The organism is Niabella ginsenosidivorans (assembly GCF_001654455.1).
In the GTDB taxonomy this organism is placed as follows: Bacteria; Bacteroidota; Bacteroidia; order Chitinophagales; family Chitinophagaceae; genus Niabella; species Niabella ginsenosidivorans.
The window spans coordinates 4,267,389-4,382,731 of the sequence record NZ_CP015772.1; the positions used below are offsets into that span (position 1 = coordinate 4,267,389).

Here is a 115,343-nt window from a genome sequence, read left to right on the forward strand (position 1 = left end):
CAGGCAATTCTGTGCCCCTTCAAAATCTTCCTTATTAAGGCACTCGACAAATTGTTTAACCAGCTCCGTTTTTTTATTCATGATCTACTGTTTTAACAGGTGCAAAACTAACAGCAGGCAGCAGATCCATTGTGTGACAATCGTCACAAAAAAATTCCATCCTCTTTTTGAAACCTATTGGCTTCTTCGGTTCCGGATTCTGCTCAACGTTTCCCGTGCCACTCCTAAAAAAGGAGCCAGTTGCAGCAACGGGATACGTTGCAGCATAAAAGGATAATTTTCTTCCAGATATCGCAACCGTTCCGCAGCCATATAAAGCTTAAACAGCGTAGCAAAAGTTTCCTGACGGGCAGCAAACAGCCGGATGCAATGACGCCCCACTGTTTCTATCTCCGGCGATCGCTTCCCCGCCTCCATTAATAGCTGCTTATCAAATTGCGTTACTGATAATGGCTCGCAGGCAGTCATAAAATACTCAGATGGCCTGTCACTTCCAAAACTGCTGATATTGGTAGCTATATCGCCTTCAAAAAAGAAGCCTGTATTTTTTACCACCCCGTTAATTGTATAGTAACTTTTACAATATCCCTTTTCAATAAAATATAATGAGCGGCATACCTGGCCCTCTTTCAAAAGGTATTCATTCTTTTTAAAGTTTTTTTTAGTAAGCGCCGGCTGTAATAAGGTCCAGCTTTCATCAGAAAAAGAGGTCAATGAGCGGATAAATTTCAGTAAAGCATCCATAGTGGCTGTTATTGAATAATTAACAGGATGTAATCCGGAGGGTACCCGAAAGGCCGGCTAAAACCCGGTTCACTTCCATAATAACAAAAACACCCATACAAAAGGAATGGCTATCAGCAGTGAATCAAACCGGTCCATAAAACCGCCATGGCCCGGCATAATATGACCGCTGTCCTTTACCCCTGCCAGGCGTTTCATCTTTGATTCCAGCAGGTCGCCCGCAGTGCCGGCAATAGCCGCTACAAGGGAAATACCCAGCAATGCCCGCCACTGGAACCAGTACTGCAGAGCCAGCGTAACAGCCGCTATACAAAGCAGCATTCCTCCAATTGTTCCTTCCAGTGTTTTCTTGGGTGATATTTTTGAGAATGGTGTCCTGCCGATCATTGAGCCCACCAGGTACGCACAGGTATCATTGATCCAGATAGCAATGATCAATAATACCGGAATATAGAATCCTGAATCAGCTACCCGGCCGGGGTTCGTCATAATATGGATATCTGTTGAGCAGCGCAGTTGCAGCAATAAACCCCAGCTCAGGGAAATATATAAAAAGCCAAACGCCGCAATACCCGTTGCCTTTATACTGATGCGCTGCTGGTTAAAGATGCCCGTGATGAGCAACACCAGGCCGGCTATAAGGAATGGCAGGGAAAAATTTTGCTGAAGCGCATAGCCCCATAGCCGGAGCCCGTTACAAAACAGCAGCAGGATGTGAAAACCAGCCAAACAGAATCCCAACTTTAAATAAGGATGAAACGGCTGGCCGCAGATCTTTTCAACCAGCTTCAGATACTCCCACCAGCAGCCAAAATGAATAACAGCGATCAATAAAAAAAAACTCCACTCATTATATAACAGCCCCCCCATCATCACCGCAACAAAAATAAGTGCGGTCAATGCTCTTGTCCAGAATGTTTTCCAGTTAAACGCCATCAGCCAGCTCCGTTTGTTTTGTTTTTCTGAATAATAAAAGAAACAGCAAAACCACTACAGGTATTGCTGCCAGACCCCAATAACTGCCACTTTTATCATTCATGGCATCAGCAACCGATTTTCCTGCCTGTACCTCTGTGTACATCATAATTACGGCTAAAGCATTATTGATAAAATGGGCCAGAATATTCAGCCAGATGCTGCCGGTTAACTGATAGATGAGCCCTAAAATGATTCCCAGCGCAAATCTTGATAAAAACCCATAGCCGGACATATGTACCGCGCTAAAGATAAGGCTGACCACAATTACAGAAAGCCAGAGGTTTCTGTTACTCCGGTACATAAAGTTCTGCAGGCCTCCGCGGAAAAAGGTTTCCTCGCAGATAGCCGGAACCAGCGCCAGTATAAGAACCGAGACCACCAGTTCCGATGGGTTTTTTAAACTGATCAATCCGGTAACCTGTGAGGCATACATATTTTCCCAGCGGTCAAAAAAGATTTTTACCTGCTGGGGCAACGGCAACTGGTAGGTAAGATAGCCCAGCGCGCTGCTAACACCCAGGCCGGTTAAAATAATACCCACGGTAAGCACAAGCTGCCGGGCACCCGGTTTTTGCTCAAAACCGATCAGCTTCAGGGGTTTGCGGCTTAAAAAAGCGGCCGTAGCAATTGCAGGTACCAGGAATCCGAAAACGGTGGTAAATGTTTGCAATACCTGCATTTCTTTCAGGTAGGCTGGGTTTCCCATTGCTGTAGTGATGTCTGCCATACTTTTCCCGGTCATTACCGTCCAGAGAATGCCTCCCAGGAGGGTTCCAAAAATCATCCCCGCAATTCCGAAAGCGATCAGCATAAAAAAACCGGCAGTATAGGAAACAGGTTTCTTGTAAGGGTCTTCTGTCATCATCAAAAAAATAAATTGTAACTTTGCAAACTCAAAAATAGCTGAATTAATAGTAGGATTCAGCATTGAGATAAGAGTATTCAGACTTTTAGCAGTTATTTTCCGGCAATACACTATTTTCTGAAGTCTCCGATCTCAATACTCAAATCTTTTAAATGGTAAACATAGGCAATATATCATTACCGGATTTCCCGCTTTTGCTGGCTCCTATGGAGGACGTCAGCGATCCTCCTTTCCGTGCCGTATGCAAAGACAATGGCGCAGACCTGATGTACACAGAGTTCATCAGCAGTGAAGGGTTGATCCGCGATGCGATCAAAAGCCGCCGGAAACTGGACATTTTTGACTATGAGCGCCCTGTTGGCATACAGATCTTCGGGGGTGATGAAGACAGCCTGGCGATGGCGGCTAAGATTGTAGAAGTAACACAGCCCGATCTTCTGGATATCAACTTTGGATGTCCGGTAAAAAAAGTGGCATTAAAAGGCGCCGGTGCAGGGGTATTAAAAGATGTAGACCTGATGGTGCGCCTGACTGGAGCTGTTGTAAAGTCTACTTCCCTGCCCGTAACCGTTAAAACAAGGCTGGGGTGGGACGATAGCATGCTGAACATAGAAGAGGTAGCAGAGCGTCTGCAGGATGTAGGCATTCAGGCACTGGCCATTCACGGCCGCACCCGCTGCCAGATGTATAAAGGAACTGCCGACTGGACACTGATCGGGAAAGTAAAGAATAACCCACGTATAAAGATCCCCATTTTTGGTAACGGAGATATTGACAGTCCGCAAAAAGCACTGGAATACAAAAACCGTTATGGGGTGGATGGCATTATGATCGGCCGTGCGGCAATTGGGTATCCCTGGATCTTCAGGGAGATCAAACATTTTGTCCGCACCGGGGAACTATTGGCCCCTCCCACTGTTGAAGAACGCGTAAATGTGGTGCGGAAGCATTTGCAGAAAAGCGTGGAATGGAAAGGCCCCATTGTAGGCATCAATGAAATGCGCCGTCACTATGCCAACTACCTGAAAGGATTGCCCAATATTAAAGAATACAGGAGCAAATTGGTGCGTCTTTCGGGGGAAGCCGCTATCCGGGAAGTACTGGACGAGATTATTGAAAAATATTCGGGTTTTGAGATCGAAGCCGCACCTATTGAATTGGTCAATTATCATGAAAAGTGCCCGGTGAACTGACAGTACCTACCCCCGGAATGATTATCTTTACAGGAACCATGAATGCATTTTGATGGATCCGGAAAATAAAGCAGAAGAACCCTTTGTCCCTTACGGAACAATCACTTCCTTAGATCAGCTTAACTTAGCTGAGCGCTACTCCTATGCCAATTATTTCCGGTGGAAATTTCAGGAAAGGGTGGAAAGATGGTAAATACTCCGGGCTGAAACCTTTTACAGCCGATGATGAAATCAGCCCCTCCCTGTTCCCTGATCTCAAATTTAAAGTGAGCGAAATAGTTGAATAAAGATAAATAATTCCGGTTCAGATGCTCCTGTGTATCTATTGACACATCTTCTTTATTTTTACTGCTCTATGGATACAGTTTATAAAGAAAGAACAGAACGGTTTTCCCGGGAAGCAAACCAATTACAGCAAAAACTGAGCTGGCTCAGCTTCTTCAGGCTGCTGCTTTTTGTGCTTTTCATTTATCTGCTTTATCGCTCTACCCAAACCGGTGCAGGCGGTACTATTGCCGGAGCTATTGCTGCATTTATCGCATTCATAATGGTCGTAAAATGGTATGAACGGTTACAGCAAACACTAAGGTATTATAAGGCCCTTGCAAAATACAACACTGACGAGCTCCTTTTCCTGGACACAAACCGATCTGTATATCCGGACGGAAAAGAATATGAAGATCCGCACCATCCCTATTCCTACGATCTTGATCTTTTCGGAGAAGGCAGTTTATATGCACATTTAAATCGCTGCAGTACACTGTTTGGCCGCAAAGAACTGGCCGGGCTGCTGCTCAACCCGGACACTGCTACCATTGCAGAGCGGCAGCAGGCCATTGGGGAGCTTGCCGCACTGAATGATTTCCGCCAGCAGTTATACGCAAAAGGCAGCTTACAGGAAGCCGGGGAAAAAGACCTGAACCAATTGATGGAATGGATCCATACTAAAAAAACATCCTTCAGTAAACCCCTGTATTTGTTCCTGATGCTCTTTCCTCTGATCACAATCGGAAGCAGTCTGTATTATATTTTTGTTACAGACAGTAACGAAGTTTTTCGCATCATTTATTCTTCCTTCGTCATTAACCTTATTATAGCTTTTGCCTTCGGGAAAAAAATAGCAGCCCAGCTAAGCGTATCTACATCCGTAAACAAAATATTAGTTGCCTATAAAGAGCAACTGCAACTAATAGAAGACCAATCGTTCCAGTCGCCCCTGTTGCAAAGCCTGCAGCAGCAGTTAAAGAACAGCCCGCAGCCCGCGTCGGGTCAGTTACGCCGGCTTGCCAGTCTTTTTGAATACCTGGAATCTGTTGTGAACCTGGTGGTCAGTATTCTGCTGAACGGGCTTTTTCTTTTTCATGTGCATGTTTTATATTGCCTTTCCCTGTGGAAAAGGCAATATGCAGCAGCGATCCCCGGCTGGCTGGAGGTGATCGGAAAATTTGAAGCGCTTGGCAGCCTGGGCAATTTTTATTTTAACAACCCCGAGAACTGTTTTCCCCAAATAAGCGCTGTACCGGATCTTCAGGCCACGGGCCTGGGGCATCCGTTGATCCGGAAAGAAAAAAGGATCTGTAATGACGTCAGCTTTCACCAGCAGCAGTTCATCATCCTTACAGGCTCCAACATGAGCGGCAAAAGCACTTTTCTGCGAACGGTGGGTATGAACCTGGTACTTGCCAGAAGCGGATCTGCTGTAACCGCAGCAAGCTTTATTTTTTACCCGTTTGCTGTTTTTGTAAGCATGCGGATAACAGATTCCTTACAGGAAAGTGAATCCTTCTTTTATGCAGAATTAAAACGGTTGCAAACTATTGTGCAGCACCTGCAACAGGATAATAATACTTTTGTGATCCTTGATGAGATCCTGCGCGGTACCAATAGTAATGATAAACGCAATGGCACCATCGGGCTGATCCGGAAGCTGGCCCGTTTTAATGCCTTTGGCATTATTGCAACGCATGACGTAGTGGTAGCAGATCTCATCCGGGAATATCCCGGATATATTGCCAACAAGGCATTTGAATCAGAGATTGTTAATGATGAGCTCATTTTCGATTATAAATTAAAAGAGGGTGTTTGCACCAAATTGAGCGCTTCTTACCTGATGAAAAAGCTGGGTGTGATTGATGAATAGTACCGGAACAATTTTTTCATCCGAAAAAACAGCAATGATCCATTCTAAAAATACCATCTTGCTGCTCCTGTTATTTGCACTGATCACAGGGTGCGGCACAAAACCCCTACGTAGGCCAAGGCCCGCTGAATGGGCCATAAAGCAGCAGCACACACCTTTTCACAATTTTTATAAGCTGAATGATAGTATTTACAGGAGTGAAAAACCTTCTCTTAAAGGCTTTCATTATGCACAGCAGGCAGGCATACAATCTGTACTGGATCTCCGGCTGCAGCATAAGGACCTGCCAATAGCCAAAGGGCTTTCGCTGCATCTTTACCACGTACCTATGAAAAGCAAATACATCTCCGATCAGATGATCATTGATGCCATGAAGATCATAAAAGAGGCGCCCAAGCCCCTCCTCGTTCATTGCGCGCATGGAAGTGACCGAACCGGTATCGTTATTGCCCTATACAGGATCCTTTTCCAGAACTGGACAAAAGAAGCTGCTATAAACGAAATGCAGCAGGGCGGTTACCATTTTCACTGGATACATAAGAACCTGATACGCTATCTGCAAAACACAGACGTAGAGCAACTGAAGAAAATCATTGGGATTCAATAATATAGCATCAAACTTATCTTTTGCAAACATATATATTTATCACCTTTCAATCAATATTTATTGTTTTACAATAAATTTATTTTGATATTCAAAAAATATCACTTTTCTTTGCCTTCACCCTGCTTTATATCCTGTTTTTTGAAGGTGGCATTAAGGGTTTCCGGGAAGGATGGGATAACCCCTTTTGCAGCACCTGTGGACAAAACCCAGCCAGAGTTACTGCATCCGGGTCACAGGATATTCCCTGGATCATTAATGGTTGCTTCTATCTTTTGGTTGTTGCGTACATAAGTATAGGTATTGCGTTTTTTGTCAAATTATATCAATTAATAGCATCGATTGGTCAAAATAAAATTTTTGAGATGACTAACATTAAACGTGTCACATCACTGGGGTGGTTGGCCATACTGATCGGTATTATTACTTACCAGCTGAATTATCTTTTCTTTTACATAAAAAACGCTCCGGGGCTTCAGCATGAAGGTGAGATTTATAAAGCAGAGCTCCCCTGCTGGCCTTTCCTGTTAGGCCTGGTACTGTTAACTGTTGGTTATACTTTTAAAAAAGGATTAGAGCTAAAAGAAGAAAACGATATGACGATATAATCTTTTCCCTGTTTCCTAAATCATTTTAGAATGAAAACAAATACAAAAATGCTTTTAGATATCATGCAGGTGGTTTGCTGGATCCTGTTTATCGGATTGTGCATTCAGGCCGGCACCCTGCTCGTTTCCCTGCTGTTTACTTATTTTGGCAACACGCGGATTGCTGAGCAATTTGCAAAAGACCTTTATTTACCAAAGCTCTATCACTATAGCCCGTTTTATTATATTGCCCTCTGTTCGTTATTATTGGCTATTGCCCTGTTAAAGGCGCATATATTCTACCTGGTTATACAGTTTTTTTCCAGGGTTAATATGGATCACCCTTTTAGCCATCCTGTATCCAATCTCATCTCAAAAGTAGTGCAGACCGCATTCGGTATTGGCATTATCGCGGTTATCGGCAACGTATATAACCAGGCCCTGATGAAAAAAAACATACCCGCCACCTCTTTAAGCTGGCAAAGCTCTGAATTTCTATTCCTGGCCGGGATTTTATTTGTCATCTCTTTAATATTCAAACGGGGAGTAGCGCTACAATCTGAAAACGACTTAACTATATAAAATATGCCGATCATTATTAATCTGGATGTAATGATGGCCCGGCGTAAAATGTCGTTAAACGAGCTGAGCGAAAAAGTGGGGATTACACTTTCCAACCTTTCCATCTTAAAAAACGGGAAAGCAAAAGCCATACGCATTGAAACACTGGAGGCCATTTGCAGGGCACTGGATTGTCAGCCGGGCGATATTCTGGAGTATATAAAAGGGCAACCGGCTTTTGATTGAAACACCGGGTCAAAGTATAATCTTCTCTATCAGCACTATTTTTTTCGAAAAACGCAGTTTTACTAACCATGAAATTTAAAAATCTGATTTTCAAATTTCATGGCTATTCTTTTTAATGAAGTTGCAAGAAATCTCCGGAAATACCCTCCCATACTGCCTTACAGAATCAGATTCATCTAATTCTATGTTGGACGCACTTCATTAAAAAACTCATATCCGATATCCCTCCTGTAATACATATCATCAAAATGAATGTTTTTAAGGAGCGCTTTTGACTGATCAACGGCCGCCTTAACGGTATCGCCAAAAGAAGTAACGCAAAGTACGCGGCCTCCGTTGGTTATTACCTGCCCTTCCTGCTCTTTAGTGCCCGCATGAAACAGGATGGAGTCTCCCATTCGCTGATCAAGCCCGGTAATCTTATATCCTTTTTCATAGTCGCCGGGGTAACCGCCGCTCACGGCCATTATGGTTACCGCTGTCCTGGGGTCTTCTTCAACAGTGATCTCCGAAAGCTTATTTTCAGCAGCAGCCTTACAGATGGTTGCCAGGTCTGTTTTCAGCCGGGGCATTACCACTTCGGTTTCCGGATCGCCCATGCGGCAATTATATTCAATTACAAAAGGATCATCGCCCACTTTTATAAGCCCTATAAAAACAAAACCGGTATAGGCAATACCTTCCTTATGGAGCCCGTTTACCGTGGGCCGGATAATCCGGTCGGTAACTTTTTGCATAAAAGCTGCATCAGCAAAAAGCACAGGGCTTACGGCGCCCATTCCTCCCGTATTCAGCCCGCTGTCCTTTTCACCTATACGTTTATAATCTTTTGCCTGCGGCAGCAATACATATTCTTTTCCATCAGTAACCAGGAACACGCTCATTTCAATACCCGACAGGAATTCCTCTACCACCACTTTCCGGCTGGCTTCACCAAATTTGGATTCCTGTATCATGGCTTCAAACTCGGCCACCGCCTCTTCATTGGTCTGGCAGATCACCACGCCTTTTCCGGCAGCCAGCCCGTCGGCCTTCAGAACAACCGGAAGCGTATGCGCCCCGATATATTCTTTTCCTTCCTCAAAATTAGCTGCTGTAAATTCCTTATAAGCCGCAGTAGGAATATGATGGCGTTCCATAAAAGCTTTGGCAAAGGCTTTGCTGCCTTCCAGCTGTGCCCCCCGCTGCGAAGGGCCTATGAATAACAGGTCTTTTAAAACACTGTCGGCCTTAAAAAAATCCCAGATCCCTTTTACCAGGGGCTCCTCAGGACCTGCCACAACCATTTCAATCCCCTTTTCCTTACAAAATGCCCCGATGCCTTCAAAATCGTTCACCCCCAGGTTCACATTGGTTCCCAAAGCTGCAGTTCCGGGATTGCCCGGCGCAATAAACAGTTCGTGCTGACCACGCATGCTCATATTCCATACAAGGGCATGCTCCCTTCCACCGCTTCCCAAAACAAGTATTTTCATTCCTTTTGTTTTAAATCAACATTTTCAGGCGCGAAAGATAGCCATAAAATGAAAAAAAAAGACGATTCCTGATTTTTCATTACTTTGGCCGATATTTTTTTATTTCAACACTCCTGTATGAAAAATATTGACAAAAAATCCCGGCATCCGCGTGCCCTGTATGTATTGTTTTTTACAGAAATGTGGGAGCGTTTTGGCTTCTATCTTATGGTGGGTATTTTTCTTTTATACCTGAAAGACAGTACCACCAGCGGTGGTGTGGGTTTTACTCCTCAAAAAGCGGCTGACCTGGTAGGCACTTATATTGCCATGGTTTATTTAACCCCCTTTATAGGCGGGCTGATCGCCGACCGGTACCTGGGTTACCGGAAAGCCATTATCCTGGGGGGCTTGCTGTTAGCAGCCGGCTATTTCTGCCTGGCGATCCCCGGAGATAAAGCATTATATGTATCGCTGCCTTTGTTGATGATCGGCAATGGTTTTTTTAAGCCTAACATCAGCACACTGCTGGGCAACATTTATAACCGGGAAGACCTCAAACCCAAAAAGGATGTGGCCTATAATATTTTCTACATGGGCGTAAACATCGGCGCCTTTATCTGCAATTTTGTGGCTGCGCTTATGCGCAACCATTATGGCTGGGGCTATGCCTTTGCCGCTGCAGGTGTAGGTATGGTGATCTCCGTTATCTGGTTTGTTGCCGGGCTGAAGCACGTAAAATCCGGTGACGTCAAAAAGCCAATGGAGGAGGGTGACATTCCGATGCGCAGTATCTTTTTACAGGTGTTCCTGCCGGCAATTATGACCGCAGTCCTGGGCTGGTTTATAAAAAATCTGCTGGGACATACCCTTTTCGGATCCCAATCCAATGACGCCTTTATGTTTGCCTGCGTGCCCATCATTATATTCTTTGTTACCTTGTATGTAAAGGCAAATAAAGAAGACAAAAAAGGGTTAGGCGCCCTGTTCACCTTTTTTATAGGGGCATTTGTTTTCTGGGTTATTTACAACCAGAACAGTACAGGGCTTACGATCTGGGCCGACCAATACACTTCCCGGGAGATGCCCCAGTCGATGGAGAAAATAACAAAGCCCTTTGGTATGCTGGAAACGGTGACTACTACTCCGCACGAGGTACCTCAAACAGACAGCTTGTTGCGCACTATGTCCGATGCTAAAGGAAATGCATTAACCACAACCGGGCCCGATCTGTATTTCAATAACCTGCCAAAGGATCAATGGCCCCCATCCGGCAAACTGAACCTGCTGTCAACAGAGATCTTTCAATCCATCAATCCTTTCTTCATTGTACTGTTTACCCCGCTGGTCATAGGAATGCTGGGCTGGCTGGCGCGCAGAGGCCGGGCGCCCAATACGCCTGTAAAAGCCGGCCTTGGAACATGGATCGCGGGGATATCATCTCTGTTGATGGTGTTTGCCGCCCTGAGCACCAATATTTACCATGATAAAACCTCTGCCTGGTGGGTGGTAGGCACCTACGCCATTTTTACGATCGGGGAACTGTTTGTAAGCCCCGTAGGATTGTCGATGGTTTCCAAGCTGGCACCAGCCCGGCTGACCTCCTTAATGATGGGAGGGTGGTTTATTATTACTTCCATGAGTGGGAAAGTAGCCGGACTGATGGCTACTTTCTGGGATAGCTTTGAAAATAAAAGCAACTATTTTCTGATCCTGGTGGTAGCCGCGTTAATTGCGGGTATTATCATTTTTATTTTAAGCAAACGCATCGCACAGGTCATAAAGGAGAAAACAGGCAGTATTTAAGGACAGGGCCTGCGCTTTATGTATGACAATGCACCATTCATTCTCCTTTCAGAAACATGTAATGAATTTGTTACGTGTTTTTTTATTTTCTAAACAAGCATTCGTTATCTTTCCGGCCTTCAATCAAAACAAAGTATGTCAGAAAAATCATCGTTTAAACCATTTGTACCGGATGAAGCACGGATGGCTGAGTTTACCGTAAAATCTGTTTTAACCGGGGCCGCATTCGGTGTTATTTTTGGTGCTGCTACGGTTTACCTTGCTTTAAAAGCAGGCCTTACCGTTTCTGCGTCTATCCCCATTGCTGTAATTGCCATTACACTGGGCAGAAAGTTCTTAAAAACGACCATTCTGGAAAACAATATTATACAGACCACCGGGTCTGCCGGAGAAAGCATCGCCTCCGGTGTAGTGTTCACATTGCCCGGTTTTTTGTTTTTAAGCGATGGCAGCGGGGAGCACTTTTTTAATTACATCACTATTTTAACACTGGCGATCATTGGAGGCATACTGGGTACGCTGATGATGATTCCCCTGCGGCGGTCCCTGATCGTAAATGAGCACAAGACCCTGCCCTACCCTGAAGGGACCGCCTGCGCAGATGTACTGAAAGCAGGAGAGAAAGGCGGCGATTTTGCAAAAACAGCGTTCTGGGGCCTGGGCTTTGCCTTTGTATATGCCATTCTTCAAAAAATACTGCACGTAATTGCAGAAACACCGGCATTTGTGACCAAACAAACCAATAAGTTTTTCCCATCTGCGAAGATCAGCGGAGAGGTCACGCCTGAATACCTGGGCGTGGGCTATATCATCGGACCAAAAATAGCAGGGGTACTGGTTGCCGGTGGTGTATTGGCCTCGCTGGTATTGATCCCATTGCTTTCAAGCGTTGTTGCTCCTGAACTGATCGCAGCACAGCAGGTAAAATTAGGCTACCTGGCTAATATTGGAGTTGCGGGCGGCAAAGGGGGCTGGGATCCCGTAGCCAAAACATTTGATGATTTTTCATCATCAATCTATTATGCTTATATCCGCCAGATCGGAGCGGGAGCCGTGGCAGCAGGGGGCTTTATTACCCTGCTGAAAACAATCCCTACTATTATCGCCTCTTTCAAAGGAAGCCTGGGCTCAATAAAAGGAAATGCCGCTGCTGCCGCAACAGCAGTAAAAAGAACGGAGCGTGACCTGAGCATGAAGGTGGTGGGACTGGGAAGCCTGGCATTGGTGATCCTGATTGCATTACTGCCGCAGATCCCCGGCAATACCATTTTTCAGAAACTGCTGATCGGCATTCTTGTGGTCATCTTTGGAGCTTTCTTTGTTACGGTATCCTCAAGAATTGTAGGGCTCATCGGTTCCTCCAATAACCCCGTAAGCGGTATGACCATTGCCACCTTAATGGGCACCTGCCTGATCTTTATTGCCGTAGGCTGGAGCGGAAAAGCCTATGAGCCTATGGCATTGGTGGTAGGAGGGCTCATCTGTATTGCGGCTGCTAATGCGGGTGCCACCTCTCAGGATCTGAAAACAGGCTACATAATCGGTGCAACACCCAAATACCAGCAAATGGCTTTGTTTGTAGGTGTTATTGTAGCCTCGATCGTAATCGGGTTAACCGTCAACTTCCTGGACAAACCTACAGCGGCAATGGTGGCAAAAGGCATCACCGGGCATGCTATAGGATCTGAAGCTTATCCAGCTCCCCAGGGCACCTTAATGGCTACACTGGCACGCGGGATCCTGTCTTTTAATCTCGACTGGCAGTTTGTGCTGGTAGGCGTTTTTATTTCGATCGTATTAGAACTGTGCGGTGTTAAATCTTTAAGTTTTGCAGTAGGTGCTTACCTGCCGCTTTCCACCACATTGCCCATTTTTATTGGCGGGCTGGTAAGAGGTGCTGTTGAGCACAAAGCCGGCAAAGCCGCAAATCCTGAAGAAGAAGAATTGGGCCGCGGTAACCTTTTTGCCACCGGGCTGGTGGCGGGTGGTGCCGTGGCAGGTGTTGTCATAGCGATCCTTTCGGGGTTTGACGGGCCGGCAGCAGCATTGAACAAGGTAAACGCAGAGCACGGGCTCACCACTATTTTACACGAAGGCGGCTATTACATACTGGGCGCCCTGGCTTTTGCAGCAATGGCATTTGTTCTCTACCAGGTGGGAGTGTCTAAAAACAAAGAATAGCGCACGCCTTAAGCAGGCTGCTCATTTTGGTAATGTGTTAAAGTCATAAAAGGCTGTCAACGCGCTTTACAGGAATGCATCGCACTCCCTGTAAGCAGCAATCAGTCGTTCCTCTCCTGCCTTTCCGGGTTGTGATATTCCATGCTCCATACCCAGAACACCTTTGTATCCCTTTTCATGCAGCCATTTAAAAATGTTCCTGTAATTAATTTCACCGGTGGTAGGCTCTTTTCTTCCGGGGTTGTCCCCGATCTGTATATACCCTATTTCCTCCCAGGTCTGATTCATATGGACAATAAGGTTCCCTTCATTTTTCTGCATATGATAAATATCATACAGGATCTTGCAGGAAGGGCTGTTTACAGCCTTACAGATCTCATAGGTTTGGGCAGATGTTCTTAAAAAGAGATCCGGGGTATCGCTCAATGCTTCCAGTACCATTACAAGACCGTGGGGTTCAAAAATTTCGGCACCTCTTCTCAACGCCTCCACCACGTTTGCCGTTTGTATAGCTATAGGCAGATCCCGCTGAAAATCACCGGGTACAACCGTTGCCCATTTTGCGTTACAACGTTTGGCCACTTCAACAGACTGGCGGCAGCCTTCGAGGAAGATATCAATATGCTCCTTTTTATTGGCAGCAAGGGTATTGGCACCGTTGCCCCCTTTGGGCACCACAAATACGCCCATACGCATGCCCAGTTTGGCCAGTGTTTCTCCTATTTTAGATTGCATTCCGGGCGTTCTGGAAGCCATTCCGTTATCTTCAATAGACCGGAACCCCTGGTCGTGCATAAATTTTATCTGGTCAATAAAGTCTTTACCGGCGCTATTGGCAAACATCCCCTCATGCGGCGCATAATCCAGGTTAAAGGTTTTACCCGATGCGTCCGGCCTGGCAGACTGTGCCCACAGGCCGGAGCTCATACCCAGGGCTCCTGCAGCTAAAATATGATTCTTTACAAAACTCCTGCGATTCATAATGGCAAAAAATTTCAAACTAAAATAGCAAAGTTTGGCAATTATAAAAAAGAATCAGCGTTTATTTTTACCGGTCAATTTTACAATACTATTAATTGTCAAAATGAAAATTTATTTATCTTCGGCAGAATGAAACAGATGATTGCTGCGCTTTTGAGCATTAGTATTGCCACTCTGAACGCTCAGGAGAAAAAAGACACGGATTTCAAAAAGTATGAACAGACGATCCCGGGGTCCGATGTTAAATTTACAATGATCCCTATTCCCGCAGGAACCTTTACAATAGGGCGTGGCGCTGGTGATCCGGGAAACGATGCCGATGAATTGCCACAGGTTACCTTGCAGATAGATGCTTTCTATATGGGTGAAAAAGAAGTCACTTTTGATGAATACGCGCTTTATCAGAATGATGAAAGCCTGGGCCAGAATGTAGATGCAGATGCCGTTACAAGACCTACCACGCCTTATATTGATCTTACATTGGGCATGGGTAAAGAAGGTGGCTTTCCAGCAAACAGCATGCAGCAGCGTGCTGCGATCATGTACTGTAAATGGCTGTACACAAAAACAGGGGTTTTTTACCGGCTGCCAACAGAAGCAGAATGGGAATATGCTGCAAGAGCCGGCTCCGCAACCCCTTATTTTTTTGGCACCGATGAAAAGCAACTGGCAGATTATGCCTGGTACGCCCAAAACAGCGATAATAAATATCATAAGACCGGCCTGAAAAAGCCGAACCCCTGGGGGCTTTATGATATTTACGGAAACGTGGCAGAATGGGTGTTGGATCAATACCAGCCGGATTTCTATAAAACACTGGGAAAACAGGCGGCAAATCCCGTCCGTTTGCCGGACAAGCGAAATCCGCGTATTGTACGGGGCGGCAGCTTTAAAGACGCTGCAATGGAATTACGCAGTGCTAACCGCACAGAATCCGATCCCCTCTGGAACCGCCGCGACCCCCAGATACCTAAAAGCAAATGGTGGAATGCCGATGCGCCTTTTATAGGGTTCCGGCTGGTGCGCCCCGTACAGCAACCTACAAAAGAGGAAGCCGAAAAATTTTTCTCAACCTATATCTTATAATTCCTGCAACTAAAAAAACGATACAATGAATAACAAAACAACAAGAAGATACTTTGTAAAAAACAGCTCTTTAATTGCCGGTGGTTTATTAGCAGCTCCTTCCCTAGGAGGCATCAATTTTTTTTCCGGTGCTAACGATGAAATCAAAATTGCATTGATCGGGTGCGGCGGAAGAGGCACCGGCGCTGTTATCCAGGCCCTTTCCACCAAACAAAACGTAAAGCTGGTCGCCATGGCTGACGCTTTTAAGGACCGGCTGGACGGCTGCTACCAAACCATTACTGCAGATGATCTTTCAGACAACGGCATCAGGGGCAATCTTAAAAGCAAAATAGCGGTACCTGAATCCAATAAATTTACCGGCTTTGATGCTTATACAAAAGCAATTCCGCTGGCGGATGTGGTCATTCTTACCACCCCTCCCGGGTTCCGCCCCATTCACTTCCAGGAAGCCGTAAAACAGAACAAGCATATTTTTACTGAAAAACCTCTGGCAACGGATCCCGCGGGGATCAAAAAAGTGCTGGAAGCGGCTGAAACAGCCAAACAGAAAAAGCTGAATGTAGTAGTAGGCTTACAGCGCCGTTACCAGGATTCCTACAGGGAATTGTTTAAGAGGAAAGACCTGATCGGGGATATTCTTACCGGCCAGGTTTGGTGGAACAGTGGCGGGGTTTGGGTAAAGAAACGCGGACCCAACCAAACCGAAATGGAATACCAGATGCGCAACTGGTATTATTTCAACTGGCTTTGCGGAGATCATATTAACGAACAGCATATTCATAATATTGATGTAATGAACTGGTTCAAAGATGCCTATCCTGTAAAAGCACAGGGCATGGGCGGCCGCCAGGTAAGGACCGGGAAAGAATACGGGGAAATTTATGATCATCACTATGTGGAATTTCATTATGCGGATGGCACAATTTTAAACAGTCAGTGCCGGCACATTCCGGGCACTATGTATAAAGTAGATGAACTGCTGGTGGGCACCAAGGGATCGATCTTTTGTGATGAGGCTGTTATCAGGGATCGTTCCGGCAAAGAATTATACCGCTTCGACAAAAAAAATGAACGTAACCCCTACCAGACAGAGCATGATGAACTGTTTGAAGCCGTTGCCAAAGGCGAATATAAATTTGCCAATGCAGAATACGGGGCCAAAAGCACTTTAACTGCCATCATAGGCCGTATGGCTACTTATAGCGGGCAGGTGATCGAATGGGATAAAGCGCTTAATTCGGGCATTGATATTATGCCTAAGGAATACAGCTTTGACGCTACCCCTCCTGTAGTGCCCGATGCAGATGGTGCATACCCCATTGCAATGCCCGGTAAGACAAAATTCTTTTCCTGATCACCTTGTTTTCCCGGATAAAGCAAATCCCGCTGTTCGTTGAGTAGCGGGATTTTTTATAATCTTCTTGTAATAAAAAAGAGGGTATCTAAAAAGTCCCTTTTATCATGCTGAATTTATTTCAGCATCTAAAACGGCGTCTGATTGTCAATAGATTCTGAAACAAGTTCAGAACGACACTCTACTATAGACAGCCTTTTTAGACACCCCCACTTCATTTAAAACAACTGTTAAACTGCCGCGTTATAATGCTCTTCAACCTTTTTCCAGTTAACCACATTCCAGAAGGCTTTTAAATACTCAGGGCGCCTGTTCTGGTATTTCAGATAATAAGCATGTTCCCAAACATCCACTCCCAGAATAGGAGTACCTTTTACTTCTGCAACATCCATTAAAGGATTATCCTGGTTGGGTGTGGAAGTGATCTCCAGCTTACCATCTTTTACAATTAACCATGCCCAGCCACTGCCAAAACGTCCGGCACCCGCTGCGTTTATTTTTTCTTTCAGACCTTCCAGTGAACCAAAGGTCTCATTAATCGCATCTGCTAATTTTCCGGATGGTGCACCGCCCTCAGCGCTGAGGATCTCCCAGAAAAAAGAGTGGTTCCAGTGGCCGCCTCCGTTATTACGAACAGCCGGAGAAATAGCACCGGCATTTTTTACCAGGTCTTCTAAAGACTTGTCGGCGTTATCTGTACCCTCAATGGCTTTATTCAGGTTATCCACGTAAGCCTGATGGTGCTTGTCATGGTGGATTTGCATCGTTTCTTTGTCAATGTGCGGTTCCAACGCATCGTATGCGTAAGGAAGGGCTGGTAGTGTAAATGCCATAATTGCTCTATTTTTTATTGAGTGAATAAATATTGTTTGTAACTATAACAAAGTTAACCCATTATAGTTTTAACAATAGTAATTGCACACAAAAATTCAGCCATATTTTCAACCGGCTTTCTTAAGTTTCTGTTACATTAAATATTGGGCAGCGCATTATGCAGTTTTTAGAAATTGGTGAAATAATTGGTAAACACAAGATCAAACAGGTTTACATTTGCCTTCTTGGTTTTTAATGAAACATCCGGTACCCTGATCTTACTGAGATCCCTGTAGTAAACCGTTTTTGTATCAAAAAGCTTTTCCAGCAAGGATTGTATATCCCTGATCTCATTAAGGTATTGCTGATGCCTGGTCTCGTTATTGATACAGAATTCATCATAGTCCAGCATCTTTACACCATCAAATCCAAAAAAATCTGTTACCAGGATGGTATGATAAGGCTGCAGCACACTCAGCAGTACATGTACTTTAAACAATCCTTTCCCTTCTACCGGGTAGTAATCAAGATAATTACAGAATTTATCATGGAACAGGGCCGACTGATCGGTTACCACATGACCAGGTACCCGTTCACGCACTGCATTTACAAATGTGCTCCATTCTTCAGCGATTGCCCCTTTCAGACTTTGAACCGATTTTTTCCGGTTCAGATAGATCTGATCGTAATCTTCTTTACTGTGAAAAGGGCTTCTCCCTTTGGGATAATAACGATATATCTCCTTAAAAGAAGCCATATATTTCATATATTTTTATTTATAATTTAATATTATCGTATACCACATTCATAATATTCATATTTATACTCAATAAATCTACAACTAAATATTATAAATTCAAAAAATCATCAATATTAATAACAATATTATAATATAAAATATTAATACTATATTTATAAAGCTTTTTAGAAAAGAACTAAAGAAAGAAAATAGATGCCAGTAGTTCACAATACGGGATAATTTACCGTATTAAAGCTATCCGGCCAGGTAACTTTATCTTTTATTCATGAAGAAGGCTTTCATTAAAGCCGCGCATTCCGCTTCCAGCACGCCGGTTGTAACAGCTGTTTTAGGATGAAAAGGAGAAATGCCGGGCTGCACGCGGCTAAACCCGTTCTTGGGATCAGAAGCGCCCCATACCACCCTGCTTAGCTTGCTCCAGTATAAAGCACCCGCGCACATTACACAAGGTTCTACCGTAACATATAGTGTGGCATCCGGCAGGTATTTTGCTCCTAAATGACCAAAGGCAGAGGTCAGCGCAATCATTTCCGCATGTGCGGTTGGGTCATTTAATTTTTCAGTCATATTATATCCCCGCGCTATTACTTTATGTTGCTGCACGACTACTGCTCCTATAGGAATCTCATCTTCCTCAAAAGCCTGTTCTGCCTGCTTCAGCGCCAGTTGCATAAAATATTCATCCGTCATTGACCCTGTTTAAAACATAAAAGTAGCAAATTAGACAAGGAATCGTTCCCGGTGACAATCCAATTTTTCCTAACTTGGATTTTTAAATTTATAAAGATGCGTTTGTGAATTACAAACCATAACAAAAAATACAAATGGCATTTCCGAAGCAGCAACTGGAGCAGAAGTTCAATGAAGTCTATCAGCAATTAAACCAGCAGCAAAAGATAGCGGTGGACACCCTGGAAGGCCCGGTGATGGTAATAGCAGGTCCCGGTACAGGTAAAACACAGATCCTTGCAGCACGTATCGGGAAAATTCTGCTCGATACCGATGCATTGCCCGAAAACATTCTTTGCCTTACCTATACCGACGCGGGTGTGGTAGCCATGCGCAGGCGGTTGCAGCAATTTATCGGGGCCGATGCCTATAAAGTGAATATTTACACCTTTCATGCGTTTTGCAATGATGTGATCCAGGATCATCTTTCCCTGTTCGAAAAGAACGCGCTGGATCCCGTATCAGAGCTGGAGCGCATCGAGCTTTTCAAAAAGCTTATCGATAGTTTTCCCAGAAACCATCCGCTGAAACGTTACCGGGGCGATGTGTATTTTGAAGCACCGCACCTGCAGCAGCTTTTCTCTACTATGAAACGTGAGGGATGGACTCCGGAATGGATCAACCGGAAAATTGATGAATATATCAATGACCTGCCTTTGCGCGATGAATACATTGCCAAACGCGCCACAAAAGAATTTAAAAAGGGCGATCTAAGAACCGATAAAATTGCGGAAGCAACGGAAAAAATGGAAAGAGTGCGCGCGGCCATCAATGAGTTCAACACCTTTCAGCAACTCATGAATGACAAACGCCGCTATGATTTTGACGACATGATCAACTGGGTGATCCGCGCTTTTGAAGAGAACAGGCCGCTTCTGGCAGACTACCAGGAGCGCTACCAGTACATACTGGTTGATGAGTTCCAGGACACCAGCGGTACACAAAACAGGATCATACAACTGCTGATCAGCTACTGGGAACAACCCAATATTTTTGTGGTAGGTGATGACGATCAGAGCATTTACCGTTTCCAGGGCGCGAATGTGCAGAACATGCTCGACTTTGCGCAGCAATACCAGCAGGATCTGAAGACCATAGTGCTTACCAGTAATTACCGGAGCATACAGCCGATACTGGATCTGTCAAAGTCGGTCATAACAAGAAATACGGAACGGCTGACCACACAGCTTCCGGGGCTAAGCAAAGAGCTGGTGGCTGCCAATGAGGCCATCAATCATTTAACAGACCCACCTGAATTAATAGAATATAACAGTGAAAAGGAAGAAATGGCCGGTATTTGCCAGGAAGTAGATCAGCTGATACGGAAAGGAGTAGCTCCCGGCCGCATCGCGGTTATTTATAAAGAAAACAAATATGGCGAGGCGCTGGCCGGCTATTTGCAGCTGATGCAGATCCCCGTTTTCAGCAAACGCCCGGTCAATTTATTGCAGCATCCCTTTATCAAAAAGATCCTGTCTGTTTTAAGATACCTGAATGCCGAGCATGATATTCCTTATGGCGGTGATCAGTTACTGTTTGAAATATTACATTATGACTTCTATGCCATTCCTCCTATAGAAATTGCAAAGCTCAATACAGAGGTCAACAGGCGGCAATACAAGGGTGAAGCCACTTCCCTGAGGCAGTTGTTGTATGAAAAGGCCCATGCACCGGCAAGGGATCTGTTTGATACCGGCATTCATCCGGAATTAAAAAATTGCAGCGCTGTTTATGAGCAACTGATTGCGGATGTTTCCAATGTTACTTTACAGCAGCTTGTCGAAAATATTATCCGCACCGCAGGAGTGCTGCCTTATATTATGCAGCACGCAGAAAAAGCAGCACTGATGCAGTATCTTTCGGCCTTTTTTGATTTTGTAAAAGAGGAGAACAGCCGTGATCCACAGCTGAACCTGGATGGATTGATCAGCACCATTGATATGATGGAAAAAGAAGACATTCCGCTCTCAATGATCCGTACAATTGGTAACGACATGGGGGTAAACCTGCTGACCGCGCACGGAAGCAAAGGGCTGGAATTTGAATATGTTTTTCTGGCAGGAACAAATGCCAGCTACTGGGAGAAAAAGAAAACCTTCCCGGCCCTTTTCCGGCTACCGGATACGGTGTTCAGCTCACAGCCGGAAGGAGATTCCCTCCAGGAGCTGCGCAGGGTTTTTTACGTGGCCATTACGCGCGCCGAAAAACATTTGTATATTTCTTATGCAAAATTCAACAATGCAGGAAAGGAGCTGGAGCCCTCCCTGTTTATTGCTGAAATACTGGAACAGCATGATCTGAAGATTCAATCGCGGGAAATTGCACCTGATAGTATGACCCGCTTTCGTCAGCTGCAGTTTATCGCACAGGCGCCTTCTATTGAAAGCAATGAAGAAAACTTTATTGCACCGTTGCTGGAAAAATTTGTGATGAACGTAACCGCGCTGAACAGCTACCTGGACTGTCCCTTAAAATTTTACTACCAGAACCTGCTGCGCATTCCATCCGGCAAAAATGAGAATACGGAATTCGGCAGCGCCATTCACTTTGCACTGGAGCGCTTTTTCCGCAAGATGCGGGAGGATGAAAACAATAACTTTCCACCGGTGCAAACGCTTTATGACGACTTTAAATGGTATATGCGGCGCCACCGGCAAAATTTTACAAAGGAAACATTTGACCGTCGTATGGAGCAGGGGGCCATTATACTTCCGGAGTATTATAATAATTATATCGGCGCCTGGAACAAGGTAGTGATGGTAGAGCTGAATATTAAAAACGTTGTGGTAAACGGGGTTCCTTTAAAAGGCAAACTGGACAAACTGGAATTCAATGGCAAAGAGGTAAACGTGGTGGACTATAAAACCGGCAGCATCAAATATGCCCAGCCCAAATTAAAACCTCCATCAGAAAAAGACCCTAATGGTGGCGACTACTGGCGTCAGGCGGTGTTCTATAAACTCCTGGTGGATCATTATGACCAGAAGAACTGGACTGTTACCAGTACAGAGTTTGATTTTATTGAACCGGATGAAAAGAAAAACTTCATTAAGCAGAAAATAATCATTCTTCCTGAGCATCTTGAAATTGTAAAACAGCAGATTACCGACACCTGGCAACGCATTCAGAACCGGGAATTTTACAAAGGCTGCGGAAAGGCAGATTGCCACTGGTGCAACTTTGTAAAAGACAACCGGTTGTATACTGGTTTAGAAGAGATAGAGGAAGAAGATATTTAAAAGAGTTCATACCACATTTATAAAAAGTATGACCCACTCTGTTGATTTATTTATATTTATAACAACGATAAAAAGAAAGAGCAGTATTGCAGCCACTGATCCGCCTCTTTACAGGAAGAGACGACCGTCTTAACAATGCAGCTTTTTTCCATAACCCTATTGAGAACAATAAACCATGAAGTAATGGAGATATGGGAGGCAAAAAATCTGATAAAGCCATTAGAGATTTCCTGCACCACCCCACAACGCTGGGCGGACTTAGGATGCGGTTCCGGTACGTTTACTTATGCACTGGCGGATCTGCTGCCACCTTACAGCACCATCTATGCTTTTGATAAAAAGCACCAGGTATTCAAAGAGCCGGGCATCCAGTTCTTTCAGCTGGACTTTGAAAAGCATTCCCTGCCTGTTCCACCGTTATCAGGAATACTTATGGCCAATTCATTACATTTTGTTGAAGATCAACTGGAGCTCATTACAAAACTAAAAGAACACCTCAGCCTGGGTGGTGCTTTAGTCTTGGTTGAATATGATACGCACCAGTCCTCAAAATGGGTACCGTACCCTGTACCACCGGAAAAAGCAAAAAAGCTGGCAGCCCTTGCCGGGTTTAAGGATTTCAAATTGCTGGCAACAAAAAAATCGATTTTTCAGGGCGGTGAAATTTATGCGATGACGTTTACAAATAACACCTGATCGCCTGCACCTATAATCTCAAAGGTTTTACAGATGCCATCAAAGGGGTATTCCCTGATACGGTAACCCAGCTCTGTGTGGTACACCAGATCCGCAACTCCTGCAAGTATGTGGTTTGGAAAGACAGAAAAACCTTCTGCGCTGATTTAAAGGACGTTTATGGGGCTGTAAACCGGGATGCGGCAGGAAGTGCTTTGGAAAAATTATCCGAAAAATGGGGGCATAAGTACCGTCACGCCATTGAGGCCTGGCGCAACAACTGGGACTGCCTTACCAGCTATTTTGACTTTCCGCTGGAGATCCGCAAAATCATTTATACCACCAATACCATCGAAAACCTGAACCGGGGTATCCGAAAATATACAAAAACCAAAGTACAGTTCCCCGATGATCAGGCCGCCTTAAAGGCTGTTTACATGTCCATTACTAATATCGAAAAAAAATGGAGTATGCCCATCCAAAATTGGAGGTTCATACTCCATCAGTTCTTAACTATCTTTGACAACAGATGCCGCCTCTAAATGCAGTCGCTTAATCTATTTACACAATTTATTTTATACTCTCCTTTATTAAAGCAAGCAAGATTTCTTTGATGTAAAAAAGCCCGGACTTGCCGGGCTTCTGTTTATTTCCTCATCCCTGGGAACATTTGTTCTGCTCTTTCATTCCCTAATTCTTCCAATCTCTTTTTTGTAGCTGGATAATCTACATCACTGAAGAGTTCTGCGATATTGGTAAGTTTTTTCTGTAAAAAGCTCCTGTGCTCTTCAATGAAAGTTACATTGTTAAGATTTTTTTCATCATACAATAGGGCTTTTACCAATGCTAAATCATACCAACTTTCATTGGGCTGATTACTCCGTATATCAACCGTTTCAAATGATTTAGAACTACTAAACCTTAATTGAAAAAAGCCATTGGAAAATGTATCATAGTAGTCGCCAAAAAACGCAGATGTATCTTTTTCAATTAGCTCAAAGCCGTTTGACTTTAGAAAGCTATATATTTTTTCGTTATTATCCATATTTTTTCGTTATTATCCATAGCTTTCTATTTAACTAACCAAAGTCCGTCAGAACTTACTTTGTAGCCTTTGTCAAATAAATAATTCAATTCCTTCTGGAAGAAACTGCCCGGTTTAACTTGATTAAGCGGTGTAGCCAATCTAATGTTATCCCCTCTCAAAATCATTCTATCAAGAAACTTGGTGTTTGCAGTCCATTGCTCTGCTGCCGACATCTTATTCCAAACACTTGTCGGTATTTGAAATCTTCTTGCTCCTATGCTTTCTGCAAGTTTTACATATTCGGGATAGTGCCCTAAAACTGATGTTCCCGTCTCAGCGGCTAATTTCAAAGATAACCTTTCTACTAATCCCGGTACTGATCCTAACAGGAATTCTATAGGGTTTGTAGTAGACTCTATTGCCTGCAAACCAAACTTTGTCTTCAGTATCTTAAATTCAGGAGCCCTGTCTGCAAAATTTTCGGGATGATCCCTTACCGCAACCAGCTTCAGACCAACTGCTACTACAGTCTTTTGTTTGGTTTTCCATTCCGAGCCGACGACCTTATAAGTATCTAATTCTTAATATTAGGACATACTTCCCGATGGCTGATCAAAAGATGCAGAAATGACGACACTCGGAAAACAGCCATGACGAGGCATCTCTAATTCTCAACATTGTATAAAATACGATCTTTATCTTTCTCAACCAGATTGCGGGGATCTTTAATTGGCGGATATTTTAGATATCCTTCGTGATCTGAGATAAAATAACTGAAAAAATAATGTGCACATTCTATACCAAATAAATACCGGCCATTGGGATAAATAATAATGGGTCTATAGAAGGGATTAAAAGTTCCATATTCTTTTAATAACGCCCATTTACCGGATTTGGAATACCTTGTTAATTCGCCTGCTAATAACATCAAAGCAAACCGTTTATCTTTACTCCCTTTTTTAAACTGTTTTCCATATTTTCTAAGAACAAATGCAATTTTTTCGTTTTTTTCTTTAGGTGCTCCTCGATCATTTTTTGTATACGCTTCTATAATCCTATCAACCGTTTGATCAATATGTTTTAATTCGTTTTGATAGGATTCCTCCAGGGTAATATCCGCATGCTCGTTTTTAATGGGGAAATAGCCCGATTTATAATATTTTTGAAAAATCATTTTATCCTTAAAAAGGACGCCCTCTAACTCATCTTGAAGGCTATTAGGCATTAAGATAGCTTCACCACTTTTAAGGAAATAAACAAATGCATACGTATGCTGCAAACACATATCATACCTTAACCAATCTCGCGGTTCCTTTTCAAGAATACGTTTCAGCTTGGCGACAGATACTATTTTATAATCGGCGGTTGTTATTTTATGATCATTATTTGACGGAGGCATACATAAAAAGATAAAAAAAAATAAAAAAAATTTCATGAACTAACAAATTTAATGTGACATCAGCCTTGAGCCACTCGTATTCATGTTCCAAAAACCAAATTCATACTGACCATTAACAATCCTGTACATTGCTTTATAATGAAAGTATTCTATCCCTCTTTTATTAGCATAATTGTTAATACCTGGAGAATATGGAACATCATACGTTGTAATTAATGTAACCGATGGAATATAACCCTTTTGCCTCCAATAAGCCATTTTTACATAAAGATTATCAATATGCCCTTTTATTTGACCCTGATTAGACGACAAATAAATTCCTTTATTACCTGCTTTAACTTCGAAAATAATTGATTGCCTTACTCGAGATTTGATTTCCTCTGTCCATATTTTAATCGACCCAAATCCATGCCCTACTTTTTCATAGAAAAAACCATCGGCAACAAAATCCGGAACCGTGTTTCTTCCGGTACCTTCATCGAATTTGTCTAGATTTTTATGAAAATTTGCCATCTTACTGTCTTCAAAAAAAGACATAAAATCAGAAAATATAGCTTCCATTAGCTCTCCCATTTGTATACTTTTATATGCTTCAATATCAGCCGTTACCCAACCTGTGGATCGGCCATAAGTTTCCAAATCACTTTTATTAAATGGCAGCCAATTTTTACTATTGTTTATACTTCTATCGTCTTTTCTTTCTTCTGTTCTATTCTGTCGCCGATAGTCAATTGCAATATTAGAACTTGCCCCAGGTCTCGAAGCTTCCACCCACTGTTCAGCCGTTAACCCATCTGCTCCCACGGTAAGCATGCCATCCGGGTCAATAAATCGCAGCGGGTTGTTGAAGGTATAATTATATGGCGTCCATTTTCGGTCAATATCTGCCATCGGGTCAATAACCATCCATCGCCCAACCTGGTTATCCAGCATTCTTGCTCCATAATCCAGCCACTCCAATCCGCTGCCATCACTAAATTCCTGCCGCTGTTCTTCTTTACCGTTGTACCTGAGCTTATTTGCCGCCACTCCAGTATTCTGGTAACTAATCCCTTTCATTGCCAGGCCAAACGGGTAATAATGCGTCTCTTCCAGCAAGGTACCATCCTCTTGCACCATCGATCGTATATTGCCTAAATGGTCCCTGAGAAAATAGTCATAGGTCCATCCACTGCCATTGGGTCGTATACGCCCTTCCTCCATGGCCACATATTGTAGCACATTGTTTTCAAAGAGCAGCCCGCCCAGGTAATCCGTTGTCTCTGTTGTTGACCCCTCCGTTACCTTCTTCTGCAGCTTATTGCCCGCCGCATCATAAAGATAGGTAATTGTTCCTTTCCCTGTTACCGTGATCGATTGAGGAAGGTTCAGTATATTGTAGCTGATGCCGCCGATGTTCTTGTTCTGGTCTTTGACCAGGTTGCCGTTCAGGTCATAATCGTAATCATCCCCGCTATTGGTACCATCATTAAAATCGCCCAGACCATAGGTTTTGGTGTTCACCCCGGTTTCTGAGACCTTAGCCAGCTTGTTACTGCCCGGCTGGTAGCTGTACACCAGGTTATCCATGTTGATGATCCCGTTGTTATACATTCCCTTCTGGATCATAGCTTTAATATTACCGTTGTAATCATAGGCACTGGCTGCTGTACTGCCATCGCCCATCTGGCTTGTATAATCCACTGTTGTTTTTACGAAACTGCTGCCGGTATATTGCCCAAAGTCTGATTTTAACAGCCGGTTGACGGCATCATAACTGAACTTGTAGCGCCTGATCTCCGCACTGCCGTTCTTTCCCCGCCAGGTCATACTGGCAATATTTCCATTAAAATAAACCGGTACACCCGCTGCTGATTGCGACGGGCCTTTATCATAGCTTAGTTCAAATCCAAAACGGATGTCGGTAGCAGCTGTTCCATTTGCATAGGCTTTGTTCATCCCCAGCAGCCAGCCTCGTATATTGTATTCATAAGCCTGCTTTTCAAGCGCTGTGCTGCCATCGGCATTCGTAGGATTCAGGCTTTTGTTGATCAGCCGGCCCAGCGCATCGTATTTATTAATGGTGATCGCTTTTTCCGTGCTCATGGTTCCCGCGTCTCTTTGCACCTGTTTCGTGGTCTTCACTATCCTGTATAATGCATCGTAGCTGTTGCGCGTTACTATTGTAACCGTGGTGGCATTGGTGCCTGCCTTGCCTTGCGTACTTACCATGGTCAGCGGCTGGCCCGCCCAGCTGTACTGTGTTGTTACCAGGTCCACACCGCCCGTATGATTTTTGCTCTTTACCTGGATCGGGCGTAGCTGATCATCATAAAAAGTAACCGTGTATTCATAGTTGGCGGTACCCAGCACATTGGTGCGCACACCCGTTACCATCCCCGTGGTACGGCTATCCATGGTATTGGCCTGGGTGTAAGGGAACACTGTTTCTGTAGTCGTTTTCAGATAAGTATTATGCGCCGTACTATAGTTATTGTCCAATCCGCCCAGATCCGTGCGGCCGGCCATCCAGTTATAGTCATCATAGAAGGTCTCTGTTAATACACTCGCATTCCCGTTTGTGAGCATTGTATTGGTGGGGTACTGGATCTCCGCATTCGTATCACCCGTTAAAGCCATCGCGGCAGTGGCATGGGCCGGTTGTCCTGCTACTGCTGAACTCAATAAACCTGTTTTTACCGGCCGGTTCAGTTCATCATACTGTGTATAGTTCCATAGTCCGTCCTGCCGCAGGTTCCCGTCCTGCGTCATCACCAAACGGTCCCGCAGATCATAGACCATGAAGACTTCGGAAGCCCCCGGAACCTGTTTGATGATCATCCGGCCGCGGCCATCGTATTCATAACGGAAACATTGCTCGGATAACAGGGTTGCCGTGAGCTGCCAGCCATTAGCCGCCAGCGCTTTAACACCCTCTGGCTGGACCACACATCTCAGGTTACCCGTTTTGTCATAAATGTAGTACGTACACAACCAGCCTGTATGATTATGCCCGGATCCGTTATCAGCGGCATTGTCATCGAGCTGGACCTTTTTTAATACTACCCGATTTTGCAGGTCTTTAAATTCGATCACCTGCCGGCCCTGTTCATCTACCGTTACGTCCTTATAAAGTGTTCCTTCAGGATAGATATGGGTACTGGCGTAGCTACTTGTAATAGCGGGGGTGATCGTACCCGCACTGGTGATATATGCATGCAGGCTGCTGCCCGAAGGAACATAGAACCCATCCGTAAAAGTGATACTCTGGGTAGCTTTGAGCTCTGTTTCTCCGTTATAGCTGGCTATCGTCCGGTTGGCCTGCGTGGCACCGCTACCCGTGCCCGGCTGACCGTCTGCTACCTCCCAGATCCTTACGCTGTCTTTAGCGGTATTGATCCAGTATTTGCTTTTGACGCTATGGCGCGTGGCCTCTGTGGTGGCCGCATAGCTTCCCGCCCAGCTTTTTCCCGGCGCATATTGTTCCAGTACGCGGTTCAGGGGGGAAGCCTCAAATACGGCCTGGCTGTAAAAATAATCTTCATTCTGGTTGCCATAAGTGTTACTTAAGAAGGTTTGCTGCTCAGTAAACGGGCTGCTCTTAAAGCTTCCGTTTGCAGCCGATGGAGCAGCATACGGTAAGAACTTGTACACTTCCCTGCCAAATTCATCATACAGCACCGGCGTAACCAGGTCTTTGGCATTGGCCGTATCGGTCTGTACATTTAGCGTAGTAGTCGTTACCATTGACCCCTTTTTGATCACCGTTTGCAAGGGGCGCCCCAGGCCGTCAAAATATTGTGTGGCTTCCTTACTTTGCAGTAACCCTCCCTGCATCAAAGCCGTCGGCGTGGTTACCGGTGCCGTTGCTGTCCAGGTTCGGATAGCATTCACAGATGTCGTAGCGTCATACGGCAGCGTAGTGGGCTTCTGGGCATATATTACTGCTGCCACTGTCATCAACCATGCCGTTAAAAATAATTTACTATAGCCCATAAGAGGTATAATTTTGACTTTTACGGTTTAGAATTAATAACTAAAATTGAGATTGACCGTTTGTGATTGCGAAAAATTGATCCCATTAAACGTAATTACATTATTACTTGTACCGGCATTGAACGTACCCCAAAAACCGGCAAGCGTTGTAAGGGATGGAATCGCACCAGAACTAAGCTTAATCTCAACTTTAGAATTATTATTGATCGGAACAACACAGTCAACAGGCATAGTCATGCCTCCGGCTATACTTCTGGGGCCTGTATAATTTACCCCGTCCACAAAAATCATAAAGTAAATAGCGCCCGGTAAATTATTCTTTGTCGAAAACGTAATACTGATCTGCGATACAGGGCAGGCTGAACTATTCATTCCTATATTCATCCACCTTGTCTGGTTGTACGTGGGGCTATTACTATTTAGGTCTTTTTCTTCCTGTTCCTGATAACCCGTATTGTTATTGGAGGCATCCTTCACACAACGCTTATTGCCCGTAGTGGTCCATAAAGGCGCTGTAGACACAGGGCAGGTACCTACCGTATTGGCATAAGTCTGCCCATTTGTATTAATGTCATTGATGGCCATCTGGTCTGCATCCTGCTGGCTGATCAGTGAGGTGTATTTACCTGAAGGCACTACATATAGCTCCCGGCTCCCATCTCCGCCACTGCATTGCTTGTAATAGTCCATAAAATACTTATTGCTGGCGTAAGCCCCTGTTGAAGGATATTCAGTAGTGGACTGTCCATAGGGGAATGCAAACGGACATTTATTGTCATCTCCCCGTATAGGTGCAAAATAAGGGCCGGTACCACTTCCCTTTAAATTGGGTTCTGTAGCAACATATTCGCCGCCTACGTATTTAGTGCGTGTTCCGTATACATACATATTCGTGTACGTATAAAACGGAAGCGGATCGATACTTATAATTGAAGCCCCATTCCTGTTGGAGTTTAGCCATTCGGAGCCACCTACGGTCCTGGTCTTGACAGATTCGCCTACTTCAAATAAGATCTCAGTATTTATAGATGGGTTACCCCCCAGATAATTTACCACAATCTTAACCAGTGCCCTGGAATCCTGATCCGGTACTGTACGGGAAACGGTAACGATGGTATAGTTATTAGACCCGGGAGCGGACGCAACGGAAACGACGTATCCCTGCGGGTTCTTTGTAGGAATACTATCGACCCTTTTTTGACAATAAATCCCGGAGGGCTTCCATTCTACAAATGTTTTTAAGATACAACTTCCATAAGCATCCGCATAATTTTGACCGTTCTGGTTTAAATCAGCCTGCGCCATTTGATCGGCTTCTAATTGCGAATTCAGGGAAACATAACTTCCATAGGAAACTGTATAATCTACATAAGAACCATTTTCAGTTGAAGAACAGGTTGCTTTTCTAAAGGTTCCTCTTGCTGAATTACTATAATAAAATACGGGAAGCGTTTGCGGAAGTACCGGGTAATTTTTTATATCATACTGAAAACCCTTAAGCACAGCACCCTTCTCATTTTTAATATTTATCAGGCGTTGCAGCCCGTTATAATTATAGAAAGCAGGTCGTCCTTTTTCATCTATTTCTGCCGAAATATTAGCAAAGGAATTATAGGCTAATGATTTCATTGTTGATTTACCAGGGCGGAGCTGAATATTATCCACCAATGTAGTGGCCGTGGTTGTAACCGTAATGGATGAAGTACTGTTTAATGTAACCTGATGTTCATAATAATTCCATCCTAATGACCCCATTGGGATTGTTTTTGCAGGAGCGCCGCCATTGACCAGGCAGGCAGCCTTGGCATAATAAGAAACAATATAACTGCCGACAGGAACATTATTTTTACTAATGTTACCCGTTGGTGAAATAGAATAGACTCTATTTCCGGTCGTCAGTGAATTATCCGTAACCACTCCGCTTTCATTGTACATCCAGTTTCCCTTGGTGGAGTCTTCAAAAGAGCCGAATGCAATCGCTTCAAACTCCGCGTTTTCTGCCGCAGCAATAATAGCACCTTTTTCATTCCACAATAAAGCCGTTTTTGACCCGTCCTTTGCATATTCAATAATGTTATTCTGAGGATCTACCAGGGAATAATTTAGCCGCTTCCTGAACCCACCAGGTATAACAAACTGGCCACTTGTATTTACTACAGACGCTGTGTAATTATTAGTACCTGCAGGAGTACGCTCATAATAGTAATCTTCTTTTATAACAGGCACATTTGAATAGAATGTTTTAATACTTCCTGAGTTCACCTGTATTGTTCCTCCGGGTGATTTAATACCATTGATCTCTTCAACCGGCTGATTAATAATGTTCAGGTCATTCATATTCTTCAATCCTTTTGATGTATTATCCATTGAACCGGGAAGGTTATATTCAAACGGATATTTCACCATAGAGATCAGGGTATCCTGTGCAGACGTTATACTTTTTTTACTGCTGATCAATCCCTTACTATTATAGACCGTAAGGTTCTGAGCAATAATATTTTTGGTAGAATCCCAGGTATACTCATTGGTATTTGACAACATCAGTGCCCCGGAATAGATGTCGTAATAAGAGGAATTGTATGGAAGCGGGTAGCCCAACGCCCCATCCTGAACCTCTTCAGAGAACTGACCTACTCTTCTTACTCTTTCTTCAACCAAGATACCGGCATTAGGGAAAACGCCGTTGTTAATATTAGTATACGTATTGTAAATTCTATGAATAAGCCTGTATTGGTTATTGGCCAGCTTTTTGAAATCTTCTTTCTGCGTCAGCTTACCCCGTTTCCAATAATTAGTGGTTGCATAAGGAATACGGTCATAAGTATTGGTAACAATTTGGTCATAATCAAAAGTGTATTCATAGGTCGATTTGGAAAGGTTAGCCCCGGAGGTACCGGTATATTCTGTTACAAATGGGTAATATACATTGGTGCCATCATAGTCATTAATGTCCTTATATGCATTTGAGCTATAGTAGCTATCGACCCAGGATTGCTTTACATAAGGAAACGGAAGTCCGCCAGCAGTGTTTAAGGCAAATTCTTCTACTTTAGTCGTTAAATTCCGGTATCGGAATCCTGAAAGGGAATTTATGATTCCTACGCCGGACTGATCACCCGGATATTGTCCATAAACATAGGTTTTAATAACAGGAACAGCCCCCTGGGAAGGAAAACTGAAAATCGATTTAATACGCAACCCACCTCCCAGCAATGTATCTGTCGCATAACTGTATCTATTTAATTCATAGTTAAATACAGAATAGCCACCCGTTGGAAACTGGATCCGCTTTAAAACGCCCAATTGCGCTTTCACGGAATCAGGGTCACGGGCATCGTCAGTACCGCCTATTTTTATGGCTTTAAACTGGCCATACGGACCAGTTGTTATGTACCCATTACTAAAGGGCGCCGATGTTCCGGGAATAAGGGTCGTATTGGACTTACCATTATAGTATCCCCAAAAATCCCTGCTTTTAGAATCCGCTGCAGGAAAGGGAGAAGATTCATCATAGGTAAACCGATAAACTTCTTTTTCTGCATTGTCTTCAGATGCAATTACCAGTGAATCCAGCTTAAGACGCGATGTATTATTACCGGTAAAATAACTGTGATAAAAATTTATCGTTTTTTGTACAGTATAGGTGCTTTTAGATTTTCCGTAAATCACTAAACGCTTTAACGCTTTGGCTTTATCGCCTGGAATATCGCTACGTGTAGCGGCGTCCAATTCAAATTCAATCTTTCCCGAAGGATAGATAATTTGTTGCAACTGTCGTTGATCAACCATTGAAGAAACTGTCAGGGTGTTGCTGATATAGTTTGGATACATAGTCCTCTGGCCTTGCTGGCCAGCCTGTATACCATCCGTTATATCCGTATAATCTTCCCAATCTACGGGATAAGAAAGCATCTGGCTGGGATAATAACTAAAAAGTACAGAATCTTTCTGATCCGGGGTTTCCATTTTTGTGAGTAAATAGGAATTTATTGATCCAAATGATGAAGAACCTCTTTGTGTGCTGCTACCTTCTGTAGCTGTACCACCAAAATAATAGTTAATCCCTGAAGCGTTCGTCAATTTAAAATTCCATGGCTGATTCGTAGCTTTTGCTATTTTGTAAGGCAGGTAAGGAATAAAAACCGGCTGGTTATTTATAAAAACAAATTTTCCATTGTCATTGGGAACTGAAAAGGAAAAAATATCCGGTTCCGCATCACGGGTATTTTCAAAAATATTCTTGAGTAAATAATATCCATTCGGTGTTGAAGGGTTAAGTGTTGAAGGATCAGGGTTCGTAATATTAAACAGACCGGTAGTTTCCTCATCTGGCCGCCCTCGTACAGTGCGGGTCACAGCGCCTGCTACACTTAAATTCCAACCCAATCCAGACCAGCTTGCCACGTCCGTCACTTTTATCCCCGATGCATGATAATCAAGGCTAATGGGTACCGACAGTCCTTTCGTTTTTACTTCAAACAGGGGGATGCTGATTTGTGGCAGGCCCCGGAAAAGGTCCACTTCATAATTGCCAAATCGTTCCATTGCTGCCGTATTAGGAGATTTGGGCGTATTCAAAATAGGCAGCGGGCTTACCTGGCCAATTGATAATAAAGCAAAAAAACAACAAGCAATTGTAGCAGGCATTCTGGTTATTATCTTCATATTTCGCTTTTTATATTCACAGTTTAGGTCATAATAGTATCATATGCAACGATCTATTGCGTTTTTTATGTTAACCAGCTTTAAGCTTTACTTTAATAATTCATCTCAATTAGATACAGTATTCGTTTGTCTATATTCTCCAGTAATAGTTTAGGTCCAGAAGCTTTTCCTTCAACCCATCCACGCTGGCCTTTCTAATTGTCATACCCCATATCATAAAAGAACAACTTATATGACGAATCACTCTACACCAAAACAGAGCCCTTATGAGCGGTGCAATAAACCTCGATTACAATAAAATCGGCAATATGGGAAGTTGCTATACCAAAAATCGCATCAGTTTCAGATACTCTTTTCAGCAGGGTTTGATTTAGCCGGCAACTTTCATCAACAGTTATTTCAGCCTTTATTATTTTTCATACATCCGATTAGTTTTTAACCATCCAAAGGTAAATATAATATTTCTGTTTTAAATCCAAAAAATATTTTATAGTATGGGATTGATCTATGCTGAACACACATTTCAACAGATCAGTATTTTTAACCAAGGAGCATTACCCATTGATTTTCTTGTCAGCATTATATGCTTTTTGAATGGAAAATTTGATGTAGGTTTGATTGTACATCTCCCTTTACTTAAATTACACCTTATGGTGCTCTTTAAAGAAGAAGGTATTTATTTTCCGGCAGCTGATCTGTACATCGATCCCTGGAAGCCTGTACAGCGGGCGGTGATCACCCACGGTCACAGCGACCATGCACGCCCCGGCATGGGCAGCTATCTTTGCCATCCACTGACCAAAGAGATCCTCCGTTACCGGCTGGGCCCGGATATTCAGGTGCAAACACTGGACTATAATGTTCCCCTGGTCATCAACGGTGCTACTATCAGCTTTCATCCTGCCGGCCACATCATCGGCTCGGCACAGGTGCGGCTGGAATATAAAGGGGAAGTATGGGTCATTACAGGCGATTATAAACTGAACAACGATCTTGTATCAACACCTTATGAGCCTGTTCAATGCCATAGCTTCTTAACAGAAAGCACTTTTGGTCTGCCGGTTTACCAGTTCCAGCCCTGTGCAACAATTTATGAAGAGATCAACCACTGGTGCGCAGCAAACGCCCGGCAGGGATTGAACAGCGTTTTGATCGGCTATGCATTGGGCAAATCGCAGAATATTTTAGCCAACCTCGATCCGGAACTGGGCGTGCCCTTGTTACATGGCGCCGTGTTTAACATGAATGAAGCACTTGCAGGATCAGGTATCTGTTTCCCGGGAGAATGGCTGACCCCCGAGACCCCGAAAGAACGTTTAAAAAACGCGGTTATCATTGCCCCGCAAAGCGTCCTCGGCTCACCCTGGCTGCGCAAGCTGCAACCCTACCGCATAGCCGTTTGCAGCGGCTGGATGGCATTGCGTGGCCCCCGCAGAAGATTGTCGGTGGATAAAGGTTTTGCATTGAGCGATCATTGCGACTTTGAGCAGCTCAACACGGCCATAAAAGCAACCGGAGCCGAAAACGTTTATGTAACCCACGGATACCAGGCGGTTTACAGCAAATGGCTCTGCGAAGCCTATGGGTTGAGAGCTGTGGAATTAAAAACACAGTTTGACAGTATAGAAGAAACCCTGGCAGCAGATTCAACAAACCCAACAGCATGAAAGATTTTGTTCAACTCTTCCAGGAAATTGACAGCTCTACAAAAACCTCGGTTAAGGTAGCCGCCCTGGTAAAATATTTCCGGCAGGCAACGGACAGGGATCTGCTTTGGGCAATTACATTGCTGATCGGTAACCGTCCCAGGCGGCCTGTAACCACCACGAACCTGCGCCTTTGGATGGCCCGGCTCACCGGCCTTCCGCTCTGGCTGATCGAAGACTCCTATTATATTGTAGGCGATCTTGCAGAAACATTAGCGCACCTTGCCGGCAATGCACCCGGTGAAGATACGGCACAATTAACCTTAGCCGGGCTTATCAGTGCCCTGAGAGAACTGGCCACCCTTACCGTTGAAGAGCAGGAAGCCTATATTACCCTTTTCTGGAAGCAGCATACCGTGGAGGAAAATTTTGTGTTCAACAAGCTCATCACCGGTAATTTCCGCATGGGTGTCAGCCGGCAACTGGTGATCAGGGCGCTGGCCCAGCATCTTGAAAAAGATGAAAAGGAAATTGCTCACCGGCTGATGGGAAAATGGGACCCGGATCATGAAACCCCGGAGACTTTATTTGAGGCTCCTTCCGCAGGCCAGAAAATATTCCTGCCCTACCCCTTCTTTTTGTCCTATCCGCTGGAGGGAAACCCGGGGGCCACCCTGGGCGCAATCGGAGACTGGTACCTGGAAAAAAAATTTGATGGCATCCGCGGGCAGCTGATCGTGCGCAACCACCAGGTGTTTGTATGGAGCCGGGGCGAAGAGCTGGTTACGGATAAATTCCCTGAGTTTGACCGCCTGAAGGAGCTGTTGCCAGACGGAACCGTTATTGATGGCGAGATCATTCCCTGGAAAAACGGGCAGTTATTGCCTTTTGGACAGATGCAGACCCGCATCGGCCGTAAAAAGCTTTCTGCCAAACATTTAACGGAAGTTCCCATCATTATGATCTGTTTTGACCTGCTGGAACATGAGGGTGCAGACATCCGCTCCCGGCCACTGGAAGAACGCCGGATGCTGCTTTCCCAGTTGCTGAACCAGCCTTCTGTAAATTCAGTGCTGCAGTTATCCCGGTTACTGGATCTGAAAAGCTGGGAAGAGGCCGCCCGCTTCCGCACAAATGCCCGGGATTATTCCTGTGAAGGGCTGATGATCAAACGCATCAACAGCCCCTACGAAACAGGAAGACGCAGGGGCAACTGGTGGAAATGGAAAACCGAGCCTATGACGGTTGATGCAGTGCTGATCTATGCCCAGGGCGGTTCCGGCAGAAGGGCGAATTTATTTACGGATTATACCTTTGCGGTGTGGGACAATGACCGGCTGGTTCCTTTTACAAAAGCCTATTCCGGGCTCACCGATAAAGAAATTTACAGGCTGGACCGCTGGATTAAAGCGCATACCCTTGAAAAATTTGGACCCGTAAGAAGCGTAGAACCGCAGCTGGTCTTTGAAATAGCCTTTGAAGGGATTCAGGAAAGCAAGCGGCATAAATCAGGCGTGGCGTTGCGGTTTCCCAGAATCCTGCGCTGGCGCGAGGATAAGCCCGCCACAGAAGCCAATACCCTGGCAGACCTGGCGGCATTACTATAACCCGCTTCTGTTATCAGGAAAAATGCTAATCTCTTTCAGACATTAAAACCACAAAAACGAATGTCGTAGTAAGGCAACAGTAAGCATTTTCATTTATGCGTGCGATAACCGGTTTATTGAATCCGATCATTCGGATAATAAATCCCTTCCAACCCTTAGGGTTGACCAAAAAGCAATGTCAGCCAGCTTGACGAAGGCTAAAAAAAGGTGCTACAAAGCCGCTGACAGCAGTAATTGCTATTGTGTTCCGAAATTGCAAAACCCATCATCAACAACCCGCTTCGCAGCCTTCCGGAATGATAACCGGCTCAACAGCCGCCCTTTTTATTTTTGAAGGAGTAACTCTTACAGGCTGATACCGCATTATGAAAATAATACACAACCCCAGGCCGATAAACGAAAGACCGGCCCCTACCAATGAAGGATAATTATAATCATAGCCCTGCTTTAACGGAATGCCGCCCAGGAAAGCGCCTATGGAATTGGCAATATTAAAGGCAGCCTGCATCACTGCTGCGGCCATCATTTCCGATTTCTTTGCAGAACGGATCATCATAATGTTTACAGGCGTTCCAATGGACATAGATAAGGCGCCGCAAATAAATGTCAGTATTAATGCGGTCACCTGGTTGCCGGAAAAAAAGAAAACGATCATCAGTGCCATCACCATCAGCAATAATAATATTGCCGATGCCTTTGCCGGGCGCATATGGTCTGCCATATAACCACCTGTCAGATTGCCCAGCACCATACCGCCCCCTGCAAGAACCATAATAGCAGACATGGAGTTCTTGCTGAACCCTGCAACATTTGTCATTAACGGTGCTATATAGCTAAACCAGGCAAACAACCCGCCAAAGCCAATAGCCGTTATGGCAATGATGAGCCAGGATTTTTTCGTCATCAGAAACTGCAGATCCTCTTTAAGGCTGGTTGTTTTCTGACTGGGCAAAGCGGGCAGCCAAAGTTGCAAAAACAGGATGGTAAATGCACCAATTGCTGCAACAACGCCAAACGCATACCGCCAGTTTAAGTGGTGCCCTATATAAGTCACCAATGGAACCATTGCAAGATTGGCAACGGTTAGCCCGGCAAACATCATAGAAATGGCCTGCGCCTGCTTTCCTTCTTTTGCCAGGCGCGATGCCACAATAGTGCCCACCCCAAAGAACGCCCCGTGCGGCAGGCCGGAAAAAAACCGGGCCAGGAACAAGGTATAAAAACCGGGCGATAAGGCAGAAAGACCATTGAATAACGTAAACAGGATCATCAACCCGATCAGTATCTTTTTTGGCGGGAACCGCGAAGACATGCCTACCAGCAGCGGCGCGCCGATCACCACACCCAGCGCATAGGCTGAGATCAGGTAACCTGCTACCGGAATGGTGATGCCTAAAGAACCAGCCACGTCCGGCAACAAGCCCATTATTACAAATTCAGTAGTTCCTATACCCAGCCCGCCTAAGGCCAGGGGAAATAATTTTTTATTCATTCATTTGATTTTAATGTGTACATAATACACATTTACAATTAATTAGAGGTTTATATAACAGTATCTGCTGTCATAAGCAAAATAAAAAGGCACTTCATACAGAAGCGCCTTGCTGCAAAGATACAATTTTTTTGATTATGCTATTTTTTCCACAGAATGGGCGCATAAATTTTAACCTGAACGTCTACGAATAAAAATAACTAATAGCACTGGTTATAATGCCACGAATGCACGAATAAGTGCTAAAGAGGCAAAACGCCGGGGCCAACCAAAAAGTAATGTCAGCTTGAGGAAGGCTAACCCGCTTAATTGTCTATATTTCGTCAGGCTCCCCCGAAGTTTCGGGGTGACAATCAAGGACCTTTTTGATCAGCCCAAAAATGTCTGGCTCCTCAGATTATTTTTTTCAGGTCTATGCGCCTGCCCGGATCTTTTCCGCCCTGTACCCGTTTTGCTGCAGCGCCTGTTCGATGGCTTTTTCATCCAGCGCTTCGCCGGATAGGGTCAATATCCGATCGGGATCCTTCAGGTCAACACTCCAGTTATGCACTTCTTTCAGCTCATCCAGGGCAGGAGTGATCTTGCTTACACAGCCATCACATTTCAGGTTCGTCTTAAATCGTAAAGTATCCATAATCATTCCGCTTTTTTAAGTTATTAGTATAATACAAAGTTCCGCTTTTCCACAGGGCAAACAGTTACAGGATTTCCGGGATTACTTATAACATTTACAGGGTTGCATTCCACCCTGTACAACTTTTCAACGGCCTGGCTGTTAATATACCTTTGATGATCTATCCTAATACATTAAAGCTGCAACCATGCCGCAAAACCAATTACAAAATATAAAATACTCTATCCTGGACCTTGCAACCGTTTGCAAGGGCGATACGATACAGCAAACATTCCACCGCAGCCTGGATACTGCAAAACATGCAGAAAAGCTGGGTTACACACGTTACTGGTTTTCAGAGCATCACAACATGGAAAGTGTGGCAAGTGCGGCAACCTCTTTGCTGATCGGTTATGTAGCCGGAGGTACCACAACCATACGCGTAGGGTCCGGAGGTATTATGCTGCCGAACCATTCCCCGCTGATCATTGCAGAACAGTTCGGCACCCTGGGCACTTTATACCCCGATCGTATCGACCTGGGACTGGGCCGGGCGCCGGGAACCGATGCCTTAACTGCCATGACCATCCGCCAGGCACCTATGAATATGCATTATGATTTTAAAGCAGCCATTCAAACCCTGCAGCAATATTTCAGTAAGGAAAACAAAACGGCCAGGGTACGGGCCCTGCCCGGTGAGGGGGTTACAGTTCCCATCTGGGTGCTGGGCTCCAGTACAGACAGTGCATACCTGGCTGCGGAAATGGGGTTACCCTATGCATTTGCCGCGCATTTTGCACCTGCCCAGCTACAGCAGGCGATGGAAATTTATCACACCAGGTTCCGGCCTTCTTCTTTTCTTGCCGAACCCTATGCGATGGCCTGCGTAAATGTAATTGCAGCTGATACCGCGGCAGAAGCAGCTTCCCTCTCAACCTCCCTGTACCGGATGTTCCTGGGTATTTTTACCAATAGCCGGTCGCCCCTGCAACCACCCGTTCCTTATGAAGAAATGGAACGGTTATGGACGCCCGAGCAAAAATACGGGGTTATGCAAATGCTTTCCGCAAGCTTTATCGGTACCCCGGATACAATAAAAGAGGGAATTTCCGGTTTTGTTGCTGAAACAGGCATCCGGGAACTGATGGTCATTTCCCAGATATTTGACCAAAAGAAAAAGCTCCATTCCTATTCGCTGGTTCGGGAACTATTTACAGGGCAGTAGCCGGAATGCTGCATATTAAGCATACCTTAGGATCAGAAAATTACTGTTGATGAAACCGGACTGGATCCTGATCGGGGAAATAATTTACATGATCGCTTTGCTGATTGTAAGCCTGCGGATCATTTATGATACCCGAAGCAGTACCAAAACACTCGCTTACCTGCTCCTGATCCTTTTTGTTCCCATAATCGGCATATTCATCTATTTTTCATTTGGAGTAAATTATCGCCGGAGGAAAATGTATTCCAAAAAATTAGTGCAGGATGAAGCGCTTCAAAAAGAACTGGAAGACAAGATCCAGTTACATTCGCAAAATGTATTTGCCCAGGGAAACCCATCAGTTGTCTACAACAGTCGCCTGTTCCGTTATTTGTTAAAAGACGGCTCATCTGTTTTAACTGCGCATAATCATGTACAGCTGCTGATCAATGGCGAAGAAAAGTTTCCGCTTGTGCTGGAACAACTGAGGCAGGCACAGCACCATATCCATATTGAATATTATATTTATGAAAATGATACCATCGGCAATGCTATTGCGGATGTTCTTATTGAAAAGGCAAAGCAGGGCGTTGAAGTGCGTTTTATCTATGACGATTTCGGGAGCCATTCCATACGAAGAAAACTTGCCAAAAGGCTGAAACAGGGTGGTGTAAAAGCAGTGCCTTTTTATAAGGTGCTGTTCATCGCTTTTGCCAACCGGCTGAATTACCGGAATCACCGGAAAATAATTGTAATTGACGGCAAAACAGCTTTTGTAGGAGGTATTAACATCAGTGATAAATACATTAACCAACCGGGACTGGATAATGCAGTTTATTGGAGGGATACGCACCTGATGCTCCGGGGGCCTGCAGTTTATTATATACAATACCTGTTCATGACGGATTGGAATTTTTGCGCTCATGATTCCCTGCAGCATAATGAGCAGTTCTTTCCAAAAGCAGATTCCCTGAAGCAGGCAGAAAATAAAGTAGTGCAGACCGCTGCCAGCGGTCCGGATTCAGACAATCCCACCATTCTATATACCGTACTGCAGGCTATCGCCCTTGCCAAAAAGGAACTATTAATTACCACTCCTTATTTCATACCAGGCGAAAGCATTATGGAAGCGCTGATCGTTGCAGCCTATAGCGGCATAAAAATAAAGCTGCTGGTACCCGGCGTTTCCGATTCCCTCCTGGTAAATACAGCCGCTAATTCCTATTACAGCGAGCTATTGCGGGCAGGTGTAGAAATTTACCGCTATCAGAAAGGATTTGTACATGCAAAAACATTTGTATCAGACCGCAATCTTTCAATGATAGGCACAGCCAATATGGATCACAGGAGCTTTGACCTGAATTTTGAGGTAAATGCTGTTATTTATGATGAAGCATTAGCAGCGCAACTGGCACAGGTTTTTGAAAATGATCTGCAATATGCCGAAAAGATCGATCCTGTAAAATGGCGCAACCGGCCGGTATATGTAAAACTGTTTGAAAAAACCTGCCGGCTGCTTTCACCGCTGCTATAAGGAATGGCGGAGGCACGTTATTTTAACCGGTTCTTTATATTCTTTAACCTGAGCGAAAGCGCAATCTGGACCAGTCCGAGCATCAGTAAGGCAATAGCCGTATATGCAACGATGGTTAAGCCTCCAAATACAGGGTTCGTAATCATCATTATTGCAAAAACAATCCCGATAATTGCTGCAAACAGCGCCCATCCCCAGCCGGAAATGCCGATCCTTTTTAAGCTGAAAGAATGAAAGATGCCCAGTATAGAACGGAACAAAATAACAAAACCGATATACATTGGCAGAACGGTCATGGTCAGCGCAGGGTATGAAAGCAGAAAGATCCCGAAAATAATATTGACAATTCCTCCAAATAAGGCCCAGCCCCAGCCGGCATCATAGCTTTTGCTGCTAAAGGCATAAGCTACTTCAAAAATACCAGAGACCAGAAAGGTGGCCGCAAAGAACAGGGATAAGGCCAGGTAGGATGCGAGAGGTTGGCTGAACATGTAGAAACCCAGTAAAAGAAATAAAATTCCGGAAAGCAGGAGCAGCCACCAGTTTTTCAGCCGTTCCTGTAACAATTGTGTAGCCATAGTTTTAATTTTTTACGTGAGGGGATATCGTCTATTAAAGATACAGTAAAAAAATAAGTTTTATATACCCTGTAATAACCGGTTTATTAAAATTGTATCTTTCACTATAAACAGGTCATTCAATGATAAAGCAGTGCTCTTTATTAGTCTTTTTACTTTGCTTACTCCAATTACGTGCAGCTGCCCAGTCTTCAGTAGAAGATACGATCATACAACTGATGGATCAGTACAGGGCCATCGGGTTATCTGTTGTGGCTGTAAAAGACAACAGGATCATTTATAACAGATCCTTCGGGTATAAAAACCGGGAAGATAAAACCCTTATCCAGAACACGGACATTTTCCGTATTGCCTCTATTTCAAAGTCATTTACTGCAACCTCCTTAATGCAGTTAGTGGAAAAGGGAACAATCAGCCTGGATGATGAGGTTTCGAAACTGATCGGGTTTACAATCAACAATCCCAAATACCCGGATGTGCCCATAACGCTCAGGATGCTCCTGTCGCACACATCCAGCCTCAATGATCAAAACGGGTATTTTAATCTGGATGTGGTCAACCCCGAAAAGAATCCCAACTGGGCCAACTGTTATAACAATTATAAGCCCGGCACCGGTTATGAGTACTGCAACCTGAATTTTAATCTTGCAGGAAGCATCCTTGAAAAGCAATCCGGTGAGCGCTTTGACCAGTACGTAAAGCAGCATATTTTAGTTCCCCTGCACCTGTATGGCGGTTACGATGTTGATTCCTTAGACAGGAACCGCCTGGTGACCCTGTATGAATATAACGACTCATTAAAAACCTTTAACAGTGCGCCGGAAGCTTATACTTCTCCCAAAGCGAGGCTGGCTCATTATATAAGGGGCTACAGCGCTCCTGTTTTTTCACCAACCGGCGGTATGAAAATAGCTGGCCTGGATCTTGCAAAATATATGATGATGCATATGAACTATGGTACCGGCAACGGGGTAACGATTATTTCAGCACAAAGCAGCAGGACCATGCAAACCCCGCTCTCTGATAAAGAGCATTACGGACTGGCCTTATGGGTAACGGACAGCCTTATTAACGGGGAAAGAATGGTAGGGCATACCGGAGATGCCTATGGCCTGTTCAGCAGCCTGTTCTTTCAACCGGAAAAAAAGTTCGGGTTTGTGGTGATTACCAACGGGTGCATTCCCCAATATAAAAATTCAACGATCGCATTACTATATGATGTCATCAACAGCCTTTATCAAAAGCTGATCCAATAACGCCCGGGTAGTAAATGGGTTATCCTTTCAGCAGGTCCCTGTATTCCTGTGTGTCGTAATTTTCCATCCCTTCCATCTTCCGGATCAGCGTTCCCTTTTCATCAAAAATAAATGTAGAGGGGATGGCCTGTACATTGAACAGGACGGGCAGCTGTTCTCCCGGGTAAAAAATGGGCAGCTTCAGCCCATGTGCTTTTTTAAATTCTGTGGCTTCTTCAAAACTGTTGTCAACAGAAAGTAATACAAAAGTTACTTTATCATCACCCAGCTTTTTACGCAGGTTTTGGATCGATGGCATTTCAGCACGGCAGGGCGGGCACCAGGACGCCCAGATGTTTACAAATACTTTTTTTCCTTTTAACGATTCCAGGGGTACGAACTGTCCTTTTTCATCCACCATTTTAAAGGAGGGCATTACGCCGGAGGGGGCTTCTGTTAAAGCAGGCGGGGGCGCCGGCTGCATATTTGTATCAGCCGCTGCTGTAGCAGTTTCAGCCGGTTTGGGCTCTTTTGCTTTATTTGTACAGGCTGCTGTCAGCAGCAATGCCAGAAAAACGATACCTGACCGGGGTTTTAATTTCATTGAATGATGTATTATTGTTTCAATAATGCTTCCTGATAAAAACCAGGAACAGGGATGAAAAACGCTTCTTCCTGTTCCGGAAAAATGAACGGCAGCGATGCCTGCAGCATCAGCACCGGAGGTCCGTAAAGGTAAAGAAAAGCCGGCAATACCATAAGTTATTAAAACAGCGATGCCTCAACGACTTCAGATCGCGGATTCAGGATGATGCTGATAATCGTGCAGCTTTGACAATTCTACAATGGTACCCTTTCCTTCGGGAGACTCATAATATACAGGCACAAACCTGGCACCGTTTATCAACTCGTCATATGTATAGCTGGTGCGGGCAATGACCGTATTGGAAAAATCTTCATCAAACGCCTTCAGGTAGATCATCATTTCAAAATCGGCTTCCTGCAGCTCCTGTAAGGTCATATTGTAGACAGGGCTTTCCTCATTGATCGGATGCACAACCGTCCAGGAAATATGCAGGGAGTTGATGGTATTAAACTGTAACGGCAGGGAATAATACCGGTAACCGGAATGCCCGTTCTCATTGACCAGCATGCTTGCAGTTACCTGTATGGACACTTCGCTTAACATTGCATTTTTTATAGGCGCCAGACGGAACATGATTGCTTTACCACCTTTGAACGGGCCAATAACCGCATGCCGGCTGAAACGGATATAGGCTCTTGGCTTTACAAAACGCCCGTAAAGCAGGCCGGTAATAATGGCCAGTGTCAATATCCCCACAAGGGCTTCAATAGAGGCAATGGTATTGGTAATAAAGCCTACAGGGCTTATACGGCCATACCCTACGGTGGTTAAGGTTTGGGAGGAAAAGAAATAGGCTTCCTCAAATGTTTCCAGGGGACTGCCCGCTTCCAGGCCTTTTAAATGGGGGATACAGAAAAAATAATAAACACTGGCAAACAAAAAATTAATGATCGTATAGAAACCAAGCACCAGTAAGGCAAATTTCCAGCCGCTTAAGTTGATCAGGAAATTATAAATGCTGTATTTGTCAAAAACGGAGCCCGCCCTGTTGATCACATTTGCCGATCCGTCTTTATTGATAAAGCGCGCAAATTTTGATGTAACAGATGTATTGAGCCCTGTATTATCAACAGGGATGCCTGCATTGCGTTTTCTTCCCAGTGCCATACTGTGAAATTATTGAAATAAATGAAAAACCGGGCGCTTCTTTATTGGAAGCGGGACTGATCAAAAAGTATATTAGCCTGAGCCAGCGTGGATACCCTGCTCAGACGGGCTTGTCGACGGCTAACTTCTTGATTGTCTATATTTCGTCAGGCTGTCAATGACAGATGAAATATGTACTGGAAATCAATTATGCTTTCGTCATGCCGAACTTGTTTCAGCATCTATACATGATTCACATAGATCCTGAAACAAGTTCAGGATGACTATAAGCGCATTTTGTCATCGCCTCATTGATTTTGCAACGTAAATTATAAAACTCAATATAACAATCAGGAAGCCTTTTGGATCAGCCCCATCTAAAAGATTTTGATCATGCCCAGTCCATAGGTTCCATCTGCCACCCGGGGATAGCAATAGATGGTTTTATGCTCTTTATTCCTTTTATTACCCATATGGAACTGGTTAAAGATGAGGTAGGAAAGGTTGGTGGAGGCAATTCCGAAACCCGCGCCCGCCACTACATCGCCCAGCCAGTGCCTGTTGTTATACATCCGCAGTATGCCTGTTGCAGCAGCTACTGCATAGCCGCCCACACCATACCAGGGGGAAACATCCTTATATTCCCTCCTTAAGAATTCTGCTGAAGCAAAAGCTGTTGACGTATGCCCCGACGGGAAAGAATAATGATTACTGCCGTCTGGCCGCTCTTCTCTTGTAAGATGCTTCAACGGCGAGACAAATGCCCCGTTAATTCCCAGGGCCATGGCATAAAGCAGCGCTTCCCGGGGCACAGAGTTCCTGCCTTTCATACCCAATGCCTGCAACCCGAAAACAACAGCAGCAGGTGCATACTGCATCACATTATCAATATGGGTACTAAAATTCGGGTGATCTTCAACAATTTCATCTTTTGTGGTCTTATTCAACCCGTTAAAGATGTGCGTTCCATCGCCCAATGCTCCGATTGTAATGAGCGCCGCAGGCAGTATAAAATTTTTTGGCAGTATCCTGCTGCCGGAAGAAGGTAGCTCATCCGGATGAATGCCAGTAAACGCTTTTGCCGGTAATGAATCCTTTATTATTGCCGTGGAATCTTGTTGTTGTGCCAGTAAACGGGCACTACAGGAGAGAAAAAAGAAAATGCCAGCCAGTATTTTCATTTTATAATTTTAAACGAAGAGAGAGGTTTACTACGCGCCCGTCAATTGGCGCCCATAAGGGTTGGAACTGCGGATCTGTAACAGGCCCTGTATACAATGATTCCACCTTGCCCTGCCGGTAGTTGAGCAGGTTCTCACAATTCAGCACCAGGCTTACATGACTGTCCAGACGCTTTTGCACCATTACTGCCATAAACAGGTAGTCCGGCGTATCAGAGCCATCCAGTCGCTTCTGGTTTCCGTTATAGGAACCCTCAATGCCGGCCAGGAGACCCGCTTCATCAAAGTCGCGGGCAATGGTAAACGCCGCCCGGTTGCGGGGTGTTAAAGGCATAAACGGATTACCGGAAAGATAATTCCTGGTTACCACTGTGTAAGTATAGCCGGCATATAGCTCCCAATGCTGCACGGTTGCTTTTATGTAGGTATCAAAACCACGGCTTATCACTTCTTTGCTACCATTTTGATAGTAAAGATTGCCGGCCGCATCTATAGTACCATACACAGGGTCCATAATTTGGGTGAGGAAAAATGCCTGGTTAATAAAAACTGTATTCCCCTTATCCCATTCTTTTTTATAATTCACTTCTGCATTATAGCCAATGGATCGCTCCGGGGTAATATTCTCCGGCAGTGCAGCTATCTTATCTGGTGCATCATCCATATACCAGGGTGCAAAGGGATTGGGCACTTTATAGCCCCAGCCGACACCTGCACGCGCTGCCCAATGTTTATTAAACCGGTTAAAGAATGCAACCCTTGGCAAAAAGAAATTACCGTATTGCCGGTGGATATCATCACGAAGTCCTGCTTCCAGTGTTGTATTCCCTTTTATAACCCAGGTATTCTGGGCAAATATTCCTACTGTGTTATTACTTAAAGAAGCAACAGGAATAAATACATTCTGGTGTGTAGCCCGGAACCGGTCTCCAGTCACATTGACACCCGCAACAAAACTATTCTTATTTCCATAAGAGATCAGCGTTGACAATTCACTGTAATAGCTTAGCTGGTTTCCTTTATAGCTAAGTTGTGCATCTGAATAGTCATTGGTAAAATCGCTGAACGTATTCTTGAAATACAGATGCTTCCTGCTGCCCAAAAGATGTTCTACCACCAGCTCCCCCGTATGGCGCATGGTATTGTTCTGTTCAAAATACTGATGCGTTGCGTCCGCATGATCTTCCAGCACCCGCATATCCCCGCCTTTTGAATTATGAAAACTTCCGCTATACCCTACGATGACGATTGTGTTTTTTGGATAGAAAAACAGTCTGGGGTGTATAGTGGAACTGTTTAAACGGGGCACATCAGAAAAGCCGTCTTTGTTTACATCTACCGGGTTTTGATGTGTATAGCCACCAAAGAAAGTATATCCGGTATTTTTATACCGTTTTGATAAAAAAAGATTTGCATCACTTTCCTGCAGGGAAGTCTGGTTCAGCGTTACTATACTTTCCTGTGCTGTTGCCGGCCGCTTTGAGATCATGTTCACCAACCCTCCGATCGCTCCCCCGCCATACAATGTAGATGCAGATCCTTTTACCAATTCAATCTGCTGCAGATCCAAAGGAGGAATGGTTAATATTCCAAAGCTTCCGCTAAAGCCGTCATACAAGGGCATCCCGTCACGCAGTATTTGGGTATACCTGCCGTCAAGCCCCTGGATGCGGACACCTGAATTTCCGGAAACGGCGCTGGTCTGTTGTATCTGCACACCGCTCACATCACCCAGTATACTGGCGATATTTGCCGGGCGGATCGTGTTTTCCTCCTCCATTTCTTCCTTCCCCAATACCTCTACTTTGATAGGTGCATTTTCAACAGACTGATCATTTCTTGTTGTTGCAACCACTACTACCTCCTCCATTTCCTTATTCCTGCTTTTTAATTCAACTATGAATATTGTATCGCTTTTAATTACTGCCGACAATGCTGCATTTTCATATCCAACAGCTGAGAAAGAAAAACTTCTGTGCCCGGCGGGCAACAAAACGGAAATCATTCCCATGCTATCCGCAGCAGCCACCGGTGCTCCGTTTACGGATACGGTAACATTATTAACAGGCTCCCTTGTTATTACATTTTTAAACTGAAAACTGATCTTTAATTGCGCATACAAAAACGATGTAATGAAACAGGCGATCATTAAAAAAAGGAACCGCACAACCCTTTTGCTGCTTTTACATTGCTGCATGTTCAACCTTTAATCCTGCTTTTGTCTAAAGCGGCCAAAATAATTGTTCGCATCTGAAAAAATTAGGAGTACCGGATAAAAACCGGGGTGCTGTAAATTGCTGCCCGATTTTGTAGAAAAATGGAATTCTACAAAGCAAAAAGTGTTCTTAACAAAAATTAAACAGGCGCTTCTCAGGAAAACAGCACGGTAAAGCAGTGCTGCCCATCTTTAAAGGTATAGTTTAGCTGATAGTCGTAAAGCTCTGCTATTTTTTTACAGATCTGCAACCCCAGGCCCATGCTCTTTGAATCGGCCGATTGCTTGTTAAAGCGGTGAAAAATACAGGCCGGATCCAGCGCAGCTCCTGCTGCGGTATTGCTGATGGAAAGCTCATTATTGAAAAGCGATACGGTTATGGTGCCGCCGTGCGGTGTATGCCTTAAAGCATTTGAAAACAAATTGCTCACCAGTATCTCTATAAGAGAACTGTTGGCTTTTACGGCAACAGTAGTAATATCCTGCACAATCAGGCGGAGCTTTTTTTCCTTCATCCTTCCGGAAAACTGCTCTTTATTATATTCAATGATTCTGGCAAGCAAGATCTGTTCTGTTTCAGGAAACTGATTATTTTCAATTTTAGTAAGCAGTAATAAAGAACGGTTCAGCTTTTGCAGCTTTCTTATCCCGTTTGTCAGTTCTTCTATAAGCCCTGCCTGTTCCCGGCTGACCGGGGTTTGCAGCAGCAGGTCCAGCTTGCTCTGAATAACGGCGAGGGGCGTTTGCAGCTCATGTGATGCATTTTCCGTAAATTCTTTTTGTGCCTTATACAAAGTGGCATTCCGGTGCAGCAGCAACTCCAGTGACCGGTTCAATTGCTGAAACTCGATGATCCTGGTATCCGTAAATTCCGGTACCCGGTGGTTATCTACACGGTAAAGCGATAATTTATTGAGCGTATCCTTAAAAGGATGAAAGATGTTTTTTGATAATTTCCGGTTGATCATAAACACTCCGATCAGCAGGAAAAATATAAATCCCAGCTGTAAAAGCAAAGTGCTTTTTACAAGATCCTCCCCCTCCAGCATTGATTTCTCAATCTGCACATGATAGTATTGTCCGTTGATGTGCAACACTGCTTCCAGTATGCGATGCTTCACCCATTCCTGATCATCCGGAATAAAGATATTCTTACTGTAAAAAGAATCCCGCGCGGGTTGTGCCGTTGCGGGTGTAATGGTGGTGCTATTATTATAAGAAGTGAAATCTTTCAGCGAACCGGTCTGCAGCTTTTTATTGATCCAGTTTTTTTCAAAGATCAACGCCTCATCCAGGTTATCGATCATGATATGCTGCACCAGTAAATAAAATAACGGCACCAAAAGCAGGGCCAGCAGTATAGTGTAAAGACTGTACCGGATTACTATGTAGCGGATCAGTTTCAAGTTACTTCAAATTTATAGCCCATACCATACACAGATTTCAGGTAATCAGCTGCACCGGCAGCGGCCATCTTCTTTTTCAGGTTTTTGATATGTGCGTAAATAAAATCAAAGTTATCATACAGGTCAGCGTCTGCCCCGGACAGATGTTCTGCAATAGCCGTTTTCGAAAGAACCCGGTTCTTATTCACTATAAAATAGATCAGCAGGTCAAACTCCTTCTTTGTAAGATCTATTGCCGTATCATTTACCCGAACCATACGGGATGCAGTATCTACTCTGATTTCGTTCAATGCCAGCTCATTGTTTCCATCAAACCGTCTGCGCCGGATCACCGCTGCAATACGGGCGCTTAGCTCCGGCAGGTAGAATGGCTTGGCAAGGTAATCGTCTGCGCCTGATTGCAACCCTGCAATTTTATCATCGATCGAATCCTTGGCTGAAATAATAATGATCCCATCTATGCGCTTATCCTGCTTCAATGTCCTTAATATCTTCAGACCGCTCCCGTCCGGAAGCATAATATCCAGCAATATACAGTCGTAGTCAAACTGATCCACTTTTTGAAGCGCATCCGCATAAGTAGACGCCGTTTCAACAGAATAGCTTTCCTGCCGCAGGTAAGTAGCAATGCTTTTACTTAAAGAAGCTTCATCTTCTATGATCAACACTTTCATGTGCTGCAAAATTCAGGAATAAAACTGAATGAATGCTGAATTCAGCAACAGCAAACAGAAATGAGCGCACAGTTTATTCCAAGCCTTAATGAATAAAATAGAATATTCAATACTGCCGGTTTTATAATGGCGCAAATACGTGAATAAGCGCCAAAGGCGATCTGTTTCTATTTTGAAAGAAATCTGCTGCGTTGTATTGATCCGCGTCGCTTTCTTCGGCGCTCATTTCCGCCAGAATGCCATCCTTTCGGGCGGTGTGCCGGTACGTACGGAGAACAGGTCTGTAGTTAAATATTCTGCAGACTTATGTAATAGCCGGGGGCAGTACCGCTTAAAAATGCACGTTCAGGATGCTGTTGAGCGGAAGCAGCACTCCTCCTTTTAGCGAAATATGATTTTCCGTAAGCGACCAAACAGTAGTTTCCACAGATCTGGGGCCAGCTGTTGTATTGAAGGTAATGGTAGTTTTACTTTTAAACTCATTCCCCAGGCGTACCGCGTAATTCAAATGTTGCTTCCAATAATCGCTCCGGTCTTCATCTGCAGGGACAATATGATAAGTTTCAACTTCTTCCTTTGGTATCAGATTTTCAAACATAATCCAGTATTCAATAGTTCTTACCAAATTTACTGGTATTTATGCTTTTGCGTATAAATTTACTTCATAAATCCATAACCGGACTGAAACCGGTATCAGTGTAGAGGGCAAACGCATAAATATCTAAAAATATTTTCCCGGGTCATAGAATCTTAATACCGTTCCCCGTTCACCTGGTATTTTCTCAGCCGGTTTGCTGCACGTTGCTGTTTGGCAGCTATCTTATTTTTTTCATCGCAGGATAAGTAACCATCAAGATTGTATTTTCCAATAGCATACCGGATCGACTCCTGCTCTTCCATCAGCTTATAATATTCCTTTTCTGTTAAACGGCCTTTCCTGTAAGCAGCCTGGATATTTGCCTTTTGATTCCGCATAACCTTATAAAAGTTTTGAGCATATCCTGATGGGGTCAATCCTATACATAATAGGATCAGAAAAAACACCTTATAGACCATGATCCTCATTTTTAAAAGTATTGAAATAAAACAGCATAAAGCTACTATGCATTTCTGATCCGGTCAATCGTTTAAAACCCTGATTTTTTTCTACAGGTTTTCCCTGAGAACACCCCTGCAGAAGTTACCGCCCGTCAAAAAGTTTCCGGATTGCGGTATAAATAAACCGGATTGCAGTAACTTGTTGTACAAATACCCTCTATCACACATTCCGTATCAACATGAAAAGAATCACATCTTTCTGCTGTTTGTTCTTTATTATGCTGTTTTCAATGGCACAGCAAACCCCTGCTCTTTATACGGTCACCCGGGAAATGATCCCTATGCGGGATGGCGTGCGCCTGTATACCGTCATCTGCAAGCCTGTTAACAATAGTGGTCCGATGCCTATACTAATGACGCGTACACCTTATGGAGCAGGCAGGGCCTTACCAAATGACAGTACCATTGATTTAAGCAATAACCGGTATGGGAAGGAGCAGTACATACTGGTGTACCAGGATATTCGTGGTAAAAACAACAGCGAAGGGGAGTTCCGGATGCACCGCCCCGTAAATGATCCTGCCCAAAAAGGAACCATTGATGAAAGCACCGATACTTATGACACTATTGACTGGCTGATAAAAAATGTAAAAGGCAATAATGGCAAAGTGGGCATCCACGGCATTTCCTACCCCGGATTTCTTACCTTAACAGGTAGTGTGCATCCGCACCCGGCTCTTAAAGCTGTTTCACCTCAGGCTGCCATGGGTGACCTTTTCCTGGGAGATGATTTTCATCACAACGGTGCTTTCCGGTTAAGTTATGGTTTTGAATATTCTTACAGGATGGAAACAGAAAAGGATAACAGCCAGTATTTTCCTTTCAAACAATTTGATCTTTATGACTGGTACCTGCGCCTTGGCTCTTTAAAAAATGTAAATGAAAAATATTTTAAAGGCAAAGTGCCTACCTGGAATAATTTTGTAAAGCATCCCAATTATGATACTTTCTGGCAATATGATTCTCCTTTGCGTTATTTAAAAACCGCAGCGGTTCCCACCCTGCATATAGGAGGTTATTACGACCAGGAAGATATTACCGGCCCCCAGCTGATCTATGAGCAGATGGAACGCTCAGATTTCCAAAAATGGAATCACCTGGTGCTGGGACCCTGGTACCATGGACAGTGGGAAGGAAAGGCTGACAGCATCGGCCGGATCGCGTTTACAGTAAATACCGCTGATTTTTACAAGGCCCTGGAACTGCGCTGGTTCAACTATTATCTTAAAGGGATCGGTGACGGGAATTTTGATGAGGTATATGCGTTCCAAACAGGTAGCAACCAATGGAAATCTTACGCCACCTGGCCGCCGAAGGAAACGGTTATAAAAAAGTTATACCTGCAACCCGACAGAAGCCTTTCTTTTGTGAAACCTGCTGCGGCAAATGGCGCTGTAACATATATCAGTGATCCTGCCCACCCTGTTCCTTACCGTGCATTGCCCATACAGGCCACTTACGGCCCCAAAAGCAGGTGGCGCACCTGGCAGGCAGAGGATCAGCGGTTTGTATATAACCGGCCGGATGTAGCCTGCTTTGTAATGGATTCACTTACAGAAGACCTTACTGTTACCGGAAAGATTATTGCACATTTGGTTGTCTCCACAACAGGTACCGATGCCGACTGGATCGTAAAGCTGATTGATGTATATCCCGATACAGACCCCACAGATCTTGAAATGAGCCAGTATCAGTTGCCGGTAGCCATGGAGGTTTTCCGGGGACGTTTCCGCAAAAATTTTTCCAGCCCTGTTCCAATGGTTCCGGGCAAAGCAGCAACCATTGCCATAGACCTGCACATGATCAATCATACCTTTAAAAAAGGGCACAGGGTAATGGTACAGGTACAAAGCACCTGGTTCCCGGTTATTGACCGCAACCCTCAAAAATTCATACCCAATATTTTTGAGGCAAAGGAATCAGACTTTATTAAGACCACACAATCTATCCGGTGTAACAGCAGCGAGCCAAGCTATATTGAGCTTCCTGTACAATAAAACGGGTGACTATCATTAATAAAATTATTTATTTTCACATTATCTTTGGTTGGATGAAATACAGATCTTATTGCCCTCTTGCCCGGTCACTTGACGTAATCGGAGATAAATGGACTTTGCTTGTGCTACGCGAAATCATTACATTTCGACGAACGACTTTTAAAGAAATTTCGCAGATGCGGGAAGGAATTGCCACGAATATCCTTGCAGACCGCCTGGGAAAACTTACAAAAGAAAAACTATTGCAACGCAGACAAAGCACTACCAATAAGCTGATTTATCATTACCTGCCCACTCAAAAAGCGCTGGATCTGTTACCGGTGGTACGGGAATTAGCAGATTGGTCCTCAGATCATCTTTTTGGGAAAAAAGAAACACCTGCCAAACTGGAATTGTGAGCGGTTATCATTGCCGGTGCTTTTCATATTGATTCCTCCTACGGTTCAGACGAAAGTATTAAACGATACAGGCCGCTGAAATCAATTCATAAAGGAAACATTCTTCAGGACTGACGATTTGTGTACAAAGATCGTTCTGATGAAGACACATATAAACGGAAGTGATATTTTAATCAGACTTAAAAGCTTTTCGTAAGGATTACCGGATATCAGGGAGAGCAAGAACGCAGTGCGGTAACTAATCCGTTTTGGTAGTTTCAACTGCCGCCTGTAAAACCGGAAGGCAAAAAAAAGGAGCCTTTAAAAAGGCTCCCTGGTTATAGAATAGTATCTGTTTTTATTATTTCTTGGCGGGTGTTTTTGCCGGAGTGGTAGCAGCCGGTTTTTCCGCAGCTCCACCAGCGGGTGCATTGGAATTCTGGTCTACCTTAATTCCTAATCTCTGTGCCACCGGAATGGAAAGGTTATCTGCATCCGGAGCTATTAAGAACGCCTCCTGATCCAGGACATAGGTATATCCTTTTTCTTTTGCAACAGCTGTGAGCGCCTGGTGCACTTTATTGTATAAGGGCGCCAGCAGCTGTTGCTGCTTTCCCTGGATTGCGTTGCCTGCAATTTGCTGCCAGTTACCTAAAGTAGTTTGCAAATCATTTAAATCTTTTTCCAAGGCGCTTTTTACGGAAGCAGATGTTTTCGGATCTTTATAAGTGCTGTCCTTTGTTTTAAACTCGTCATACAAACGGGTATATTCGCCGCCCACAGAATCCTGCTGGAATTTCTGCATTTGCTCCTGGATACCTTTAATTTCCGGAAGGCTGTACACCAACCCGTTCATATTTGCATAGCCGATCTTTTGGGCTGAAGCCGATAAGCCTGTAATAACAAAACCTGCTACCAATGCAAGAACTTTTATTTTTTTCATTTACTTTTTTGTTTGTTTATAATTTTATTTGTTTTCTATGATGATCGTATGAATAAGAACGTTGCCTGTTCAGTTCGCTATGTTATTTTCCTGTCAGAACTTTCAGCACCGCATCACTCTTATCCAGCTTTGGGTCGGCAAATATAATAGATTTTCCTTCACTTTTATCCAGAACCAGGTCGTATCCGTTATCTATGACCAGTTTTTGGACAGCCCGGTTCACTTTTTCCTGCAGAGGCTGCATCAGCTCCTGTCTTTTTTTAAACAGATCTCCCTCAAAACCAAAGCGCTTTTTTTGCAGGTCGCGCAATTCCTTTTCTTTGTTAAACAGGTCTTCTTCTTTTTTCTTGCGGGCTTCCGCGCTTAACATACTCTGCTGGGAATCATAGTCATCGTATGCTTTATCCAGGATCGCCTGCTTGTCATCAATCTCTTTTTGCCAGTCTGCAGCCGCTTTATTAACGGCGTCCTGCACCTGTTTGTATTCAGGCAGCTTATCAAAAATATAACGGGTATCAATGATAATATATTTTTGGGCAGATACAGATGCTGCCGTGATCAATAACCCGATAGCCAGTGCAAATAGTTGTTTCATTCGTATATTTTTTATTTTTCCGGGGATTGCATCTCTTATAGATCCCTGTACAGCAGGGGATTATATATGTGATACTTCTCCGGATCTGTGTACTCCTTTAAAGAGATGTAAAAAATCGTTAAAAGGTTTACTCCGGTTCAAAGCCAAGCATAAAGGTGAACTTGCCCGCATTCTTAAGTCCCTGACCCGGCATCAGACGGTCAAGCCCGATACCGTAGTCAAATCCGAGCAAGCCAAACATGGGCAGGTAAAAGCGCATCCCCAAACCAACGCTGCGCCGTAAACGGAACGGATTATAATCTTTATAATCATGCCACCCGTTAGCTGCTTCAAAGAAAGCAAGGCCATAAATCGTGCTTCCCGGGTTGGTAACCAGCGGATACCGCAATTCAGCCTGGTACTTGTTAAAGATAATGAACAGATCGCTCATAATGCTGGTGGTACCGTTGTCCGGATTTACACGCGGATCAGAACTGGTAAAGATCGGATAGCCCCGCAGTGCCACAATGTCAAAACCGGTCAGCGAATAAGTGGTATTCATGCCCGCATCTCCCAGTTGGAAACGTTCAAACGGCGAATAGCCCAGGTTTTTATTATACCGGCCCATAAAGCCATACTTGGCAGCTAGTTTTAATACAAACTGTTTGTTTTTATCCTCCCCGGTCGGGCGGCCCAGCGGAACATACCAGGTAGCGCCAAAGCGCCATTTATGATATTCCACATTTTCGTATTCCTTTCCGGGTTTATATCCTCCGCCCCACAGGGAATAAGGGGGTGTTGCCTGAACACTGGCGGTCAGTTCACTACCGCTCCGCGGGAAAATAGGATCTGAAACAGAGTTGCGGCTTAAAGCGATCTTCAGGCTGAAGTTATTGGATTTACCGGTTTGAAAGGGCAGCCCGTAACTAAGTCCCATATTTCGTACATCATATTTGGTGTAGGAAAGGATATAATTGATCGTAAACCAGTCATCCGGCCATTTCAACTGTTTGCCAAGGCCCACACTGATGCCGTTTACAGTAAGAGAGGAAGTGTCTGAGAAAATATACCGGTTGGTGGAATAATCGTATCCGCCCATATGATATTTACTGTTATTATACGCAATAGTCAGCGAATTACGTTTTTTTCCTCCCAGCCAGGGCTCTGTAAATGAAAAGTTATAGGATCGGTACATTTTTCCGTTGGACTGTACACGCAGGCTTAATTTTTGACCATCACCTACCGGTAACGGATCCCAGGCTTCCTTTTTCCAGATGTTCCGTATGGAGAAATTGTTAAAGGTTACCCCTAAGGTTCCCGTAAGGCCAATACCTCCGCCCCACCCGGCAGAAAGTTCCAACTGGTCTGAAGATTTCTCCTTCAGCTTCCAGTTAATATCTACTGTTCCGTCGGCCTGGTTGGGAACCGGTTGCGGATTGATCGATTCCTGCTCAAAATAATTCAGCGTATTCAGCTCACGTATAGAACGCATCAGGTCTGTTCTGCTGAACAGTTCTCCCGGAATGGTTCTTAGCTCCCTGCGGATAACATGATCCTTGGTGCGCTCATTCCCCATGATCGTCACATTCTTGATCCGGGCTATAGGCCCTTCAACAACACGGATCTCATAATCAATCGTGTCATTATAGATCTTTGTTTCAACCGGGGTTACATTAAAGAAAAGATATCCTTTATCATTGTAGGCAGTTGTAATATCATACTGATCCTGGCTGGGCTCAATGCCCAGTCTTTTGTTTAATATGGAAGCATCATAGGTATCCCCTTTATTGATCCTCAGTATCCCGTTCAATATAGTATCAGAAAATTCCTTATTCCCCTTCCAGGTAATATTGCCAAAATAATATTTATGCCCCTCGGTTACCTTAATGTCTACATACATCTTGTTGTCCTGGATCACCTGGGTATCTGCAAGGATCTGTGCATCCCGGTATCCTTTGGCATTGAAGTATTTCAGCACTTTCTCTTTGTCTTCCTCATATTTCTTGGGGTTGAATTTTGAAGAGCTGAAGAATTTGAACCGGAAATAAGGGTCCAGCACTTTCAGGGTCTTGGACCCTGTTAAAAACCCCCATTCTTTCATATATTCATTAAAGGAGTATACCTGCTTGGGACCGTAGGGGCTCACATACCTGGAAGGATACAGTGACATTTTGGTCATTTCCTTTGTGCCCTTCATCTGCTTCTTTAATTTCATTGATCCTACATTTTCGTTTCCGAAAAAGTTGATCTCATCAATCTTTACTTTTTTCCCTTTATCGATCTTTATAGTAAGAGCATTGGAATTGGGGTAAACAGGGTCTTTCTTTTCTTCCAGTGTGGTTTCCACATCATAAAATCCTTTTTCCTCAAAATAGTTTTTTACTACCTGCCGGATATTCTGCCGGGTATTTTCGGAGAGAATAGACTGTTTTACCAACCCGATCTTTTTGGTAAGATCTTCGATTTCCGTTTTTTTAACTCCCTCAAATTTAAAACTGCCCAAACGGGGCCTTTCCGTAACAGCTATTTCAATGCTTATTTTATCATTATCTACATGCGTAACGTATACCTCCACATCAGCAAAGAGCTTCTGTTTCCAGAGGTTATTGATGGCACGGGCAAAAATATCAGAGCCGGGGTATACAAATTTCTGCCCTTTCTGCACACCTGAAACAGATAATATGATGGACGAGTCGAGATAGGCGGCGCCGGTAATTTTCACATCTGCCACAGTATATTCTCTTGGCTGTGTATTTTGTAAAAATTCCTGTAATCTTGGATCAACAGATGTGACCGGGGTGGTGTCTACCTGAGCAAAAGCATGATTTACCGCAAAAATGGATATAATTAAGATACAAACTTTGTATGTAGAAAAACGCATATAATGGTTAAAGTATTACGGTAATCAATTTTATTGCGCAAAGCAGGAGCCTATCAATTTTCCAACTCCCCTTTCCATCCCATTGCGGCGGCAAATTAAAGGTAAAATTTGGAAACTGTATGTTAAAAAGAACCTGTATTTATCGTAATTGCAGCTTTTTATAAACAAATAGGTATTTATTGTGTTACTTGCGCTGATGTTTTGCCAAACCGGCGTTCTCTGTTCTGATAATCAAGGATTGCCATATAAAGATTTTTCTTCCGGAAATCAGGCCACCGCACATCTGTAAAGTATAATTCAGCATAGGCCAGCTGGTAGAGCAGAAAATTGCTGATTCTGTATTCCCCACTGGTGCGGATCATCAGTTCCGGGTCCGGGAACTCACTGGTGCAAAGGTATTTCTGCAACACATCCTGGTCAATGGCTTCCACTGCCAACCGCCCGTGGCGCACTTCATTGGCTATATTTTTTACAGCATTCAATAATTCCCAGCGGCCGCTGTAACTTAAGGCCATGATCAGGTTCAGGCCCGTATTTTTCGCGGTGATCTCTAATGCCTCATTCAGCTCCTGACGGGCGTAATCCGGCAACATGCTCATATCTCCTATTACATGCAGCCGGATATTGTTTTTATGCAATACTTCTGCCTCTTTGCGGATGGTAGATACCAGCAGTTCCATCAGCCCTACTACCTCATACTCAGGGCGATCCCAGTTCTCCGTGCTGAACGCATACAGGGTAAGATACCCGATGCCCAGTTCTGCACAGCCTTCTACAATATCCCTTACGCTTTCGACCCCATGATAATGCCCGAACAGCCGGTCCTGGCCCTGTTCCTGTGCCCAACGCCCGTTGCCGTCCATGATAATAGCAATATGATGGGGGAGCCGTTCTTTGTCTATTTGCTCCAATAAATCCGACATAGAAGATGCAAAGTAACAAAATAGTTGACAGTTCATAGCAAATAGTTCATGGCAGCACCGATTGGCCTTACCATGAACTATGAACCATCAACTATGAACTAAATTAAATTATTTGCAGCCAGGTACTCGGCAATCTGTACGGCGTTGGTAGCGGCACCTTTACGCAGGTTATCACTTACCACCCACAGGTTCAGGGCATTGGGCTGCGATTCATCCCTGCGGATCCTCCCTACGAATACATCATCTTTTTCATGGGCATCCATGGGCATCGGATATTTGTGATTTGGCAGGTCATCTACCACAATAACACCGGGTGCTGTCTCCAGCAGATGGCGTACTTCAGCCAGGTCAAAATCGTTCTCAAATTCAATATTTACTGCTTCGCTATGGCCACCCATTACCGGAATACGAACGGTTGTAGCAGTAACCCGGATAGAGTCATCCCGCATGATCTTTTTGGTTTCGTTCACCATTTTCATTTCTTCCTTGGTATACCCGTTATCCAAAAAGACATCGATCTGGGGAATCACGTTCAGATCAATAGGATACTTATAGGCCATTTCATAGCTGCTCTCTTTTCCGGCTACTTCCTTATGACGCTCACCTTTTAACTGCTCAACCGCTTTAACGCCCGTGCCTGTAACACTCTGATAAGTGGCTACCACTATGCGTTTGATCTTATAGGCTTTATGCAAGGGGGCCAGTGCCACTACCATCTGAATGGTGGAGCAGTTGGGATTGGCAATAATTTTGTCATTGCTGGTCAGCACATCTGCATTGATCTCCGGAACCACCAGCGGAACCTTCGGATCCATGCGCCATGCAGAAGAGTTGTCAACAACAGTAATGCCCGCCGCTGCAAATTTGGGCGCCCATTCTGTTGAGGTGCTTCCACCAGCAGAGAACAACGCCACATCCGGCTTGGCGGCAATAGCCGCTTCCATACCTGCCACTTTATATTTTTTACCCCTGAATTCTACCTCCCTGCCAACGCTTTTTGCCGAAGCAACGGGTATTAGTTCAGATACCGGAAAATTCCTTTCGGATAAAACCTGCAACATTTTGGTGCCTACCAAACCTGTGGCGCCTACAACGGCTACTTTCATTGTTGTTTATTTCGTATTTTATGTTAAAAAAAAGCCTCCCGTATTTACGGAAGGCCTGTTAAAAATTTATGTTAAAGACACAAACACCACTGACCTTCCATCAGGGACACTTTTTAGTGGTTTTTGTATGCTTCATTTTACTTGCCATCTGAACAAAAATAGATACAGAACAGATATCATCCAAATATTGGAAAATTTTTTTTTATATAATTGATCCTAATACGGATGAAAAGACCGGCAGGATTACCTGCTTTTTACAGGAACTGCCATTCTTTTTTTGCTAAAGTAGCCCGTTTTATTTATCAGGAACCACATAATGGTAAACGTTGGAATAAAATCTGTTCCCGGCAGCGCTTCTTCTATAAAATTAAACAGCCCCCCTGTTATGCCTTTTTTGCCACCAAATGTAAATGCAAAGATCAGACCCGAAACAGGCGCCCACAGAATATCGCCCAACTCTCCCAGCCCCGGAACAGCATAGGTCAAACAGCCGATCGCATCCATAACAAGACAAAACAAGAGCGAAGGTGATTTTTGCGTTTTATCCATTTTTATTGGTTGTTTTCAGATAAGAGCGCAAAAAGCGGTTACGGGTTGTATGGAAGCAGTTAGCATACACTGAAAAACTGATAACTGACAGCTAATGACTTCCTCCCTTACAGATCCAGACCGGTTTCAAAACTCGTAAGCTCCCTGAAGAGTTGAATACGATCATTCAGCTCCTCTTTGGCCAGCTCTTTTAAACGGGTATTGCCGAATTTTTCCACGCAGAAGCTGGCCATGGCAGAGCCGGCGATAATGGCTTTCTTCATATTTTCAAAGCTGATATCCCCGCTCTTTGCCAGATAGCCTATAAAGCCACCAGCAAAGGTATCGCCCGCGCCTGTAGGATCAAAAACCTCTTCCAGTGGAAAAGCCGGTGCAAAGAACACCTTATCTCCATGGAACAACAGAGCCCCGTTCTCTCCTTTTTTAATGATCAGGTATTTAGGACCCATTTCCCGGATCTTCTTGGCGGCCTTGATCAGTGAATACTGTTGTGTTAACTCGCGTGCCTCGGAATCATTCACCATTAAAAGATCTACCTTTTTTAATACTGCTTCCAGATCCGGCATAGCGGTTTCCATCCAGAAATTCATCGTATCCAGCACAATCAGCCGGGGCTTTTGCTTCAGTTGCTCAATAACACTGATCTGCAGTTTGGGCATCAGGTTTCCCAGCATTAAAAAGGCTGCTCCCTGGTAGTTATCCGGAACCCTGGGATCAAAATCTTCCAGCACATTCAGGTCCGTAATCAGTGTATCGCGTGTATTCATATCCTGGTGGTACAATCCTTTCCAGAAAAAGGATTTTTTGTCGGCCACTTTTTCAACACCCTCCAGCTGAACTCCTCTCTGCTGTAAAGATTCCAGTTCCTCATCCGGAAAGTCATATCCGATGATGGAGATCTGCTGTACAGGCTTTACAAAGTAACTGGCGGCATAGGCTGCATACAGGGCAGAGCCACCTACAATTTTGTTCACTTTTCCAAAAGGAGTTTCTATGGCATCAAAAGCCATGGTACCAACAGTAATTAACGACATGAAATTATTTTTTATTAAAATACGGCGGCAAAGGTAGGATTTATTAGGCAGCGATTAGCGTTTACGGGCTTTTTGATGAGGGCAGATGTATGAAATATAATGTCGCCACAGATTCACGAATAAGGATAAACCCGAAGTTTTCAGTCTCAATACCACCAATAATACGCCAAAGGCGCATTCGTGTATTTGTGGCAGACTGATACGTCTGCCGTGGCTTTTGGGTTTTGTATTTTTCTATGCCTTTTAAAAATTACTTGCCCGTTTTTTCTATAAAAAGCATAGTTTTGGAACATGGCTACCAGTACACGCAAACGTTCGTCAAAAAAAGAAGAAATTTTAAAAACTGCGGCCCGCATGTTCAGGGAGAAAGGCTATGCCGGAACTTCTATGCGCGACCTGGCTGAAAAAATCGGCATTGAAGCGGCCAGCCTGTATAATCATATCCAGTCAAAAGGCGAAATTCTTGAAGAGATCATTTTTTCCATTGCCCGCGATTGCCAGGAGCAACTGGAAAGTATGAACCCGTCAGATACGGCATTACAAAAAATTGAATCGCTGGTCCGCTTTCATACAAAAATGATGATCGATCACTTTGAATCTTATTCTGTAATGGTGAGCGAATGGATGCATCTCGATGATGAGAAACTGGGCGATTTTGTAAATGAACGCCGCCGTTATGTGAAAAAAATTGAAGCGATCGTTCAGGACGGTATCGATAATAAAGAATTCAAGCCCGTGCTGCCTTATGTAGTGGTATTAAATATTCTTTCCTCTGTGCGCGGACTGGAATTCTGGCAAAAAAGCGCCAAGACCCATACCGCAGAAGAGATGGAAGAAAATATGGTAAAACATCTTATTGACGGGTTAAAGCTTTAAAAAACTTGTACCGGGACTTTTTAAAGTAATTGCAGGCCATTTGCCCGGAAGCGAACGCTGTTTAGCTGCAACAACAATTTCCTTGGCTACTATTTTTGACATCCGGAATGAATTTTTCAATATCATGGGCTATTCCATGAGCTATATTGAATTTTTCGGGGTAATAACAGGGCTGGCTGCTACCTGGCTTTCTGCAAGAGCCCATATCATCAGTTGGCCGGTGGGTATTGTAAATGTGATCCTTTCTTTTATTCTATATTACCAGGTGCATCTTTACCCCGATATGATGCTGCAGCTTTTTTTCTTTATTACCAATATTATGGGCTGGTGGCGTTGGTCGCATCCCAAAGAAGAAGAAGCCGATACCAAAAAAGAATTAAAAGTAAGCTTTATGAAGCCGGCTCAGCGCATGCTTACTTTGGCCCTTACCGTTACCGGCACCCTGCTATTAGGCAGTTTTGCGGGGCATTTGCATCATTGGTTCCCGGGCGTATTTTCTGCACCAAGCTCCTATCCCTTTGCGGATTCTTTTATAATGATCATGAGCATTCTGGCTACCTTTTATATGATCCAGAAAAAAGTTGAGTGCTGGATCATCTGGCTGCTGGTAGATCTGGCAGCTACGATCTTATACTATGTAAAAGGGATCCGGTTTTACAGCCTGGAATATCTCATCTTTACGGTCATTGTTACTTTTGGGCTCATTCACTGGATCAAAGAGTACCGGTCTTATTCCAATCATCCTGCATCATCAACGATCACCTGATCTTTTGTACAAATAAGAACTCGGCAAAACCCATCAGATCCCAGAAAATATTACCCTGCAGTTTTCTGCCCCTTGCCCAGCTTCCTAAAATACGCAAAGGCATTGTGATGAGATACGCTGCATTTCTCCGGACACCGGAGGAAATGACACGACAGCCTCCTGATTCAAAAATTGCCTGCAGTTCTTTAACAGAATAGATACGTACATGCGTAGGATCATCATAAAAATTAAGCGTTCCGCGCATTGAAGGCAGCTTTGTGCTTCTGGCACCGGGGTATTCTATATAAAAACAGCCCCCTTGTTTTAACTTAGGGATCAGGTGCTTTACCACTTCATCCCCGTTTTTCAGGTGCTCTACCACATGGGCCATTCTCACAAAATCAAAATAATTATCCGGGATCATTTTATAGTCCAGTTTGGTAAGATCCATTTCATAAAAAGCGGTCATGGCATCAAAATCAGACGGATCATTCTGGTAACTCTTATCCAGGTCTATTCCATGATATTCACAATTGGGAAACAGCTTTTTTGTTTTTGAGGCAGAATGGTTGCCGGCTCCAACATCCAGTAACCGGAAGGGTTTAGAGCCAAAGCACTTTTTCAGGTAGATATTCTTAGGTGTCAGTTTTTGAATAGAAGGGTACACCAGATTTTTTGCCGATAAAAATAGGGGTTTTTAACAGGCACCCAATTATGCATTGGCTCTGTTATGTTATAAAAACGTTATAAAGAATCCGTTACATAACGAAAGAAGACTGACTCCATGCAAAAATAATTGTCATAAAATTGTAAGTTGGCTTATTTCTTGTTATTTTTAATAAAAATACATTTATGAAAAAAATAATCATTGGCGCCTATATTGTTTTAATGGCTGGTGTTGCCTGTACGCCAAAGGCATCCCCTTCCGCTGTTGCTGCAAGCGCTGTACCTGAGGCCAGTGCCGTAAGCAGTGATGAGGCTGCCATCAGCGCGGGACAGGTGATTTTTACAACCAAGTGCACCAAGTGCCATGCAGCCAAAACCGAGGCAGTTACCTCAAAGTCCTATGATGAACTGCGGCCTGTATTAACATCAATGGTGAAGAAGGCCAAGCTGAACAATGAAGAAATTCAGCAGGTCTCTGCGTACGTTTATGCAAACTCCAAGAAATAAGCGATCCGTTTAAAAAACTTTGCCTCCTTTAACAAGGAGGTTTTTTAATTTTACAAATTATCTAATCTGATTACGTTCATTAAGTATGAAAAAATTGGTACTCCTGTTTGTGATGTTTGCTGCATTTGCGGTTATATATAGCTGTTCCCATAAAACTGCGCCTACCATTCCCAGCAGGCCTGTTGAAGCGGTTACCGGTAACAAACCTGATACAGCGGATCTCTCATCCAGCGACCCACTTGTTGCAGGAAAAGCTATTTACGAAATAAAGTGTACCAAATGCCATCAGAAAAAGAACATAAGCGACTGGACGCAGGAGGAATGGAAGCCGATCCTGAATTCAATGGTTAAGAAATCAAAACTGAATGATCTTGAAATTTCGCAGGTTACACAGTATGTAAACGCAAATGCGAAAAAATAGCAGCACCGGCGGCCCTCATACTGCCGCCTTTATTTTATAAGCATTGACCGGAAGGCGGCAGTATCGCCATTAAAAACATTAAAATCCACATAAGCATTGATGCCGTTCACATGGCCGGCATCATTATGCTGCCAGATGAGCCAGCTCCGTTTTACCCGCGGCTTTCGTTTTTCATAATAATGTGCCACCCATAAGGGGTAGCCGTCAAAATTCCGGCCCAGGTTTTTTTCATAAAAATCGGCATTGGTATACAGTATGGGCTTTACTTTATAATGCGCTTCTACCAGATCCAGCCAGATTTTTGCGCCTGCCTGTATAACAGCAGGTGGCAGGTTACTGGCCTGCTCCACATCTAACACCGGGGGCAGATCTCCGGGGGAAAGAGTAACATTTCTTATAAAATTTGCTGCCTGTTTCCGGGGGTCTTTAGAAGGGATAAAGAAGTGATAGGCCCCGCATGGAAGTTTTACTTTCCGGGCCTGTTTCCAGTTTCTTTTAAACTGCTCATCTGTATCCTTTTCTCCTTCCGTTGCTTTTATAAACGCAAAACCGATCCTGATGTTATCAATGTTCATGGCTTTGACAGCGTCCCATACAATTGTTTTCTGGTAGCGGGAAACATCAATACCATGGATGGCATAATCAACAGGAATTTCGATACCAAATTGAGGGTATTTTTTTACTTCCAGTTCCGGCTTGTGAAAAATTAATAAGACACCCGTTAATATTGCCAGTGCTCCCAGGAAAGCAATAAGCGCCCGCCGGGCAGGGCTCAACTGCTTTTTCCTTTTTTTTCTTTTTTTTCGCACTGCCATAAAAAAACGGGCTCAATCATTGAACCCGGCAAAAATATCTGATTCCCGTTTATATCTTTTATTTATGGCTGAATTTTGCCTTAAATGTACTTTTCCTGTTCTCAATATCATCCAGGGCCTGCACTACTCCATTCAGCTTCATTATTTTAACCAGTCCCTCTCCTCCTGTTTCATAATCAAAGGCAGAACTATAGATAAAATCAGATGCATAACGTACAATACGTTGCTGTACCGGGATATTATGAACCAACTCCAGGTGCTCTGCAATGCTTTCAGGGCGACTCAGATCCAGGCTGACCAGCTCTCTAACAGGCTGCCATACCTCCAGCTTTTTATGGGTCTTTAAAAATCCGGAATTCTTTTGAAAATGCTCCATCAGCCATTGCTGCCGTTCGGCAGGCTCATTCAAAACGGCTTCTATGATCTTTTCCGTAGTAAATTGTTTAAAGCTTTTTCTTATATCTTTAAGGGAAGTGTTCTTGTGTGCCTGGCAAACCAGGTACAGCTTATTAGACATTAAGCACCAGCCATATACAATAAGTCCCTTGGTGTTTATATAGTGGTTTAAACTATGCACCGCTATCTGCTTATATACGGGTCGTATAAAGACATCGATCAGGTCAGCCGTTTCCAGCGTTATCAAATAACATCCATGATCTTCAAACGATATAACACGTTCCGCGTCCATACAAACGATCTCAATCTGATTATTTTTACTTTTCTACCAGTGGTAATTCCCCATAGGAGAATATTAAATATTAATTAAATGTTAACTAATCCAAATACGGCAAAACTTGTTCCAATTCTTGCTAATTAGTAAACAAATTTTAGTGATAACATACCTCCCAATGCTATTCAGTTAATAATCAGCAGTTAATAATACAGAAGATCCGGAATCAATTTATTTTTTATATTTTACCTAACATGCATCCGGATATTGTATTGCCTTTGTTTAAGCAAACAGAGGGCCGCTGCATAAGAAAACCGGGCAGTACCATTCTGCCGGAAATGAATCTAAAATTTCATTTTTTTTAAATAGGATAGTGGATCACTTGTATGTATGTTCCCCGGTTAATTTGCCTGATGATAATGAACTTCCCAGACATCTCTCCCCGCACGAACTTCTTTAACCATCCAAAAATCGCCATCGGGCAAACCGACGATCCGTTTGCCGTTCCTGAGCAGTACATCTGATGCAGACCGCCGGGGTAAATAAACAACGCCCTGTGTATTAGCCGGCAAACGGGTTTGCAGCCGAAAGAACGTAGCCTGCTGATCAAAAACAACCGCAACTTTCCCCCTTAAAGTAGCCAGTTGCAACCCGGCATGGCTCAATGTGCCAGGGCGGGGTTTTATTGCTATGGTACCAAAAGCGGGTGATAAAGGAGTTATGCCCATCAGCTTGCCAACAATAATATTTGCCGGCGCAGCGCCCCAGGCATGGTTCCAGTCCTGGTTGCCTTTGTATTCCGTATCCCAGGCTTCGGTTGTCATGGTAGCGCCTGAACGGATCATGTTATACCAACTGCGTTTGCCTGTTGCTGTTAAAAGCCTGAGGCCATAGCCTGCGTTATTAGCATCATACAATGCATCCATTAAAAACTGTGCACCATATACGCTGCAGGCCATTCCTCTTGATTGGATAAAAGATAAAACGTTGGGTTGGATTTCAGGAGGAACCAGGCCAAAAGCAAGCGCCATCATATTAGCATGCAATGAGCTGTGCGTAGTTCCTTCGCCGTCTTTTACAATTCCTGAAGCGGGATCAATAAAGCTGCGCTGAAATGCCTGTTTTACCTTAGCAGCTTCGTGTTCATAAAATGTCGCATCCTCTTTTTTACCTAACGCCTTTGCCAGTTTTTCCATACAGATCAGGGCCTGGTAATGAAATGCGTTCACTACGGAATTATAATCAGTAAATTCAAAACCATCCGTTTCTCCCATTGCTGTTGCAGGTAAACCCACACCGCCCCTTTGCGGCCAGTCCACAATATCACGCAACACTGTTTTGCCATCAAAATGTATCAGGTGAATGGATTTGGCAAAATTACTGTCCTGTTTGCCGGTACGGGTGCTGATCAATCCATCAGGACGAGCCAGGGCTAATAAGGTTTTTGGCCTCAGTTCTGCATAAAGATTTTTTACGGTTCGAATATCGCCGGAATAGATATAATCATTCCAGGCAATCAGTAAGTTCTGCAACGACCATTCTGCAGGCCAGGTTGCATGATAAACGAGATATTCCAAAGACCTTTTGGCCATATTATATTCCGCATCCGTTGCATAATGCGACAACTGGTTAATGAGCGCATCGGCTTCATAAGGTGTACGTTCCCGGTCTCCATCAACATAAAACCCTGTAAAGCTCGTGGCTTTCATGGTGTATTTACACAAATCCCATACTTTGTTCAGCACCGTATCCGAACTTTCAAATTCAGTAGCCGTATCATTAAAAATATAGTTTACAGCATATCGTTCCGGATTAATTACCTGAACTCCCGTATTGGTTTTCTCTACTTCCACATACCTGAAAGGCAATACCTCGCCAATATATGCAGGCATATGGATTGCCCTGGGGCCTGTATTGAGCTTAGCGGGCTTAAATACAGGACAATACGGATGTCTTCCTTTTTTTAATGGGATCTCTAACAGTTGATAACGCAGGGTACCTTTGGGCTTTTTTTCCACGCATCCCATATTATCAAGGGCCTCACCCACATGGATGCGTAAGGTATCCTGATCACCAACCGCGTTTACAACCAGACTTAACTGGCCAAACGCATCTTTGCCAAAATCGTAAAGGCTGTTTCCATTGCCTAACCGGGTCTGAACCAAAGGCTGCTGTGCCGATTTTACCAGGGGTGTATAAGGTGTCTGATAAGGCTTCAAAATGCTGTCGGTAAGAAAAGCAGCTGTTTTTGAAAACGGTGAAGATATTTTTTTATTATCCCAGATCTTTACTTTCCAATAATATACCGTATTGGGGTTAAGGTCTTTTCCATTGTATTCAACATTTAATTGCTGATCCGATGCTACCCTGCCGGAGTTCCATACATCTCCAATGCCGGATTGAAGCTTTTGTGCCGAAGAAGCAACCAATACCTGATAAGCGGTTTGATAAGCGCCCCGCTCACCACTGTTTATTACCCAGGAAAACCGGGGTCTCGAGCTGGCTATACGAACTGTTTGATAAATGTTTCTGTTCGTCCTCGCCTCCTCCGGATCCATATTTATCACAAAGCCATTTTGCCATACCTTATCCGTATTCAATACCAGATCTACGCGTAGTTCGGTTGGTGCCGCTGTTTGCTGTGCGCTTGTATCAATTACCAGGGTTAGTGCAATTAATAAAGTTAAACAGCAGTATGTTTTACGGCAAAAGAGTATCATTAGTTTTCAAAAATTTAATGTGTACTGCAATATCGAACTTAATATTAAGTAATTTCATAAAATTAATGCTTTAAATAATCCTGAATTACGCCATCTTTTGCAAACCTTCCCACTTTACCTTCCATTTTTAGGAAAGCCGGGATTATCAGATGGGCTCCTGTCTCACCCTGCGCACATCATTGCTATTGCAGTTAAAAGATCGCCATTGCCCGGCAAATAAAGTGTTAATTGCTGATCCTGATAATTATGACCATTGAGCAAATAGGTATTCTTTTGCGAATCCATGAAAAGTGCGTCCAAAGCCTGTCCGGGTCGGTTCAGTCTTGCCGGTGTCATAGCCATCATGGGAAAATACCATCCCTGGTTCCGGGCCAGTACCACACTTTTAATATCACCTCGTATAAACCTCCGGGTTACCCTTTCAGGTAAAGGAACAATCTGCGTTTATTATGTTACCGGAGATATAGTTTCCCGGTCATTTAAATAAAATGCAATTTACTCCTGCATCCAATTTGCAGACAATGGAAACAGGCTTAACATTGTATAAAGGTGTTACCATAAAACTGTTTTGCTCAATTATTGACCCATGTCCCACACCAGGCTTTCTTCTGGAACGTACACTTTACGGATGCTATGGGCAATCCTGTTGATGGGTTGCACGTACCGGCTGTACGCCCAAAAATCATTTACGCTCCATGCCAACAGCCTGGACAAAAACATAGACCTGTCGTTTGTATTTGCCGACTGGTATTTTCATCCCGGTGATCTGCAACAGCCTGTTGTAAGCACACAAGGCTGGAAGGTTTTGCCCGCTGCTGATTTCGGAAAAAGGAACGCACCGCGCAACTGGAAAGGCTTCGGATGATTTGGGTTGTGGCTGAAAGCAGATAAAAAAGAGCAAACGGGCGAATAAAAACAGGCTCTTTTATTTTGATTATTCCCGGTACTTTATTTGAATAGCGAGAAGGTGCGATAGTAACCGGATACCTGATACAAAGAAAAAAAACTTCATTCCATATAAATAATTAGACTACCAATAAAATGAAAAAACAAATAATATTTCACTTAACTGCAAGCCTGTTGCTGTTATCTGCCTGCAATTTCCAGCGCGGGCACAAATAAAGACCTGCGTACAGGGTTATCGTATCACTACAACGGCTCCGGGTAAATGATGTGTATTGGCGGATTCTATTGGTGGAAAATTACCCGGCAACGAAGTGCCTAATAACAGTCGTGTCGGGTTGGTCGTAGCCGCATTTCAGGTTTTATGCTGAACAATGGAAAAGTATTTCCCGGTTTTGTTATAGACCTTACCAATAAAGACGGAAACCCGGTAATGATGAGAACTCCACCGGACTTGTTTGCTCAAAACAGCGGTTTTACAGAGAAAGAAGCGTCCACCCTTTGGGTTCTGTCAAAATCATGGCGCCCATGAAGACCGGGGTAACTTATCATCTGGCGGGGCATCTTTGGGACAAAAATAATTCCTGCAATCCCGTGGATGCCGAAACGGAGATTGTAGTTAAATAACCCTCAGAACACAACCGCAGTTATGGATACAGCAAATAAATCAGTTTGTTTCGCTTGTGACAGACGTTTGCTGAACCCCGGAGACGGTAATCTCTGATTGCTCTAATACCTGTTGTTTGGTGGCCAGGATGGCTTTGGTAACTTTTTGCTCTTTCAGGCGTTTCTTGTAATTGCTACTTGCGCAGGCATGAGAGCAAAATCTTGTTGTCGTTTTCTGTGCAACGAACGGTTGCCGGCAATGCTGACAAATTTTTTTGAGGCGAATGTTCGAGCTCATTTTACTCCTTTTTAAAGCAGTCTGCAACGTATGGTAAGCTCTATTGAGCTGACACCAACTGTCGCCAACTGCCAGTTAATGACTGGAACTGCCTGTAGCTGCCTCTACCTCCCCGACCTATCTAATTGTACCTTTTTCTAAATGTATTTTTGGAAGCAAGGTACAAAAGAGGTACAACACATCCATAAAAGAGCGGTAAAATGCAGTAAATTAACTTTGTAATAAATTGCATTTCAAATAGTTAGTAAAATGAAGTAAAACTGTGTCAACTGAAATAACCCCGTTACTTTCCAATGCAGAACTTCCCGAATATCGTTCCCAGTATATCCCTGTCCACTTCTACCTGGCCGGTGATCTCACCCAGATAATGCAGCGCACGCCGGATATCGATCGACAACAGATCGCCTGTAAGATGCCGCTTCATGCCTTCTTCAATCGCATTAAGGCTCTCCATCATTTTTGAAAGCGCCTCATAATGGCGGGCATTGGTAACAATACTGTTCTCTGTTTTTATGGTTGTACCCACAGCTTTATCATACATCCGTTGTTTTAATATATCAACGCCCATATTTTGTTTAGCGCTGATAGCTATGGCGGAAGGCGAAATCTGCTTTCCTGAAGGTCGCAGCTGATCAGTTTTATTCAGCACAGTGATGGTTTTACCGGCATAAGGCTTCAGCCACCTGATCGGAGTAGTGTCAGGGTCTGTAACGTCTGTCAGCAGCAAAATAATATGTGCCTTTTCTGCATTTTGTTTGCTGCGCTCTATACCAATGCTCTCTATCTGGTCTGTAGTATGTTCCCGGATACCGGCTGTATCAATCAGCCGGAACAATACTCCGTTTATATTTAACGTTTCTTCAATGGTATCCCTTGTTGTGCCGGCAATATCACTTACTATAGCCCGCTCTTCATTTAACAAGGCATTTAAAAGGGTGCTTTTCCCCGCATTGGGCTTCCCTATAATCGCTACACTAACCCCGTTCTTAATAACATTCCCAAGACGAAAGGAATCCAGCAACCCTGAAACCCGGGCTCTGAGATCTGAGATCAATTCCTGAAACTGCTCCCGGTTGGCAAACTCCACATCTTCATCACTAAAATCCAGCTCCAGCTCTATAAGGGCCGCAAAATTGATCAGCTGATCCCGTAGTTTGCCAAGATCCCCGGAGAAACCGCCCCGCAACTGCTGCAACGCTGCATGTTGCTGGGCGCGACTGTCGGCAGCAATCAGGTCAGCCACCGCTTCTGCCTGTGCCAGATCCAGCTTTCCGTTTAAAAAGGCCCTTTGTGTGTATTCTCCTGCTTTTGCATTCCTTGCTCCTGCGGTTATGGATGCTTCCAGTATTTTCTGAAGAATATACGGAGAACCATGCCCGCTGATCTCTACCACATCTTCGCCCGTATAGCTTTTTGGGCCCCGGAATATGGTAACCACCACTTCATCTATCAGCTCCGGATCACCGGCATCATCCTTCAATACAGGATGCACAATATGCCCAAAATGCACCGTATGTGACTTTTGACCGGCCAGCTTTTTGCCTTTAAAGATCTTGTCGGCGATCAATATGGAATCAGCGCCGCTAAGCCGTATAATACCAATAGCGCCAATGCCCGGCGGGGTGGCAATTGCAGCAATTGTATCTCCTAAACCAGCAAGTGCATTCATGCTCCAAATGTAAGCATTCACCGGCAGATACCTGGTAGTGGTGACATTTGCAGGTTGTTATCAGTAGTTCCCGTATATTCTTATTACTGCCCTTTTATAAAGATGCGGGGTTTATGAACATCCTTTATATTTACACTGCAAACAGGGTTTGTCTGCTAAAAGAATTTTTATGAAACAATTATTTACCGGGATACTGCTTTTACTGATCGCACCATCCATTGCCAGGGCGCAGCGGGTACCGGCGGTGCGTGAATATTATCAGCTGACCGTTTATCATTATTCCACTACCCGGCAGGAAGAAGAACTGGACCGGTATTTGCAAAACGCATTGGTACCGGCCTTACATAAATTAAGGCTGATGAGAGTAGGTGTTTTTAAGGCACTGGACAATGATACGGCTTTGCAGAAAAAGATCTATGTGCTGATCCCTTTCCGCGGGCTGGAACAATGGTCGCAACTGGACCAACGGCTATTGCAGGACAATGGTTACCGCCATGCTGCCGGGGATTATATGAACGCACCCAATAAAGCCGGGGCATATGACCGTATGGAAACCATTTTAATGCGTTCTTTTTCCGGTGCACCAACGCTGGAAGTGCCTCAATTAAAAGGTGACAAAAACGATCGGGTGTATGAATTACGCAGTTATGAGAGCACTACCGAGAAGCAATTCCGCAGTAAAGTAAAAATGTTTAATGCGGGAAATGAGATCGGTATTTTTAAACGCCTGGGCTTCAACGCTGTTTTTTATGGCGAAGTGCTGGCGGGGTGCAGGATGCCCAATCTTATGTATATGACCACGCATGAAAACAGGGCCGCAAGAGAACAAAACTGGAAAAATTTTGGCAATGACCGGGATTGGAAAAACCTGAATTTGCTGGAAGAATACAAAGACAACGTATCTCATATTGACGTTACTTTTTTAAAGGCAACTCCTTATTCTGATCTTTAAGGCAACAGAATTTCAATAACGCCGGACGGATGCTTATTTTCGCGGCACATGAAGAAAGAAGATCTGAAAAATATAGACTTTGCAGAAGGTTCAGTTTTGCTTATTGACAAACCGCTTGAGTGGACCTCCTTTGATGCGGTACGTAAAGTGCGGAGTCTGGTCCGCATTAAAAAAGTGGGCCATGCAGGCACGCTGGACCCCCTGGCTACCGGCCTGCTGATCATTTGCACGGGAAAGTTTACCAAGCAGATCCAGGCCTATATGGCAAAAGAAAAGGAGTATACAGGTACTTTTACCCTTGGTGCGGTTACCCCCACCTATGACCTGGAAAGTGAGCCGCAGGATTTTAAAACATATGCACACATCACCGTTTTTGACATTGAAGAGGCTACAAAAAGATTTACAGGAGATATTCTGCAGACGCCCCCGGCACATTCAGCCATCAAAAAAGACGGCAAACGTGTTTACGAGCTGGCCCGTAAGGGTATTGAGGTAAAGCTGGAGCCCCGGCCTGTTACTATTTCCAGCTTTGAAATAGATGCCACCAATCTGCCGGAGCTTTCTTTTAAAGTAACCTGTTCTACCGGAACTTATATCCGTAGCCTGGCGCAGGATTTTGGGCAGGCGCTCGGTTGCGGTGCCTACCTAAGCAGCCTGAGGCGTACCCGCATCGGCGAATTTCTTGTGGGAGACGCATTGACCATGGAAGACTTTATTGCAGGGATGAAGAATAGGGAAGATACAGTTCATAGTTAATGGGCATAGCCGGATGGTCAATAGTGATAGCTGAAATCTCACACCTCAATGCTGACCCCTAAAAAATAAACGGATAACCAATGCCTATCTGTAACTGGCTGCCTTTTATGAACGGATATGCAAAAAAACGGTTCTGATAACTGCTGTTTTCAGGGCTTGGGCTTGGATCTTTTACCTTATAGGCATAGTCCAGGCGAATGACAAAAAAACCAAGATCTACACGAACGCCGGCACCGGAGCCAATTGCAAGATCGGTTCCCAAACGTCCCAGTTTAAAGACCTCATCATTTGTTCCTGCATCTTTTTTAACCAGCCATACATTACCTACGTCTGTAAACAATGCCCCGTTTACAGGAATACTGCTTATTTTAAACAAAGGCATGCGGTATTCAAAGTTCGCCTCCAGCTGCATATCCCCAAACCGGTCAGGAATACTATAGGCGCCGGTAAATGTATTTATATAGGAACCCGGGCCCAGCTGGCGCAGCTGCCATGCCCGCATGCTGTTAGGCCCACCGGCAAAATACTGCTTAAAGAAAGGCAACTGGAATCTTTTATCAGGATTAGCGGTGGCGCCCAGTTCATACCCTACTCCTGCAAATCCCCGCATTACAAAGGAGGTCTTGGTCCATTTCAGCATCCGCGCATATTCTATATCCAGCTTTATAAACCGGTAAAGATTATCGTCCAGGAATTTGTTCCGGATCAGTCCCGTTAGCAGGCCTGATTCTTCAAAATTCATCCGGAGCACATTGGAATTACGGCCGTTCAGGTCGTTCCAGGGCATTGTAAAATTCAATATGGTGGATGTGATCAGCCCGTCATTAAAAAGATTGGCTATAGAAGGGTTTTGTACGATCAGCCTGTCGAGGCTGTCTCTTTTTATAAGATGCGCATATTCAATATTAGGGATTCTTATCCCCAGGTTATAGGTCCTGTTTTTTGAAATATAATCCCTGGCACGCCAGGAGAACTCATATCCCCAGGAAGCATTAAACGAGGTAAGGTTAAAAAGGTAGCGCCGGTCTGTGCTGGCCGCGTTCAAAGTAAAGACAGACCTGAAATTGCCCCGGAAATTTTCTTTAAAAGACTGCATGCCCGGGAAAATAAACCGGGGATAGGAAATAGAGTTCGTTAAGCTGAACTGCTGTGTTTGTATGATCTGGCCGGCTGTAAACTGACCCAGTTCTATCATATAGCTGGCATTGGTGGACATGAGGTTGGCTGCCCGGCCAAAATTCCGGTTCTGCAGGCCCATACTTAACCCGATTCCCACAAAGTTGCCGGTAATCACGCTCTGGCTGTAGCTGCTTTCTACATTTGTTGTAAAACTGTATTTTTTTGCGGGGATCAGCTTGATGGCGATATCCACACTATCAGAAGAGTCCCTGGGGAGCTGTGCTATATCTACCATGCGCCAGGTGCCTATATTATTTAAACGGTTCATAGTACGGGAATAGCGCCGTTGATCATATAGCTCGCCCGGTTTAAAATAAACAAGGGGAGGAAATATTTTTGGCTTGAACTTATTTCCCCGTTGTATTACCATAATATTTTTTATGTTGGTGGTTCTTATATTTCTTTTGGAGGTATCATTACTGACCGGGTCCACGGTAATTTTTCCTATATAATATTTGCGCAGCACCGATGAATCCACAAGCGGCCGCATCCGGATATCCAGGTTAGCCGTTGGGTACAGCCTGCGTTTTCTTAATAATTCCAGCTGCATTGCCTGTTCAACAGGATCCAGGGTGGGTTGCAGCAGCGATACATCCAGGGTATCCCACAAACCAAAAAGAAGGGGTCTTGAAAACCGCAGGTACCCGTTATTCCTGTAAAGCTCTACAAGACGGTCCATTTCAGATGATACAGGGCCCTGGGCAAAAGGATCTCCTTTCTTAATAAACTGCTTATTAAGATTTTTATCCGTCAGCTGCTGTAAACTATCGTTTTGTAAGGTATAGGTAAGAGAATCAATACGGGTAACCTGACCCGGCCAAATATTAAACTGGATAATGGCACGTTTCTGATCTGCTTTTTGTTGAACGGAGGTCTGATACCGGATCGAATCCCGGAAATACCCCTGCGAATTCAGATAATAATGCATGCTTTGAACAGACTTACTGATCAATCCTGTATCCAGCCTTGTGGGATCTTTTATTACGGACCAGAATACCTTATCTACTTCTTTTGACTGAAGACTGTCATCTATCTGCCCGGCAAGCCCTGATTCCAGCCTGCTTTTTTCATCTTTAGAAGATGCTTCTTCAACATTTACTTTTGTTTGGAAAACAAAGGGCTGGCCCTCCGGGTAATGTTTTACCACTGTGAATAATTTACAGGAAGACAAAAACAACAGTATACCGGCTGCTACAAGGGGAAGAAATGTATTTTTACCAGAAAACAGGGTTTAAAATTTAATATTTTCGTAAATGCTTAGTAAATCTGAAATCAAATATATTCAAAGTTTATTCCAAAAAAAATACCGGGAGGCTGAAAACAGCTATCTTATTGAAGGGCCAAAAATAGTGGATGAAGCGCTGAAATCTGCCGGAACGGTTGTTAAAAAAATATTTGCATCAACGAATTGGGTGCATCAGCATCAATTGCTTTACCCGCAAATTCAAATGATAGCGGCTGCTGATTTTGAATTGCAAAAAATATCACAGCTAAAAACGCCCAACCAGGTTGTTGCCATTGTAGAAAAACCTACACGGCTGCGGCCCGATGCTATGCCCCTGAAAAGCCTTACGCTGGTACTCGATGGTATACAGGATCCCGGCAACCTGGGCACCATTATCCGCACAGCAGACTGGTTTGGCGTGCCCCAGGTGATCTGTAGCCCGGATTGTGCCGATATTTATAACAGTAAAGTGGTGCAAGCCACTATGGGCAGCCTATTCCGCATTCCGGTTTACTATGTATCCGTTCCGGAATGGCTGAGCACACAGCAAACGGAGATCCTCGGCGCCGTGCTGGACGGGGCTCCACTAAAAAAAATAAAGCCTGTAAAAACAGGCATCCTTATCATCGGGAATGAATCAAAGGGCATACGGGCAGATGCAGCCCGGTTCATCACACAAAAAATAACCATTGAAAGAACCGGTAATGCAGAATCTTTGAACGCAGCAGTTGCCACAGGTATCCTGCTTTCGCGCCTGAAATAAAATACCGCTGCATTGTTTGCTCAAACAGTATAACAGGTGTTACCTGAAATGTACTGCTTTTACAACCTGTATTCTTTTTACAATATAGGTAGGGATCAGCAACACCAGCAAACAAACCAGAAAAGTGCCTATACAAATAGCGGCTACCTGCCAGGCAGAAATGGACACCGCCGCCTTGCTAAGGTAGTAGGCGCTTTCATCCAGCTTTATAAAACCGGTCTTTACCTGCAACAGCAATAAACCCAGTGCGCATACGGCGCCTATGGCTATGCCGGACAACGTGATCAAAAGACTGTGCCGCAGGAATATTTTCTGTACTGTCCAGTCGGTTGCGCCTAACGCCTTTAAAACGCCCACCATGCGCATGCGCTCCAGTACCAGTATGATCAGGCAGGTGATCAGATTAATAACGGCAACTACAATCATGATCGCAATCAGCAGGTTACGTGTAACATCCTGCATATTCAGCCAGTCAAAAATATTAGGTACAAAAGCTTTAATACTTTGTGCATCCCATTCCTGTGGCATGGAAGGCAGTTGCATCAGCTCATCAGCAACCGTATCAATTTTTTTATAATCTTTAATAAATACCTCGTAACCGCCGATCTGATCAGGTTCCCAGTCGTTCAGACGCCGGATCAGCTTTATATCTGCAAGGGCAAATGTTTTGTCGTATTCTTCAATCCCCGTTTTGTAAATCCCGGTCACTTTCAGCCGGTCGGGCCTTAAGGAATTATCAGGCCGGACAAAATAGATCAGTACACGGCTTCCGGTATCCAGCTTCATCTGTTTTGCTGTATAGTCGGAAAGCATTATTTCCCGGGCATAGGTAGAATCATTAAAAACCGGCGGGCGCCCTTTTATAATGAACGATCTCAGGTTATTGAAGTTGTAGGCGCTGTCGACCCCCTTTACCAAAACACCTTCCAGATCGTCCTTTGTTTTTACGATCGCGTACCTTGTTGCAAAAGGCTGAATGCTTGCTACCTGCGGGTTTTTCTTTACCTGTGCCACCAAGGCCGGGTTAGCAGTAATGGGCACTTCTTCTGACACTACATACTGATAAGAGGCCATTTCCTGTATACGGATATGGCCCCAGAAGCTGAAGACCTTTTCGCTTACTTTTTGCTGGAATCCATTGGCAAAAGCCAGTGTAATGATCATTACCGCCACGCTTATTGCCGTAGCAATAATGGAAAGCCTTATAATAAACCGCGAAAAAGAGTGCTGTTTGTTAAAGGCTATCCGGTGAGCGATAAAAGAAGTTATATTCAATTGTGTGATGAATTTAGGTGGAACGGATACTAATGGCTTTCCGCTTAATCATATTACCCGGTATTACTTCTATTTTTCCTTTATCCTTGTTTTTAATTGCTTAATATCTGTAATGTCTTTAGGTCTGGCATTAGCAAGTTTATCGAATATTAAATCCTCATAACAAATAAACGGAATATTAATATTGCTGAATGTAACATTTTCCCGTCTATTAAACGCTGCTCTAAAATTTATTTTAGCTTTTAACGTCGGTAAAAAATCAATGGTAAACTTTTCGAGTTCATATTTAAAAAATGAACTTTTAGGATCGGGAGATGATTCTTCTTTAAATACTGTCACATCCATTCCCAAATCCCCTAATGCCTCCAAAAGTTTAAAATAATTTGAATAGGTAGGATTGTACCAAAAATCCAGATCAGGCTTATCTGTATATTGCCCGGCTGAATCCATAGATTTTCTAAAATAGCCGTGCAAGGCTACTGCAGTACCACCAACTATTAAATACTGTACAGTATGGTTGTTAAGAATATTGCAAATATTAAGAATAGCTCCGGTTAGGTTGTTTTCCATGTTGTGGTTTTAGTAGTTTTTTTCTTTTTAACAAAAAAATTGCTACTTAACCGATTGACGAACTCTTCAAATTCAGACAACAACTTTTTATTTTTAACCGGTTTAATATTTGCTTTTAAAGATTCAAAACTTTTATGTTTGGTTAATGTTGCCATTTTTCTTCTTTTTATTCTTAAAATCACACTGGTATAAATCTATTGAAGCTTCTTTGCATCATCCAGAAATTTAGCCAGCCCGATATCTGTTAACGGATGCTTTAATAAGCCCAAAATAGCATCCAGCGGACTGGTGACCACATGAGCACCTACCTCCGCACAGCGGATGATATGATTAGCGCTGCGCATGGAAGCAGCCAGTACCTGTGTTTTTAATCCCTGTATATTATAAATATGCACAATTTGTTCTACCAGCTGCACCCCGTCCCAGCCACTGTCGTCAATACGGCCCACAAAGGGAGATACATATTTTGCGCCCGCCTTGGCGCACAGGATGGCCTGCCCTGCATTGAATACCAGTGTGCAGTTGGTTTTAATGCCATTATCTGTAAACCATTTGATGGCTTTTACCCCGTCTTTGATCATCGGCACTTTCACTACAATATTCGGGTGAATGGCAGCCAGCCGCTTGCCTTCCTCAACAATTTCATCAAATGTGGTACCAACCACTTCTGCACTGATGTCGCCATCCACAATATCGCAGATATCTTTATAATGCTTCACAATGGCTTCCTGCCCACGAATCCCTTCTTTTGCCATCAATGATGGGTTGGTGGTAACCCCGTCTAAAATCCCTAATGCGTTTGCTTCTTTAATCTGGTCCAGATTGGCTGTATCAATAAAAAATTTCATAGTATTTATTTTAAATTTTTAGTTGCTTGCTATACATTTTCGGAAGTTCATCCTGGCACAGGGCCCCTGATTCCTGCAGCCCGAACGCCGTTATTACCGATGAACACTGATCAAACTTAATTCATCAATCATTTCAAACCAAAAAACACTTTAACCGTTTTTCCAAAACTATGCTAAGTTTTTCATTCAATGATCTTTTTGACCGAATAACATCCGTTTCCTAAGTAATTTGCAGGAAAGAACCCCGGGATTGAATTTCCCGCAAAATGGCGCTGATCAATACCATTAATTTGTGGAAGCCTGACGAAATACAGACAATTAAGGAGTCATCTTCCTGCGTTCCGAAGCTGGAACAGCGCACACAGAATGACATCAAAAAATGTTTTTTGCAGGGGAAATCCCTCTAAAAATGCAACAAGGCGAAACAGAAATTGTTTAAAAAACAGAGGAAGATTTTGGGGCAAAATGGCAGAGGAAAATACCCATGGCCCATAAAATAAAAAAAAGGCAGGCTACTCACATCGCGCCGCTACAACCACCTATCCTTGCTGCCTTCCGACCCTGGGGAGTTTCGGTAGGAGCTGGCCGTATAAGACCTGCCGGCGGCAAATATAATGCAATGCAGTCAAAAGGGAAAGAATTGCGCCCGGAAAATCATTTTTTATTGTCCTGCCTGGGCAAGGGTTTACTGATAACGGCTTTTGACACCAGTGCTTTCCCAAAACGGTTCTTAATAGCATCCACGGCTTTATACAGGTTTAATTTATCATCCTGCCGGCTGAACAGGTTCATTTGCATACCATCATCTGCCAATTGGCTGAACCGAACGCCTATCAGGCGTACGGGCCGTCCTTGCTGATAGGATTTCTCAAAGATCTCTTTTGTCTTTTTTATCAGTTCATCATCCAGTGCCGTATAGGAAATGGTCTCCTGCCTGTTGGTGGTTTCAAAATCGCTATAGCGGATCTTTACTGCCACGCATCCTGCCAGTTTACCATCCTGCCGGAGGTCATAGGCATTCCGTTCTGTAAGCCCTACCAGCTTTTTATGAAGATATTCCGTATCGGTCTGATTTTCATGAAATGTGGTTTCGCGGCTCATGCTTTTTTGTTCCCATTGCGTTTCCACCTCCGCACTCCCTATCCCCTGCGCCTTGCGCCAAAGTTCCTCCCCCCATTTGCCCAGCCGGCTTACCAGCAGATCACGGGGCGTCATGGCAATATCTTTAATGGTCCTTAATCCCATCTTTTGTAACTGCTGCTCTGTTCGCTTGCCCACGCCATTAATTTTTTCAATGCCCAAAGGCCATAAAAATGCCTTTTCTTTTCCGTGCGGAATTTCCAGGAACCCGTTGGGTTTTGCCTCGTTGGTGGCCATTTTACTGATAAATTTGGCTGATGAAAGCCCGCAGGAGATGGGCAGGTTGGTTTCTTTGATGATGTACGTACGCAGCTCGCGCGTATATTGGCTCACCCCAAAGAATTTATCCATGCCGGTAAGATCGCAATAGAACTCATCAATGGAGGCTTTTTGAAAAAGCGGCACCTTAGAAGCAATAATATCTGTAACTAAACGGGAATAATAGCTGTACCGCTCATAGTTTCCTTTTAAAATGATAGCCTGCGGGCAAAGTTTTACGGCTTTCTGCATAGGCATAGCCGAATGCACACCAAATTTGCGAGCCTCATAGCTGCAGGTAGAGACTACTCCACGATTTGAAGTGCCCCCCACAATTACCGGCTTTCCTTTTAAGGCGGGATTCATCAGCATTTCCACGGATACGAAAAAGGAGTCCAGGTCAAAGTGAACGATATAGGATTTTTGCTCCCTCACCTGTCAAACCTACATAAAATTTCTCATCCCGGATTGAGGCTTTTCACCGGGGCGTGCGCCTGCCTTACCGGACAACCAGATCTTCACACATAGGGAATGTGATACAACCCGGGGATCGGCTAACAGAACTATAACGATTTTGCAGAAGGGTGTGGTAACAGTTTTTTTATACGCCTGCTTTTATTTTCTTTTTCAGCAGTACGATCTGCCCTAAATGATAATGCGCATGCTCCACCTGCCCCTGGAAATTTTTGTAGGCGCTGGAACAGCCCGGCAATATAGGCTCCGGCAATTTTTTTTCATCAAATTCCCGTATTACAGCTGCCAGCTCCTCTGCAGAATGCAGATTGTCGTCCTTTAAAAGCTTCCATTCCTTTTCACAACTGATCACAGGAGCATCAAAACCGTTCCTATCATTTAAATGAGGCGCGATCCTTTTTCCACGCCGTGCTATCGCACGATTCCAGTAGGTAATGTGATGAACAATTTCCGCAATCGTGTTGGGAGTAAAAGACAATTGGGTAACAGCTTCCTGCCAGGTGACGTCTGCCAGCGTATCGGCAATATTCACTTCCGTCCAGTTATTGCCAAAGTGCACTTCAAAAAGATGATTGGCAATCAAATCGGTTAATTTAGGGGCTTCCATTGAAATAAGATTTTGACCACCAAAATAACTAAAGTTTTAAAAAAACAGGTTCCAATGTATCTTTAAATACTCTTATATCTGCCTATTATTGAAATTATTGTAATAAATCTTCCTCCATGCGCGTTGTCCTTACCCTTGTTTTTGCCCTTTTTATCCATCCTGTATTTGCACAGACAAAATGGTATGATCCCCTGAATGCAGGCGAACCCGTTATCCAGAATCAGGGCTGGACAAAGGAAATTGGTAAAACATTTACCCGTCTGCCTGCGCGGGCAGAAGAGAAAGTGCGGAAACCGGTTTGGGAACTTTCGCAGAATACAGCCGGTCTGAGCATTCATTTTTATACCAATGCGCCGGAAATTACCATATGTTACGGAGTTACCGGCAGCCCTGCCATGAACCATATGCCTGCAACCGGTGTTTCCGGTATTGATTTATATGCTATTGATGAAAACGGCGGATGGCACCGTGCCAGCGGTTCTTACCGGTTTGCAGATACGGTTTCTTATGTGTACAAAAAACTCTTTACAGGAACCTTTCATAAAAAAGGGTTTGAATACCGGTTGTTCCTGCCCTTGTATAATGGCGTAAAATGGATGCAGATCGGTATACCTGAAAACAGCTATTTTGAATTTATTCCACTGCTGAAAGAAAAACCCGTTATCGTTTACGGTACCTCTATTGCCCAGGGAGGCTGCGCATCCCGGCCTGCTATGGGCTGGACCAATATCTTATCGCGTAAACTCGATTATCCGGTCATGAATCTTGCCTTTTCCGGCAACGGGCCTTTTGAAAAGGCGGCAGTGGATCTTGTTAACGAACTGGATGCAAAGGCTTACGTATTTGATTGTCTTCCCAATATGGGCGCCCTGTCTGATGATGAAGTATATAACCGGGTAATCTATGGTGTAACAACCATCCGTAAAAATCATAAAGGGCCGATCCTGCTTACGGATCATATCGGTTACTATAATGATGGAACCGATACTACCACCGGTAATATCTGGAAACGGCTGAACACGGTGCAGCAGAAAGCCTGTAATGACCTCAAAAAACAAGGCATTAAAGACCTGTATTATCTTACAAGAGAAGCCATTCATTTTCCGGCAGACGGAACGGTGGATTATGTGCATCCTAATGACCTTGGCATGCAGGCTTATGCTGATGCCTACGAAAAAATACTACGTGAAATCCTGAACATGCCTGCAGGCACCACAATTACGACCCTGCCTGTAAGCCAGCGCCGGGAAGCCAATGGCTATGAATGGAAGCAACGGCATGAGCAGGAACTGCAAATGAACCGGGAGCAGCCGCCTGTTAATATGATCATCGGCAATTCAATTGTCCATTACTGGGCAGGAGCGCCTAAGGCTCATATAGCACGGGGAGAAAAAAGCTGGAACCGGTATTTAAAGAATTTCCGGAATATGGGCTTTGGATGGGACCGTATTGAGAACGTATTATGGCGTATTTATCATGGTGAGCTGGATGGATTTAACGCACAGAATATCGTTTTAATGATCGGTACCAATAATATTGGCGGCAACACAGATGAGGACATTGTAAAGGGCATTGATTTTCTGCTGAAGCAGATCCGGCAACGGCAGCCGCAGGCTATGATAAAACTGGTAGGCATCCTGCCCAGGCGGAATACCGAAAAGCGTATTGCGTCCATTAATACACAACTCCGGCAATTAGCAACAGCAGGGGGGTACCTGTTTTCAGATCCGGGCAAGCAGTTGCTCCTTGCCTCGGGGAAAATTGACGAAACCCTGTTTACAGACGGACTGCATCCCAATGAAGCCGGTTACTCTAAACTGGCAGAAGCAATTGCCCCGGGCCCTTAACCCAGGTATACCTCCAGTAACCCATCGGGCAGGGATACTGTAATATTCTTATACCGGTGATCTATCTTTTTAAGGCTCTCTTCATGTAAAGGAATGAATACTTCCCTGCCCTGAACAGTTATACGGCAAAGAAGCTGATGTGGCTGCTCTATTATCTCCTGTATGGTGCCCAGCACCTGTTTCCCGTCTTTAACGGTATAACCCAGGAGGCTGATGGGCGACGATTTGCTGGCATATCGTTTAAAATCATCCTCACTCAGCCATACTTCCTTTTGCAGCAAGGGCCTTGCCTTTTCCGGTACAGCAATATCTTCCAGTTTCAGGTAGGTTTCTTCATTATTTTTAGGGCGGACTGCCGCAACAAACCAGGGCAGCAGGCGGCCGCTTTTATCTTTGATGAAGATCTTTTCCAGCCCTTCCAGGTTTGGGGTGCCCAGCGCGTGCTGTAATACAATCTCTCCTTTCAGGCCAAATATGCCTGCAATTTTCCCAATACGGATATGGCTCTGGCCGGATCTCATAGAAATCTCCTCCAAAATTAAAAAGAGAAAGCGGCATAAAGCCGCTTTCCCCGGTTGAAAAACATTCTTCTACTATTCGCCATTTCCTTCAGCGCTGGCTTCAGGAGCTGATTCTTGTTTAGAAGCGACTGTTTTACGCGGAGCGGCACTGGCCACTCTACGTTTTGCTTTTCGCTCCTCAATAGCTTTTGCAGTACGTTTTTTAATCTGTTCATCATGTTCAGCGCTCCATGCAGTGAATTTCTGCATAGCCGCTGCTTCATCAAACAGGCCCAATTTAACCCCACGCAGTAAGTGTTTCAGGTATAATACACCTTTGAAACTCAGGATACGGCGTACCGTATCTGTTGGTGTAGCCCCTTTGTTCAGCCATTCCAACGCCTTCTGACGATCCAGCTCAATTGTAGCAGGAATGGTCAGTGGGTTGTACGTACCTAATTTTTGAATAAACTTACCATCACGAGGGCTCCTGGCGTCTGCCACTACGATAAAGTAGAAAGGTCTTTTCTTTGACCCGTGTCTTTGCAATCTAATCTTAGCTGCCATTTTAAATAGAAATTTAAGGCTTGTTAAACAATTAATTCACCCATACAATACTATACGGGGCATCAAAAATAGTTGTTTTTCGAATACTAATGGCCAATTTTCAACAGCTTTTAAAAAAATTGATTGATTTTAAGATTTTGTTATTATTAACGCCATGTTTTATAGATATTCAAAACCGGAACATCGCTTAAAAGCAGGGAACGGAAGCGCTGAATATGTTATTGATTATTCTTGTGATGGTATATCACAAAAATCCATCGTCTGTTATCGTTTACTTTGTAATAAATATCCTATTACATAATAACCCCTAGAATGTCCTACTAATCATTGCACTATTTCCTATTTTATTAATCCTGTTTTAAAAGACAACATACGCACTACTCGAAAATCCTTGCTATTCTTTGGTTTATCAAGCATTACATAAATAGCATAAAGTTTATTTTTTTCCGGGACATCAGTAGTAAGCGCTCCCTGGCCTTTGAATTTGCCCATTGTTTCCAGCGTTACAACCTTACCTCCCCCCATCACTCGGAGCCGGTAATTTTCAACCGGTGGAACCCGGTCCTTTTGTTGTGAAAAATCTTCAACCAGATTTTTTAAATATGCTTTTTTTTGATCATCTGTATAATAATTTGAGATAAAAAATTCATTATTTGAAAATGTCAGCTCATTAACAAATTGCTGGCCATCTCCGGAGTTTAGCAGATCACGTAGTTGATTAAACTTTTTTACTACCGCAGTTTCCAACGCCTTTGGATCCCAGGAAGACAGATCTTCGGAGTTTTTCCATCCTTCCAATTCAAAGGGGAGCTGCGCATCAAAACTCCATTCTGATTTTACGGAGGGAGTTGGGGCTTTCAAATCAGGAAAATTGAGCTTTTTTAATAGTTGAATCTCCTGCACTTCCCCATTATTGGACTGAGTATTGTATAAAGCAAATTCCTCACTTGCAGATTTTAGGGTATTTGAATCAATCAATTTCCCCTGCAAAAGATAAGGATGGGTCAATTCAGTCTGTATTTTTTGTTGTCCGTTTTTCAAAATAAAATAATTGATAAATTCAGTTCCACTCAAATTTCCATAAAGGCTTTTATCAATTACTACATCATTAACCATCATTTCACCATCCAGCGGAAAGTCATATATTAATGTATAATTATTAGGATGTCCCATATCTTTTTCCTTGTTTTTTTGTTTTTGTGTGGTTCCGGAACAGTTCACGCATACTATTGCGACCAATAATAAAAATAAATTCATTCTAATCATTTACTTCTCCTTTAATTAAATCGATTTTTTTATTGACATGAGGAATTAGCTTCAAATCATCATCAAGTCCTTTAAAACCGGCCTTCACCTTAATAAAGGCCTGAACTCCAGAAAAATAGAAATCTGCACCCCATTTGCCAGCGCCCATTCCAAAGTCTTTTCCAATGGTGATCGTTACGAAAGATTTTGCAGTGACTTCTATTCCGAACTCCGCCGCTTTCTTGTCATTATCCTCTGTTCTGTACTGAGTCATATCCTTGCCATTTTCAGCTTTAACCTTCACTTTTAATAAAGCACTCATCTGAATTTTCCCCTCTAAATAACCTTGCAGGGCAATAGTACCTGAAAATTTTCGGCTCGCAAAATTGTAGACCACTCTGGCATTAGTAGCCGTTTCCTTTTGGGAGTCATTGCCAACTAGTTTGATTTGTGCAGATAATTGAAAATAGAACTCATAAGTAAATTCCAGTCTTCCTCCACTCACAACATTGCTCAGCCAGCTTGCCAGATCCAATGCATCAATAATAGCCCCCCAGGGTTTGAATTTACTTCCCAGAACCAACAGATCCAATTTTACATTTGCTCCAAGCAGCGGGTCTGCAATCAGATGCCCATCCAGTTCGTAAGTAATCATACCATTTTGGGAAACAGCTTTAATGCCAACGCCAACGCCAACTTTTGGAGGTTCCAAGGAAAAGCTCATAGGTAGTTTATTCAACCGACCAAGCAGCCCACTATTTGCAACACGCAGCCGAGCCTCAGTTCTGCGCGCCTCACTTACCTGCATGTCTCCATCCAGCTTATTGATAACCCATAGTATTGGAGATAATATTTTTCTGAATTTCTTTCCGAACTCATCTCCTAGCACAATCTTATTTCCACTCCCCACCTCGCATTCTACATACAGGCCAAATGTTGTTTCCCGTCCCACATATGGTTGCAATCCGTTTGAAATCAGGCTATTCAGAATATTCTTACGGGTATTATTATTACTGGTAACCACTCGCCCTTCATTAAAACCGCTATAATGTTCTGTCAAGGCCGTCGTCGCAGCATAGTAAACCGGAGTTTCAATATTATAATTAAAATTGATTACCCATTTCATAGAAGGATATGCTTTAATCAATGCAAGCTGGTTTGGGTAACGACAGGTTGTAACCGGTACAAAATAGGTTTGTGCTAATTCCTCCTTCTTGATAAGCTTTAGTAAATATCTGACAATCCAGATGTTTTTAAAATTATCTGACACAATCCCCCCTTCCAGGTATTCCTGTGTGGCCAGATAGTCCAATACCTCGTTATCATACGTTTTATAGAAATAGTAACCCAACCTTAATGTGATGGAATCACCATTGATCGTATAATCTTTCTTTTGTAATCCCTGCACTCCAGCAACGGTCACTGCCTGATACTTGGCCTGATCTGCCTTCGATGCAGACACTCCTTTGGCTTCTTGATCGTCTTTATATTGCTTTTTTCCTGCAACCGGATTTAAAATACCGGCTTTTGACGCATTTGACGGGGCTAACGGATTAGGCTGGTAATAGTTTAGAAAATTCTCTATATAAAAACCTGTTTCTTTTGACGGTCTCATTTGTCCCACAATCCAATTCATTTTAAACACTTCCTCGCTACTGCTGTGATCTTTACCATCATTTAAAATCTGCTCACACTTGTATTTACTTCCAATGTGAATGGATTCTTCAGGCGCTCCTACATTTTTTTTATACTTGGCAGTAACGGTCACTTCCTTTTTTTCCTTTTCCCCTGCAATGATACAGAATACTGTTTTATCGGTTTTATCATCAACACCTTCTTTCAGTTTAAATTCATCAAAAATAATAACCGGCATACCCTGCCCCTCTTTAACACTTATCATTGAATAAGCACAGGGATTGTGTTCCTTGCGGGTATACTGAATGTCGCCTATGTATTGGATCATTTCTCCTTTTTCCCGTTCTACCCTGGATAGTATTTCATCCGTTGTTTCATATTCCACTAAAATCTCACTATTGGGCTGATCTTTGTAGGTTTCAACAGTTTCTATACCAATTAATTTCTGATCGTATTGCTGTAACCCCGAGCTAGGCATCTCTGCAAAATTTCTATAGTCAACGATCTTGTCAGAATCAAATATCATCCCTTTCTCTACTTCAAAGATTTCTACTACTGGCACAAAATAGCGTTGTTTCTTTCCTGAGTCGCGCCATTCTAAGGTTAACGGGAAATTAAATGTGAGATATGTATTTATGTTATTACTTCGAGTACTTGCAGTCAGCTTTACTTTCTTATGCTTCCCCTCAAATAAATCAGCATCGGTAAGTTCATCAGTTTGGTCTTCCAATACTCCTGAAGTATTCTTCCGGGTAGGAAATTTTGCCGCTTCATCTTTATCCATAAGATAAATATTTGCAAAATAGCTTTTTGAACCGACAACATAATCCGGATACTGATGAAGGCAGATTGTCAGACTAACAATATCCCCAAAACGAAATGGTCTTATATTTTTATCAAAATAGGCGTAGGTAATATTCGGATCCGTATAGGGTATTACAAAAAAATAGAACTCCTGCTCGGGGTCATTTGTAAACACAACCACCCGTTGTTTAAATCCATAATAAAAGCTTGTTCCGGCGGGAGAAATAACAAACTCCGTTCCTGTTTTATATTGCGTTCCTATTCCCAATGCAGCCACAGGCTTGTTCCGCTCCTCTTTAGCCAGCAGTTCTCCAACATCAGGCGCCTTATTACTTGGAGTGTTGCTGCCGCTACTGCCGCTGATATCTGCCCAAAGCGAATTATACTGGTTTGTACTCCCTTCTTTATAATAAGCATCATAAATAAATGCCCACTTTGTTTCCGTTGATACAACAGCGTCATCAAAACAACTCGCATCCACATAAAACTTCATCCTGGAGCCTTCTTTTATAGATATGGTATCACCTTTTTTTACATCTCCTCTAAAAAGGTTATCCATGAACGGATTAGTAGCAAACGCACCTGTGTCAAATTTGCATTTTATTACCTTGCCCATGAGGTTACTGTATATTTAAAAATTCATACGGGTCTTTCTGATTCATTTTCTTCATATTCACCAGGGGATTTACCTGTGCCTGCAACTCCTCATCCGCATTCTCTATATTTTTCTTCATGGGCTGACCTGTCTGGCCGCTCATTGTTATCTCAACACAGGCAGTGCCAGCTACTGCACAGGTAGCTTTACAATCCTTCGTCAGCACATAGCCACCCGGTGGGTCGTATTTTTCTTTTTCATAGTACCCGTCCCACTTTGTTATACTGGGCACACAAGGGTTATTATTCATTTTTTTACAGGAGCCAAAAGTCTTGTTCTGAAAAGGAACGCCAATATCCTTATGGGTAGCCAGTAATTTTTCCCTGCCATCCTTATCATTAGCATACCATTTTTTGTGGGTGAGTACTACCAGTTTATCAGGAGTAGTTCCAAACTGACATTTGCAGATGGCCCCTTGTACTACCTTTTCTTTCTGAGACATGTTTGTGATTTTTCGGGTTTGCTATTTTTTATTATTGTTGCATCAAAGCTGGTACATGGTGAACTGTGTTTTTTTTACCGGCACAGTAGTATATTTTCCTTCTTTAAGATATATGCTTAATACCGCTTTTGTATGCATAGCAAAATGCTGTTTGCTATCCAGGTCAAAATCCACGGCCAGCTTCATAAATGCATTTTCGGGGATCGCTTTTTCCGGCAGCAATTCGTTTAATACCTTCATTTCTTCTGATTCAAATTTCACAACTACTGAACCATAGCTGGTAATTTCAGGAATGATCTTCTGGATACCCGGAAAACGCACCGGATACCTGTAAGGTATCACTGACAGGTACAGGTCTAATTGTTGTGCATAAGTGGATGAGTACGCCAGATACTTTGGATGAAAAAACAAGTTCCAGAACCAATCATATTTCAGTGACTGCTGTATTAAAGAGCTATTTGCCATTTTTTTATCAACAGCATTTACAAAATCTGCTACGGTTGCGCCCTCATATTTTTCTAACATTTTTTGTTTATTTATATTCCAGCGCCTGATAATCTCTTCATGATTTACAATACCTGTTACCTGCATTCCCCAGCCGTCGATCACTGTTTCCACAGGATATAATGAGCGGGAAATCACAGCAGCAAACCGTTCGCTGATCGTATCCGGTTCGTGCCGGTTGAAAAAAAGCTGTTGCTTATTCAGTCGCATCAGCCATCCCAGCTCATGCTCCTCCAGACTTATAGTCACTTCATAGTCGATCCGTTTATACGGCTGTTCTGCTGTTGCTCTATAATATTTAACAGATACGCCGTAACGCCTTGTTCCAACATCTTTTGGCAGAGAGATAAATTCATTTTTTCTATGTAATGCACTGATCAAATCAAACAATAATTCATTTTAAAAACACGTATTTCCCTCACTGGCAGCTATAATACATTTTTTTACCGGCACCAGTGCACCGTTGAAGATTTTATTCTTTACCAGGTGCCGTTCCTGCGTATCGCTCATCCCGGTAATAATATATTTCTTCGTTTGATCCCAGCCATAAAATGCTCCCTTAAAAAAATGATCGGCCTTTACAAACCGGCCTGTCTGTTTATTCAGCCGGTACAGCTCATATATATTGTTATCTGCAGATGAGCCCTCCTTATCAGCCAGCAATATTTCCGGTATACCATCATTGTCTATATCATAAATATAAAGTGCTTTTGCAGTCATATGACCATATGGTTCCTTTACATACGACACCTGGCTATTATCTATGAATCCTGCAGCATGGCAGCGTTCATATACCTCGGAATAAACGGCGCCGGAAGAAAGAAAAGGGGTCAGCTCAAAATAAGCCTCCAGTTTTTTGTAAAACGATTCCGGAAATAAAGCATCCTTATTTAAGATTGTAACAACCAGGGATGCGTCGTCCGGATTTTTCCTGTACTCAAATCTCAGTATGTGCTTTTTGTTACGGATATTCAATATCCATTTTTCCACAAATACAGAAGGAAGCGAGTCTTGCAGGCTGTAATCAGGTACACTCCGGTGCTTTACATTCCCGGCAGTATCACTTGCCTGTACTTCCTGATAAAGAAAACAGCAAAACACCACCCAGCCTATTTGTATCAGTCGTTTCATTCTTTAATCTTTAACATTGCCGATCCGTTCATTGTAATTAAATCCAAGACTGTTTAGCCGGTTGATCTGGAGTGCGCCTTTTGAGGTAACCCCGGTAATATAATGCCCGCCATTATAAAGTTTGATCAGTTCCGCATCCAGGATTGATTTTTCGGAATCACCGGAAGCCGTATCCGGCAGATAGCTACTAAAAGCCGAAAATTCACTGATTGTGCTGGGGCAGGTTTTATAGGTAATCAACCCTTCCTGCTGCGAAAAAGACTGGAGTGTTTTTACGCCTTTAAAGATCTTATTGAACTGCGCAACCGCCGCCTTCACTTTTTCAGGAATTTTCTTGGTCATTTTTATCTCAATATTTTTCTTCCAGTTCCATATATAATCCGGATTCTTATCAAGGTTGTCCAGCCAGGCGGCATCAGCTTTTGACAGGGCCGACTTATTTCTTTTTTCAGCAGCAAAGTCAATTTGCCCCACTCCCCATCCATCCGGAAAACCATAATTGGGCATACCCTTGCTTTCGAGCCCCCGGCCTGATGGTCCGTAATTAGCTTCTACTTTTTTTATTTTCCCTTTTACTTTTGTTTTTACATATTCCGGGTCCCAGAACTGGCGGGCCACCGTAACATCTTCACTGCCGGATTCGCTGACGATAATCTTAAATACGAACCAATACTTCGATAGGTATTGCTGACTTGTGAGGTAATCTTTTACTGTTGTTTTTAGCGGATTCTTACCTCTTATATAAAAAATAAACTTCTTAATCAACGTTTTTCCATCCCCACTATATGCTTCAACGGTTGCCGTTCCGCCCCTGAATAATCCCCGGAAGTCCACTTCCCAACTGGTTACCTGCCCCGCAGCAGCCTCTCTGAACATGTTTTGTCCTGTATCTGATTTTGCAGGAAAATAATCAATATCGTTCCGGTCAAATAATACTTCAGAAGCTTTAAAAACGAATTCCGTTTTTAACCGGAACAGCACTTTTTTATAATTATAGTCTTTACCAATAGTGAGCTCTATTTTCAATCTGGGCATTTCCGGGTTTTCGGAAATAAATACATAGGCACCTTCTTTAATCTCATTGCCGTTATCAAATACCTTTATTAGAAAAGCTATATCACTCACAGGGGCGGGCTCCGGGCTGCCATGCATTACCCCTTCCTCCTCGCCTTTTTCCCTGATCACATTACCGGCATAGGCATTGATATTTTCCCTGGAAAACATATTATGATTGCCCTGCGTGATCTTTGTATACGTGCCCTTTGCAATTCTTATTCTGCTCATTGCTAATTGGCTTTTCCGTTTTCACCACTGTTATTCTGTACTACTTTTTGTGCATGTTTCAGCAGGCTCTGCCCGGAACTTATATTAAAATCACCATGGCTCGACTCTATACGTTCCTGCTTGGCTTCAGAATGCACATCCCCCTCGATCAGTTCTGTCAGCTTTCCACTGATACTTACCATGCTGTTTCCTCCTATTGATACCGTATTTATACCGCCTGTTGTATGCACATGATCCCTGCCAATAGCAATTGTTTTGTTCTGACCTATATTGGTTGTCTGGTCCTTACCTATTGTGCTGGTCATGTTCTCCGTTACGTTGAAATGCATATTCTTCGCATTAAAGGTCATCGTTTCCGGGGCGGTAATGGTAATATTCTTGCCGGTAGTATCCAGATAGATTTCATTACCGCCCGGATCCTTGATAATGATATGTGTACCTTCTCCGGCATCGTTAAACTCTACTGTATGGCCGCTTCGCGTTTTTATGACTTTCAGGTCGTTCTTTTCATTGCTGAAACTATTATTGGCGGCCCCATGGTATACCGTCCCGATCACATATGGCTTCGTGGCACTGTCACTCTCAAAGCCTACGATCACCTCCTCCCCTACCTCCGGTATGAAAAAGTGCCCCTTTTCTCCGCCGCCATGCGGACTCGTTACCCGGATCCACGGTGTCTTTTCCGACCCGTTCATCCAGTGGAACTTTACCCGTACCCTCCCCAAACCGTTGTAATCATTATTGTCCGTTACTATTGCGCTCTGTGTTTCACATACAGGATCTGATGGCACTTCTACAGGTGGCACTTTCAGACTGCTGGGCACCGCACTGAAATCATTCTCATAATGCCCCCGCGCATCCACATAATGGTTAATTCCCGTAACCAGGTATTCTCCATACCCTTCGGTGCCCAGGGTAAACACATTGCTGCCGCTTACTTCGATCCTTGTGCCCAGCGCTACGCCGGGGTGACCGCTCTGGCCGTTAAAACGTACCATTTTGCTGCTCTCAATTGCACTCTTTAAAGTAGTTATATCATCCTGTTGCTTTTTGCTGGTCAGGAAACGGTTGTTCCATTGTTTAGGCTGCGTGCCATAAACGGTCTGGGCTGCTTTGTATACCTGCTCCCCCCACGGGTTCAGCCCTGCTTTCTGCTCCACACCCTGGGGCTGGCTCGTATACACCTGGCTGTTCAGGTAATCCCAGGCCATCAACTGCATCTGGGTGGGCCTTGCCTGTAAGGCCACATTAAAACGGCTCAGGTTTCTGCCATACACCAGCTCCGTTTTTTTACTTTCCCTCGGTGGGCCTGCAATCAGGCTCCTGCCGTCCCAGAACAGCCATTCTCCGTAAGTGCTCGTCAGCCGCTGCAAAAACTGCCATGCTGTTTCTTTATACTGTACTGTATACGCCAGCGTTTCTCCATAAAGAGGCTGTACCTTTGGCTCCAGTAAATTCTGGGGGAAAAACTTTAATACATCCTGTGCTATATTCTTGATCGCTTTTTTTTCCCAGCTTTTACAATGAGGACCGCTGTCTAATATAATGGTAGGGCTATAGCCTGTAATGATCACATCGCCATGATGGCCGGTAAACCGGGCGGTTTCTATTCCTGTTATAATACCATTGAACAAAACTGCCCCCTGTAACCCCACACCTGTGATCCGTGCGCCAAAAGTGGCCCCGATCATATCCCTGGAAGCAGTGAACATGCCCATTTTTCCATCAATAGACTGGGCCGGACAAACAAGAGTAAAACGGTGGTGATCAAATATGCTCTGGTAAAGGCTAAAAGAGGTAAACTGCATTAACGGGGTCCCATTAATGCTGAAGACTGGTTCGGTTAGTTGCGCCATACATAAGGTTTTGTCTGTGACGATATAGTGGTGAAGCTGTAAAATTATAGGTTTTTGATAAAAAAACGCTGTAATTGATCCCTTTTTTACCAGATTCCCGGTTTTAACAATTCAAAAATGATACCAACCAACCTTAACCCATTCAGATTCATCATACAGGAATATATTACAGGGATCGCCGTATCTTATTGTTTTTACAACGAAAATAGATCGGATACTCCCGAATAATCCGTTACTTTTGCAAACTTATTTTTACGATGAAACGCATTTTATCTTTTGTTGGGATTCTGATGATTATATTGATAGCGAACATTAGCATGGCGCAATCAAAATCAGCATTTTATGAAGCAATGGCCGGTAATTCGGCCAAGGCAATTGATGCACAGCTGAGCCGGTTGGATTCCTATGCCAGCGGCAATGAAAAACTGGCATTGGAGGGGGCGCTGGAAATGCGCAAGGCCGGCCTGCTCAGTATTCCTGCAAAAAAACTTTCCACTTTTAAACAGGGGCACAAAAAGCTGGAGGCAGCCATTGCTTCCGCGCCACGGAACGGGGAATTCCGCTTTTTACGTCTTATGATCCAGGAAAATGCACCCAGAAGCATGGGGTATTCCAAAAACATCGGGGAAGACAGTAAATTGATCAGAGAACAGTTTGCTTCACTTCCTGCTGAAACCCGGCAAAGCATTAAAAACTACAGCAAAAAATCAAAATCTTTAGGGGAGCTTTTGTAACATGAACAAAAGGATATTAGCGGTTTATTACACGCAATCTGGACAAACAAAGCAAATTCTTGATTCTTTTTTGCAACCGCTGATGGCGGATGGCGCGGAAATTGACCTTCTTCGTATACAAACACGGCATCATTTTCCTTTTCCCTGGACGATCCCCGTCTTTTTTGATACGGTTCCTGAATCTGTTGAGGTAATTCCCACAGCATTGGAGCCCTGGACTACAAAATATGACCGGTATGATCTTATAGTGCTCGCATGGCAACCCTGGAACCTCTCCCCCAGTATTCCGGTCAGTTCGATTTTACAGGACGAACGGTTTCAGGCAATTATAAAGGATACCCCTTTGGTAACCATTTGCGGATGCCGCAATATGTGGATCAATGCTATGGAGAAGAACAAAAAATTGCTCCGGCAGGCAGCCACCCGGCATGTAGGCAACATTGCCCTGGCTGACCGGCATCTGAACCATCTGAGTTATTTTACCATTTTTCACTGGCTGGGCACCGGTAAAAAAACAAGAAAATGGGGGATCTTTCCCTTACCCGGAGTATCTGATGAAGACATTGCCCATGCCTCCGTATTTGGCCAAACGGTCTGCAATGCATTAAAAACAGGTGATTGGGACGCTCTCCAGCCGGCACTGGTACAGCAAAAAGCGGTTCCTGTAAAGTATTCCTTAATGTTCATTGAAAGAAAAGCCGGCAAAATCTTTCAGAAATGGGTGAATATCATTAACAAACATCCCCAAAACAGGAAAAAGATACTTGTGGCCTATAAATATTATCTTGCCGTGGCATTATTAGTAGCATCTCCCATTATTTTATTAGTAGATTTGATACTGGTAAGACCATTCAATCAGAAAAAGATAAAACAGCAAATGAACTATTATTCAAGTGTAGATTATAACCCGAATATATGAACGACGTTTATATTAACCGTACCTCGCATTATTTCCCAAACAACCCGGTATCCAATGATGAAATGGAAGAATACCTGGGCTATATCAATGGAAAACCCTCTAAATCCAGAAGAATTGTATTAAGGAACAATGCCATCACCAACCGGTATTACGCGCTGGAAAAAGGTGGTAAGATTACCCATACCAATGCCCAGCTGACAGCAGCAGCTATTAAAGAATTATTCAGAAACGATCCTGAAGGTATTCGTCATATAGATGTGCTTTCCTGCGGTACTTCATCGCCTGACCAGATGATGCCATCACATGGCGTAATGGTGCATGGCTGGTTACCGCAACTGGGCTCCATTGAAGTAGTATCGCCCGCGGGAGTTTGCTGCGCTGGTATGCATGCATTAAAATATGCGTACATGGCCGTAAAGGGCGGCGATGCAAAAACAGCTATAGCAACCGGTTCTGAGCGTTTTTCGGCCTCCCTTGTTGCCAACCAGTTTGAAGATGAAGCGCATAAGCTGGAAGCGCTGGAGGAAAATCCGTACATCAGCTTTGATAAAGAGTTTTTGCGCTGGATGCTTTCCGACGGGGCCTCGGCTTTTCTGATTTCTGATAAAAAAAATGAAACCGGCCTCAGCCTGAAGATTGAATGGATGGAGGGCATTTCCTATGCCGACCATATGGAAGCCTGTATGTACATGGGCGCTGAAAAGCAGGAAGACGGGCAACTGAAAAGCTGGCTGGAATTTGGCCATGAAGAGCAGAACGAAAAATCAATTTTAAGCATTAAACAGGATGTGAAACTATTAAGCCCGAATATTGTACCCCTGGGGGGGAAAATCCTGCCGGAGCTGTTTGAGCGCCGTGGCCTGAACCCTGATGACATTACCTGGTACCTGCCGCATATGAGCAGCAATTTCTTTAAGGATAAAATTTATGAGGAACATATAAAGCTGGGCCATCACATCCCTTATGAAAAATGGTTTGTAAACCTCAGCAAGGTAGGCAATGTGGGCGCGGCATCTGTTTACTTTATGGTAGATGAACTGTTTCATAGCGGCCAGCTGAAAAAAGGCGATAAAGTATTTTTGCTGGTGCCTGAAAGCTCAAGGTTCAGCTATATGTATGCCTTGCTGACGGCGGTATAAAAAAGTCAATAGTCGATAAACCATAGTCCATGGTTTCACTTTTTTATACTGCACAGCATATTTGCATGATGCATTTCACAGCGGATTTAACCGTGAGGATATGCAAGTATTTGTCTGCACAGTCCTGTGAAATCCGCAGGGAACTTTTAATCATGTGCTTCGTCTTTGTAAATCATTCTTTTGTAAGAAAAAACAAAAATGTTATCAGCCCGTCTTTGTTAACATGCTCCCTTTTCAAAAATTCTTAAATTTGTAGGAAAGTAGTTTTTATGACAACAGCAGCTATCAGGGATAAATTACAGGAATATATACGCTTTGCTGATGATAAAAAGATAAAGGCGATCTACACTATTTTAGAGGAAGAGATAGAAACAGAATATGTGTGGTGGAAGGATGAAGATTTTGTAGCCCGGCTGGACCGTGAAAGAGAACACTTTAAGAGTGGCAAAAGCAAAGGCTATACATGGGAGGAAATAAGTTCAACCCTGGATGAATTACGTGCAAAAAGGGATAGCAAAAAATGAACTATAAGGTCATTCTATTACCTTCCGCTGTTCAAGATATTATTGAAGCCCACGAATGGTATGAGGAAAAGACGCCTGGCCTTGGAGAAAAATTCCAATCCGAAATCTCAAAAAGGATCAATATTATCAAACAGCATCCTGACCGGTTTCCGGTGAGAAAAAAACCTTACCGGGAGTGCCCGATCAATAAATATCCATACCTTATTGTTTATAGTTTTGACGAATCCGGAAAAGAGGTTATTATATCCGCCGTTTTCCATACAAAACGAAATTCCAAAAAGAAATATAAGAAAAGCTGAACAGCATTACCAGGCAATGCTCCCAATATCGGGTGAGTGACACAACAAAGCCGATAGAAGCGCTGCAGCAGGAACCATAAAAATAAAACGGTGAAAAAAGAAGAAATACCGCAAGACAATGGCGCTCTTGGCAAAATTGCTAAAGAGGTAACTTATGTGGTGGATGATAAAGGCAACTATTCCACCGGGCAAAGTACAGGTTGGGAAGTAAAGACCGAAGCGCTGAATATTGCCTGGCATGATGTGGAAGAAAAAGTGGAAGCGGCCAAACAAAAAGTGCTGAATGGGGAGGCAAGCCCTATCCTTTATTTCATGGAAAAGCGTATTATGGATCTGAACATTTTAGCATCCTATACCGGCTACTGGAAATGGACTATAAAAAAGCATTTAAAACCATCCGGTTTTCAGAAGCTTTCAGAAGACAAACTTAAAAAATACGCTGCACTTTTTGAAGTGAGCGTAGAAGAGCTGAAAAATCCTTTTAATAAATAAATCATAGTTCATAGTTTATCGTTCATGGTGTCTGCTATGAACAATGAACCATCAACCATAAACAAAAATAAATTGGAGCTTCAACATACAAACTTTAAACATTTACAGGCCGCACATTGCGAAAACGGTGTAACCACTGCATTGCTGGGCCACTATGGCGTGCATAAACTGACTGAGCCGCTGGCTTTTGGAATTGGTTCCGGACTGTTCTACATTCAATTGCCTTTTATGAAGGTGAATGGAGGCCCCGCTATTTCTTTCCGTACCATGCCAGGTCTGATCTTTAAACGCACCTGCAATTCTTTGGGCATACCTGTTACCCGTAAAAAATACCGTTCGCATGAAAAAGCCATGCAGGAGCTGGATGAGCGCGTTTTAGCAGGGAAGCCCACCGCCTGCCAGGTGGGTGTTTTTTACCTGACCTATTTCCCAAAAGAATACCGTTTCCATTTTAACGCGCACAACCTGATCGTTGTAGATAAGCAGGGCGATAATTATGTGATCAGCGACCCCATTATGGAAGACCTGGTTACCATGACAGCCTATGAACTGGAACGGGTACGTTTTGCCAAAGGCGCGTTTGCCCCCCGCGGCCAGATGTATTACCCAGGCGATCAACTGAAAGAGGCCACAGATGAACAATTACGCAAGGCGATCATTACAGGCATTAAACGGAATTGCCGTGATATGCTGCACATACCCGGCCCCATTGGGGGCACTGACGGAATTGCCTATACGGGCAGGCAGATTAAAAAATGGAAAAGCAAGCTGGGCGATCAGAAAGCCCGCAGTTACCTGGCGCAACTGGTGCGCATGCAGGAAGAGATCGGCACCGGCGGCGGCGGCTTCCGTTTTATTTACGGCGCTTTTTTACAACAGGCGCACCAATACCTGCAATTAGATGAGCTGTTTGATATTTCCCGGCAGTTTACAGAGGCGGGCGACAAATGGCGCGATGCAGCCATACAGGCATCCGGCATTTATAAAGGCAGGCTGAATACGCAAGCCGACTATGACAATATGGGCGACCGGCTGATTGAGATCTCCGGACTGGAAAAACAGGCATTTCAGCAGTTGAAGGCGCTTATTAAAAAGACAGGGTAGCAGGCGAAAAATATTTCGCCTGCTACCTTTATCATCGTGAAAATCCCTCAAAAGAAAATACTGTCCAATAGCATTGCCCTGCTGCTGTTTGCGTTTATACTGGCTATGCTGATCAGTCCGCGCTTTAAGGCAAAAATTATTGCAGGGCTGATGAACCTTGGGCTGTTTCAACCGGATGTATCGGATGTAAGGCCGCAGCAGGGCATTCCGGCCGGCTACCCAATACATTTCAGCACTTCAGACGGTCAGCATTTTACAAATGAATCCTTCAGGAATAAAGTGGTCTTTATTAATTTCTGGGCCACCTGGTGCCCGCCCTGCATTGCAGAAATGCCTGCTATAAATGATCTTTACGCAAAGCTCAAAAATAACCCCAATATCCTTTTCCTTTTGGTAAATGCAGACAAGGACCCGAAAAAAGCAGCCGAATTTATAAAGGGAAAAAAATTTCAGATGCCTGTAGCTGTTTCCCAAAGTACCATTCCTGCTACGTGGTACAAAGGCACATTGCCCACTACAGTTGTGCTGGACAAAAACGGCAACATCGTTTACCGGCATGAGGGTACTGCCAACTATAGCAGCAGGCAATTCCGGGAGTTTCTGCAAGGGCTCCTGAAGTAAGGGCGAAAGGTCTTTCGCCCTTACTTCAGGAGCCCCCAGCTATAATTTAACGTTTCCATCCGTGCATTCGCAGCATTGTTTTAAATTTGTACCCATGTCGCACACAGCATATACATTTCAGAAAAAAAGCAGGGAAAAGGCATTTGACAGGGAGCACCGCAAGGTCATCAATTTTAATATTGCCCGTTATAATGCCGCTGTTCCGGGAGGACAACAGCAGTTTGCGAACCTGAACCTGGCAAGGGAACGTGCAAAGAACCTGAAATGGAAAGCCATTGAAGTGCTGGATCAGACGCTGGAAAATTTTGAGGCCAATATCAGCAAACGCGGTGCAAAAGTGATCTGGTGCACCGATGCGCGGCAGGCCAATGAAGCGATCCTGGAGATCTGCCGGCAGAAGAACTGCAAAACCGTGGTAAAAAGCAAAAGCATGGTTACCGAGGAGCTACACCTGAACGATCACCTTGCAAAACATCATATTGAAAGTGTGGAAACGGATCTTGGTGAATATATTCAGCAGTTGGACGGTGAACCTCCTTATCATATTGTAACCCCGGCCATGCATAAAAGCCGCCAGGATATTGCCCGGCTTTTTGCCGAAAAGCTGGGCACGGATCCTAACGACAGCGCGGAACAGCTTACCTTAACCGCAAGAGCAAAACTGCGCGAAAAATATATGCAGGCGGAAGTAGGCATTACCGGCGCTAATTTCTTAATTGCGGATATTGGGGGGATTGCCATTACTGAAAATGAAGGTAATGCCCGCTTAAGCTGCTCTATGCCTAGAACACATATTGTAGTAGCGGGCATTGAAAAAGTGATCCCTTCCATGACCGACCTTGCGCTCTTCTGGCCGCTGCTCAGCAGCTTTGGAACCGGCCAGCGCATTACCTCCTACAGCACCATTGTTACCGGTCCGCGGCAGGAGCATGAGGTGGATGGTCCGGATGAAATGTATGTGATTTTGTTAGACAATGGCCGCACGAGGATGCTGGCCAATGAGAAAGCACGCGAAGCACTGTACTGCATCCGCTGCGGCGCCTGCCTCAATGCCTGCCCTGTTTATAAAAATATCGGCGGTCACTCCTACAGCACTACTTACAGCGGCCCTATTGGCTCAGTGATCACGCCGCATTTAAAAAATATGAAGGAGTGGAAGCACCTGAGCCATGCCTCCTCTCTCTGCGGGAATTGCACGGAAGTATGCGCGGTAAAGATCAACCTGCACGAATTGCTGCTGGAAAACCGCTATGAAGCTGTTCAGGATGGATACGCACCGGTAGTAGAAAAATTTTCCTGGAAGCTGTGGAAAGCTGCCATGCTGAAACGGGGCCGGATGGACCTGGTTAACGGCAATATAAAAAGCACCTTTATGAACCTGGTAGCCGGCGCCTGGACCAAAAATCACAGCAAGCTCTATTTCCCCAAAAAATCATTTAATGAGCAGTGGCAGGAACGGCGGAATAAACAACAACAAACTGGATCCTCGCTAAAATAAATTCCGGACAGCGCAGTTCAACCGGCTTTGCCCGGTTAGCCGTTGCAGTAAAACAACCGGGAAAAGCGATAATGGCACCGGGTGCCGGAACAGGCTGACATTATTTTTTGGTCAGTCCCACGTGAAATTCCTGTTTTTTGATCCCGGTTCATTATAAATTGCCGGGGGCAGAGAGCATGCCTGGCTTTATTGTTTTTGCAGCGCAAATTGGAAACTCAGAATGATAATATTCCGCTTATTTTTGACGGACAAAGCTGATGCTGATCTACAGCAAACATATTACCCCCCGGCTGCAATATATTGTTCAGTTCTTTTCAAAAGAGCTGGGTGTTGAAGAATGGCAACTGACAAATGATGCTGTTGCATTTAATAATTACCCAGGCGCTAAAATCAATTACTCCCATACTGTTTTTGATGCGCCTTGTTTGTCAATTATCCCGCAGGGCCTGCTGGAACAGACCGGCATAAAACAACAAAATATTCTTGTAAAGAGAAGCAGCAACATCCCCGTTTTCTTTTGTAATGAAAGCCTGGTAGGGTTCGATCTTTTTGCAGCCAGCTTCTACTTGCTAAGCCGCTATGAAGAGTACCTGCCTTTTGAGCCGGACCGGTACGGGCGCTTTCCTGCAGTACAGTCCCTTGCGTTCAAAAACGGGTTTTTAAAAAAGCCACTGATCCATTACTGGATGGAACTATTAAAAAAAGAGCTGCTGCGCATCTTTCCGGCTTATGCCTTCCGCCAATCTTCGTTCTTATTTGTTCCTACCTATGATATTGATATGGCCTGGAGCTATAAGCATAAGGGCATTCTCAGAAACGGAATGAATTTTCTGAAAGAAGCCATCAGCCTTCAGTTTGCTGCCTTTAGCAGGCGCTTTAAAGTATTAACCGGAAGGGAAAAAGACCCGTTTGACCAGTTCGGATGGCTGAACCATTTGCATGAACAATATCATTTAAACCCTTATTATTTTTTCCTGGTAGCGGAGCGCACCGGCAAAAACGACAAAAATATTCCGCCCGCCCACCCGGCAATGAAATCGTTGATCGCTGACCATGCGATCCGCTACCCCGTTGGCCTGCACCCTTCCTGGCAAAGCAATAAAAGCAGCGCTATTCTAAAAAAAGAAAAAGCAACCCTAGCTTCTATAACGGGAGCGCCGGTCACTACATCGCGCCAGCATTTCTTAAAACTAAACCTGCCGGGCACTTACCGCAATCTGCTGGAAGCAGGCATTGGCTTTGACTGCACGATGGGCTATGCAGACGAAAACGGGTTCCGCGCTTCCGCGGCCACTCCCTTTTACTGGTACGACCTGGAAAAAGAAACAGCAACCTCGCTGCTTATCTTCCCGTTCTGCTTTATGGAAGCAACTTCCATTTTTTATAAAAAAGAAACCCCGGCTGAAGCCCTGACTGATCTTCGGCAACTTTATAACGAAGTAAAGCAGATCAACGGTTTCTTCAGCATGATCTGGCATAACCATTCTTTTTCTGATGAAGGCGTATATGCAGGATGGAAAGCTATGTATGAACAATTTATAGCGACCAATACGTTGCAGGACCAGCTTATTGATCCATTGCGTTAACAAAAGCCGGTATAGAACCAAAGCGGACAACCATTAAAACAACTTTCAACACTTGTCATTAACAGGCAATCATAAAAGCGTTGCTTTTAAGTTCATTCGGATGACAAGCTTTTTTAATCGTCATCCCGAGTAAACTATTGGTGGCCCAAATCAATGAGGCGATGACATGTAATAACTTTGAAGAAGCAGGCTACAGCAGTGTAGCAGTAATAAACTTAGTGTATTAGTACCTGACCCTGAGTTTTGCTTCAAAGAATGGTCCATCAATGTTTGGGGATACTGTATCAGGCAGTATTCCCGTTTGGCAGCTTGCCTTTTTGAGAACCTCTTTGGGCTGTAGCCTGCTTTTGTTTCTATTAGAACAAAGCTTAAATCTTTGGAAGGTTCATCAGCAGCAACTGTTGCTTATTGATAAACGTATCGAAGGCTTGTTGTGTAATCTTGAGCATGGCAAACAGTTCATTACAAGTGAACACAAAGCCAAGCCAATACGGCATCACAAGCCCATGATAACCGGCCTGCATCAGAAATTACTAAATATTTATGGTGCAGATGCCAGTTGTATTCCTGGTATCACCGATTATACACTGCTGAAATTGTTGGGAGAAGTGGGAGCAGACATGAGCCGATTCCCAACGGCAAAACATTTTGTAAGTTGGTGTGGCCTTTGTCCGGGCCATAACCAAAGTGGTTTAAAAAACAGAAAATCGAAAATGAACAATCATTCTAATGCCGGTCAGACCTTCCGGGAAATAGCCCAGGCATTACTCAATAGTAAGTATGTGGCAACAGGAGCTTTTATCAGAAAACTTAAGAGCAGAAAGAATGCACGAATAGCGATCAAAGCAGGTGCCAGAAAAATAGCGGAAGCCTTTTATAACCTGCTGACAAAGGGAACGCAATACGTGGAACAGGGTATTGCAAAATATGAACAGCAATTAAAACAGCGTAAACAAAACTATTTACAAAAACTGGCTTTAAAACACGGATTAAAGATCATTGAAATACAATGAATTAAATAATATGTCATTGGCAGGGCAGCCGAGGGATCTCTAATATTATAGAGATTTACCTTCGGTGAAATTGTTCTCCACTTCGCTTCGCTACGGTGTTAATGACATGTTTACTTACTGGTTATAAAACAAGAGATCCGCAGATCTTTAAAACCTACGGATCTCTTTCTGATAAATTGGTACAGGTTCCGCGTTGCAGGTCTTTATCACTGATTCAAAGAACCTCGCCCAGCTATTTTCAGATCCGTTACCTTAATTCAGCGTTGGGTCAAAGGCACCTCCCCAGTCTTTATTTTGCTGCAGTTTGCTATCTGCTGCAAGTACACTTTGTTGTATAGGCGCAAAATAGTAGGAATCCGGCAGCGTATTTACATTGACACCCGAACGAGGTGTTTCCAGAATACTGTACTTAAAGTTTGCCTCTGTTAACTCGTTTGCCTGTGCCAGGGGACGGGCCTGTGTTAAAGGCATTTCTGTTCCGTTTGCATTGATGGCTATTGCTTCAACGCCGTGTTTTTTCTTATTATCAAGCACGTTAAACATTCTCCAGCGCCGCAGATCTGAAAACCTCAATCCTTCAAAACAAAACTCAATATTTCTTTCATCCATAAGCGCCTTCCGTACCTCCTCCCGTGAAGCAGCTGCAATTCCATATTTTCCGTCATTACCGGGCTCTATACCCGCCCGCTGGCGGATCTGCTTTAAAATATCCAATGCTTCAGCAGTATGCCCTGTTTCATTAGCTGTTTCCGCATAATTTAACATCACTTCTGCAAAGCGCATTACATTATAATCCACATCATACTGCTGCACCTGTGCCTGTGTAAGCGCAAGATTACAACTCTTTAAAATAAAGAAGCCTGAGTACCGGTTATTATTTTCCGATTTTGTAGCAGAGTTTGGGTTAATACCATAATTATCGAGGGCATCTGCTATACCAACCGATGTATATTGCCGGTAGCCCGAAGCAGTTCCCGCAACCGGGAATACTTTAGCATTCCACAAAACCGATTTTTCAAACCGCGGGTCGCGGTTCATCCAGAATTTCTGAAGAAACTGTTCGTCAGAGCTATAATAGTGCCCGGAAGGATCATTATATAGCTTTCCGTCTTTCATTGGAAAAGCCTTTACCAGTTCCCAGGTTGGGCCGGTAGACGCCGGCCCCCTGCTTAAAGAACCCGGCCGCGCCCCGTTATCCCATGCCGCTACCTTATTGGGAAACTGATTGATCACAGAAAACACTACTTCTGAATTCTTTTCTGAAAGAGCGATCTGTGCATAATCTTCCACCAGTTGATACCCCTGATTCTTCAGGTCATCATATGCTTTTTTATTAATGGTATATGCCTCATTCCAGTAGCGGTTGTTCCATGGATTGGAAGGGTTGAACTGCGGAGACGCCTTATATAGCAATACCTTTGCTTTAAAGGCAAGCGCAAAATTGCCGTCAATTCTTCCCCAGTCCGCCGTTGATGGCAGGATGTGCTGCGGCAGCAACGCTAAAGCAGAATCCAGATCCTGCATAATAAAATCAAAACATTCGCTGGTGGAATTCCTGGCTATATTTAAGCTGTCCTCATACCTGTCCTGCGGAACTTTTAAATAGGGAACACCTCCGTAGGTTTTTACCATTCCAAAATAAATATATGCTCTCAAAAAATAAAACTGCCCCAGGAGTTTGTTTTTAACGGTCTCTGTTAACCCGCCGGCATTGGCATTAATAATACCCTGATTTACTAATCTTATACGTTTGTAATTATTTGTCCAGTCATTATTAGCTCCTCCGTCTCCGCCACCCGGAATAGCAGTGAGTGGTCCGGCATCGGTAACCGTTACAGCACTGGCCGGAAAGGGAATCCCTGTCAGCTGCTCGCTTTGAGCATCTGCTCCAACGCTCCAGTTACCAAAAACACTGGCATAAATATTTCCGATGTACGCATTAGCCACATTAGAATCACTTAAAACCAGAGAAGGATCATAACCGGTCAGATTAGGAACATCCAGTACTTTTGAACATTTTGTTAGTAAAAATATGATCAACGTATAGCATACTATTTTTTTCATCTTTGCTTTTTTTAATGGTGAAGAAGTTAATTTATTTAAAACCGCACATTGATACCGGCAGTAAATGTTTTCATAATAGGATAGGAATCATAAACATCCTGCTCCGGATCATGGAATTCCTTCATTTTTGAAAACGTAAATACATTGGTTCCGTTTAAGAAAAGCTGTGCGCCTTCAACCCCGATCCTGTTGACCCATTTTGCGGGCAGTTCATATCCTATATTTAAATTCCTCAAACGCAGATAAGATCCGTTGCGCATCCAGAATGTTGAAGCAACGCCTCCTGATTCTGCCCAGTTCTGGCCGGTTGGCCTGGGATATCTGGCATCCGGGTTTTCGGGTGTCCATACATCACTGGTCCAGATAGGATAATAAGGCCTTATAGATCCGCCCCATTGCCGCATTCCCTGGCCATCCAGATTGCTGATCATCCGGTCATAGGCGCCCACTCCCTGCATCAACGCATCTATGGAAAGCCCCTTCCACTGTACATTGAATCCGAATCCGAAATTGATCCGGGGAAAACCATTATTGCTCAGCAGCGTTATATCATTATCATCAATCCTTCCGTCCGGCGTGGGGGAAAAGTTCTGTCCGCGGATGTCTTTGTAAAGAATTGCGCCCAGGTAAGGTTTCCGGCCATAATAATTATACCCTTTAGCAATCAGGTCATCCAATTGTGCCTGTGTGCGTATCAGGCCTTCAGCTTCAAATCCGAATATCCGGTTATTCGGCTGACCAACGGGATACCGGAAACTTTGTGGCTGCCCCGGATAATAAGCGGCGTTGCTGGGATCCAGCATATCCCATTTGTCCTTTGCATAACCCAGGTTGCCATATACGGAATAAGACAGTTGCCCGATCTTGTCCTGCCATTGCAAAGAAAATTCCAAACCACGAAATGACTGTGCCGCATAATTTTCAGGGGCCAGGTTCTGACCGTAGGTAACAGGAAGCGTAATGGTACGCGCTCCCAATATATTTTTCTTTTTCTTTTTAAACGCATCTATTGTACCGGACAGCCGGTTTTGCAGCAACGCAAAATCAAGGCCCAGGTTGGTTTCATAATTAGTGGCCCAGGTAATGCCCGGCACCGGTGTAGGCCCGGGTGCTATGTTCGTATAATAGGTATTCCCAAAGATATAGCCACCGGCATTGGTGAAGGTGTTTGTATATAAAAAGCTGCTGATCAGGTTATTATTTACATCTACAAGGTTTCCGGTGCTGCCATATCCTGCGCGCAGCTTTAGCTCGTTGATCCAGCTGACATGATCCCTGAAAAAGGATTCCTGGGATACCCTCCATGCCACAGAGCCGGATGGAAAGAAGCCCCAGCGTTCTCCTTTTGCGGCCAGTACCGTACCATCATAGCGGAAAGAAAAATCAACCAGGTAGCGGTTCGCGTAACTGTAATTTGCTCTTCCGATCCATGCCTGCCGGGTAATTTGCGGATCAATATACTCCAAAGCATCTCCATACCTGTTGCCGGCTGAAGTAGAGTAAGCAAACATCTGGTCAATAGAGGTAACCGGATCATACCCCGTAGCCGTAGCGCCGATCCTTTTATTGTCGGCCTGCTCAAATACCGCCATGGCATTTACAGCATGCGCTCCAAACTTCCGGTCGTAATTCAAATACCAGTCCAACTGATATTTCCAGCCCGTATAGATATTGTAGCGCAGGAAAGGCTGGTTCTGGCTGAATGTAAATATATTTACCTGACTCGGATCTGGAGGAGCCGGAACATAAGGATTATTACTGGGATCCGCCGAAATGAATTTATAGTTATGCTGATAGGTGAGGAACCATTTCCGCATATAGTCATTTGCTTCATAATTGCCTACCAGCTTTGTGGAAAGCCCTTTAATGAACTGATCCAGCTTAATATCCAGTGTAAGGATCGGATTGAATTGCCTCCTGCGGGTATTAATATAACGATCTCCCTGCACCATATCCACCACATTCCATAATTGCCAGGAACCGATGGCTGGTTGTACGGGATAGTCCGTTATCTGGTCTGCAACCGTACCATCCGCATTCAGATAGAAAGGGAACAGTTTGGGCCAGTTAAAAGTTACCCTGTAAAAATCGCCCACGTTATAATCATCATCGCCCGTAAACGGCCAGTAAAACCGGTCTGCGTTTTGTTGGGCAGCCGCCAGGTTCATATTCAGGGAGATGGCATTGCTTATTTTGGCAGTTACATTGGTCCGCAGGTTGAATTTCTTATAGTCCAGGTTTATATAAGAGCCCTTTTCCTTGGTATAGCTCAGCATTGAGTAATAGGTAATCCTATCATTGCCTCCGTTCACATTGATCATATATTTTTGACTGGAAGGGTTTCTCCATACCCAATCATTCACATTATAAGACCGGTCTTTAAAATAGTCAAAGATGGTTTGGTCATTAGGAAGCGGGTCATTTTTCCCGTTATATTCATTATTCCATTGCGTTACCCGGTTCTGGTAAATCAATTCATCAGTGGCGGTAGACAGGTTGGCCAGCAAGGTTTGTGTAGGGCGCGATGTTGTATAAGAGGTCTGCGCCCCAAAAACAGGTTTTCCCGGCGATCCCCTCTTCGTGGTAATTACGACCACCCCATTACCCGCCTGTACGCCATACACCGAGGCTGCAGCAGCATCTTTCAGAATGCTCATCTGGTCAATTTCATTTGCATCCAGGGCATCGAATGCTGCTTTATCCTTTATGATACCGTCAATCACATACACCGGCTCTCCAAAACTTCCCCGCACCCTGATGTTTGAAGAAGCCCCGGCAAGCCCTGATGAATTTACAACGGTAACTCCCGCTGCTCTTCCGGCCAATGCATTTGAAAGATTGGTTACGGGAATGTCGCTCACTTTATTCATCGCAATGGAAGAAACAGCTCCTGTAATGCTCGACTTCTTTTGAGCGCCGTAGCCTATCACCACAATTTCATCCATAGAATGGGTTGCCGGCTTTAATACGATAGCATAATCTGCAGCCGGGCCCACAACGGTTTCAACAGGAACGTACCCAACTGCGGAAATTTCCAGGATATCATTTACAGCAGCCTCTATGGTAAAAGCCCCCTGCTCATTGGTAACCGTACCCCGGTCGGATCCTTTTACCTTAACAGATGCCCCCACAATCGGCATCCCTGCAGTATCTTTTACTGTTCCGTTTATGGGAGGTTTATAAACGGCAGACAGGGCCAGGGCCTCATGAAACGGCCCGCAAAAACAAAGAAACGCTGCCAGGCAGAAGAGTATACACCAATGCCTGTAACACTTGGAAGTTGGTTTAGAGTTCATACTTTTTGTTTTAAGAATGTTTAGAGATTTCCCATGCGAATAATGGCAAAGCAGCCATAAACTTAATTCAATTTATAGGATATCTTGTTTACATTCAATAAAATTTTATTGAATTATTTCTTTTTATATAAAAATTTAAGTATATAAAAAACTTTATAAAATTTTTAAAATAAGTTCTTATTTTCGAAAACAAATACACCATCAATATGAGCGCAAAAGCGATTGCAGGCAAAAAGCAAGGTTCCTTGTCTACAGATACAAGAAAAAAGCATTTATTAAAATTGAGACTTCAAAAATATTTATACGATACCGGCAGCGCTTCTGTCAATGATATTTGCAGGGCATTAGCAGTAAGCACTCCAACAGCCCTTAAACTGCTTTATGATCTTATCCAGAGCAGGCTGATAGAAAAAAACGGCTATGGTAAATCCATTGGTGGCCGAAAGCCCGATCTGTTCTGTTTAAAACCAGGCTCCTTTTATGTGCTGTGCATCGACATTGAATTGTTTACCATGAAGATGGTCATTATGGATAACACGCATACGGAAAGTACGCCGGTTACCAGCATTGCCCATAAACTTTCAAAGAACAGGGATGATATCCGGCAAATTCAAAAATTGGCACAGGAGCTGATCAGCCGGTCCGGTATTGATAAAAAGAAACTGGTGGGCGTAAGCATTGGCATGCCCGGGCTGGTTGACGCTGTTGCCGGTGAAAATTACAGCTACCTGACCAATGATGATGCTGCAATGACACTACGCGAAGCTTTTGAAGCTGTATTCCGGTTGCCGGTAACGATCCAGAACGATGTAAAGGGAACGGCGCTGGCCGAACTGCGCCATGGGAAAGCCGTTGGGAAACAAAACGCACTGGTATTGCTGATGGACTGGGGCGTTGGGCTTGGGATTATAATGGACGGAGCCGTTCGTCACGGGGCATCCGGTTTTTCAGGAGAAATGGGCCATATTCCTTTTGTGGATAACGGAGAACTTTGCTATTGCGGAAAGCACGGATGCCTTGAAACGGTTGCTTCCGGACAGGCACTTGCAAAAATGGCGCGGGAAGGAATTCTTTCCGGTAAAAACTCTATACTGGCGGAGCTTTCTGCCAATGAGCTGGATAATATAGAAGCAGAAATGGTTATTAAGGCTGCCAACCGCGGAGATCAGTATGCCATAAAGCTGCTTTCCAATATCGGCAGCAATATGGGGAAAGGAATCTCCACATTGATCCAGTTATTCAACCCTGAGCTGATTATTCTTGGCGGAAAAATTGCTGAAGCCCGGCAATACATTACATTGCCGATGCAGCAGGCTATCAACACCTATTGCATGACGCAGATACGGGAAAAGGCGTCCATTGTATCTTCTGAGCTCGGTGAAAACGGCAGGCTGCTGGGTTATGCCACAGCGGCTTTTGATCATTATTTTGACGCAAAGCTTATGGAGCTGGAAAATTTGTAAGGCCTGTTATCGCCACTATTCCAGTACCGGCCGCAGCCATCTTCTCATAGCTGCCTCCGGCATGCCTTTACGCCGCACATAATCGAGGAACTGATCTTCCTGGATCTTTCCCACGCCAAAATATTTGCTTTCCGGGTGGCTGAAATACCAGCCGCAGACAGAAGATGCCGGGTACATGGCAAGGGCTTCGGTCAGGTGAATACCTGTTTGTTCCTCTCCGCCCAATAATTGAAATAATTTATATTTTTCTGTATGATCCGGACAGGCCGGGTAGCCCGGCGCAGGCCGGATGCCCTGGTATTTTTCCTGGATCAGCTCTTCATTGGTAAGGCCCTCCTCCTTTACATAGCCCCATAACTCCTTTCTCACTTTTTCATGCAGCAGTTCAGCAAAGGCTTCTGCAAAACGGTCGGACAACGCCTGTAGGTTAATTTTGCTGTAATCATCATTCTGGGCTATAAACCGCTCCAGGTGCGGCTCAATACCATGGATGGTCACTGCAAAAGCTCCTATATAATCAGCCCCCGCCGGTCCCCCGGAGGGGGAAATCAGGTCATCGTTTTCTGTAACATCCGGTTGACTCTTTTTAGCAGCACCTGCTGACGGCAGCAATGCATCCGGGGATGGGCTTGGGCAAATAAAATCTGCCAGGCTCAGGTTGGGCTGCCCTGCCGCTTTTTTTATCTGCTGGCGTAAGAACTGAAGTGCTGTTTTTTTATCACCCTCCAGGATCTCAACCGTATCATCAGCTGTTCTGGCAGCCGGCCAAAAACCGACCGTTCCCTGAGCCGTCAGCCATTTTTCCGCAATGATCTGATCCAGCATTTTATTGGCGTCATTGTACAATTTTTTAGCCTCCTTACCTACTACAGGATCTTCCAGTATCTGGGGAAACCTGCCATGCAGCTCCCATGATATAAAGAAGGGCTGCCAGTCAAAGTATTTCCGTATTTCCGAAAGATCATAATTATGAAAGGTTCTGACTCCTGTAAAAGAGGGCACCTGTGGCTTAAATCCGGTCCAGTCAATAGGCATCTTGTTTTCCTGCGCCTTTTCAAAGCTCAGGAATTCCTTTACTTTTTTCTTGCCTGCAAAATCGGCAGCCAGCTTTGTATATTCAGCCTTAATGCTTTCCAGGAACCGGGGTTTCTGCTCCGGGTTCAATAAAGAGCCTGCTACCGTTACACTACGTGATGCATCCAAAACATGGACCACTCCTTTATCAAACTGAGGAGCAATCTTCACAGCAGTATGCATACGTGAAGTTGTGGCACCCCCAATCAGTAACGGCTGCTTCATCTGTCGGCGCTGCATTTCATGGGCCACGTTCACCATTTCATCCAGGGAGGGGGTGATCAATCCACTCAGACCAATAATATCTGCTTTTTCCTTTTCAGCTGTATCCAGTATTTTATCTGTAGGCACCATTACGCCAAGGTCAATGATCTTGTAGCCATTACAGGCCAGCACCACGCCTACAATGTTTTTGCCGATATCGTGCACATCTCCTTTAACAGTTGCCAGTAAGATCTTCGGCGCTGAGTCCTCATCCAGATCAGGGTTATCCAGCTTTTCCTGCTCAATAAAAGGTGTTAACCAGGCTACGCTTTTTTTCATTACCCTGGCACTTTTTACTACCTGTGGCAAAAACATTTTACCGGAGCCAAACAGATCTCCTACCACATCCATACCCGCCATTAAAGGACCTTCAATCACTTCAAGAGGGCGGGGGTATTTTAAACGCGCCTCCTCCGTATCTTCATCAATGTAATCTGTAATACCATTGACCAGCGCATGCTTCAGCCGTTCCTCAACCGGAGCGTTTCTCCATGCCAGGTCTTTCTTTACGGTTTTGCCAGCCGACTTTACCGTTTCTGCAAATGCCAGCAGTTTTTCGGTTGCTTCGTTGTTGGCATTATTGCGGTTCAGGATCACATCTTCACACAACCGGCGCAGTTGGGGTTCAATTTCATCATATACCACCAGCTGGCCTGCATTCACAATACCCATATTCATGCCGGCCTTAATGGCATAGTATAAAAACACGGCGTGCATGGCCTCCCGCACCGGCTCATTTCCCCTGAAGGAAAAGGAAAGGTTGCTGACCCCACCGCTGATACTTACTGCCGGCATCAGTTGCTTGATCTCTTTTACGGCCTCAATAAAATCCACCCCGTAATTATTATGTTCCTCCAGCCCTGTGGCAATCGCAAAAATATTAGGGTCAAAAATGATATCCTGCGGATGGAAACCCACCTCTTCTGTAAGTATCTTATAGGCGCGGTGGCAGATCTGTACTTTGCGCTCCTTTGTATCGGCCTGTCCTTTCTCATCAAAGGCCATTACCACAATGGCGGCTCCAAAACTTTTACAGGTGATGGCATGCTGTATAAATTTTTCTACCCCCTCCTTCATGGAAATAGAGTTCACAATGCATTTGCCCTGCACACATTTTAATCCTGCTTCTATGATCTCAAATTTGGAAGAGTCAATCATCAGCGGCACCCTGGCAAT

The 115,343-nt window shown here is 44.0% G+C and carries 98 protein-coding genes, 1 other RNA gene and 1 pseudogene (2 of these 100 cut by a window edge); 41 read left to right on the forward strand and 59 right to left on the reverse strand.

Features of this window, described 5'->3' with window-relative positions; translation table 11 throughout:
* The 4 genes from A8C56_RS18035 to A8C56_RS18050 all read right to left on the reverse strand — a co-directional run.
* Positions 1 to 81, reverse strand: partial view of a nuclear transport factor 2 family protein gene (locus tag A8C56_RS18035; protein WP_067759159.1) — the beginning only. It extends 249 nt beyond the left edge of the window; the window shows 81 of its 330 coding nt (coding positions 1-81); its start codon is at positions 79 to 81; the stop codon falls past the left edge of the window.
* A 93-nt stretch (positions 82 to 174) separates the two neighbouring features.
* A complete protein-coding gene (locus tag A8C56_RS18040) occupies positions 175 to 744 on the reverse strand; it encodes a Crp/Fnr family transcriptional regulator (protein ID WP_067759162.1) in 570 nt (189 codons plus the stop codon).
* Between the two features lie 69 nt (positions 745 to 813).
* Complete coding sequence (locus A8C56_RS18045; protein WP_067759164.1) at positions 814 to 1,680, reverse strand: phosphatidate cytidylyltransferase; 867 nt, start codon at positions 1,678 to 1,680, stop codon at positions 814 to 816.
* On the reverse strand, positions 1,670 to 2,650 hold the full coding sequence (locus A8C56_RS18050; protein WP_245645569.1) for a type II CAAX endopeptidase family protein: 981 nt from the start codon (positions 2,648 to 2,650) through the stop codon (positions 1,670 to 1,672). The genes A8C56_RS18045 and A8C56_RS18050 overlap by 11 nt, the downstream gene beginning before the upstream one ends.
* Positions 2,651 to 2,739: 89 nt before the next feature.
* Here A8C56_RS18050 and dusB point away from each other — a divergent pair, with 89 nt between their 5' ends.
* The 6 genes from dusB (at position 2,740) to A8C56_RS18080 (ending at position 7,918) form a co-directional block, all read left to right on the forward strand.
* Positions 2,740 to 3,780, forward strand: coding sequence for a tRNA dihydrouridine synthase DusB (dusB, locus tag A8C56_RS18055; protein ID WP_067759166.1), 1,041 nt, complete (start codon positions 2,740 to 2,742; stop codon positions 3,778 to 3,780).
* A gap of 355 nt (positions 3,781 to 4,135) precedes the next feature.
* Positions 4,136 to 5,920 (forward strand): MutS-related protein, encoded by a 1,785-nt coding sequence (locus A8C56_RS18060; RefSeq protein ID WP_067759169.1) that lies wholly within the window; start codon positions 4,136 to 4,138, stop codon positions 5,918 to 5,920.
* A 34-nt stretch (positions 5,921 to 5,954) separates the two neighbouring features.
* Positions 5,955 to 6,527, forward strand: coding sequence for a phosphatase domain-containing putative toxin (locus tag A8C56_RS18065; protein WP_067762239.1), 573 nt, complete (start codon positions 5,955 to 5,957; stop codon positions 6,525 to 6,527).
* A 272-nt stretch (positions 6,528 to 6,799) separates the two neighbouring features.
* On the forward strand, positions 6,800 to 7,132 hold the full coding sequence (locus tag A8C56_RS24710) for a DUF2975 domain-containing protein (RefSeq protein ID WP_067759171.1): 333 nt from the start codon (positions 6,800 to 6,802) through the stop codon (positions 7,130 to 7,132).
* A 30-nt stretch (positions 7,133 to 7,162) separates the two neighbouring features.
* The gene (locus A8C56_RS18075; protein ID WP_067759173.1) at positions 7,163 to 7,693 is read left to right on the forward strand and encodes a DUF2975 domain-containing protein; all 531 of its coding nucleotides are present in this window, start codon (positions 7,163 to 7,165) and stop codon (positions 7,691 to 7,693) included.
* Positions 7,694 to 7,696: 3 nt separating this feature from the next.
* Positions 7,697 to 7,918, forward strand: a complete 222-nt coding sequence (locus tag A8C56_RS18080; RefSeq protein WP_067759175.1) for a helix-turn-helix domain-containing protein — start codon at positions 7,697 to 7,699, stop codon at positions 7,916 to 7,918.
* Positions 7,919 to 8,100: 182 nt separating this feature from the next.
* On the opposite strand, the gene purD is transcribed toward A8C56_RS18080, so the two are convergent.
* Complete coding sequence (gene purD / locus A8C56_RS18085; RefSeq protein WP_067759177.1) at positions 8,101 to 9,393, reverse strand: phosphoribosylamine--glycine ligase; 1,293 nt, start codon at positions 9,391 to 9,393, stop codon at positions 8,101 to 8,103.
* Between the two features lie 117 nt (positions 9,394 to 9,510).
* Between purD and A8C56_RS18090 the strand changes: the two genes are divergently transcribed.
* Positions 9,511 to 11,178: a peptide MFS transporter gene (locus A8C56_RS18090; RefSeq protein WP_067759179.1), complete on the forward strand. Its 1,668-nt coding sequence runs from the start codon at positions 9,511 to 9,513 to the stop codon at positions 11,176 to 11,178.
* Positions 11,179 to 11,313: 135 nt separating this feature from the next.
* Entirely contained in the window at positions 11,314 to 13,359 is a 2,046-nt protein-coding gene (locus A8C56_RS18095) for an OPT family oligopeptide transporter (protein WP_067759182.1), read from the forward strand.
* Between the two features lie 66 nt (positions 13,360 to 13,425).
* Here A8C56_RS18095 and A8C56_RS18100 read toward each other — a convergent pair whose 3' ends face one another.
* Positions 13,426 to 14,340: a hydroxypyruvate isomerase family protein gene (locus tag A8C56_RS18100; protein WP_067762241.1), complete on the reverse strand. Its 915-nt coding sequence runs from the start codon at positions 14,338 to 14,340 to the stop codon at positions 13,426 to 13,428.
* 129 nt (positions 14,341 to 14,469) lie between these two features.
* Between A8C56_RS18100 and A8C56_RS18105 the strand changes: the two genes are divergently transcribed.
* On the forward strand, positions 14,470 to 15,426 hold the full coding sequence (locus A8C56_RS18105) for a formylglycine-generating enzyme family protein (protein ID WP_067759185.1): 957 nt from the start codon (positions 14,470 to 14,472) through the stop codon (positions 15,424 to 15,426).
* Between the two features lie 25 nt (positions 15,427 to 15,451).
* The gene (locus A8C56_RS18110; protein ID WP_067759189.1) at positions 15,452 to 16,783 is read left to right on the forward strand and encodes a Gfo/Idh/MocA family protein; all 1,332 of its coding nucleotides are present in this window, start codon (positions 15,452 to 15,454) and stop codon (positions 16,781 to 16,783) included.
* A 230-nt stretch (positions 16,784 to 17,013) separates the two neighbouring features.
* On the opposite strand, the gene A8C56_RS18115 is transcribed toward A8C56_RS18110, so the two are convergent.
* The 3 genes from A8C56_RS18115 to A8C56_RS18125 form a co-directional block, all read right to left on the reverse strand.
* Complete coding sequence (locus A8C56_RS18115) at positions 17,014 to 17,616, reverse strand: superoxide dismutase (RefSeq protein ID WP_067759192.1); 603 nt, start codon at positions 17,614 to 17,616, stop codon at positions 17,014 to 17,016.
* A gap of 167 nt (positions 17,617 to 17,783) precedes the next feature.
* Complete coding sequence (locus A8C56_RS18120) at positions 17,784 to 18,362, reverse strand: hypothetical protein (protein ID WP_067759194.1); 579 nt, start codon at positions 18,360 to 18,362, stop codon at positions 17,784 to 17,786.
* Between the two features lie 246 nt (positions 18,363 to 18,608).
* The gene (locus A8C56_RS18125) at positions 18,609 to 19,046 is read right to left on the reverse strand and encodes a nucleoside deaminase (RefSeq protein WP_067759197.1); all 438 of its coding nucleotides are present in this window, start codon (positions 19,044 to 19,046) and stop codon (positions 18,609 to 18,611) included.
* A 134-nt stretch (positions 19,047 to 19,180) separates the two neighbouring features.
* Here A8C56_RS18125 and A8C56_RS18130 point away from each other — a divergent pair, with 134 nt between their 5' ends.
* The 3 genes and pseudogenes from A8C56_RS18130 to A8C56_RS18140 all read left to right on the forward strand — a co-directional run.
* Positions 19,181 to 22,324, forward strand: coding sequence for an ATP-dependent helicase (locus A8C56_RS18130; protein WP_067759201.1), 3,144 nt, complete (start codon positions 19,181 to 19,183; stop codon positions 22,322 to 22,324).
* 183 nt (positions 22,325 to 22,507) lie between these two features.
* Positions 22,508 to 23,020 carry a class I SAM-dependent methyltransferase gene (locus A8C56_RS18135; RefSeq protein WP_067762243.1) on the forward strand — a complete coding sequence of 171 codons (513 nt, stop codon included), beginning with the start codon at positions 22,508 to 22,510 and terminating at the stop codon, positions 23,018 to 23,020.
* A pseudogene (locus tag A8C56_RS18140) lies at positions 23,017 to 23,541 on the forward strand (IS256 family transposase); the annotation flags it as partial. The gene A8C56_RS18135 and the pseudogene A8C56_RS18140, both read left to right, overlap by 4 nt.
* A gap of 104 nt (positions 23,542 to 23,645) precedes the next feature.
* Here A8C56_RS18140 and A8C56_RS18145 read toward each other — a convergent pair.
* The 5 genes from A8C56_RS18145 to A8C56_RS18165 all read right to left on the reverse strand — a co-directional run bounded on the left by A8C56_RS18145 (position 23,646) and on the right by A8C56_RS18165 (position 34,065).
* On the reverse strand, positions 23,646 to 24,044 hold the full coding sequence (locus A8C56_RS18145) for a hypothetical protein (RefSeq protein ID WP_067759207.1): 399 nt from the start codon (positions 24,042 to 24,044) through the stop codon (positions 23,646 to 23,648).
* 26 nt (positions 24,045 to 24,070) lie between these two features.
* Positions 24,071 to 24,376, reverse strand: a complete 306-nt coding sequence (locus A8C56_RS18150) for a hypothetical protein (RefSeq protein ID WP_157098030.1) — start codon at positions 24,374 to 24,376, stop codon at positions 24,071 to 24,073.
* A gap of 314 nt (positions 24,377 to 24,690) precedes the next feature.
* Positions 24,691 to 25,461: a hypothetical protein gene (locus tag A8C56_RS18155; protein ID WP_067759211.1), complete on the reverse strand. Its 771-nt coding sequence runs from the start codon at positions 25,459 to 25,461 to the stop codon at positions 24,691 to 24,693.
* A gap of 12 nt (positions 25,462 to 25,473) precedes the next feature.
* A complete protein-coding gene (locus tag A8C56_RS18160) occupies positions 25,474 to 29,400 on the reverse strand; it encodes a DUF6443 domain-containing protein (protein WP_067759213.1) in 3,927 nt (1,308 codons plus the stop codon).
* 33 nt (positions 29,401 to 29,433) lie between these two features.
* Complete coding sequence (locus tag A8C56_RS18165) at positions 29,434 to 34,065, reverse strand: DUF5977 domain-containing protein (RefSeq protein WP_067759216.1); 4,632 nt, start codon at positions 34,063 to 34,065, stop codon at positions 29,434 to 29,436.
* Between the two features lie 650 nt (positions 34,066 to 34,715).
* On the opposite strand from A8C56_RS18165, the gene A8C56_RS18170 reads away from it, so the two are divergent.
* Both A8C56_RS18170 and A8C56_RS18175 read left to right on the forward strand, forming a co-directional pair.
* On the forward strand, positions 34,716 to 35,732 hold the full coding sequence (locus A8C56_RS18170) for a ligase-associated DNA damage response exonuclease (RefSeq protein ID WP_067762245.1): 1,017 nt from the start codon (positions 34,716 to 34,718) through the stop codon (positions 35,730 to 35,732).
* Complete coding sequence (locus tag A8C56_RS18175; RefSeq protein ID WP_067759218.1) at positions 35,729 to 37,318, forward strand: ATP-dependent DNA ligase; 1,590 nt, start codon at positions 35,729 to 35,731, stop codon at positions 37,316 to 37,318. The genes A8C56_RS18170 and A8C56_RS18175 overlap by 4 nt, the downstream gene beginning before the upstream one ends.
* A 268-nt stretch (positions 37,319 to 37,586) precedes the next feature.
* Here A8C56_RS18175 and A8C56_RS18180 read toward each other — a convergent pair whose 3' ends face one another.
* Positions 37,587 to 38,810 carry an MFS transporter gene (locus tag A8C56_RS18180; RefSeq protein ID WP_067759220.1) on the reverse strand — a complete coding sequence of 408 codons (1,224 nt, stop codon included), beginning with the start codon at positions 38,808 to 38,810 and terminating at the stop codon, positions 37,587 to 37,589.
* 412 nt (positions 38,811 to 39,222) lie between these two features.
* Positions 39,223 to 39,444 carry a heavy-metal-associated domain-containing protein gene (locus A8C56_RS18185; protein ID WP_067762247.1) on the reverse strand — a complete coding sequence of 74 codons (222 nt, stop codon included), beginning with the start codon at positions 39,442 to 39,444 and terminating at the stop codon, positions 39,223 to 39,225.
* 187 nt (positions 39,445 to 39,631) lie between these two features.
* Between A8C56_RS18185 and A8C56_RS18190 the strand changes: the two genes are divergently transcribed.
* Entirely contained in the window at positions 39,632 to 40,648 is a 1,017-nt protein-coding gene (locus A8C56_RS18190) for an LLM class flavin-dependent oxidoreductase (RefSeq protein ID WP_067759222.1), read from the forward strand.
* Between the two features lie 49 nt (positions 40,649 to 40,697).
* On the forward strand, positions 40,698 to 42,161 hold the full coding sequence (cls, locus tag A8C56_RS18195; protein ID WP_067759225.1) for a cardiolipin synthase: 1,464 nt from the start codon (positions 40,698 to 40,700) through the stop codon (positions 42,159 to 42,161).
* 17 nt (positions 42,162 to 42,178) lie between these two features.
* Here cls and A8C56_RS18200 read toward each other — a convergent pair whose 3' ends face one another.
* Positions 42,179 to 42,739, reverse strand: a complete 561-nt coding sequence (locus A8C56_RS18200; protein WP_067759227.1) for an HdeD family acid-resistance protein — start codon at positions 42,737 to 42,739, stop codon at positions 42,179 to 42,181.
* A gap of 122 nt (positions 42,740 to 42,861) precedes the next feature.
* On the opposite strand from A8C56_RS18200, the gene A8C56_RS18205 reads away from it, so the two are divergent.
* Positions 42,862 to 43,995 carry a serine hydrolase domain-containing protein gene (locus A8C56_RS18205; RefSeq protein WP_067759229.1) on the forward strand — a complete coding sequence of 378 codons (1,134 nt, stop codon included), beginning with the start codon at positions 42,862 to 42,864 and terminating at the stop codon, positions 43,993 to 43,995.
* A 19-nt stretch (positions 43,996 to 44,014) separates the two neighbouring features.
* Here A8C56_RS18205 and A8C56_RS18210 read toward each other — a convergent pair whose 3' ends face one another.
* From A8C56_RS18210 to A8C56_RS18245, 8 genes are all read right to left on the reverse strand, one after another.
* Entirely contained in the window at positions 44,015 to 44,578 is a 564-nt protein-coding gene (locus A8C56_RS18210; RefSeq protein WP_067759232.1) for a TlpA family protein disulfide reductase, read from the reverse strand.
* 186 nt (positions 44,579 to 44,764) lie between these two features.
* Positions 44,765 to 45,727, reverse strand: a complete 963-nt coding sequence (locus A8C56_RS18215) for an ion channel (protein WP_067759234.1) — start codon at positions 45,725 to 45,727, stop codon at positions 44,765 to 44,767.
* A 356-nt stretch (positions 45,728 to 46,083) separates the two neighbouring features.
* Positions 46,084 to 46,887 carry a phosphatase PAP2 family protein gene (locus A8C56_RS18220; RefSeq protein WP_067759236.1) on the reverse strand — a complete coding sequence of 268 codons (804 nt, stop codon included), beginning with the start codon at positions 46,885 to 46,887 and terminating at the stop codon, positions 46,084 to 46,086.
* 1 nt (position 46,888) lies between these two features.
* Positions 46,889 to 49,084, reverse strand: coding sequence for a TonB-dependent receptor (locus tag A8C56_RS18225; protein WP_067759238.1), 2,196 nt, complete (start codon positions 49,082 to 49,084; stop codon positions 46,889 to 46,891).
* A gap of 173 nt (positions 49,085 to 49,257) precedes the next feature.
* Entirely contained in the window at positions 49,258 to 50,508 is a 1,251-nt protein-coding gene (locus A8C56_RS18230; protein WP_067759240.1) for a sensor histidine kinase, read from the reverse strand.
* Entirely contained in the window at positions 50,505 to 51,182 is a 678-nt protein-coding gene (locus A8C56_RS18235; RefSeq protein WP_067759242.1) for a response regulator transcription factor, read from the reverse strand. The genes A8C56_RS18230 and A8C56_RS18235 overlap by 4 nt, the downstream gene beginning before the upstream one ends.
* A 331-nt stretch (positions 51,183 to 51,513) precedes the next feature.
* The gene (locus A8C56_RS18240) at positions 51,514 to 51,780 is read right to left on the reverse strand and encodes a hypothetical protein (protein WP_084490273.1); all 267 of its coding nucleotides are present in this window, start codon (positions 51,778 to 51,780) and stop codon (positions 51,514 to 51,516) included.
* A 152-nt stretch (positions 51,781 to 51,932) separates the two neighbouring features.
* Complete coding sequence (locus tag A8C56_RS18245) at positions 51,933 to 52,157, reverse strand: hypothetical protein (RefSeq protein ID WP_067759244.1); 225 nt, start codon at positions 52,155 to 52,157, stop codon at positions 51,933 to 51,935.
* Between the two features lie 353 nt (positions 52,158 to 52,510).
* Here A8C56_RS18245 and A8C56_RS18250 point away from each other — a divergent pair, with 353 nt between their 5' ends.
* Positions 52,511 to 54,277, forward strand: coding sequence for a CocE/NonD family hydrolase (locus tag A8C56_RS18250; protein ID WP_169818797.1), 1,767 nt, complete (start codon positions 52,511 to 52,513; stop codon positions 54,275 to 54,277).
* 53 nt (positions 54,278 to 54,330) lie between these two features.
* Positions 54,331 to 54,675: a winged helix-turn-helix transcriptional regulator gene (locus A8C56_RS23970; protein WP_071609375.1), complete on the forward strand. Its 345-nt coding sequence runs from the start codon at positions 54,331 to 54,333 to the stop codon at positions 54,673 to 54,675.
* 340 nt (positions 54,676 to 55,015) lie between these two features.
* On the opposite strand, the gene A8C56_RS18260 is transcribed toward A8C56_RS23970, so the two are convergent.
* The 7 genes from A8C56_RS18260 to A8C56_RS18290 all read right to left on the reverse strand — a co-directional run bounded on the left by A8C56_RS18260 (position 55,016) and on the right by A8C56_RS18290 (position 62,664).
* Positions 55,016 to 55,597 (reverse strand): OmpH family outer membrane protein, encoded by a 582-nt coding sequence (locus tag A8C56_RS18260; protein ID WP_067759250.1) that lies wholly within the window; start codon positions 55,595 to 55,597, stop codon positions 55,016 to 55,018.
* Between the two features lie 82 nt (positions 55,598 to 55,679).
* Positions 55,680 to 56,192, reverse strand: a complete 513-nt coding sequence (locus tag A8C56_RS18265; protein ID WP_067759252.1) for an OmpH family outer membrane protein — start codon at positions 56,190 to 56,192, stop codon at positions 55,680 to 55,682.
* Positions 56,193 to 56,319: 127 nt separating this feature from the next.
* Positions 56,320 to 59,052: a BamA/OMP85 family outer membrane protein gene (locus A8C56_RS18270; RefSeq protein WP_067759255.1), complete on the reverse strand. Its 2,733-nt coding sequence runs from the start codon at positions 59,050 to 59,052 to the stop codon at positions 56,320 to 56,322.
* A gap of 176 nt (positions 59,053 to 59,228) precedes the next feature.
* A complete protein-coding gene (locus tag A8C56_RS18275; protein WP_245645570.1) occupies positions 59,229 to 60,011 on the reverse strand; it encodes an isoprenyl transferase in 783 nt (260 codons plus the stop codon).
* A gap of 62 nt (positions 60,012 to 60,073) precedes the next feature.
* A complete protein-coding gene (locus tag A8C56_RS18280; RefSeq protein ID WP_067759259.1) occupies positions 60,074 to 61,081 on the reverse strand; it encodes an aspartate-semialdehyde dehydrogenase in 1,008 nt (335 codons plus the stop codon).
* A 243-nt stretch (positions 61,082 to 61,324) separates the two neighbouring features.
* The gene (locus A8C56_RS18285; RefSeq protein WP_067759261.1) at positions 61,325 to 61,630 is read right to left on the reverse strand and encodes a hypothetical protein; all 306 of its coding nucleotides are present in this window, start codon (positions 61,628 to 61,630) and stop codon (positions 61,325 to 61,327) included.
* A 107-nt stretch (positions 61,631 to 61,737) separates the two neighbouring features.
* Positions 61,738 to 62,664, reverse strand: coding sequence for a PfkB family carbohydrate kinase (locus tag A8C56_RS18290; protein ID WP_067759263.1), 927 nt, complete (start codon positions 62,662 to 62,664; stop codon positions 61,738 to 61,740).
* 291 nt (positions 62,665 to 62,955) lie between these two features.
* Here A8C56_RS18290 and A8C56_RS18295 point away from each other — a divergent pair, with 291 nt between their 5' ends.
* On the forward strand, positions 62,956 to 63,540 hold the full coding sequence (locus A8C56_RS18295) for a TetR/AcrR family transcriptional regulator (protein ID WP_067759266.1): 585 nt from the start codon (positions 62,956 to 62,958) through the stop codon (positions 63,538 to 63,540).
* Between the two features lie 82 nt (positions 63,541 to 63,622).
* Positions 63,623 to 64,306 carry a nicotinamide riboside transporter PnuC gene (pnuC, locus tag A8C56_RS18300; protein WP_245645571.1) on the forward strand — a complete coding sequence of 228 codons (684 nt, stop codon included), beginning with the start codon at positions 63,623 to 63,625 and terminating at the stop codon, positions 64,304 to 64,306.
* Here pnuC and A8C56_RS18305 read toward each other — a convergent pair.
* Positions 64,299 to 64,952, reverse strand: a complete 654-nt coding sequence (locus tag A8C56_RS18305; protein ID WP_169818798.1) for a class I SAM-dependent methyltransferase — start codon at positions 64,950 to 64,952, stop codon at positions 64,299 to 64,301. The two genes, pnuC and A8C56_RS18305, sit on opposite strands and share 8 nt — an antisense overlap.
* Positions 64,953 to 65,137: 185 nt before the next feature.
* Here A8C56_RS18305 and A8C56_RS18310 point away from each other — a divergent pair, with 185 nt between their 5' ends.
* Together A8C56_RS18310 and A8C56_RS18315 are read left to right on the forward strand one after the other, a co-directional pair.
* Complete coding sequence (locus A8C56_RS18310) at positions 65,138 to 65,458, forward strand: c-type cytochrome (RefSeq protein ID WP_067759272.1); 321 nt, start codon at positions 65,138 to 65,140, stop codon at positions 65,456 to 65,458.
* Between the two features lie 85 nt (positions 65,459 to 65,543).
* Complete coding sequence (locus A8C56_RS18315; RefSeq protein WP_067759275.1) at positions 65,544 to 65,879, forward strand: hypothetical protein; 336 nt, start codon at positions 65,544 to 65,546, stop codon at positions 65,877 to 65,879.
* 29 nt (positions 65,880 to 65,908) lie between these two features.
* Here A8C56_RS18315 and A8C56_RS18320 read toward each other — a convergent pair whose 3' ends face one another.
* From A8C56_RS18320 to A8C56_RS18335, 4 genes are all read right to left on the reverse strand, one after another.
* Positions 65,909 to 66,694, reverse strand: a complete 786-nt coding sequence (locus A8C56_RS18320; protein ID WP_084490275.1) for a glycoside hydrolase family 25 protein — start codon at positions 66,692 to 66,694, stop codon at positions 65,909 to 65,911.
* A 58-nt stretch (positions 66,695 to 66,752) separates the two neighbouring features.
* Positions 66,753 to 67,382: a hypothetical protein gene (locus A8C56_RS18325; RefSeq protein WP_067759278.1), complete on the reverse strand. Its 630-nt coding sequence runs from the start codon at positions 67,380 to 67,382 to the stop codon at positions 66,753 to 66,755.
* A 383-nt stretch (positions 67,383 to 67,765) separates the two neighbouring features.
* On the reverse strand, positions 67,766 to 70,084 hold the full coding sequence (locus A8C56_RS18330) for an alpha-L-rhamnosidase-related protein (protein WP_067759282.1): 2,319 nt from the start codon (positions 70,082 to 70,084) through the stop codon (positions 67,766 to 67,768).
* 162 nt (positions 70,085 to 70,246) lie between these two features.
* Positions 70,247 to 70,465: a hypothetical protein gene (locus A8C56_RS18335; RefSeq protein ID WP_157098031.1), complete on the reverse strand. Its 219-nt coding sequence runs from the start codon at positions 70,463 to 70,465 to the stop codon at positions 70,247 to 70,249.
* 205 nt (positions 70,466 to 70,670) lie between these two features.
* Here A8C56_RS18335 and A8C56_RS18340 point away from each other — a divergent pair, with 205 nt between their 5' ends.
* Positions 70,671 to 70,949, forward strand: coding sequence for a hypothetical protein (locus A8C56_RS18340; RefSeq protein ID WP_157098032.1), 279 nt, complete (start codon positions 70,671 to 70,673; stop codon positions 70,947 to 70,949).
* Between the two features lie 705 nt (positions 70,950 to 71,654).
* Here the strand turns inward: A8C56_RS18340 and A8C56_RS24535 are convergent.
* Together A8C56_RS24535 and mnmE are read right to left on the reverse strand one after the other, a co-directional pair.
* The gene (locus tag A8C56_RS24535) at positions 71,655 to 71,891 is read right to left on the reverse strand and encodes a hypothetical protein (RefSeq protein WP_157098033.1); all 237 of its coding nucleotides are present in this window, start codon (positions 71,889 to 71,891) and stop codon (positions 71,655 to 71,657) included.
* A 283-nt stretch (positions 71,892 to 72,174) separates the two neighbouring features.
* Positions 72,175 to 73,560, reverse strand: a complete 1,386-nt coding sequence (gene mnmE / locus A8C56_RS18345) for a tRNA uridine-5-carboxymethylaminomethyl(34) synthesis GTPase MnmE (RefSeq protein WP_067759289.1) — start codon at positions 73,558 to 73,560, stop codon at positions 72,175 to 72,177.
* Positions 73,561 to 73,729: 169 nt separating this feature from the next.
* Between mnmE and A8C56_RS18350 the strand changes: the two genes are divergently transcribed.
* Together A8C56_RS18350 and truB are read left to right on the forward strand one after the other, a co-directional pair.
* Positions 73,730 to 74,512 (forward strand): NIPSNAP family protein, encoded by a 783-nt coding sequence (locus A8C56_RS18350; RefSeq protein WP_067759292.1) that lies wholly within the window; start codon positions 73,730 to 73,732, stop codon positions 74,510 to 74,512.
* A 48-nt stretch (positions 74,513 to 74,560) separates the two neighbouring features.
* Complete coding sequence (truB, locus tag A8C56_RS18355) at positions 74,561 to 75,268, forward strand: tRNA pseudouridine(55) synthase TruB (RefSeq protein WP_067759294.1); 708 nt, start codon at positions 74,561 to 74,563, stop codon at positions 75,266 to 75,268.
* Between the two features lie 58 nt (positions 75,269 to 75,326).
* Here the strand turns inward: truB and tamL are convergent, their stop codons facing one another.
* A complete protein-coding gene (gene tamL, locus A8C56_RS18360) occupies positions 75,327 to 77,594 on the reverse strand; it encodes a translocation and assembly module lipoprotein TamL (protein WP_245645573.1) in 2,268 nt (755 codons plus the stop codon).
* A 106-nt stretch (positions 77,595 to 77,700) separates the two neighbouring features.
* Here tamL and A8C56_RS18365 point away from each other — a divergent pair, with 106 nt between their 5' ends.
* Positions 77,701 to 78,435 (forward strand): TrmH family RNA methyltransferase, encoded by a 735-nt coding sequence (locus tag A8C56_RS18365; RefSeq protein ID WP_067759299.1) that lies wholly within the window; start codon positions 77,701 to 77,703, stop codon positions 78,433 to 78,435.
* Between the two features lie 39 nt (positions 78,436 to 78,474).
* Here the strand turns inward: A8C56_RS18365 and A8C56_RS18370 are convergent, their stop codons facing one another.
* The 7 genes from A8C56_RS18370 to A8C56_RS18395 form a co-directional block, all read right to left on the reverse strand.
* The gene (locus A8C56_RS18370; RefSeq protein ID WP_067759301.1) at positions 78,475 to 79,710 is read right to left on the reverse strand and encodes an ABC transporter permease; all 1,236 of its coding nucleotides are present in this window, start codon (positions 79,708 to 79,710) and stop codon (positions 78,475 to 78,477) included.
* A gap of 69 nt (positions 79,711 to 79,779) precedes the next feature.
* Positions 79,780 to 80,280: a DUF6036 family nucleotidyltransferase gene (locus tag A8C56_RS18375; protein WP_067759303.1), complete on the reverse strand. Its 501-nt coding sequence runs from the start codon at positions 80,278 to 80,280 to the stop codon at positions 79,780 to 79,782.
* Positions 80,265 to 80,435, reverse strand: a complete 171-nt coding sequence (locus A8C56_RS24540; protein WP_157098034.1) for a hypothetical protein — start codon at positions 80,433 to 80,435, stop codon at positions 80,265 to 80,267. Before A8C56_RS24540 ends, A8C56_RS18375 begins: the two co-directional genes overlap by 16 nt.
* 39 nt (positions 80,436 to 80,474) lie before the next feature.
* Complete coding sequence (gene fsa / locus A8C56_RS18380) at positions 80,475 to 81,128, reverse strand: fructose-6-phosphate aldolase (RefSeq protein WP_067759305.1); 654 nt, start codon at positions 81,126 to 81,128, stop codon at positions 80,475 to 80,477.
* 502 nt (positions 81,129 to 81,630) lie between these two features.
* An RNA gene (ffs, locus tag A8C56_RS18385) (signal recognition particle sRNA small type) lies at positions 81,631 to 81,730 on the reverse strand.
* Positions 81,731 to 81,782: 52 nt separating this feature from the next.
* Positions 81,783 to 82,961 carry a DNA polymerase IV gene (gene dinB / locus A8C56_RS18390; protein WP_067759308.1) on the reverse strand — a complete coding sequence of 393 codons (1,179 nt, stop codon included), beginning with the start codon at positions 82,959 to 82,961 and terminating at the stop codon, positions 81,783 to 81,785.
* A gap of 166 nt (positions 82,962 to 83,127) precedes the next feature.
* Positions 83,128 to 83,607, reverse strand: coding sequence for a DinB family protein (locus tag A8C56_RS18395; RefSeq protein WP_067759310.1), 480 nt, complete (start codon positions 83,605 to 83,607; stop codon positions 83,128 to 83,130).
* Positions 83,608 to 83,723: 116 nt separating this feature from the next.
* On the opposite strand from A8C56_RS18395, the gene A8C56_RS18400 reads away from it, so the two are divergent.
* On the forward strand, positions 83,724 to 85,454 hold the full coding sequence (locus A8C56_RS18400) for an SGNH/GDSL hydrolase family protein (protein ID WP_067759312.1): 1,731 nt from the start codon (positions 83,724 to 83,726) through the stop codon (positions 85,452 to 85,454).
* On the opposite strand, the gene A8C56_RS18405 is transcribed toward A8C56_RS18400, so the two are convergent.
* The 9 genes from A8C56_RS18405 to A8C56_RS18445 all read right to left on the reverse strand — a co-directional run bounded on the left by A8C56_RS18405 (position 85,451) and on the right by A8C56_RS18445 (position 96,077).
* Positions 85,451 to 85,990, reverse strand: coding sequence for a ribosome maturation factor RimM (locus A8C56_RS18405; RefSeq protein WP_245645575.1), 540 nt, complete (start codon positions 85,988 to 85,990; stop codon positions 85,451 to 85,453). The two genes, A8C56_RS18400 and A8C56_RS18405, sit on opposite strands and share 4 nt — an antisense overlap.
* A 57-nt stretch (positions 85,991 to 86,047) precedes the next feature.
* Positions 86,048 to 86,521, reverse strand: a complete 474-nt coding sequence (gene rpsP, locus A8C56_RS25420; RefSeq protein ID WP_067759317.1) for a 30S ribosomal protein S16 — start codon at positions 86,519 to 86,521, stop codon at positions 86,048 to 86,050.
* A 339-nt stretch (positions 86,522 to 86,860) separates the two neighbouring features.
* Entirely contained in the window at positions 86,861 to 87,778 is a 918-nt protein-coding gene (locus A8C56_RS18415; protein WP_067759319.1) for a hypothetical protein, read from the reverse strand.
* 1 nt (position 87,779) lies between these two features.
* Positions 87,780 to 90,821: a hypothetical protein gene (locus tag A8C56_RS18420; protein WP_067759321.1), complete on the reverse strand. Its 3,042-nt coding sequence runs from the start codon at positions 90,819 to 90,821 to the stop codon at positions 87,780 to 87,782.
* A gap of 4 nt (positions 90,822 to 90,825) precedes the next feature.
* Positions 90,826 to 91,302, reverse strand: coding sequence for a DUF4280 domain-containing protein (locus tag A8C56_RS18425; protein ID WP_067759325.1), 477 nt, complete (start codon positions 91,300 to 91,302; stop codon positions 90,826 to 90,828).
* Positions 91,303 to 91,344: 42 nt separating this feature from the next.
* Positions 91,345 to 92,196 carry a hypothetical protein gene (locus A8C56_RS18430; protein ID WP_067759327.1) on the reverse strand — a complete coding sequence of 284 codons (852 nt, stop codon included), beginning with the start codon at positions 92,194 to 92,196 and terminating at the stop codon, positions 91,345 to 91,347.
* Positions 92,197 to 92,205: 9 nt separating this feature from the next.
* Entirely contained in the window at positions 92,206 to 92,937 is a 732-nt protein-coding gene (locus tag A8C56_RS18435) for a hypothetical protein (protein ID WP_067759330.1), read from the reverse strand.
* A 3-nt stretch (positions 92,938 to 92,940) separates the two neighbouring features.
* Positions 92,941 to 94,221 (reverse strand): hypothetical protein, encoded by a 1,281-nt coding sequence (locus A8C56_RS18440; protein WP_067759332.1) that lies wholly within the window; start codon positions 94,219 to 94,221, stop codon positions 92,941 to 92,943.
* Positions 94,222 to 94,223: 2 nt separating this feature from the next.
* Positions 94,224 to 96,077, reverse strand: a complete 1,854-nt coding sequence (locus A8C56_RS18445) for a type VI secretion system Vgr family protein (RefSeq protein WP_084490277.1) — start codon at positions 96,075 to 96,077, stop codon at positions 94,224 to 94,226.
* Between the two features lie 257 nt (positions 96,078 to 96,334).
* On the opposite strand from A8C56_RS18445, the gene A8C56_RS18450 reads away from it, so the two are divergent.
* The 11 genes from A8C56_RS18450 (at position 96,335) to A8C56_RS18500 (ending at position 106,006) form a co-directional block, all read left to right on the forward strand.
* Positions 96,335 to 96,811 carry a hypothetical protein gene (locus A8C56_RS18450; RefSeq protein WP_067759334.1) on the forward strand — a complete coding sequence of 159 codons (477 nt, stop codon included), beginning with the start codon at positions 96,335 to 96,337 and terminating at the stop codon, positions 96,809 to 96,811.
* A gap of 1 nt (position 96,812) precedes the next feature.
* Complete coding sequence (locus A8C56_RS18455; RefSeq protein ID WP_067759337.1) at positions 96,813 to 97,730, forward strand: hypothetical protein; 918 nt, start codon at positions 96,813 to 96,815, stop codon at positions 97,728 to 97,730.
* Positions 97,727 to 98,869 (forward strand): beta-ketoacyl-ACP synthase III, encoded by a 1,143-nt coding sequence (locus tag A8C56_RS18460; protein WP_067759339.1) that lies wholly within the window; start codon positions 97,727 to 97,729, stop codon positions 98,867 to 98,869. The genes A8C56_RS18455 and A8C56_RS18460 overlap by 4 nt, the downstream gene beginning before the upstream one ends.
* A 269-nt stretch (positions 98,870 to 99,138) precedes the next feature.
* Positions 99,139 to 99,393, forward strand: coding sequence for a hypothetical protein (locus A8C56_RS18465; protein ID WP_067759342.1), 255 nt, complete (start codon positions 99,139 to 99,141; stop codon positions 99,391 to 99,393).
* Entirely contained in the window at positions 99,390 to 99,692 is a 303-nt protein-coding gene (locus A8C56_RS18470) for a type II toxin-antitoxin system RelE/ParE family toxin (protein WP_067759344.1), read from the forward strand. Before A8C56_RS18465 ends, A8C56_RS18470 begins: the two co-directional genes overlap by 4 nt.
* 90 nt (positions 99,693 to 99,782) lie before the next feature.
* Positions 99,783 to 100,184: a hypothetical protein gene (locus A8C56_RS18475; protein ID WP_067759347.1), complete on the forward strand. Its 402-nt coding sequence runs from the start codon at positions 99,783 to 99,785 to the stop codon at positions 100,182 to 100,184.
* Between the two features lie 72 nt (positions 100,185 to 100,256).
* Entirely contained in the window at positions 100,257 to 101,288 is a 1,032-nt protein-coding gene (locus A8C56_RS18480) for a BtrH N-terminal domain-containing protein (protein WP_084490455.1), read from the forward strand.
* Positions 101,289 to 101,324: 36 nt separating this feature from the next.
* Positions 101,325 to 101,909 (forward strand): TlpA family protein disulfide reductase, encoded by a 585-nt coding sequence (locus A8C56_RS18485; protein WP_067759349.1) that lies wholly within the window; start codon positions 101,325 to 101,327, stop codon positions 101,907 to 101,909.
* A 94-nt stretch (positions 101,910 to 102,003) separates the two neighbouring features.
* Complete coding sequence (locus A8C56_RS18490; RefSeq protein ID WP_067759352.1) at positions 102,004 to 103,407, forward strand: LutB/LldF family L-lactate oxidation iron-sulfur protein; 1,404 nt, start codon at positions 102,004 to 102,006, stop codon at positions 103,405 to 103,407.
* A 257-nt stretch (positions 103,408 to 103,664) separates the two neighbouring features.
* Positions 103,665 to 104,993, forward strand: coding sequence for a polysaccharide deacetylase family protein (locus A8C56_RS18495; protein WP_067759354.1), 1,329 nt, complete (start codon positions 103,665 to 103,667; stop codon positions 104,991 to 104,993).
* A 266-nt stretch (positions 104,994 to 105,259) separates the two neighbouring features.
* Positions 105,260 to 106,006, forward strand: a complete 747-nt coding sequence (locus tag A8C56_RS18500) for a transposase (protein ID WP_067759357.1) — start codon at positions 105,260 to 105,262, stop codon at positions 106,004 to 106,006.
* Positions 106,007 to 106,258: 252 nt separating this feature from the next.
* Here A8C56_RS18500 and A8C56_RS18505 read toward each other — a convergent pair whose 3' ends face one another.
* Together A8C56_RS18505 and A8C56_RS18510 are read right to left on the reverse strand one after the other, a co-directional pair.
* Entirely contained in the window at positions 106,259 to 108,070 is a 1,812-nt protein-coding gene (locus A8C56_RS18505; RefSeq protein ID WP_067759359.1) for a RagB/SusD family nutrient uptake outer membrane protein, read from the reverse strand.
* A gap of 35 nt (positions 108,071 to 108,105) precedes the next feature.
* Positions 108,106 to 111,366, reverse strand: a complete 3,261-nt coding sequence (locus A8C56_RS18510) for a SusC/RagA family TonB-linked outer membrane protein (protein ID WP_067759361.1) — start codon at positions 111,364 to 111,366, stop codon at positions 108,106 to 108,108.
* A gap of 206 nt (positions 111,367 to 111,572) precedes the next feature.
* Between A8C56_RS18510 and A8C56_RS18515 the strand changes: the two genes are divergently transcribed.
* Positions 111,573 to 112,829, forward strand: coding sequence for an ROK family protein (locus A8C56_RS18515; RefSeq protein ID WP_067759363.1), 1,257 nt, complete (start codon positions 111,573 to 111,575; stop codon positions 112,827 to 112,829).
* A gap of 15 nt (positions 112,830 to 112,844) precedes the next feature.
* Here A8C56_RS18515 and metH read toward each other — a convergent pair whose 3' ends face one another.
* Positions 112,845 to 115,343 carry the 3' portion of a methionine synthase gene (metH, locus tag A8C56_RS18520; RefSeq protein ID WP_067759366.1) on the reverse strand. It continues 288 nt past the right edge of the window, so 2,499 of the gene's 2,787 nt are visible here — the last part of the coding sequence; the start codon falls outside the window, past its right edge; it ends in the stop codon at positions 112,845 to 112,847.

What these genes read in the sequence shown, in the direction of transcription:
- A8C56_RS18395 (WP_067759310.1), bottom strand. Translation starts at nt 83,607, where the DNA reads ATGGAAGCCCCTAAATTAACCGATTTGATTGCCAATCATCTTTTTGAA.
- rpsP (WP_067759317.1), bottom strand. Translation starts at nt 86,521, where the DNA reads ATGGCAGCTAAGATTAGATTGCAAAGACACGGGTCAAAGAAAAGACCT.
- A8C56_RS24540 (WP_157098034.1), bottom strand. Translation starts at nt 80,435, where the DNA reads ATGGCAACATTAACCAAACATAAAAGTTTTGAATCTTTAAAAGCAAAT.
- A8C56_RS18465 (WP_067759342.1), top strand. Translation starts at nt 99,139, where the DNA reads ATGACAACAGCAGCTATCAGGGATAAATTACAGGAATATATACGCTTT.
- A8C56_RS18045 (WP_067759164.1), bottom strand. Translation starts at nt 1,680, where the DNA reads ATGGCGTTTAACTGGAAAACATTCTGGACAAGAGCATTGACCGCACTT.
- A8C56_RS18040 (WP_067759162.1), bottom strand. Translation starts at nt 744, where the DNA reads ATGGATGCTTTACTGAAATTTATCCGCTCATTGACCTCTTTTTCTGAT.
- A8C56_RS18245 (WP_067759244.1), bottom strand. Translation starts at nt 52,157, where the DNA reads ATGCGGAATCAAAAGGCAAATATCCAGGCTGCTTACAGGAAAGGCCGT.
- A8C56_RS18160 (WP_067759213.1), bottom strand. Translation starts at nt 29,400, where the DNA reads ATGGGCTATAGTAAATTATTTTTAACGGCATGGTTGATGACAGTGGCA.
- A8C56_RS18375 (WP_067759303.1), bottom strand. Translation starts at nt 80,280, where the DNA reads ATGGAAAACAACCTAACCGGAGCTATTCTTAATATTTGCAATATTCTT.
- A8C56_RS18265 (WP_067759252.1), bottom strand. Translation starts at nt 56,192, where the DNA reads ATGAAACAACTATTTGCACTGGCTATCGGGTTATTGATCACGGCAGCA.
- A8C56_RS18515 (WP_067759363.1), top strand. Translation starts at nt 111,573, where the DNA reads ATGAGCGCAAAAGCGATTGCAGGCAAAAAGCAAGGTTCCTTGTCTACA.
- A8C56_RS18165 (WP_067759216.1), bottom strand. Translation starts at nt 34,065, where the DNA reads ATGAAGATAATAACCAGAATGCCTGCTACAATTGCTTGTTGTTTTTTT.
- A8C56_RS18365 (WP_067759299.1), top strand. Translation starts at nt 77,701, where the DNA reads ATGCTTAGTAAATCTGAAATCAAATATATTCAAAGTTTATTCCAAAAA.
- A8C56_RS18200 (WP_067759227.1), bottom strand. Translation starts at nt 42,739, where the DNA reads ATGGCTACACAATTGTTACAGGAACGGCTGAAAAACTGGTGGCTGCTC.
- A8C56_RS18060 (WP_067759169.1), top strand. Translation starts at nt 4,136, where the DNA reads ATGGATACAGTTTATAAAGAAAGAACAGAACGGTTTTCCCGGGAAGCA.
- A8C56_RS18220 (WP_067759236.1), bottom strand. Translation starts at nt 46,887, where the DNA reads ATGAAAATACTGGCTGGCATTTTCTTTTTTCTCTCCTGTAGTGCCCGT.
- A8C56_RS23970 (WP_071609375.1), top strand. Translation starts at nt 54,331, where the DNA reads ATGAAATACAGATCTTATTGCCCTCTTGCCCGGTCACTTGACGTAATC.
- A8C56_RS18065 (WP_067762239.1), top strand. Translation starts at nt 5,955, where the DNA reads ATGATCCATTCTAAAAATACCATCTTGCTGCTCCTGTTATTTGCACTG.
- A8C56_RS18235 (WP_067759242.1), bottom strand. Translation starts at nt 51,182, where the DNA reads ATGAAAGTGTTGATCATAGAAGATGAAGCTTCTTTAAGTAAAAGCATT.
- A8C56_RS18495 (WP_067759354.1), top strand. Translation starts at nt 103,665, where the DNA reads ATGCTGATCTACAGCAAACATATTACCCCCCGGCTGCAATATATTGTT.
- A8C56_RS18260 (WP_067759250.1), bottom strand. Translation starts at nt 55,597, where the DNA reads ATGAAAAAAATAAAAGTTCTTGCATTGGTAGCAGGTTTTGTTATTACA.
- A8C56_RS18340 (WP_157098032.1), top strand. Translation starts at nt 70,671, where the DNA reads ATGTCCCACACCAGGCTTTCTTCTGGAACGTACACTTTACGGATGCTA.
- mnmE (WP_067759289.1), bottom strand. Translation starts at nt 73,560, where the DNA reads ATGAATGCACTTGCTGGTTTAGGAGATACAATTGCTGCAATTGCCACC.
- A8C56_RS18130 (WP_067759201.1), top strand. Translation starts at nt 19,181, where the DNA reads ATGGCATTTCCGAAGCAGCAACTGGAGCAGAAGTTCAATGAAGTCTAT.
- A8C56_RS18225 (WP_067759238.1), bottom strand. Translation starts at nt 49,084, where the DNA reads ATGCAGCAATGTAAAAGCAGCAAAAGGGTTGTGCGGTTCCTTTTTTTA.
- A8C56_RS18510 (WP_067759361.1), bottom strand. Translation starts at nt 111,366, where the DNA reads ATGAACTCTAAACCAACTTCCAAGTGTTACAGGCATTGGTGTATACTC.
- A8C56_RS18415 (WP_067759319.1), bottom strand. Translation starts at nt 87,778, where the DNA reads ATGAATTTATTTTTATTATTGGTCGCAATAGTATGCGTGAACTGTTCC.
- A8C56_RS18105 (WP_067759185.1), top strand. Translation starts at nt 14,470, where the DNA reads ATGAAACAGATGATTGCTGCGCTTTTGAGCATTAGTATTGCCACTCTG.
- A8C56_RS18270 (WP_067759255.1), bottom strand. Translation starts at nt 59,052, where the DNA reads ATGCGTTTTTCTACATACAAAGTTTGTATCTTAATTATATCCATTTTT.
- A8C56_RS18490 (WP_067759352.1), top strand. Translation starts at nt 102,004, where the DNA reads ATGTCGCACACAGCATATACATTTCAGAAAAAAAGCAGGGAAAAGGCA.
- A8C56_RS18440 (WP_067759332.1), bottom strand. Translation starts at nt 94,221, where the DNA reads ATGAGCAGAATAAGAATTGCAAAGGGCACGTATACAAAGATCACGCAG.
- A8C56_RS18180 (WP_067759220.1), bottom strand. Translation starts at nt 38,810, where the DNA reads ATGAATAAAAAATTATTTCCCCTGGCCTTAGGCGGGCTGGGTATAGGA.
- A8C56_RS18185 (WP_067762247.1), bottom strand. Translation starts at nt 39,444, where the DNA reads ATGGATACTTTACGATTTAAGACGAACCTGAAATGTGATGGCTGTGTA.
- A8C56_RS18470 (WP_067759344.1), top strand. Translation starts at nt 99,390, where the DNA reads ATGAACTATAAGGTCATTCTATTACCTTCCGCTGTTCAAGATATTATT.
- A8C56_RS18275 (WP_245645570.1), bottom strand. Translation starts at nt 60,011, where the DNA reads ATGAACTGTCAACTATTTTGTTACTTTGCATCTTCTATGTCGGATTTA.
- dusB (WP_067759166.1), top strand. Translation starts at nt 2,740, where the DNA reads ATGGTAAACATAGGCAATATATCATTACCGGATTTCCCGCTTTTGCTG.
- A8C56_RS18145 (WP_067759207.1), bottom strand. Translation starts at nt 24,044, where the DNA reads ATGGATAATAACGAAAAAATATATAGCTTTCTAAAGTCAAACGGCTTT.
- A8C56_RS18350 (WP_067759292.1), top strand. Translation starts at nt 73,730, where the DNA reads ATGAAACAATTATTTACCGGGATACTGCTTTTACTGATCGCACCATCC.
- A8C56_RS18125 (WP_067759197.1), bottom strand. Translation starts at nt 19,046, where the DNA reads ATGACGGATGAATATTTTATGCAACTGGCGCTGAAGCAGGCAGAACAG.
- A8C56_RS18460 (WP_067759339.1), top strand. Translation starts at nt 97,727, where the DNA reads ATGAACGACGTTTATATTAACCGTACCTCGCATTATTTCCCAAACAAC.
- A8C56_RS18190 (WP_067759222.1), top strand. Translation starts at nt 39,632, where the DNA reads ATGCCGCAAAACCAATTACAAAATATAAAATACTCTATCCTGGACCTT.
- truB (WP_067759294.1), top strand. Translation starts at nt 74,561, where the DNA reads ATGAAGAAAGAAGATCTGAAAAATATAGACTTTGCAGAAGGTTCAGTT.
- A8C56_RS18110 (WP_067759189.1), top strand. Translation starts at nt 15,452, where the DNA reads ATGAATAACAAAACAACAAGAAGATACTTTGTAAAAAACAGCTCTTTA.
- purD (WP_067759177.1), bottom strand. Translation starts at nt 9,393, where the DNA reads ATGAAAATACTTGTTTTGGGAAGCGGTGGAAGGGAGCATGCCCTTGTA.
- A8C56_RS18135 (WP_067762243.1), top strand. Translation starts at nt 22,508, where the DNA reads ATGGAGATATGGGAGGCAAAAAATCTGATAAAGCCATTAGAGATTTCC.
- A8C56_RS18310 (WP_067759272.1), top strand. Translation starts at nt 65,138, where the DNA reads ATGAAAAAAATAATCATTGGCGCCTATATTGTTTTAATGGCTGGTGTT.
- A8C56_RS18505 (WP_067759359.1), bottom strand. Translation starts at nt 108,070, where the DNA reads ATGAAAAAAATAGTATGCTATACGTTGATCATATTTTTACTAACAAAA.
- A8C56_RS18285 (WP_067759261.1), bottom strand. Translation starts at nt 61,630, where the DNA reads ATGGATAAAACGCAAAAATCACCTTCGCTCTTGTTTTGTCTTGTTATG.
- A8C56_RS18095 (WP_067759182.1), top strand. Translation starts at nt 11,314, where the DNA reads ATGTCAGAAAAATCATCGTTTAAACCATTTGTACCGGATGAAGCACGG.
- A8C56_RS18445 (WP_084490277.1), bottom strand. Translation starts at nt 96,077, where the DNA reads ATGGCGCAACTAACCGAACCAGTCTTCAGCATTAATGGGACCCCGTTA.
- A8C56_RS18080 (WP_067759175.1), top strand. Translation starts at nt 7,697, where the DNA reads ATGCCGATCATTATTAATCTGGATGTAATGATGGCCCGGCGTAAAATG.
- A8C56_RS18210 (WP_067759232.1), bottom strand. Translation starts at nt 44,578, where the DNA reads ATGAAATTAAAACCCCGGTCAGGTATCGTTTTTCTGGCATTGCTGCTG.
- A8C56_RS18155 (WP_067759211.1), bottom strand. Translation starts at nt 25,461, where the DNA reads ATGAAATTTTTTTTATTTTTTTTTATCTTTTTATGTATGCCTCCGTCA.
- A8C56_RS18455 (WP_067759337.1), top strand. Translation starts at nt 96,813, where the DNA reads ATGAACAAAAGGATATTAGCGGTTTATTACACGCAATCTGGACAAACA.
- A8C56_RS18290 (WP_067759263.1), bottom strand. Translation starts at nt 62,664, where the DNA reads ATGTCGTTAATTACTGTTGGTACCATGGCTTTTGATGCCATAGAAACT.
- A8C56_RS18400 (WP_067759312.1), top strand. Translation starts at nt 83,724, where the DNA reads ATGCGCGTTGTCCTTACCCTTGTTTTTGCCCTTTTTATCCATCCTGTA.
- A8C56_RS18425 (WP_067759325.1), bottom strand. Translation starts at nt 91,302, where the DNA reads ATGTCTCAGAAAGAAAAGGTAGTACAAGGGGCCATCTGCAAATGTCAG.
- A8C56_RS18075 (WP_067759173.1), top strand. Translation starts at nt 7,163, where the DNA reads ATGAAAACAAATACAAAAATGCTTTTAGATATCATGCAGGTGGTTTGC.
- A8C56_RS18450 (WP_067759334.1), top strand. Translation starts at nt 96,335, where the DNA reads ATGAAACGCATTTTATCTTTTGTTGGGATTCTGATGATTATATTGATA.
- A8C56_RS18120 (WP_067759194.1), bottom strand. Translation starts at nt 18,362, where the DNA reads ATGAAATATATGGCTTCTTTTAAGGAGATATATCGTTATTATCCCAAA.
- A8C56_RS18215 (WP_067759234.1), bottom strand. Translation starts at nt 45,727, where the DNA reads ATGGCACTGGGAAGAAAACGCAATGCAGGCATCCCTGTTGATAATACA.
- A8C56_RS18175 (WP_067759218.1), top strand. Translation starts at nt 35,729, where the DNA reads ATGAAAGATTTTGTTCAACTCTTCCAGGAAATTGACAGCTCTACAAAA.
- A8C56_RS18050 (WP_245645569.1), bottom strand. Translation starts at nt 2,650, where the DNA reads ATGCTGAATCCTACTATTAATTCAGCTATTTTTGAGTTTGCAAAGTTA.
- cls (WP_067759225.1), top strand. Translation starts at nt 40,698, where the DNA reads ATGAAACCGGACTGGATCCTGATCGGGGAAATAATTTACATGATCGCT.
- A8C56_RS18325 (WP_067759278.1), bottom strand. Translation starts at nt 67,382, where the DNA reads ATGGACGCGGAACGTGTTATATCGTTTGAAGATCATGGATGTTATTTG.
- A8C56_RS18280 (WP_067759259.1), bottom strand. Translation starts at nt 61,081, where the DNA reads ATGAAAGTAGCCGTTGTAGGCGCCACAGGTTTGGTAGGCACCAAAATG.
- A8C56_RS18240 (WP_084490273.1), bottom strand. Translation starts at nt 51,780, where the DNA reads ATGTTTGAAAATCTGATACCAAAGGAAGAAGTTGAAACTTATCATATT.
- A8C56_RS18295 (WP_067759266.1), top strand. Translation starts at nt 62,956, where the DNA reads ATGGCTACCAGTACACGCAAACGTTCGTCAAAAAAAGAAGAAATTTTA.
- A8C56_RS18435 (WP_067759330.1), bottom strand. Translation starts at nt 92,937, where the DNA reads ATGAAACGACTGATACAAATAGGCTGGGTGGTGTTTTGCTGTTTTCTT.
- A8C56_RS18420 (WP_067759321.1), bottom strand. Translation starts at nt 90,821, where the DNA reads ATGGGCAAGGTAATAAAATGCAAATTTGACACAGGTGCGTTTGCTACT.
- A8C56_RS18170 (WP_067762245.1), top strand. Translation starts at nt 34,716, where the DNA reads ATGGTGCTCTTTAAAGAAGAAGGTATTTATTTTCCGGCAGCTGATCTG.
- A8C56_RS18090 (WP_067759179.1), top strand. Translation starts at nt 9,511, where the DNA reads ATGAAAAATATTGACAAAAAATCCCGGCATCCGCGTGCCCTGTATGTA.
- A8C56_RS18320 (WP_084490275.1), bottom strand. Translation starts at nt 66,694, where the DNA reads ATGGCAGTGCGAAAAAAAAGAAAAAAAAGGAAAAAGCAGTTGAGCCCT.
- A8C56_RS18205 (WP_067759229.1), top strand. Translation starts at nt 42,862, where the DNA reads ATGATAAAGCAGTGCTCTTTATTAGTCTTTTTACTTTGCTTACTCCAA.
- fsa (WP_067759305.1), bottom strand. Translation starts at nt 81,128, where the DNA reads ATGAAATTTTTTATTGATACAGCCAATCTGGACCAGATTAAAGAAGCA.
- A8C56_RS18330 (WP_067759282.1), bottom strand. Translation starts at nt 70,084, where the DNA reads ATGATACTCTTTTGCCGTAAAACATACTGCTGTTTAACTTTATTAATT.
- A8C56_RS18250 (WP_169818797.1), top strand. Translation starts at nt 52,511, where the DNA reads ATGGCACAGCAAACCCCTGCTCTTTATACGGTCACCCGGGAAATGATC.
- A8C56_RS24535 (WP_157098033.1), bottom strand. Translation starts at nt 71,891, where the DNA reads ATGAGCTCGAACATTCGCCTCAAAAAAATTTGTCAGCATTGCCGGCAA.
- A8C56_RS18115 (WP_067759192.1), bottom strand. Translation starts at nt 17,616, where the DNA reads ATGGCATTTACACTACCAGCCCTTCCTTACGCATACGATGCGTTGGAA.
- A8C56_RS18315 (WP_067759275.1), top strand. Translation starts at nt 65,544, where the DNA reads ATGAAAAAATTGGTACTCCTGTTTGTGATGTTTGCTGCATTTGCGGTT.
- A8C56_RS18500 (WP_067759357.1), top strand. Translation starts at nt 105,260, where the DNA reads ATGTTTGGGGATACTGTATCAGGCAGTATTCCCGTTTGGCAGCTTGCC.
- A8C56_RS18100 (WP_067762241.1), bottom strand. Translation starts at nt 14,340, where the DNA reads ATGAATCGCAGGAGTTTTGTAAAGAATCATATTTTAGCTGCAGGAGCC.